Below are 102633 nucleotides of genomic sequence, written 5' to 3'. Positions count from 1 at the left end.
CTAAAGGCCGCTGCGCCAAACACCCGCCGCTCTCGCCGTCGCGAAGCCAGCAGCCAGCACCATCAATTCATGCAACGTTGACCCGGCCTCAACATTGGGCCGGTATCCTGCATCGATGCCGCCAGCCCTCCTACGCCTGACTGTTGTTCGCCTGAGCATTGCCGCCTGTTGCTTGGTGATCGCGATGCCCGCGCTGGCGATCACAGTCACCAGGGTCGAGGTCAAGGTCACCGGTGCCGACAATGAACGCCTCGCCGACAACGTCCGCACCGCGCTGTCGTTGAACGAAGCTGTGGGCAAGGACGTAAGTGGCCGCCGGCTCAACTACCTGCTGCGCGAAGCCGAGGCGGAAACCCGCGAGGCATTGCAACCGTTCGGATACTACTCGCCCACGATCACCATCCAGCGCAGCGACCGCAGCGCATCGGAAGACGCGGATGCACGCGATGTCGATCCCGATGCCGATGATGACGTGCCCGCTGCAGACAACCAGGATGGAAACGCAAAGCAACTTCGCCAGGCCCGCCGCGTCCGTACCCTGACCGTCAGCATCCATGTTGAACCGGGCAAGCCGGTGCGCATCCGTGGCTTCACCCTGGGCATGGATGGCGAAGCCGACCACGATGCATCGGTGCAATCGGCGCTGTCGGCGTTCGTGCCACGCAAGGGCGAGGTGCTGAACCACACGCTGTACGAAACCAGCAAGGGCAAGGTCAACCGCGCACTGGCGACACATGGTTATTTCGATGCGGATTTCGCCGCGCGCCGTGTCGAAGTGACCCGCGCCGACTTCGCCGCCGACATCGACCTGCGATGGACCAGTGGCAAGCGCTTCGTACTTGGCGAGGCGACTTTCATCCAGGCGCCCAAGACCATCATCCGCGACAAGCTGCTGCACAAGCTGGTCAACTGGGACGAGAACCAACCCTATGACGAAGCCGAGCTTGAACAATTACGGCAGTCACTGGTCGCGCTGGATTATTTCGGCCTGGTCGAAGTGCTGCCGCAACCGGAACAAGCCGGCGACGACAAGATCGTGCCCGTGCAGGTCAACCTGACCCCAGCACCGCGCAGCATCTACACCACTGGCCTGAGCTACGGCACCGTCAGCGGGCCCGGCGTCAATCTCGGCGTGGAGCGCCGCTATCTCAACACGCGCGGGCACAAGGCACTTGGCCAGTTGGACTATGCACGCGACCGCAAGGCGCTGACCCTGCAATACCGCATGCCGGCGTTCGCCTGGCTGGACGGCTGGTACACCGCAAGCGCGCAGGCGGTCGATGAGGCCAATCGCTATATCAATTCGAGGCGGCTCGAATTGGTCGCGAGCCGCAGCGGCCAGTTCAATTCAAGGCTCAATCTGGTTGCCTCTCTGCACGTATTGCGCGAACGCTGGGCATTCAACGTCGCCGATAACGGCGGTGGCGCGCTGGCGGTGATCGACTACCGCTTCGCGACGCTCGCCTATCCCTCGCTGGGTGCCGATTACATCGACGTCGACAATCGCCTTGCACCGCGCCGCGGCTTCGGCGCCAGCGCAGTGGTCCAGGGCGGCAAGGGCAGCGGTGCCAATGGCGCCAATTTCGCGCAGCTCTATCTGCGTGGCCAGTGGTTCCATGGATTTGGGCCGGATGATCGGCTGATCGTGCGTGGAGAGGCCGGCCACACCTTCGGCAACGACCTGCTGGACCTGCCGCCCAGCCTGCGTTACTACGCCGGTGGCGACCGCAGCGTGCGCGGCTACAGCTGGCATGAAATTGGCCCCAGGATCCAGATCAACGGCGGCGGCAACTATTACACCGGCGCCAAGAATGTGCTGACCGCAAGCGTCGAATACGAACGCTATCTGTATGGCCCATGGGGCGCTGCCGTGTTCGTAGATTCCGGCAGCGCTTTCAACGGTCGCAAACCGCAGATGCGGACGGGCGTCGGCATCGGCCTGCGCTGGAAGTCGCCGGTCGGACCGGTACGCATCGACATCGCGCACGGGCTGGACCAGCCGGATTCGCCGATTACGTTGCACCTCAATATTGGTGCAGATCTATGAGCCGCCTGCGCGAGCGCTACCAGCGCTATCGCCGCTTTGGCCTGGCACCACTGACGAAAGACGCAACGGAAGCACAGCGCGATGCGCACATCGCCGAGCTCGCAAAACTGCGCAGGCAGCGTCGGCGCAAACTCGCGCTCCGAAGTGGCCTCGGCACGCTGGCGCTGGTCGTACTCGCAAGCGTGCTGCTGTACTGGCTGGTGATGACGGTAGGCGGGCGTAATGTATTGCTCGCGCAGATCAAGGCGCGGCTTCCGATGGGCACGCAGCTCAGCTGGCGCAGTGCCGAAGGCCCGGCAGCCGGCCCATTGATCCTGCATGGCGTGCATTTCTCGATGCCACGCCAGCGCGACCCGGACTGCAAGCCCACGCAACAGGCCAGCTGCGCGATGGGCACGATCGTGTTCGATGCCGACAAGGTGATGCTGGATCCGGCGTTGCGCCCCTTGCTCGGTCGGCGCCTGCGGCTGGATGCATTGGAAGTCACCGGCGCCACGCTCAACCTGCCGCGCAGCGACACGCCGTTCGAACTGCCGCGCTGGCCGGATGTGTTGCCGCAGATCGAACCGCCACTCGCCCTGCGGGCGGACGACATCGTCATCAACGGTTTCAGCGTGACGCAGGAAGGCGAGCCGCTGATTGCGATCAGTCGTGCGCGCGGTGGACTGGATGCGCAATCCGGGAAGCTGCATGTCGAACATTTCCGCTTCGACAGCGATCGCGGGCGCTTTGCCTTACATGGCGATTACGCACCGCGTGACAACTTCCGCAGCGACATCACCGCCAGCGCGGTGTTGCCGGCATCCGCTGGACGCACGCCTGCGCGGCTTGGTTTGTTCGCGCGTGGCGACCTGTCGCGGATGGACGTGGCAATCGGCGGCAACGCACCCGAGCCGTTGCATGCAACGCTCACCTTGCGCGGAAAAGATGCACCACGCTGGCAGCTGCGTGCGAACAGCACGGCACTCGACATCGGCCTGCTGACCGGCAGTGCCTCCACATTCCCATCCGCATCGGCACCGATCGCCTTCAAGCTTCGCGGCGATGGCGTGGCCGGTGACGCGAACCTGCAGGGCACATTCAAGCAGGGCAACTTCAGCGCGACCTTGCGACCTTCGAAACTCAGCCTCGGCGAGCAGGTGTTGCGCGTGCATCCGCTGGTGATCGATGCGCTCGATGGACGTATCAGCGCCAACGGCAGCGCCGATCTGCATGATCCGAAAAATTCGTCGCTCAAGTTTGCAGTCAATGCGCGCGGTCTGCGTTGGCGCGGTAGTACTGATGCGGTTGAGATCGCGGGTAATGCCGACTTCGGGATCGCCGGCACGCTGGAAAAATGGGTGGCGATCGGCAATGCGCGCCTGCAACGCGACGGCAAGCGCGCGACGGTGGACTTCGACGGGCTCGGCAACCGCGAAGGCGTGCGCCTGCGCAAACTCGATGCAGTGATGCCTGGTGGTCGACTGGACGCGACCGGCAACCTCGCGTGGTCACCCGCGCTGCGCTGGGATGCCGATGCGCGTTTGGCAGGTTTCGACCCCGGATATTTCCTGCCGGACTGGTCCGGCGCAGTGAATGGAACCATCACCACCTCCGGTGAATTCCGTGACAGTGGTGCACTACTTGCCGACATCGATGCCAAGCAACTTGGTGGCACGTTGCGCGGACGCCCGCTTTCCGGCCGTGGCAGCCTGCACATTGATGGCAGTACCTATGCGGGAGATGTCGTGCTGGCGTTGGGGCAAAGCCGCGTGACCGCGAAAGGACGCATGGCCTCGAATATCGAACTGGATGCCAACTTCGCACCACTGCAGTTGAACGACCTGCTGCCGGACGGCAATGGCAGTGTGCGCGGCAGCTTGCACCTGCGTGGCGCGCGCACCGCGCCGGACGTGGACGTGGACCTTGTCGGCGACGCGCTTGGCTATGGCAACTACCGCGCGCAGCATCTCGTCGCCAAGGGCAAACTGCCCTGGCGCAACGGCAATGGCCTGCTGCTGGTCGATGCCAGTGGTCTGGCACTTGGCCTGCCATTGGATAGCCTGCGGATCCACGCACGCGGCGCGGTGGAGCGCCTGCAACTGGAAGGCAGTGCGAAGGGCGATATCGGCACGCTTGCACTGACCGGCAGCGCCAACAAACAGGGCACGCGCTGGCAGGGCGCGTTGGCATCACTGCGCTTGGCGCTGGACAAGGGCGCTACGTGGGCACTACAGGACACCGCGCGCTGGTCGTGGGATGGCAGTAACGGAAGCTTGAGTAGCAGCTGCCTGGCCGCGGACAGTGGTGGCACGCTGTGCGCGGATGCGGACTGGCCGCGGCGTGGACTGGATGTGCAGGGCAATGGGCTGCCCTTGGCATTGCTAAAGCCCTACCTGCCGGATCGCAGCGATGGCCGGCCTTGGTACTTGAGTGGCGAGGTCGCACTGATCGCTCACCTGCAACCCGCTGGCAATGCGTGGCGTGGGAATCTGTCGTTGACCTCGGCAAACGGCGGCGTACGCAACACCGCGCGTGCAAAGCGCGACCTGGTCGGCTATCGCGATCTCAAGCTCGATGCCACGTTCAATCCGCAGAAGATCGAAGCCAACCTCGCTGCCGGGCTCAATACAAAGGGCCACATCGACGCCCATATCGTGACCGGCTGGGACGACTACGCGCCACTGGACGGAACCTTGCGCCTCGATACCGATGAACTGACCTGGCTGGAACTGTTCTCACCCGACATCGTGCAGCCCACCGGCAAACTTGATGTCGACGTGCGCCTGTCCGGCACGCGCGGGAAGCCTGTGATCGGCGGCGAAGGTCATCTGACGCAGTTCGCCACTGAACTGCCGGCGCTCGGCATCGCAATACAGGACGGGGACGTACGTCTGCAGGCGCAACCTGACGGCACCGCGCGCATCATCGGCAAATTGCGCTCGGGCCATGGCACGCTGGATGTCGATGGCACGCTGGACTGGCGCGACCAGTCGACGCCGCTCGTACTCAACCTGCGCGGCAAGGATGTGCTGGTCGCCGAGACCCGCCAGTTGCGCGCGGTGGCCGCGCCCGACATCAGCGTGCGCTACGCTGCCGGCAAGCCATTGCAGGTCACTGGCAAGGTCACGATCTCCGAAGCCGACATCAACCTGGAACGCCTGGACCAGGGCGTCTCGACTTCACCCGATGTGGTGGTGCTGGATCCGGTTGATCCGAATCACGATGCACCCAATGCGCTCGACCTCGACCTTGAACTGGTCATGGGTGATGCCGTGAACCTGAAAGGCTTCGGCCTGACCGGCACCCTCGGCGGCAGCCTGCGCGTACGTGCGCCACCCGGGCGCGAGATGCGCGCCACCGGTGAACTGAATGTTGGGGGTCGCTACCGCGCCTATGGCCAGCGTCTGCAGATCACCCGCGGGCGGCTGCTGTGGGCCAATAATCTTGTGGGTGACCCGCGCCTGGACATCCGCGCCGAGCGCGTGGTCGGCGACGTGACTGCCGGCATCCGCGTCGAAGGCAACGCCTCCGATCCGCGTGCCTCGGTGTATTCCGATCCGGCCAAGAGCGAGACCGAAGCGCTGTCCTACCTGACACTCGGCCGGCCATTGACCAGCCTCAGTGGCGCCGAAGCGCAACAGTTGGGTTCGGCGAAATCTGCATTGTCGGCGGGCACCGGTCTGCTGGCTTCAGAACTCGGATCGCGGATTGGCCTGGATGATGCCGGCGTCAGCAACTCCCGCGCACTCGGCGGCGACGTGCTCAGTGTCGGCAAATACCTCTCACCGAAGTTGTATGTCGGCTTTGGCGTATCGCTGCTCGGCACCGGCCAGGTGTTGACCCTGAAATACCTGCTGCGCAAGGGCTTCAACATCCAGATCGAATCGAGCACGGTCGAGAACCGCGCGTCGGTCAATTACCGCAAGGAAAAATAGCGGTCCGGCCGAATGCACTCGGCCGGACCCTTGCAGGTGCACGCACCGCGCGATGCATCACCCAACGCTCGCGCCACAGCGTGTCTGCCATCGCGATGCTGCTGCCGGCGATCTGGAACCCGTATTTCTGGTAGAAAGCGACCGCCTGGCCGGCGTCCTTGCCGACCTTCAGCCATAGGCCTGTAGCGTCCTTCGCACGCGCCACGTCAACGGCTGCTTCAAGCAGACCTGCGGCCACGCCTGCACCCCGGTGCCGCACGCGCACGTAGTGCCGACGGAGTTCGACTGCGCCACGCATCCAACCCGCCGAAGGCGGCCGGACGTTCCAGCACACTTGCACGAATCCCTGCAGCGCTTCGTTCGCCTCCGCCACCAGGGTGACGATGTCGCCATCCAGCAGCTCCGCCCGCGCCATGCCGTCGTTGTCATCCATTCGTGGCATGCCGGCGATGTCTGCACTGCCATCTTTGATGTTCACCGATTCGCTGATCAGCGATGCCAGCGCCCTGGTGTCGGCGAGGTTCGCGCGGCGGACAATGTGATTCCAACGCCTGGTTGTCATCTTCGTATGCTCCGGACGGCGGCCCCTCCTCGCGGAGGGACCACCATCGCTTCACCAGCTGAAGCCAGCGCCGGCGGAGATGCTCGCATCGCCGCCCGACAGCGCCCCACCCAGCGAGACACTGGCATTGGATCGCACTAGCCGCTGGTACTGCACGGCCATCGCGGAACGCCCGTTCTGCACACCAACGCCAAGGCCCACGCGGTTCTGGCCTGGCAGGCCAGCCGCGTTGACGGTTGCAGCCGACATCGCGCCACTCATCGCGCCCACGCGATCAATGCGGCGATCGGTCTGTGCAAAGCGTGTTTCCACCTGTTGCTGGTACTGGGTGAACGTGTCGTTCCATGCCGCGAACCGGTTGTCGGTGTAGGTATTGGCAGCGGTCAGCGTCGACGCGGACTTGGTATCGGAATAGGTCTTCGACGAGGTCAGCGTGGTCACGTCGCCTGCAGTGGCATGTGCCTTCGCACTTGCCAGCGTCGTGGCATCACCAGCATCGGCGTGGTCATTGGCATCCGCAAGCGTCGCGGCATCGCCTGCATCGGCGTGGTCATTGGCTGCATCCAGCGTTGCCACATCACCAGCATCAGCGTGGGCATTGGCTGCATCAAGTGTCGCTGCATCAGCAGCTGCGACATACGCCGGGTCCACGCCATTAATGCCATCTGCACCCGCCGGACCTTGCGGGCCTTGCGGACCTTGGGAACCATCTGTACCCGCCGTACCAGCCGGGCCCTGCGGACCAACGGGGCCTGCTGAACCCGCTGGACCTGTGGCGCCAGTCGCACCCGTGGCGCCTGCGGGGCCTGCCGGACCCTGCGGGCCGGGCACGCCTGCACCCAGCGCGGTCAACTTGGTATCCACCGCGGCAAAGGCGTCGTAAACGCTGCTGAAGTTCGAGCCCTGGATGGTGAAAGTAGGCGCGTTGAACACGCCGCCGGTGAAGCTGGCACCGCCACCCATCCAGGTTGCAAGCGTACGCAGCTGGCGTACGTTCACCGCATCGAAGTCCTCGGTGCCATCCGCCATATGGATGATCTGATGTTCTGCGCCAGCCTGTCCCACACTGACCGACGCGTCGCGGTCAGCAACCGAAAAAAAGCCGATCGCGGTGCTGCCCAGGTTGAGTGCTTTGGCTTGATAGCCGAAAGCCGAACTACCGTTCCCGCTGGCGACCGTTGAAGTGCCAACGGCGCTGCTGTTCTGGCCACTGGCAAAATTGCCATAGCCCAACGCGGAGGCACCTACAGCGCCGGCCCAGTTGTTGCTGCCGATTGCCGAGTTGTCCGGACCTGCTGCCACGTTGTTGAAGCCAATTGCCGAGCTCCTCAGGCCATCCGCGTTGTTGCCGTTGCCAAACGCTGAGCTGTCCTGGCCACTCGCCACGTTGCCGGAGCCGAACGCGAGCCCGAGGGCGCCGCTGACAGTGTTGTTCCGCCCGAATGCCTGGCCGTTATTCGCGAAAGGGGCAATCATATTGTTTGTGCCGATTGCCACGCCGTCGCTGGCCTTGACTGCGTTATAGCCGCCGAATGCGAAGCCACCGAATGCGTAGACATAATTCTGGGTGCCTATCGCGCTGCTGCCCTCGCCAGCGGCGATATTGAAATAGCCGAACGCACTGCTGAATTGTGCGCTGGCGTTGTTGTACAGACCATATGCGGATGCAGTGGCATCACAGGTGGCATTGTCGGTGCCGCCTTCGTTGCCCTGGTTGGTGGATGCGACGACCGGGTTGCCGTTGATATCCAAGCAAGACGGGTCTCCTGGAACAAGGGCGAAAGCCGGCATGGCGGCGCCCGCCAGCAACAGGGACATGGCTAGGCACAGCGAACGACGCCGCATCGTGCGATTGGAAAGCGCGCGGGTGGAACATTTATGGTTGGAACGATTCATTCCGAAACTCCAGAGTTTGGACGCGGTCGATGCCGCGAAGTGTTGAGTGATGGAAGCGGCGGCTCCTGAAGGAACCGCCAGACGCTTACAGGTCGAAGCCGAAACCGCCGCCGACCGATGACTCACCGCTGCTGAAGCTCGCGCCCAGCGAGAACGACGCGCGGTCACCGATGCGCTTGCCGTAACCAATCGACACCGCACCCTGGCTGCCCTGCGCGCCCACACCAATGGCGACGCGTCCGTTGGGACCGCTGCCGTTGGCGGCATTGACCGCCATGTGCGTCATCGCGCTGCCCATCGCGCCGATCTGGCTGATGCGCTTGTCGGTCTGACCGAAGCGCTTGTCCACCTGCTGCTGGTACTGGGTGAAGGTGTCGTTCCACGCGGCAAACCTGTTGTCGGTGTAGGCCTTCGCCGAGGTCAGCGTCTGCGTGGCGGTGGTGTCGGTGTAGGTTTTCGATGCGGTGAGCGTTGCGGCATCGCCTGTAGCCGCGTTCGCCTTGGCGGCGGCCAGCGTGCTGGCATCGCCGGCATCGGCATGGTCATTGGCACTGGTCAGCGTCTTGGTATCGTTCGCATCGGAATGCGCATTGGCGGCATCCAGTGTCGCTAAATCACCAGCATCGGCATGAGCATTGGCCGCATCCAGCGTGACCGCATCACCGGCATCAGCGTGTGCATTGGCTGCATCCAGCGTGACCGCATCACCGGAGTTTGATAGCTCGGTAATGGCAACGATATCGGCGGGCGCACCGGCCGGGCCTTGTGGACCCTGCAAACCATCCATACCCGCTGCACCAGCCGGGCCTTGAGGACCAACCGGACCTGCTGCACCCGCAGGGCCTGCAGGACCAGCCGGGCCAGAGGGACCTGCCGGACCAGCGGGACCTGCAGGGCCTGCCGGGCCTGCCGGGCCTTGCCCATTGCCGCCATTGCCCAGCGCGGTCAGCTTGGTGTCAATGGCTGCAAAGGCTGCACCGACGTTGTTGAAGTTGCTGCCCTGAATCGAATACGTGGGCGCGCTGAACGTGCCGTTGATCCAGCTGGCACCACCACCAAACGCGCCCACCAGACCGGAGAAATCACCAAAACCACCCGCGCCTGCAATTGCAGAATTCAACTGGCGCAGGTTCACGGCATCAAAGTCTTCCGTGCCGTCGGCCAGGTGGATGATTTGGTGTTCGCTGCCCGCACTGCCCACTGCGATCGCGTAATCGCGATCAGCGATGGCAGAGTAGCCAATGGCTGTGCTGCCATAGTTCAGTGCCTTCGACAGATATCCGATCGCCGTACTCTTGTCACCAATGGCATGATTTGCCAAGCCAATCGCGCTGCTGTAGTCGCCGTCGGCGGTATTGTTGGCACCCATCGCGCTGCTGTAGAAGGCATTGGCATCGTTGTTGGTACCGAACGCGGAGCTGTAATCCTTACTGGCGTTGTTATCGCTACCGAACGCGCTGCTTTCGACACCACTGGCGGTGTTCGTGTATCCAACAGCACTGCTCCACTTGCCGTCGGCGTTGTTAGAGCTACCTATCGCGCTACTCTTTTGACCGCTAGCAAAATTGGTATTCCCAAACGCGTTGGCCTGGATCCCAGAGGCGTTGTTTTGATTGCCGTAGGCGCTGGAATTTAACGACGTCGCTTGGTTGGTGTAACCGAACGCGCTGCCTTGGATGCCACTGGCAGTGTTGCTATCACCGAACGCACTGCCCTGGATGCCACTGGCAGTGTTGTTGTAACCGAAGGCGCTAGTCGATTGGCTGCTAGCCAGGTTGGCAAAGCCGAATGCGTTGGCCGTGAGACCGGTGGCGTGATTGTTATTTCCGAAGGCGTTGCTGTTAGTGGTAGTAGCCTCATTGGCGGCACCGATAGCGCTGCTATAGCTGCCAGAGGCGGAGTTTAAGTAACCGAACGCGTTAGCAGAATAACCAAGGGTGGTGTTTTCGGTACCAAACGCACTGCTATAGCTGCCTATGCTTATATTTTTCCAACCGAACGCATTGCTGAAAACACCGCTGGCATTGTTGTATTCGCCATATGCGCTGGAGGAAACCGTGCAGGTGGCGTTCTCTACGCCGTCCTCGGCACCTTTGTTGGTGTTCGCGGCGGGCAGTGGATTCCCATTGGCGTCCAGGCAGACAGCGTCAGCAAACGCCGGCAGCGCAGCACCCGCCAGCAGCAGGGACACCGCCAGGCACAGCGAACGGCGACGCATCGTGTTGTAACGCGCGCGGTCGAAACGCGTGGGATTGGTCGTGGTGCGGTTGCTGCGGTTCATGCCGTAACTCCAGGTGAGAGATGCGGCCAATGCCGCGAGGGTTCACTCATGGGATCGACGGTTCCAGCCAGAACCCGCCAAAAATTTGCAATTTATTTTTTTTCTGAGCCGGTGGCCGCTACTGCAAATGCTTTGCGTAACGCACGCGATCCTTTTCATGTGCCGTGGCCAACGCATTGGCCGGCAACGTGCGGGACATGACCACCGAATATCTTCACTTCGACATGGCGGGTTTCCCGCGAAAACGGCGATTGCACAATTGAGCCCCAACGCGGTGGGCAGGATCCAGGGACAACGCTCAGTGCATGGCTTACTGCAAACCAACCCGGACGACACATCACCCTGGCTGTCGCCCGCAGAGATCGCCCTGGTGCGCACGCAATTCGCCTATCTCCAGCACGATGCAGACGCCTTTGCGGCCGACGTTTGCAATGCGTTGTTTTCCAGAACACCGCATCTGCGCACGATCTTCCACGGCGACATGCCGCAGCACCGCGCTAAATTCATGCAGATGCTTGCGATCCTTGTTGCCAAACTGCACCAGTCAGAGGCGATCACCGAACAGCTGGCCTGGCTGGGGCTGGAACACCGTTGTTACGGTGTCCTGGCACTGGACTATGACCGCATGGGCGAAGCACTGATGCACGCACTTTCTGGCCACCTGGGCACGGCATTCCATGCGTCCTCGCGCACCGCGTGGAGCAAGGCCTATGTGTTCATCGCGTCCAGCATGCAGTCCGCACAGGCATGACGCGCGGCGCCATGCACACAGCCACGCACACTGCGACGCAGCGGCTAGTCGAGCGCTTAGTCGGTCGGCTCGATCTGGCGCTGCAACCAGGCACGCGCCGTAGCCCAGTCGCGTTGCACAGTGCGTTCGGAAATTTCCAGCGCCTGCGCGGTTTCCGCTTCGCTGTAACCGGCAAAAAAGCGGCATTCCACAATCTGCGCCAACCGCGGCGAGCGCACGGCCAACACCTGCAAGGCATCATTGATCGCCAGGATTTTCTCGTCATCGGCAATCTCGACTTCCAGCGCATGCTCGAAGTCCACGCGCTGGAATTCGCCGCCGCGCTTGATCCGCATTTGCGAACGGATCGCCTCGATCAGGATCCTGCGCATCGCCACGGCGGCCACCGCCAAAAAGTGACCGCGTGTGTTGAATCCCGGCGAGCCCACCAGCCGCAAGTAGACCTCGTTCACGAGCATCGTGGTGGCCAGCGAGTCGCCCACCGCAAATCTGCGGCGTTCGCGGCGTGCGGTGCGGTGCAATTCTTCGTACAGCAGCGGCATCAGGTCGTGCACCGCTGCCAGCACGCCCGGGGCATGCGTGGCATCAACGCTATCGGTGACATCCTGCGTACCAGCCGCAAGGCTATCCATGGTGCACTCCGGCTCCCTGCATTCCGCCATTTTGCTACGATTCCGCGACGCGTGCGTAATCATGCCCACCGCAAGGGGAACACGCATGACATCGCCCAGTGAATACGACCCCGTCGACTGGTCCAGGGTTGAAGCCCTGTTTCCGGACTTGCTTGCACGCACGCCGTCGCAACAGGCTGCCTTCCTGGATCGCCATTGCCGCAATGCGCCGGCGCTTCGTCGGGAACTGGAAGCGATGCTGGCTGCATCGAGTCGGGCATCGATACTGGACCATGCACCGCATCTGCATACGCATGCCGATGATGGCGTGATGCAAAGCGCTCCGCTGGCCACGGACACCCGCATCGGGGTGTGGCAGATCGTGCGCCAGGTCGGCCGCGGCGGCATGGGTGAGGTCTACCTGGCAGAGCGCGCCGAAGGCGGCTTCGTCCAGCAAGTGGCAATCAAGGTCCTGCACGGCGACGCGACGCAGCATGCGAAACGCTTCGAGGAAGAACGCCAGATCCTTGCCCAGTTGTCGCATCCCAACATTGCGCGGCTGCTGGATGGCGGTTTACATGATGGCCGCGCGTGGATGGCCATGGAATACGTGCCGGGCCGCACCATCACTGACCATTGCCGCAGCAACGCGCTGCCGCTGCAGCCGCGCTTGAAGCTGTTCCACCAGGCCTGCTCCGCCGTGGCCCATGCACACGCGGCATTGGTGGTGCATCGGGACCTGAAGCCATCCAACATCCTGGTCAGCGAAAGCGGCCAGGTGAAGCTGCTGGATTTCGGCATCGCCAAACTTCTGGATCCGCAAGCGAAGGGGCTCCGCGACACGCATACCACGGCGTTCACACCGGACCATGCCGCGCCGGAACAAATAGAAGGCGGGGCCATCACCACCGCCACTGATGTCTACACCTTGGGCGTAGTCCTGTACGAGATCCTGTGCGGCCGCCTGCCGTGGTCGTTCGGCGACACCCCATTGTCCAAGGCGATTGACCGCCTGTTGCGCGATGACCCTCCTCCGCCCTCTCAAGCGGCAAAAAAAGAGCGCGGCGCAGGATTGCTATTGCCGCAGGAAATCGCGGGCGATCTGGACGCGATCGTGGCGCGTTGCCTGCGCCGCCTGCCGCAGGACCGTTACCCCACCGTGCAGGCGCTGCAGGACGATCTTGACCGCTACGCGCAACGCCAACCGGTGCGGGCGCGCGCTGGCGGACGCCGTTATCGCGCCAGGCTTTGGTTACGTCGCAACCGCATGTTTGCGGTCATGGCGGGGTTGATTGTGATGTCGCTGGTGGCCGGATTCGGCGTGGCCCTGTCGCAAGCCAACCAGGCCAAGCGCGAAGCTGCGCGCGCCGAACAGGTCAAGGATTTCGTGCTGTCGGTGTTCCGTGAGCAGGACCCGCTGTCGCGCAAGGGCAGCACCCTGCGCACGCCCGCACAGCTGGTTGACGACGGCATTCGTGCACTGGATGACAAACTGCAGGGCGACCGCATGTTGCGTGGCGAACTGCTGTCCGACTTGGGCGAGATCCAGGCCAACCTGGGCGACCTTGACGGTGCGCATCGCACCTTGCTGGAGGCGCTGGCCACGCGCAAGGCCCAACATGGCGGAGCAAGCACGGAAGTCGCCGAAACCGAACGCAAGTTGGCGCTGCTGGCACTACGCAGCGGGCGCCAGAACGAAGCGATCGAACGCACCCGCAGGATCATCGGCATGCCTTCCGCGCAGGCGCCGGCGCGGGCATTGGTGGTGGCGCGCGCCAAGCAAATCCTCAGCACGGCCCTGATCAATCGCAAGGAGCGCGACCAAGCCCTGGTCATGTCGCGTGACGCCTATGCGGAGATCGCCGCCACCCTGGGACCGCGCGACCAGGAAACGCTTGATGCCGGGTCGCAATACGCCCAGCTGCTCATGCAACTCCGGCAGGACCAGCAGGCTGAAACAGTGCTGCGCGACGTCATCGCCAAAACCGAGTTGGCCAAGGGCCTGGAATCCGCCCAGCTCATCCGTCCCTTGGTCACACTCGCAGGTGTGCTGCGACAGGCCAAGCACGATGATCAGGCCGACCCGATCTACACGCGCGCAGCAGTGTTGGCGCGCAAGTATCTGCCGGCCCGGCACCGGCAACTGGCAGCAATCCTGTCGCGCTATGGCTCGCTGAAGGTACAGCAGGAAGACTTCGTGGCGGCCGCCGCCCTGTTCGATCAAGCCGAAGCCGCGATGCCGTTGGACGAGACCTTGGAACTGTCAGAGCTGCTAACAAACCGCGGCAGGCTGCACTTGATGCAGGGTGCTTTTGATCAAGCCGAACCTGATCTTCGACGCGCCTTCAAAATGCGGCGCACGTCCAATGGCGAGCACGATGGCATCACCTGGTACTCCGCAAGCCAGTGGGGCCGCGCGATTGCCGGGCAGGGGCACTTGCAGCAAGCCGAGCGCATCCAACGCGATGCGATGGCCCGCCTGTCCGTGATCCTGGGGCCGAAGGCATACCAGAACGCGTTACTGCAGGACGCACTGGCCGAGACGTTGATCAAGGCGCATCGCTACGGCGAGGCCACAACAATCTTGCGCGATGCCCTGATGCTCACCTTGAAGCAGTACCCGAACACCCATCCGGTTTACCTAGAACGCAAAGCAACTTTGGATGAAGCCGTGCGCTTGGCGGGCAATCCGACCGTGCCCGCTTCGAGCATGGAAAAGACAGCGACGACCGAGTAGTCCACTCGTCAGCGCGAGATGCGCGCGCTGTAGAACTTTCTTTATTTGCTGGCTGAAATATGGACTTACGAACTAACAATATTACCCTCATTGTATCTACGCTGGCGCACATCCGCATCGAACTGGAAACACCTGAGCTGCTCGGAGAACTACTGTGTGCGACCGTGTCATCCGAATGGCCCTCCGGCGAGTACGATCGTGACGCCATGGAGTTCTTTCGTACCTGCTTCGAAGAAGGTGGGAAAGCGGCTGAAGGTTGGTATGGCTGGTACGCGATTCGTGATGCTGATGAAACGTCACCTTCAACGCTCGTTGGCGCCGCTGGTTATTTCGGCCCACCCGACGCGAATGGCACTGTGGAGATCGGGTACTCCGTACTCCCCGAATGGCAGCGCAATGGATACGCAACCCAGATGACAGACGCGTTGGTGAAGAACGTGTTTTCCATGCCCCACGTTGAACGCGTCATTGCACATACGACCGAAGAGAATCCGGCATCAATCGCGATTCTCGTGCGGTGCAGTTTCGCGGCAACTGGTTCAGGACGGGAACCTGGCACGGTTCGCTTTGAATGCACTCGGCCCAGCGTCTGACTCAGGTATCAGGGAGCCACGTCCACATGAAACGACTGATCGTAACCTTGATTTCCGCTCTGGCAGGATTCGCTGTAGTCGCATTCTGCGGCTATTGGACGATCTCCCTGCTGTCATCAAATGTGCATGACAGTTCAGTTGAGGCGGCCATGACCAGTATCTTTGCAATCGGCCCTGTCGGCGCAATTATTGGTGGCATTCTTGGCTTCAAGCTCTCAAAGTGCAATCTGGCTCCTTCAGTCGACTAACTATTCGTGCAAGCAAAGATAGCTTCGCGTCTCGCTTAACCCAGGAGTTGGGAATCATGATTAACACACTGTTACTAATCGCGGCCCAGACCGCCTCGGCGACACTTCCCCTGTCATGCCTAGACAACATCACAACCAAGCAGACGCTCACCTCTCCGGCAGAGGGCTGGCAAACTTCGACCAATACGTTTTCTGTCACGGATCAAAAGCTTCGTGGAACTGTCTATGGCTTTTCGGATGGCCCACCTGAAGAAATGGCGCTTCTGAAACCAGACAGCATAGTGAAGAGCAAAGGCGGTCTGCTCAGCACCTGGGTGCTCGATAAATCCGAACAGACCTGGCTGATCTGTGGGTATGATTTCACGACTATTCAATTATCTAAACCGCTTCCTGCCAAGCTGAAAAAGTGCTTCATGCAGGCAGACGGGAACGGAGACACTTCAGCATGGTGCAAGTGATGGCTACCTGTTCTTTAAAGCTGACAGCGCTTCGCGGCGCTGTTTGACCCAGACGTTATGTCACAGGAATTGAGCACATGAGCGATCCTGCATTTACTTTTCAGGCCAGGTGGAAAGAGGAAATGATGTATAGCTGTTCAGTCGGTTCATTCATTCTGGATATGCCGATGTTCGTCGTATCAGTATCCCTGCCCACGCAAGACAAGTGGGCAAGCCACGGCACCTGATTGGGCCAAGGATCACTGGGTCACGCTCCATGATCAATTGGGCCAATGGCGTTTGCGGAGCACGATTCCGCTCTACGTTGATGAGACCGCTAAGGCCTGGTAACGCTGGTCACGCCGTGCCCGCCAATTACCGCAAGAACCTGAGCGTCGCACAAATAAAAACGGGAGCGGTTGCCCGCTCCCGTCGTCATGCTTGCGTTGCTGATTACAGATCGAAACCGAAGCCACCGCCGACCGAGGATTCGCCGCTGCTGAAAGACGCACCCAGCGAGAACGATGCACGATCACCGATGCGCTTGCCGTAACCGACCGATACCGCACCCTGGCTACCCTGCGCGCCCACACCAATCGCGATGCGTCCGTTCGGGCCGCTGCCATTGGCCGCGTTGACCGCCACCTGGGTCATCGCCGTGCCCATCGCACCGATCTGGCTGATGCGCTTGTCGGTCTGCGCGAAACGCACATCCACTTGCTGCTTGTACTGGCTGAAGCTGTCGTTCCAGGCTGCGAACTTGCTGTCGGTGTACGACTTCGAGGAAGTCAGCGTTTGCGTTGCGGTGGTGTCGGTATAAGTCTTCGATGCGGTCAGGGTTGCAGCATCACCTGCAGCCGCATTCGCTTTCGCGGCGGCAACATTGCCGTAGTTCATGCCCTGGATGGTGAAGGTCGGTGCATTGAATACGCCGCCGGTGAAACTCGCGCCGCTACCCATCCAGGTCGCCAGCGTACGCAACTGGCGCACGTTGACTGCATCGAAGTCCTCGGTGCCGTCGGTCATGTGGATGATTTGGTGCTCCCCGCCGGACTTGCCTACGGCAATCACGAAATTGCGATCGGCAATAGCTTGGTAGCCGATGGCGGTACTGCCTGCGTTCAATGCCTGCGCTCCGTTACCGAAGGCACTGCTGAAGGCGCCGCTTGCGGTGTTTTCATAGCCCATGGCGGTGCTATTGGGACCACTGGCGGTGTTGTGATAGCCGAAGGCAGCGCTTTCCACTCCGTAAGAATATTTTTCACTTCCGAAGGCGCTGCTGTCACTAAAAGCCGTGTTGGAATAACCGAAGGCGCTGGCATTGCCGCCAATGGCGGTGTTGAAAGCACCGAAGGCGCTGCTATAGCTGCCGCTGTTCTGGGCGCTTGCCAACTTGTGGAAGCCATACGCACTTGCCTGCGCGTCACAGGTCGAGTTTTCACCCGTGGCACCTTCGCTGTCCTCGACGCCCTCATTGGTTGGACCAGCGATGTCGGTGCCGCCGGCATCCTGGCAAGACCGCTCCGCCGCCAATGCAGGCAGAGACGCGGCGGCAAGCAGCACTGACAACGCCAACGCAAGCCGGGTAGGAACGGGATTGGCATTTCGACGGTTACGCATGTTGGTTCCCCTTGGGTCAAAATCGCCGCGCGGTGGCAGCGAGCTGGATACCACCTCTCTGGTCAACGAGACCTACCTAAAGCTGACCAATGACGACGGCTTCCGTCCGCACGACCGCAAGGCGCTGCTGGCGTTGTCCGCGCACGCGATGCGCCAAGTACTGGTGGACCATGCGCGCCGACAACCTGCTCAACCAAGGACGCTATGCCGAAGCGCTGGCGTTGTCTCGAAAGCGCTGGCTGGACGTGCAAGCTGGCGGCTCGCCGGCCGAAGCCACGCCAAATGCCTTAACGATGCTGGCGCTGGCCGAACTTGCAAACGGTCTTCCGCAACCGGCGCTGGCGCACGCGCGCGACGCGTTGAAAAGCGCGCATACCTCTGCGCCTGACAGCCGTCGCGAAGCCTTCGCCTTGACGACCCTGGCGCGCGCTACTGGCAACTGGCGATGCCCCCGCGTCGGCCGCGCAGGCACGCAAAGCCATCACGATGTTCACAATCGCACTCAGCGCCGATCATCGTGATACCGGCCTCGCCCACGGCGTGCTTGGTCGCGCCTTGCTGGCATCGGGGCAACGCGCAGAAAGTGGAAAGGAAATTTCCTCGGCCATCGGCATCCTGTCGAAGCAAGCATCCTGGTTGCCGGAGTTGGCAGACCTACGCAAGCTGCGCTGACCACCAAAGACCAACTGTCAGCTACTTCCAGCTCTTGATGATCAGCACGCGAAAGAATCAGTGCACGACCCGCGCGCCTTGCAGGTGCGCTGCGCCCTTGATGACATCCGTCCACACCAGCCACGCGGCGGTGCTGTCAACGACCAGCTTCGGGCTGCCGGTCGCATGCCCGCGGCCTTCGAGCTTGGCGACTTCCATCCGCTGCAATTCGCGTGACAGGTCCGGCGTGTAACGCGCCAGCATCAGGGTCTGCACGCCGTTGGTCTCACGCAACCAAGTCACCCACGCCTGCTTCTCACCGATCGCCACGTCCACCCGGCCGAGTACCTGCTTGCCCGAATCCACGACCACCGGCGCCGCGAAGGTATCGCCGGCATCGGTCGTGCGTGCCAGTCGCAGTGCGGGCGTATCGCCGGCTTCGCTATACCAGCCGACCACCGCGTCATTGCCGCTCGCCGCGATAGCCGGACCATTCACCGGGCAACCGGCGATCTTCCAGCCATCGGCATGCACGCTGACCGGTGCGCCCCACTTGCCTGCGTTGCGCCGCACGACTGCGATGTCGCGAATCTCGTCATCACTGCGGTCGCGATAGACCACCAGCGGCCCCTTCGTCGTCATCGCCGCGTCGGTCTGGCAGCAATCGCAGGTCTTGCCATCCAGTTCAATTTCGGTGCCGCGCTCCAGATCCTGGTTGAAATTCAGCGTGCGCAACTGCATCGACCCTTCCGCATCATGTTTCTCGCCGTGCGCTGGCTCTCTTTCGCGACCGTCCAGCCATGCGATGCCGATGCTGTCCTGGCCTTCCGCCCACATCGCGGCGAAGCCGTGCTCGGCTGCCTTTTCGTCGTTGTTGACGCGAGTCATCTGGGGCCAGGTCATGCCGCCATCGCGCGAGCGCGCCAGCACAGTGTCGTAGACCATGGGACTGGTCGCATCGGCCTGCAGCCATTGCATCCAGAGTGCGCCGTCAGGCGTCCCGAGCAGGTGCGGGGTATCCGCCCAGTTGGCTACCAACGACTGGCCGATCGCCACCGTGCGCGGTTGGCTCTGCCAGCCACCCTTGTCGGTGTATGAGCCGAACTGCAGCACATTGCGCCGGCCTTTGATCTGGTTGATCCAGCTCAGCAACAGGCGCCCATCCGGCGCGATGCTGAGGTCGGGCGAAGACGATCCCGCGGCCGCTGGTAGCGCCCAGACTTCATGCTGATAATCGCCATTCGCAACGCGTGTCGCGGGCGCCTCTGGCGCAGCGGGCTTGCAGGCGGCCAGTGCAAGCACGGTCAAGCCAATCAAACATGCATGGGTGGTTTTCAAGACGTTCTCCGTTGCTTCAAGCCGCACGTTCGCGACGTTGACGTTCCAGATGGACCAGTAGCAGCGAGATAGCCGCTGGGGTCATCCCGGGAATGCGTTGCGCCTGGCCCACTGTTTGCGGGCGCACGCGTTCGAGCTTCTGCCGCACTTCCGCCGATAGTCCTTTGGCCGTGGCGTAATCAAAGCCGGTCGGGATCGATGTGGTTTCATGTCGCTGCTGGCGCTGGATCTCTTCGCGCTGGCGCGACAAATAACCCGAATATTTGGTTTCGATTTCGATCTGCTCGGCGACGTTCGCGTCACTCACAGCAGGCCCCAGTTCCGGCACCTGCATCAGGGTCGCATAGTCCAGTTCCGGGCGACGCAGCAGGTCGATGGCATTGGTCTCGCGGCTGACCTCGATGCCGATGTGGCGCGCGATGGCGGCACCAAGTGCATTGTTCGGCGATGCCCACAAGGCTGATAGGCGCGCGGTCTCGATCTCCACCGCCTCGCGCTTGGCCTCGAAACGCTGCCAGCGCGCGTCGCCGACCAGCCCCAGCTCACGGCCGATGGCGGTCAACCGCACATCGGCATTGTCCTCGCGCAACTGCAGCCGGTATTCAGCGCGGCTGGTGAACATGCGGTACGGCTCGATGGTGCCCTGGGTAATCAGGTCATCGACCAGAACACCAAGATAGGCCTGATCGCGACGTGGCGACCAGGCCAGTTGTTCATGCACGAAACGCGCGGCATTCACGCCGGCCAGCAAACCTTGTGCCGCGGCTTCTTCATAACCAGTCGTGCCATTGATCTGGCCGGCAAGGAACAGGCCGGTGATTGCTTTTGTTTCCAGCGACGCCTTCAAGCCACGTGGATCGAAATAGTCGTACTCGATCGCATAACCCGGGCGGGTGATGTGTGCCTGCTCGAAGCCGGCAATGCTGCGCACCAGGTCGAGCTGTACATCGAACGGCAGCGAGGTGCTGATCCCGTTTGGATAGATCTCGGTGATATCGAGGCCTTCAGGTTCGACGAAGATCTGGTGGCTGGTCTTGTCGGCGAAGCGCACCACCTTGTCCTCGATCGAGGGGCAGTAGCGTGGCCCCACGCCTTCGATCTGCCCGGAATACAACGGGCTGCGATGCAGCGCGTCGCGAATGATCTGATGGGTGCGCTCGGACGTATGCGTGATCCAGCAGCTGACCTGCGCCGGATGATCGGCGGTGCTGCCCATGAACGAGAACACCGGGCGCGGATCGTCACCGGGCTGCTCCGTCATCACGCTGTAGTCCAGGCTGCGGCCATCGATGCGTGGCGGCGTCCCGGTCTTCAGGCGATCAATCACGAACGGGCGTTCACGCAGTTTGGCGGCCAGCGTGGTCGCCGGTGGATCGCCCATGCGCCCGGCTGCGTACTGGGTTTCGCCAATATGAATCTTGCCGGCCAAAAAAGTGCCAGCGGTCAACACGATGGCCGGCGCATGGAAACGCAATCCGGTATTGGTCAGCACACCGCGAGCGGCATCGCCTTCGATCAGCAGGTCGTCCACCGCGGCCTGGAACACGGTCAGGTTCGGCTGCGATTCCACCGCGCGCCGGATGAAACTCCGATACAAATTGCGATCCGCCTGGCAACGCGTCGCACGCACCGCCGGTCCCTTGCTTGCGTTCAACGTACGCCACTGGATGCCGGCTGCATCCGCGGCTTTGGCCATGATCCCGCCGAGGGCATCGATCTCGCGAACCAGGTGACCCTTGCCGATGCCGCCGATCGCCGGGTTGCAGCTCATCGCGCCCACGGTTTCGATGTTGTGACTGAGCAGCAATGTGTGCGCGCCCGCGCGCGCAGACGCAAGCGCGGCTTCAGTGCCGGCGTGGCCACCACCGATCACGATCACGTCGAAGCTGTAGAAGCTGTCATTCATGCATCGATGATTTTACCCGTGGGCGGACTGCAACACAGGCCGGATGCGTATTGCATAGGCTTGGCACGGACTTGGCACGGTTCCTGCTTTATCCCTGTCAGCACTCGGCGTGGCACGCCACAAGCGATAACCAGCATTGGAACAGGGGCTGGTTCTGCGCACGACGAGGACGCTCGGGGGCCGGCTGTCGGGGGACAGCCGGCCCCCATTTTTTTGTTCAGGATTTCTTCCGGATTTCTGCCCGATTTTTCGGAGCCGCTTTTCCGGTGATAACCAGCGCGCGAATGGGCTGGTTGAAGAGGTGCCGGCGACTGCAGGGTAACGGAACAGGGGGGATCCGGAGGTCCCCACAGGTCGCCGGCAAAGAAAGCTTACCTTGTTCGGGTCGCAGACTGACACGTATTGTCAGGCGTACTCCGACGAGTGGTGCGTGCGTTCGTGATGAACGTCACGCTATTCCTCTGGAGGCGTATTGCGCTTGCCCTGCGTACGAGCGGCACCACCGATGAACCCACCCATTCGCGACGACGATTCACTGCGTTCGCGGATCACCGGCGCGCTTGGAGCAGGTCGTTGCTGGCGAGGAGGCGCTTCCAATAGTGACTCTTGGCGTGGGCGCCGGATGGGGCGCTGGCGATAGTCACCATTGTCGTCACGATTGCGATAGCCACTTTGGTCTTCATCGCGCTGCTGCAGGCGGCCCAGGTCACGCCACGGTGGTGGCCTGTCACTATGGTTGCCGTTGCCGCCGTCATTATCATCGCCATCATGGTCGTCGCGGTCACCATGACCGCGGTGGGGACGCGGCCGATACCAGCCATTGCCACCGTAATACGGGGATCCGTAATACCCACCTGGATAGCCATACACCAGCCGGCCAAAGGGGTCGTAGTAGTAACTCGACTCGAACCCGTAGCCGCCAGAGCCATATCCCAACCCGAAGCTACCGTAATAGCCATTCGTGCCGACGTTTCGATATTCCACGCGTGGCTGGCCGTAGTAATAGTCGCCATTGCCGTTGCGATAGTTGTAATCCGTCGCACAACCAGCCAGTACGGCGGTGGCGAGCATTGGAAGCAGCAATTTGCGAAGCATGATGCGATCCCCTTTGGCATTTCGTCCGATACCCACACAGCATCGCCCTGTCGCGTTGAATCCGTGCTTAATCCAGTCTCATGGGCGTATTGATTGCCTGAATCATTCAGTCGCAAGTTGCTGCGTTAGCATGCGTACATGATGTCTTCCAACGATACCCTGCCCCGCTTCGCCGACGTGCTTGCCGCCGCCGCGCGCATCGCTGCGCATGCTCGACTGACGCCGATCGCAAGTTCCCGTTCACTGGATGCGATCAGCGGCGCGCGCCTGCATTTCAAGTGCGAGCAGTTGCAACGTGTGGGCGCATTCAAGTTCCGCGGTGCGTGCAATGCGGTGTTTGCGCTGGATGCCGATACGGCAGCACGCGGCGTGGTCACGCACTCCTCCGGCAACCATGGCGCCGCGCTGGCGCTGGCTTCGCAGCTTCGCGGCATCGCCTGCCATGTGGTGGTGCCGGAAGGTGCGGTTCGCAGCAAACTCGAGGCGATCGAAGCCAGCGGTGCCGTACTACATCGATGTGCCGCGAACCTGAGTGCACGCGAAGCTGCCTGTGCGCAGGTGCAAGCCGATACCGGCGCGACATTGGTACATCCGTACACGACGACGGAGGTGATTGCAGGACAGGGCACGGCCGCACTGGAGTTGCTGACTGCACATCCCGATCTTGACGCCTTGGTCGTGCCGGTCGGTGGCGGCGGACTGGCCGCGGGTACCGCGCTGACGATGCAGGCGCTGGCGCCAAACTGCCGACTCTTTTTGGCCGAACCCGCCGGTGCCGACGATGCCGCACAGTCGTTCGCGCGCGGTGTACTTGAACACGACGTAATACCAGACACGATTTGCGATGGCCTGCGTGCCGGCATGGGCGCGATCAATTTCGAACTCCTGCGCAACAGCAATGCACGCGTGCTGACCGTCGACGATGCACAGACCATTGCCGCGATGCGCCTGCTGTGGTCGCGCGGTAAGCAATTGGTGGAGCCGTCATCGGCCACGGTACTTGCGGCGGTGCTGGCAAATTCCGCGTTGTTCGAAGGCAGCAAGGTCGGCCTGATCCTGTCGGGCGGCAACGTAGACCTCGACGCATTGCCGAAGTTGTTCGCACTCGTGACGGCAAGCGCCGCCTGACCAGTCTGGAAGCAGGCGGTCCGCCGGTCAGCGCCGCCGAATCGGAATCCGCGACAACGGCACCGAAGCGACATCGATGCCGTCTTCCCGAATCGGCGTGCCGGCCTCGGGTGCCCACGCCATCGCGCTGATGGTTTCCCAAGTCGCCGGCAACAATCCGTCCTCGCCGCGCATGCCGTCGTAAGCCTGCGCAGCGGCGGTGAAGCGCCTACGCCCGGTCAGCGTGGGCCGGCGTGAATGCAACGCATTGGTCGCGCCAATCGCACGTAGCTCGCGCATCAGCGACGGCAGGTCCTGGTAGTGCGTTGTATCCACTTCGCGGTCGATCACCGGCTGGTGGAAGCCCGTGCGCACCAACGCATCACCGAAGCCGGCGATGTCACCGAACGGGCTGACATGCGGGCGATCATCGGCGTGCGCGAAAGCGTCGCGCAACTCCCAAAGCGTCTCAGGGCCGAACGTCGAAACCAGCAACAAGCCTTGCGGCTTGAGCACGCGGCGGAAGCCGGCCAATACCGCATCGAGATCATCCACCCACTGCAGGCACAGGTTGGAGAACAGCACGTCTACCGATCCGTCCGCCAACGGCAGCGCGCGTGCATCCGCGCATAGCGCCTGCGGTGTACGCGCGAATAAATTCCAGCGCGACGTGTCCCAGCGCGACGATCCGCTCCGAACCTGCTGCAGCATCGGCAATGCGATATCCAGCGCGAGTACCTGCGCCTTCGGCCAGCGTTTTTGCATCGTCATCGCCGCGCTGCCGGTGCCGCACCCAAGGTCGAGCACACGCTGCGGCGGTTCGCGCTTGAGCGCGGGGTCATCCAGATAATCCAGCGACTCCAGCAGGCGAGCTTCTACCTGATGCTGCAGTTGTGCGGCTGCCGCGTAACTGGCTGCAGAACGCGAGAACGCGCGGCGCACCTGGCGTGAATCGAATAGAGGTGCATTCATGCACTTGTGCCTGCGACGTCATCGAGAAAGTCGAGCAGATGCCGCGCGACCACGTCGGTGTGGGTCAGGAAGGGCGCATGCCCGGCATGCTCAACTTGCGCATGGCGTGCGTTCGGGGTGGTGCTTGATGCCTGCTGCATCGCCCGCGGATCGACCAGCCGGTCGCGACGCCCGGCAAGCCACAGGCTTGGCACGCCCAGTGTCGCCAACGATCCTCGCAGATCGCTGTTTTCCAGCAAGGCCAAGCCATCGGCCAGCACATGCGGCGCGGGTTCGCCGCGCGCGAACAGGTCCTGCTGCAGCATCCGCAATTCGTCGCGGGCATGATCGGAACCGAATGCTTCCAGCGCGATGAAGCGTTCCAGCGTGCCGCGCCAGTCGTCGCGCAGTCCGTCGGCGAAACTGCGGAACACCTCCACCGGCATGCCCTGTGGCCAGTCATCACTACGCACGAACTTCGGCGTGGCGCACAGCATGATCAGTGCAGGCACGCGGTGTGGCTGCGTGTTTGCTGCATTCAAGGCAAGCAATCCACCCAGCGACCAACCGCACCAGGACGCCGCCGGAACGGCATCCAGGATCGCTTGCGTGGTGGCTTCAAGCGTCAGTGGCACATCGCAATCACGACTGTCGCCATGGCCAGGAAGATCAACGATGTGCAGCGTGCGCGTGGCCTTCAATCGTTCGACGAGTGGCGCGAACACGCCGCCGTGCATCGCCCAGCCATGCAGCAACACCAGCGGTGGGCCACGACCAATCACTTCCACATGCAAGCCGCTCATGCCGGCACCACTTCCTTCGCATGCGCGAGTGCATCCAGCAGGCCATCCACATCGCTTGCCGTATGTGCCGCGCTCAGCGTGATGCGCAAGCGTGCTTGGCCTTCAGGTACGGTCGGCGGGCGGATCGGCGCGACCCAATAGCCTTGGTCTTCCAGCGCTACCGCCATCGTCATTGCACGTGCGTCGCTGCCACACAGCATGGGTTGGATCGCAGTGTCCGATGCCATCAATTCGAGACCACGCGCGTGTGCACCTTCGCGCAGCTGGCCGATGCGCGCCTGCAGCTGTTTGCGCAGGTCATCGCCATCGCGTGCGATGCGCACGGCTTCGAGCGTTGCCACGCACTGCGCAGGTGGCAACGCGGTGGTGTAGATGTGTGGACGCGCGGTTTCCGCGAGATGCGCAATGAGATCTTCGTCGCCAACGACAGCGGCGCCGTAGCTGCCAAGTGCCTTGCCGAACGTCACCAATTGCAATGGCACATCGCGCACATGCAATCCTGCAGCAGCGACACTGCCGCGCCCATTTGGCCCAAGCACGCCGATGCCGTGCGCATCATCGACATACAAGACTGCCTGCTGATGACGGGCAACATCGGCCAGCGCACGCAACGGTGCGATATCACCATCCATTGAAAACACGCCATCGCTGGCGAGCAATGCCGCGCCATCAGCATGCGCAGCAAGCTGGCGTGCGGCGGCATCGACATCGGCATGCGGATAGCGTTTCAACGCACAACCAGACAGCCGTGCGGCATCGATCAGGCTGGCGTGATTGAGCTTGTCCTGCACGCAGACGTCGCCAACGCCCAGCATGGCCTGCACCACCGCGAGGTTGGCCATGAAACCACTGCCGAACAGCACCGCGCGCGGTGCCTGCAACCAGTCGGCAAGCTCGTGCTCAAGCGTATCGTGCGCGGCAGTATGGCCGCAGACCAGATGCGATGCAGTCGCGCCGGCGCCATGTGCCTGCGCGCCATCGCGCAATGCAGCGACCACGCGTGGATGCCGCGACAAGCCGAGATAGTCGTTACCGCAGAATTCCAGCAACCACTGACCCTTGCCGTGCATACCGACGACTTCGCAACGCAGGCCATCACGTCGTGTGATCGTCCGCGTACGCCGTCTACGCGACTCAGCCTCGCGCTGCGCGCGCATGGCGAGCACGCGTTGCTCAAGCGATTCGCGCATGATTCAGGCGGCTTCGGTGATGCCGGCATGCACCGTGGTGCTGCATGTGGGGATCGCATCGTCGGCGGCTGTTTCGATCTGCATCGGCCGTAATCCCAGTCGTGCAAACAAGGCCTGGTCGCGTTCGGTATCCGGGTTGCCGGTAGTCAGCAATTTCTCGCCATAGAAGATCGAATTGGCGCCGGCAGCGAAACACAGCGCCTGCAATTCGTCGCTCATCGATTCGCGCCCGGCAGACAAGCGCACCATCGAACGCGGCATCATGATCCGCGCCGCCGCAACTGTGCGCACGAACTCGAACGGATCGATCTCGGCGGTGCCTGCAAGCGGCGTGCCTTCGACCTGCACCAACCGGTTGATCGGCACCGAATCCGGATGCGCCGGCAGGTTGGCCAGTGCCTGCAACAAACCTGCGCGCTGACTACGCGATTCGCCCATGCCGACGATGCCACCGCTGCAGGTCTTCATGCCGACATCGCGCACATGGCCGAGGGTGTCGAGCCGATCCTGATATTCGCGGGTGTGGATGATCTCGCCGTAGAACTCCGGCGCGCTGTCCAGGTTGTGGTTGTAATAATCCAGGCCGGCATCGCGCAAGGCATGCGCCTGCGGCTCGCTGAGCATGCCCAGGGTTGCACAGGTTTCCAGACCGAGGGATTTCACCTCGCGGATCATCGCTGCGACCTTGGGGATGTCGCGGTCCTTCGGGCTGCGCCAGGCCGCGCCCATGCAGAAGCGCGACGCACCCGCGGCCTTGGCCTGCTTGGCCTTGGCGACCACGTCCTCGGTGGCCATCAACTTCGTGGCATCGACACCCGTGTGATATCGCGCGGCTTGCGGGCAGTAGCCGCAATCCTCCGGGCAGCCACCGGTCTTGACCGACAGGAGGGTGCTGACCTGGACCTCCGCGGGGTCGAAGTGCTGGCGATGCGCGGTGCCGGCAACGTGCAGTAGCTCAGTGAACGGCAGCTCGAACAGGGCCTCGACCTCGGTCCGCGACCAGTCGTGGCGAACCGGGAAGTGGTTGGCGGGGGCAATACTGACGGCAGGCATGGGGATTCCCCGAGGGATATGGCGTGGGCAATGCAGCAGTCTGGAAAGCATGACGCCGACTGTCAACCTGAGCCAAACCCAAAAAGTTGACGACGGACGCCTAGCACCCCTGCGCTGGCTGTTTGCCTTGCATTGCATGGTCTGCGGCGAAGCCGGGCAGGACGGTCGTGACCTCTGCCGCGCCTGCCATGCCGCCCTGCCCTGGCAAGGCCCGGCCTGCCTGCGTTGTGCATTGCCCTTGCCCAGCCCGGGTACCTGTGGTGCCTGTCTGCAGCATCCACCGCCACTGACGGAAACACATGCGGCATTCGACTACGCGTTTCCGCTGGATCGATTGCTGCCGCGACTGAAGTTTCATCGCGATTTCGCCAGCGGTCGGGTGTTGACGCAGGCAATGACCCACCACTGCGCGCAGCTCACCCGACCCGATGCGTTACTGCCCTTGCCCTTGCATCGCGGGCGACTGCGCCGACGTGGCTACGACCAGGCCTTGGAGCTCGCGCGCCCGCTAGCCCGCGGATTGGAATTGCCACTGCTGGATAACGTGTTGAAACGGTCGAAATCGACCAGCGCGCAATCCCGACTGGATGCGGCTGCGCGCAAACGCAACCTGCGCGGCGCATTCCGTATCGTGCCGGGCGCATCCTTGCCTGCCCACATCGTGCTGGTCGATGACGTGATGACTACTGGCGCTACGCTGCATTCTGCTGCAAGGGTGTTGCTTGCCGGTGGCGCCCGCCGCGTGGATGCCTGGGTCTGCGCCCGGGTTGCGTGAGCGCCTGGATTCGCTACGGCTTTGTCAACGCGAAATGCAGGGCGATGCCGGCGAAGACCGTGGCCCCCACCCAGTGGTTATGCAGGAACGCACGGAAGCAGGCATCGCGACTGCGACTGCGTGCAATCAGGAACTCGTAGACGATCAATGCGGCGGCAACCGCGAGTGCGGCCCAGTACCAGCCACCGAGCCCGGCCTGACGGCCCACCAAGAACAGCGCAAACAACATGCAGGCATACACCACGCCCAGCGCGACCAGGTCCATTTCGCCGAACAGGATTGCGGTGGACTTCGCGCCCATGCGCAGATCGTCCTCGCGGTCGACCATCGCATACCAGGTGTCGTAGGCGGTTGCCCAGAAGATATTGGCCAGGTACAGCACCCAGGCGATCGCCGGGACTTTGCCGGTGATCGCCGCGAATGCCATCGGGATTCCCCAGCCGAACGCCACCCCGAGATAGACCTGCGGCAGGTAGGTGTGTCGCTTCAGATAGGGGTAGCTGGCAGCTAGCGCCACGCCGACCACGCTCATGTAGATGGTCAGGCGGTTCATGGTCAGCACGAATGCAAACGCGACCAGCATCAGCGCGGCGAACACGGCCAGCGCTTCGCGACCAGATACCGCACCACTTACCAGCGGACGCTGGCGCGTGCGCTCGACCGCACCATCCAGCCAGCGGTCGGCATAGTCATTGATCACGCAACCCGCCGAACGGGTCAGCCATACGCCCAGGCTGAACACCAGCAGCGGCCACAGCGGCGGCATGCCGTCCGCGGCCAGCCAGAGTGCCCACCAGGTTGGCCAGAGCAACAACAGCCAGCCAATCGGGCGGTCGCCACGCACCAGACGCCAGTATTGGTGCAGGCGCTCACGCCAATACGGCGGAGGTTCGGGCGAAGCCGGCAATGGGGGAGCGTCGCGTTCGTAGGCCATGGCGACAAGCCTACCAGTGGGACGGGCGGCGGCAATCATGCGAGAATGCCGACCCGTGACGCACAGCGCCGCGCGGCATGCGCCCGTAGCTCAGCCGGATAGAGTAGTGGCTTCCGAAGCCATTGGTCGGGGGTTCGAATCCCTCCGGGCGCACCATCTCGCAACATTTTTTCGAAGTCGGGATTCCCGGCCTTCGCGCGCAGCGCTCAGGCATTCATTGCCGCGCGAACCAGTGATTTGCAATCAGTTTGTAGCACTTAAAACGAAACGGCCCGCTTGCGCGGGCCGTTTGTGTTGATGCTGCTTTCTTGGATCAGTTGACGCTGACCGCGCTCCACGCCGCTGCCACCGCGTTGTACTTGGCGGAACCGTTGCCATACAGGTCTGCGGCCGCGCTCAGGGTTGATGCACGGGCATTTGCGTAGTTGGTGCCGGACGTCATGTAAACCGTCAGCGCGCGGTACCAGATCTTCTCCGCGGCGCTACGGCCAATGCCGGTGATCGAGGTGTTGCCGTTGCAGACCAGCGATGCAGGAGTTAGTCCCTTGGGAGTACCGACACCAAAGCCAGCCGGCACCACCGCGCCTTCCGCCAAAAGGTAGTAGAAGTGATTGGCAACACCGGAGCTGTAGTGAACATCGAGACCACCGATGTTCGGTGCATAGCAATCCGGCGACGCACCATCCAGGCTGGGCTTGAACATCCAGCGGAGCGCATTGTAACCATTCGTGTTGTTCGGGAACAACTTCTCGCCGATCACGTAGTCGGGGGTGTCGTTGGCGTCGTTGGTAAAGTATTCGACCATCGAACCGAAAATGTCGGAGTTCGCTTCATTCAGGCCGCCGGACTCACCGCTGTAGGTCAAGTTGGCGCTGCGGCTCATGACGCCATGCGACATCTCGTGGCCCGCCACATCCAGCGCAACCAGTGGCAGGATCGACGCGCCATTGTCGCCATCGCCAAAGGTCATGCAGAAGCAGCTATCGCTCCAGAACGCATTTTGGTAGTTGCGGCCGTAATGCACGCGGCTCAGCGCGCCTTTGCCATCATTGGCGATGCCGTTGCGGCCATGCACGACCTTGTAGTAATCAAAGGTCATGGCAACGCCGAAATGGGCGTCCGCGGCAACCGTCTGCGAATTGCTGAGAAGGCCATTGCCCCAGGTATTGTCGGTATCAACTAAGTCGCTACCGAGACCTGACGTCTTGAGCGCCATATTGGAGGTCTTGCCACCACCACGGGTGAGATCAGTCAGTTGGTACTGGCCGTTGCACGAGGACGTATTGAGGACAACGCTGCCAAGGGTCAGCGAGTTGCCAGTGCCCACAGCGGCGGTCGCCGTGCAGCCGCCACCGCCCGGACCCGGCCGCGCAGTTTCGATGCCATCCCATTGGGCGAGGATCTTGCCGCTGCGAGCATCGACGAAATAATGCATTTCGGTCGGCGTCTGGTCGGCCTTGATGCCATTGAGGATCACTTCATGTGCAAGCACCGGGCTGGCGCCACGCGCGTAGATCACCAGGCGCGAGGACGGTGCACCGACGAAGTTGCCGCCGAAATGTGCGCCGGCTTCCACTATCGCCTCGTCGCTGCTGATGCCCGGCGTGGTGCTCGGACGGTTACTAGTGCTCAGGGTCTGACTGATCTTGCTAACTTGGTCATTGCGCGAATGCACGACGAAGTCGCCACCGATCACCGGCAACCCGTTATAGCTGCGCTGGAAGCGAACGTGTTCGGTGCCATTGGCATCGACGATCGCATCGTTCGCGTCGAAGGTATCAGCCTCGGCGCGGCGTGCGGCAATGGAAGCGGAGCCATTGATAAAGGCGGTGGCGCGACTGATGACGGCGTCTCTCTGGATTTTGGCGGCTTCGGCGGCTTCGGCGGGAGACTGCTTGTCGGCGGCAACGGCAGAACTTGACATGGCAAGTCCGGAAGCGACGGCAAGACTCAATAGGCAGATCTGGACTTTCATGGCATGTTCTCCGTGGTGATCAGGACCGGCCGCTAGTGCGCCGGAGGGTGGCTTGGTTGCCGGGTGCATTGGCGGCGCGTGCCGCCGAAACAGGCGCGTTCAGGGGTTTAGGTGGTTGCAGGGCGGCGCCGTCGAAATACGATACGTACAAGTGGGTGCCACGCGGCGAATAGCCGATGAAGGTTGCCGCAAACGCTGGTTCATAGGCATGGTTGTATGCGGATGACAGCTTTGCATTTTCGGTTTCGATCAGGACGCCAAGGCTCTCCGGCTTGTCCAGCGACGCGTTGTACTCCTGCAGCGCCTGTCGCGCTTGCTGGTAGAACGGGATCAGCTGGCTGCGCCCACGCATGGACTTGGCGAAGAACTGGCGGTAGTAGTACATGGGCTGGCGCAGGCGCGGCAGGACCTTGATCACGGCCGTGCCCACGCCGCAGATCGCGCCCGACTCGTCACGGGCGATGCAGACGGCCTGGGTCGCGCGCATCGCGGCAGCAGCATCGTCAACAATCGCCTTGTTGCTACGCCAGAACGCCATCAACTCTTCGCCCAGTACCGGGGTGACCTTCTTCCAGACCGGGATAACCTCGACCTTCACTGTGCTTTGCCCTTCGCCGCTTCTTTCGGTGCCAGGGTTTGCACCAGCTTCAGGTATTCGCCAAATTGCAGCTTTCCGTCCTTGTTGGCGTCGAAGCTGGACAACGGCGGCGCCGACTTCCCTGCACTCTTGACCAGGATCAGCTTGTTGTATTCGGATGGATCGATCGTACCGCTCTTGTTGACGTCAATCGTCATGAATTGCCTGCGCAACTGGGCCTCGAACTGGGTGGCGCGGCGCACCTGCTCCCAGCCATTGCGGAATTCCTGCGGCGACAGGCTGCCGCTATGGTCGACATCCCATACGGTGAATGCGGCGTCCGCAGGATTCGGTTGAGCTTGAACCGGTGCCGCCGGTTTGGTTTGTGCATCAACAACAGCGCTGGCAGATGCGAGTGCAAATGAAAGCCCTACGAGGAAGAATGCGCGGTTCATGCGTTTACGGGCTCCGTAGGCAAATCAGATTCAAACGTGATCAGATCGCGGATCTCGGCGGTGCGCAAGCCGATCATCATCGGGTTCTTCACGTTGGGAAGAAAGCTGATGTCGAAGATTTCGGTGATGTCGCCTTCGAAGCGGATCCAGTTCGAAACGTCGCCATTGGTCAGCGAAACGATCTGCACGCCGCACCATGGCTCGGCATCGCGCTTCTTCAGCTCTTCGTCCAGCTGCAGGCCTTCGAAGCGCTGGTTGCGCGGCTTGGACAGCCCGACCGCAGCTACATTGCCGATGATTGACAGGCCACGGGCGAAACCCGGCACGAAGGTATGCGGCACGAATTTCTTGGTTTCGAAATCGACCCAGCCAAGGAAGCCGGTGCCGGCGTTCAGCAGCCACAGCTTGCCGTCGTGCCAGCGCGGCGAGTGCGGCATCGACAGGCCTTCGCAGACGATCTCGTCGGTCTCCACGTCGATCACCACGCCGCCATCCTGGCGGCGGTCGCGCCAGCCATCAACGCTGTCGCTTTTGCAAACTGCAGTCACGTACTTCGGGCGTCCATCGACCATCGCCAGGCCATTGAGGTGGCAACGATCTTCGGGCGCCAGCTTGCTGATGAACTTCGGCTTCCAGATCGCCTTGAAGCTGTGGGTCTGGCTCAGTTCGGCCAGGCACGAATACTTCGTGTTGACGAACACTACCTTGCCATTGCTGCAGATGCCGAGCTCGTGGATGTCGAGGTCGCCAATGGTCTGCGCGTTGCGCGGCACGTAGCACTTGTCGAACTGGCCGTGGATGACCTCGTTCGGACGCAGCACGTTCTCGAATCGCCACAGCTGGTACAGGCCGCCCAGGTAAATGCGCTGGGCATTGCCGACGATCCCCATCGCGCGCTCGAAGATGCGCTCGAAGAATGACACCCGGCCCTGCTTGTCGCTGCCAACCAGGTAGATGCGCCCGGTCTGGTAGGAGGAAATGGCCAGCGACAACTTGTGCTGCCCCAACCACCCTGCCAATCCACGGGAGCAGCTTTTCTCGACCTTCATCTTGGTGAGGTCTTTCGGTTGCCTGTCTGCCTGGGCCGGTGCCGAGGCAGCCGGTGCTGGCGCTTCCACGCCGACCTGGTCCAGGCCGGTGTCGATCTCAGCCTTCCCGGAAGTTTCCTGGATGGGCGTTGCGTCTGGTGTTTTTTCGTTTGCCACGTGGTCTTCCAACTGCGGATGTCGCGGGCCTGGCATCACGCCAGGCCCGTACCTGCTTGCGAATTACCAGGCGAAGCGAACCTGTACCTGGCCGCCAGTCACGCTCTTGTACGCGCCTCCGTCCATCCAGTTCGCCCCGGCGGTGACGCCCCAACCACCCTTCTGGAAGCCAACGCCAAGATCCACCATCGCACTGGTTCCCTTGGTGTTGGTCGTGCCGAAGAAAGTGTTGGAAACGGTGTAGGCCATCTTGCCGTCGATCTCGCGGACTGCATTGATCGCGCCGTACGGCGTGATGCTCATCCCACCAGAGGTCTGGAAGGCCTTGCTGAACTCCACGCCCAAGCGCGCGCGCGACGACGTGCCACCGTGCCCCTCGAAATTCGCACGATCGCCGAAGAAGGTCTTGATGCCGTCCACCTTGGTCCGGGTGTACTGCAATTGCGGCGTGATCACGAAGCCGCTGGCGCTGGTCCAGGGGTAACCCGCCTCGAGGTTGGTCGCCGCGGTATGTGCCCGCGACTGCAAGTTGCCCGTAGCCGACATCGAGTTCACGTCAACCGCCATCCAGCGACCGGACAGGTCCACATAGAAGCCCTGCGGCGCAAACCAGGTCGCATAGGCGCCCCAGGTCATGCCGTTCATCCTGTTCAGGCCGACGCCGGTGCCGGTCAGGCGCTGGCGGCCATCAGCCGTACCGATCGTCACCCCGGCATGGAAACCGTCGAACAGGTTGGCATTGGCCCCGACTTCGCGGCCCCAGGTGGTGAAGTCGTAGGCAAAGTTGCCACCCTGGCCGAAGTTGGCCGCCATGTGCGTCGGCGAGACATCGCCTTCGCTGGTGTAGAAGCGCACGAATGCACTCATGACCTTGCCGGCGTCGCCGTAGGGGTTTACGCCAAGCCGCTGGCGCAGGCTGCCGATCTGGCTGTTGAGCATGCCCGCGGCGCCTGAAGCCACCGATGCCGCAAGGCTGCCGGTATCGTTCAGGCCGTTGACGTCGACATTGATCGAGAACACGTCACTCGCCATGTTGCTGGCGCTGAGCTGGCTGGTGACGGTCAGGCCCAGGTCGAGGAAGTTCGGCGCCGAGTTGTAACCCAGGACCTGGCCCGCCACGAAGTTGCCGGCGACGGACGTGCCGCTGACATGCGCAAACGCGGCCGACGAATGGGCGGTCGTGGGCATGCTGTCCAACGCGATATTGACGTGCTGCATGGCACCGGCCGTCATGTTGCCTTCGATGTAGATCTGGTCAGCGGCGCTGTTGTCCGGGTCGACATCAATGTTGATTACACCGGTGCCGCCCAGGTTGCCGAAGATCGTCATGCTGTCGTCGGTCACGCCGTCAACGAAGCTGATCAGCCCGGCATTGTTCAAGGCCACGGTGTTGCCCGCGCCCATGTCGACCAACCCGTATCCATTCACCTTGATGGTGCCGAGGTTATTGAACGCATTGGTCGTGCCGCCACCCATGTAGATACCGCCATCCTGCAAGGCGATCGTGCCACCAACATTGTTGTTGATGGTGTCGTTGCCGCCACCGAAGTCGGTGCTGTAGTTGTCGACAATCCACATGCCGTGGTTGTTGTTGTTGAAGATGTCGTCGCCACCCAACGTGATGACGGCGCCATGAATGGTGCCGCTGTTGTTGATGATGTCGACGCTGTTGCTGCCGAGCACCGCCACTTGACCCTCAAGCGGCGCAGCGACGCTCAGCGTACCGCTGTTGTTAAGCGTCGCCGTACCGTGCAGCGATCCCATCTGCACAGCCGCCACGCTGGCGTAGTCACCATCGGCAACCGCCAGCACATTGCCGGAGTTGTTGATCGTGACATTGCCGTATGCGCTGGCCAGGATGGCGTACGCCGTGTCGGGCGACGTCGCCGTGATATGACCGCTGTTGGTCACGGAGACGCTCCCCGCGCCCGCTTGGGCAACGATGCCATAACCACCGTAATAGCCGGTTGCATCGATCGTGCCGCTGTTGTTGACGGTGGTGCTGCCCAGCAACGAATAACCACTTTCGCCAATCGCCTGGCCGTACTCGGAGGTGGCCACGATATGCCCGGTATTGCCAGTCACCACATTGCCATACCCACTGTAGGCCTGGATGCCGACCGCGCCGCCGTAGACACCGTCGACCATGATGCTACCGGCATTGGCCACTACGACATTGCCGTATTCCGAACGCCCCTCGATGCCGATGGCGACCAGCAGTGCCGAGGCTGCGATCTGGCTGCTGGCAGACGTGGTGACCGTCGTGCCGTAATCCGAGCGTGCCGCAATACCGGTCGCATAGTAATTGCCGTCTGCGACGATGCTGCCGGAGTTGCTCACCTTGCTGTACGCGCCACGCGCCAGCACGCCGTATGCCGCGGTGCCATTGAATCCGTTGACGCCAACGTCCGACGCCAGGATATCGCCACTGTTAGTGACCATTGCCGTGCCGTTATCGGCGCGCGCGAACGCGCCAACCGCGACATTGCCACCGCTGATGGCAGTGATGTCGCCGCTGTTGGTGACACTGGTGTCACCTGCCAAGGCAACCCCGAACACACCGGCCGATTGACCGTAGCCATAGACCTCGATCAAACCGGCGTTGTTCACCATCACGTCGCCCTGGGTCGCAAGGCCGAACACGCCGAAGCCGCGGCCTGCGTAGGAATACGCTTCGATCATGCCAGCCGCACTATTGGTCACCGAGACGTCGCCAGTGCCGGAGCTTGCGTAAACGCCGTAGGCATATTTGGCGCTCGCGTACAGCGAACCACTATTGATCACGGTCGAACCGGTGAAGCCCGAAGCATCCACCGCCTTCGCGGTGTAGCCCGCAACTGCCGACACCGAACCGCTGTTGCCGGCAAATGCCGCGCCATTCTGTGCGAAAGAGACGATGCCGCTGGCGGTGTAGTTCAACAACGCAGTGCTTTCGACGCTGATGTCGCCAGCATTGGTCACGCTGGAGTTGCCTGCGAAAGAAAGGGCCGTGGCGCCGCTGGCGGCTCCTGCTGAATTGACCGTGATCGAACCAGTCGAGCTGTTGCTGACCGTTGCATCGCCATCTGCGGAGGCCACGATGCCGTAGGCGCCGTAACCGTACTTGCTGTACTGCGAGGCGTACACCGAACCTGTGTTGGTCACGCTCGCCGAACCGTTGGTGCCGGTCGCGGTCGCCGCGATACCGGTGCCGCCGGAGTAGCCGACCGCCGACACGTCACCGTTGTTGGTGATCGTGATCGCGCCATCTGCGAAATTGCTGTTGGCGTTGATGCCGGTAGCAAGCTGGCTGCCGTACACGGTGGTCGTGTAGGTGTAAGGGTTGTAGTAGGTGGTGATTGAGCCGGCAACGATGTCACCGTCGTTGGTGATCGTGACCGAACTGCCACCCTGGGCCTCGATGCCGGTGGCGATGTAGCCCTGGGCTTCGATACCAGCGCTGTTTTCGATCTGGACCGTATCACCCGTGGCGTAGATGCCATAGGCGTGCGCGCCGGCAGCGCCGCTGTACGCGAAAATATCGCCACTGTTGTGGACCGTGGTCGTCCCGGTGCCTTGGGCCTCGATGCCGGCGGCCCAGGTAAAGCCGGCAACCTCGATCAAACCTGCGTTGGTGACATCCACGTCTGCTCCCGACGCGAAGATGCCATCGGCCAGACCATAGTACGAGGTCGCGGTGATGTGGCCGCTGTTGCCGATCGAGACGTCGCCGGCAATCGAATAGCCGTAGATGCCGATCGCATTCCCGTACAGCGATCCCGCGTAGATGTCGCCGCTGTTGTTGATATCGACATTGCCGTAGGCATAGCCCTGGATGCCGGTCGCACCCAGCACGATGCCGACCGCATCGATAGCGCTGGCATTGGTCACGCTCACGGCACCGTGGGCCGAGGTCGCATCGATACCCGTCGCCCTACCGACCGCGATCGCGTAGATGCTGCCGCCGGTGTTGGTCACCGTGGTGTCGTAGTACGAACTGGCAGAGACACCGATGGCGCTGGCATAGCCGTTGGCCGCGATATCGCCGCTGTTGCTGACCTGCACATAATTGCCGCGCGCCAGGATCCCGAATGCATTGCCGTTATAGGACTCGGCCGAGATCGAACCGCTGTTGTCCGCCGTCACCATGCCGTAATCGGCCCGCGCGAAGATGCCGGCGGCGGTGCTACCGTAGCTGTACACGGTCATCGTGCCGCTGTTGGACACACCCACGTTGCCATTGGTGGAGCTCGCGAAGATACCGACCGACTGGCCGTTCACCGTGGTGTAGATGTCGCCGGAATTGTCGACCAACACGTCGCCCTGGGTACTTGTCGCCAATACCCCGTACGCCCGCCCGGTGTAGCCGTAGTAGCTGCCGTAAGTCGCGTAGATGCTGCCGTCATTGGTCACCGACACATCGCCCGTGCCAGAGTTGGCGCGAATGCCGAATGCACGATATCCGTCAACTGCGATGTCGCCGCTGTTTACGGCAGTCGCACCTTGCATGCCGCCGACATCAATGCCCACGCCGGTATACGCGGAGCGTGCATTGATGATTCCACTGTTGTTTGCGTAGGCAGAGCCGTTCTGCGCGAACGAAACAATGCCGCTGGCCCCTAAGTAACCATCGGCGCTGATGTCACCTGCGTTGATCACGCTGGTATCGCCAGCGAACGACAGCGCAGCTGCACCGGTGGCGTTACCTGCCGAAACCACGGTGATCGAACCGGTCAGGTTGTTGTCGATCATCGCATCACCATCGGCAGACGCGACAATGCCGTAGGCACCGTAGCCATTGCGGCTGGACTGCGAAGCGTGGATCGATCCGTTGTTGGTCACGCTGGCCGATCCGCCGGTGCCCGTCGCGGTCGCCGCAATGCCGGTGCCGCCGTAATAACCCTCGCCCGTCACGCTACCGTTATTGGTGATCGTGATCGCGCCGCCTGCGTAATTGCTGGTGGCATTGATACCGGTGGCCAGCGCACTCGTGTAGACCGATCCGGCGACGATGTCACCGTCATTGGTGATGGTGACCGAGCTGCCCCCCTGCGCTTCAATGCCAGTGGCGTAGTAGCCCTGGGCGTTGATGCCGGCGGTGTTAGTGACTTCGACCACGTCGCCGGTGGCGTAGATGCCATAGGCGTGCGCGCCGGCAACGCCGGTATACGCGTAAATACCGCCACCGTTGGTGACCGTTGTCAGGTCGGTGCCTTGTGCCTCGATCCCAGCCGCCCAATTGCCATACACGCTGGTGGCGGATATGTCACCGGTGTTGCTGACATCCACATTGGTGCCCGACGCGAAGATGCCGTCGGCTAGACCGTAGTACGAAATCGCGGTGACAGCTGCGCTGTTGTCGATCGACACATCGCCCGTCATCGAATAGCCGTATAGGCCGATGGCGTTTCCATAGACCGCGAAAGTGTAGGTATCGCCGGCATTGTTGATGCCGACATCGCCATAGGCATATCCCTCGATGCCGGTCGCGTTGCCATACAACGAAACGGCTTCAAGGCTCCCCGTCACATGGTTGGTGATACTGACACTGCCCCCACTGCTGTAGCCGCTGATGGCAGTGGCGCTGTAATAGATGTTCACCTCGCTGATCGGGTCGACATTGTCGATGACAACATCGCCCACAGCTGTCTCGCTGATTGCCAGCGGCATGATGAATGCCCCATGCCCGGCAGGCAGGACGGCGTCGTGGACCAAGGTCAGGTCGAGCACCGGGGTGGCGTCAGTCGCAGCCAACGCGCATGGCGCCATCATCACGGTGGGGGTCTTGCAGTTGGCAGCGAACGCGGCACCGCTGGCACCCAGGGCAAGCGCCGCCAGCGAGGCAGCCAACGCCGCGCGCACCGCGCGGGTCATCGGCGCAACTTTGATGACGCGCTTACGCCGTGAAGTAGTCGACCCGCTCTTGTTCCTGATGCCGCTCATATGACCCCCAAGGTCTGATCGTCAGAATGTGTATGCACAAATGCTGCATAGCAAACAGGGCGCTGATGTCGACACGTGGTGTCCAACAGCGCTTCCCCGATATGCCTGTGTACAGGCGCCGCATACCCCCAAATTCAGGTGCGGGCAGCGTTGTGTTATCGCCGTCACACTATGCTCATGTCAACCCCGGAAGCAAAATTGATCGACGAAACAAGCGCTTGCGAACCACATGTCGAAGGTTGGCTTCGAGTAGCACACGAAAATGTTGCAGAGCAGCATTTCGCTGCGCGATCCAGGAGGTTCGAAATCTTCCCGTCAACAGCAGTCCCGCAAACCACCGATCCGACGCACCGGGGTGGCCAGCGCCGTCGCCAGTGCAGCCGCGCCGCTCCACAGCTCGACCGCTTGGCGAGCACGCGAAAGTCCCGTGTAAATCAGTTGCCGGGTCAACGCCTGGTGTTGCGGCGCGGGCGGTAGCAAAAGGGCGACATTGGCGTATTCGGAGCCTTGGCTTTTGTGCACGGTGATCGCGAAGGCGCTTTCGTGCGCCGGCAGTGCGGCGGGCGAGAACGCGCGGGCGCGGCGCGCGCCATCATCCACGACACCTACGTCGACGGCGGCTTCGAACCAGACGCGCAGGCCACCTTCGGCATCCGCCAGGCAGATACCGACATCGCCATTGAAGAGTTTCGACGCGTAGTCGTTGCGCGTCACCATGACGGCACGGCCCGGATACCAGATTGACTGCGCGGGCTGCTGCCATTGCAGGCGCAGTTGGTGCTCGATCATGAAATTGGCATGGACCGCGCCATAACCACCCTCGCGCAGGGCACACAGCAATTGATGCGATGCAAGCGCATCCAGTGCGGCAAGCGCGTCGACCTGATTGCTGGCGCGGCCTTGCCGCAGCGGCGGCAGATTCGCCAGGCGTTCGGCCCACGCGTGAAGCCGTGCGTCGAGCTGCACAGGAGTTACCACGCGACGCCAAACAGTATCGACGCCATCGAACGCGGACTTGAATCCTTCGACATCGCCCGTCCGTGCCGCGGCCAGCAGGCGCGGTAATTCCGGCGACTGTGCACGGAAGCCATGCCGCAGGCGCACCAGGTCATCGCTGCCCTCCATCGCCGCGACCAGGTCGAGCAGCACCGAACCGGTGCCGATCGAGGTAAGCTGATCGGCATCGCCGACCAGGAACAATTGCGCAGTTTCGGGAAGCGCCTCCAGCAAGGCATCCAGCAAGCTCAGGTCGAGCATCGAGGCTTCGTCCACCACCACGATGTCGGCATCCAGGGGCAGGTCGCGACCGCGGCTGAAGCGGCCATCGTAGGGGTGGTAGCCAAGCAGGCTGTGCAGGGTCAGCGCGTCGCTTGCCGGCAACTGGGTCAAATGCGCGTTCCAGCTATCCGTGTCAGTGCTCGTGTCCGAGGCCGGCAGCCGTGACTGCAGCGCGCGCTTGCCGTCCTGCAACGATGTAAGCAAGCGCTGCGCAGCCTTGCCGGTGGTGGCGGCGATCGCAATCCGTGCAGGTGACAAGCCGGCTTGCTGGCGATGGCGTTGTGCCATCAACAACATGCGCAGCACGGTGGTGGTCTTGCCGGTACCTGGCCCGCCGGTCAGTACGCCGAAGCGGCGATGCGACAGTTGCCGGACGGCGGCGCGTTGTGCGCTGTCATCACCGGATGCGGCATCGCCAAACAACATGTCGAGTGCGACTTCATCGATTGGGCTCGCATCCAACAAGGACAGCATGGGTTGTTGCCGAAGCTCTCGAAGTCGCTGACCGATCCGACGTTCGCGGCTGTAGTTGCGCCATAGATAGAAGCGCACCTGCGCATCGATGACAAAGGCGGTCGGTACATCGCTGCTGCCATCACCGACCATTGGCTCGCGACGCAATGCATCGATCTCATCTTCAGAGAGCGCCGGCATCCCCTGCCAGCTCGCATCCGGACCGGCCAGTGCCAACGCGGCATCCGCCCGCGCATCGGCAAGGCTGGCCCAGGCCGCGGTGTACGCAAGCAGTAATGAGCCGCCATGGGCGATGACCCAACGATGCAATGCCCGCTGCAATGGCCCCCAAGCCTCTTCCTGAAGTTCGACGCGGCTGCGCTGGAAACCGAACGCGGTCATGCGCACACCTCCGGTTTTCCGGCCAGGGCCGCATCCACGGCTTCAATCAAGGCTGGGCTGAAGTGCTGGGTCCACACGCCTGCACCGGGCGTCAGCCCGACCGCGCGCAGGAACAGATAGACCGGATCGCCCAGATGTTCGGTCGGCCGGTAGGCCTCGCCAAGCCGCATACGCAGGTAGCGATGCAGAGCGACCGTGTACAGCAAGGCTTGCAGGCGATAGTGATGCACGTCCATCGCGGCAGGCAGCGCGATAGGTGCGTAATTGTCCAGCTGGTCGCCGAGCCAGTTGCCCTTCCAGTCCAGCACATGGAAGCGGCCAGCGTGCTCGAACACCAGGTCGATCTTGCCGTTCATCAGGCCGCGCAGCGTGTGCATGGCCAGCACCGGCATCAGGCTCTCTTCGCCAGCAGCTCGGCAAACCGACCGCAAACGGTCGGTGGACGCATCGCCTAATAGATAGTCGAACGCCATCTCTGCGCGCAATGCATGTGCGGGCAAATCCGACAGGCGCAGACCGGGTTGCAGCTCGGTGTCCAGGGTCGCGTCCAGCCGCTGCACAACGATGTCCAGCATCTGCTCGAGCTCGGGGCCTTCCTGCCAAGGCCGCACGCCACGCATGCGCAGGCAGTCACGCACCAGTTTCGGTTGCTTTCGGATCGGCAGGCCGATCCTGCGTTGCTCCAGTACGTCATGCAGGGCCAGGCCGAATTCGATGCCGCGCCAATGCGCCAGCGCAGCAAGCTCTGGATATGCGGAAACAACCTCCTCCGCCACACACTCTTCTTCGATACCCTCTTCGATACCCTCTTCGATGAAGTCTTCGATCAGTGTCGGTGCTTCATCGGTGGCGGCGTGTTCTTGCTGCAGGCCATGGCTGCCGCGCAGCATCGAACTGAAGCTGTGGCGCCGCACCAGCTGGGCCGGTGGCGGTTCAGGCCGCACTTGCACGGGCTTTCGTGGCGCGACATCCATCTGATATCTGCCCGATGTTTCAGGCCAGCCCAACTGCCATGCAATGTGTTCGCTCGCATCCTGCAGGCTGTGCTGCTCCTCAAGCGCTGCTTCTGCGCGCACCAGCAAGGCATCCAGCGGCGAACGCTCCGGATCCTGCAGGCTGGACTTCGAATTTCCTTTCGCTTGCCGATCCGTCGGCAGTGCATAGACATGGCAGGCATGTTCGGCACGGGTCAGCGCGACGTACAGCAGGCGGAAGCGTTCTTCCTGGTCTTCCCACCTGGCCTGTTCGCAGGCTGCGGCATCATTGCGCAGCTGGCGAATGCCGGTGACCGGATCGGTAACGATCACGAACCCATGGTGATTGGTCGGCTTGTGCCAAGTGCTGTCCCACATCAGCGGAAGCAACACGACCGGGAACTCCAGTCCCTTGGCCGCATGCAGGGTCATCAGTTGCACGCGTTTGGCATCGGATTCGATACGCAGTTCGCGACCATTGGCGGCATCCTCGCTGTCGCTGCCGTCGCCATCGCGCTGCGCCGACAACCAGGCCAGCAGTTGCGCATGGCCTGGCTGGCGCGCTTCCTGCGCCTGCAGCAGTTCGCCGATATGGCGCAGGTCGGTCAAGGCACGCTCACCATCCTGTGCGGCCGTCAGGCGCGGCGCGGCAATGTCGATGATTTCTTTCACCACCGCCAGCACGCCGCACGACTCCCAAAGCGCATGCAGCGCGATGAAGCGATCCAGGCATTGTTGCCACTGCACGTCATGCCCGGCATCGGCAAGCGAGCGCAGTGTCTGGTAATCAAGGCCGCCAATGCGGGTTGCCAATGCGCCGCGCACCAGGCCAGGGTCGGCCGGCTGCGCGGCGGCATGCAACAGCAGTTGCAACTCCCGCGCCCAATTGGTGGCGAACACGCTGCTGCGCCCACCGCCCACGCAGGGCACGCCACGTGCGCGTAGCCGCATCCGCAACTCGCTGATTTGCCGGTTCTTGGGTAACAACACGGCGATGTCGCCGGGCTGCAACAGCGCATCCCCGATCGCATGGCTGCCCGAAAGAAGTTGCACGATGTGGTCGGCGCAGGCATCGAGCGCTGCATCGCGACGTTCATCCGCATTCGCTGGCACTTCCTCCAGGTAATGAAACACCAATGGCCGCACGACTGGGCTGCCGTCCACGCGATATGGCCTGCCATCACGACGCGCACTGGCCAGCACGTCGCGGTAAGCGATGGTGTGCTGAACGTCGGCGGATAGCGCGTGGCCGGCGATGTCAAACAGCTCATTGCAGGCATCGACATAACCACGCGCCGAACGATGATTGGTGTCCAGATGCATGACGTCTTCGACATCCACCTTGCTGGCGGCGCGCAGGTAAGCGTCGATGTCGCCGCCACGGAAGCGGTAGATCGCCTGCTTGGGGTCGCCGATCATCACCAGCCGTCCACGTACCTGCCGTTCGCGCGCGATGCCGGCGGCATCACGATAGATGAGGTCGAGGATCTGATATTGCAGGCCGTCGGTGTCCTGGAACTCGTCCACCAGCGCGACCGGCCATTGCGAATGCAAGGCATCGGCCAAGGCCGGAGATCCCTGCAAGGCCGCATGCACCCGCACGATCACCGCATCGAAGCTGAGTTGTCCGCGCGCCTGCAGGCGTGCATCGCGAAGGTCACGCAGCTGCGGTACGAATTCGGCCAGGCCGCGGGCACGGAGGATTGCCGGTGCTGTCGAAAGCAAATCGGTGGCGCGCATCACAAACGCGAATACATCGTCGGTTTCCGCTTCGGCCAGGCGTGCGGGCTTGATCTGGGTTTCAAGTCGCTTGCCCAGGTCATCCAGCACTTTTTCTTCTGGACCGGCTCCCGGATCACCCGCATCAATCCAATCCGCCAGACCATGCAGGCCACGTATCCAGACACTACGGGCTGATTTGAACCAGCCTGCATCATTTGCGTATTCACGCAGTGCAATCGCCATGTCCGGCTGCAACAACGATGCGATGTCGGGCGCCGATGGACACGGCACTTCGACACCTGGCTTCAGGGCATCACCCAGTGCGCGGGTGAGTTGCGCACGTCCAACGTCGAACCAGACCTGCTGTTCCGGCGACAGTGGCTCTGGCGACTGCGCGAGTTGCCGCCACAGGTCATCGGCGAGTTCGCCATCCAGTTCTCTGCCGGCCACCAATTCGACCTGGCCGAAGCCCATGCCACTGGCAAACGGCTGTTCACGCAGGATGCGCTGGCACAACGCGTGCAAGGTGCCGATCGGGGCTTGGTCGAGTTCGGCCAATGCCAGTTGCAGGCGCAAGTGGAAGGCATCGAGCTTGCCGGCATCGACGCTGCCATCGGCGGCCAGGCAACACCCGCGCAACCAGTGCAGGACTTCGTCATCCTGTAGATCACGATTCAGCAATTCATCGGGCGCGTGACGCGCGCGGGCCAGCAGTTCCTGCGCACCCTGCAGGCGCGCACGGATGCGTTGGCGCAGTTCCTGCGCAGCGGCATCGGTAAATGTTGAAACCACAATGCCGCGTGGACTGATCGGCCCGCCCTCGCGCGGCTCCAGCAACAAGCGCAAATAGAGCGCAGCGATCGTCCAGGTCTTGCCGGTGCCTGCGCTGGCCTCGACCAGGCTGCGTCCGCCCGGTGCCAGGCTCAATGCGCGCCAGTCCGATGTCGTCATGCGGCATCCCCAAGCGGCAACGCGAGTGCGGCCTCGATGCGTTCGGCCACGACCTGCAGCGCGGTCTGTTCGGCTTCATCGGCAAACGTGACTTCGCCCGCAAGTAACCGCGCATAGCCGGGTGCGTAATCGCGTTCACCTTTGCCGCCGAAACCCCCGGCCCACGCAGCAGCAGGGTCGCGGGCGAATGTCGTCTTCGGAAAATACGCCGATGGCTGTTGCTGCGCCTGCACGAACAGCACCAGCAGGTCGATGACGCTGGCCGCGAGTCGCGCGTGCATGGTTTTTCGAAGCGGAACATCAGCCTGTTGCCACGCGTGCGCCCACGCCTGCCACGGCGCGTCGTCGCCGGGCGGTTCCTTCAGTAGCCAGACGATTTCGACCGGTCGCTCCGCGAGTGCAGGGTCGAGTCGCAGCAGCGCCCATTGCAGGAACAGCGGAATGCGCTTTGCGTAGTCCAGTTCCTTCAGTTTCTTGCCGGGTTGCAGCGCGAGCACGCAGGGCGCGCCATCCGGGCCGACAACCACATCGGGCAACCTGCCGCTTAGTTGCCACTGCCCGACCGCAGCTTCAATTGCTGGCCATGGCTTCGGCCAGCCATGCTCGAACAATGGCAGTGCAACCGCTTGCTGCAACGTGGCATCGGTTTTCTCACGCAAGTCCAACCACGCCGATACGCCGGGACGCCCACTGGCCAGAAGTCCGGCATCGGCCAGCCATGCGGGCGGGTGTTCCGGCATCGTCGTCAATTGCTTTTCGATCGCCATCCGCAGCAAGCGTTGCGGAAGCCGGGCAATTGCCGGCAGCGTGGCATCCAACGGTTCTTCGACCTCGAATTGATCGCTGGCGTCCAGGCGCAGCCCGAGGCCATCGCGCAGCAACTGCCGGGCCGGGTCGCGGAAGTAGCCCAGCACCGCCGCGATTGGCAGTGGCGTCGCGGGTGGCATCACTGCGCTTCCATCGATCAAGGGTTTGAGAAGATCGGCGAAGATCGGCGGGATCTCCTGCCCGGGATTCGAGGCGGTGGCGAACGCGTCGCGATGGCTGAACAGCGCCGGATCCGCGTCATCCCCGCCGTCGAAATAGCGCGGATCGAACGGCTGCAACGGATGCCGCACCAGCCATGGTCGCTGCGGGTTGGGCGTTTCGCCTTCGGCGCATGGCTGCGGCGGCGCGTGCCGATCCAGCACCGCCATCAATTCCGCCAGCGGAGCGGCGGGGTTGCGCGACTTTCCGTCACGCACGTCCTCGCCGATGTAGCTCAGGTGCAGGCGTTCGCGCGCAGCCATCACGGTTTCCAGGAACAGCCAGCGGTCGTCGTCACGCAGGCCGCGATCGCCACTGCGGCGATGTCGTGCCATCAGGTCCAGGCCATCGCTGCGGTCGGGGCGCGGGAACGCGCCCTCGTCCAGCCCCAGCACCGCGACCACCCGAAACGGGATCGCGCGCTGCGGGACCATACCGCACACGACCATGCTGCCGGACAGGAACCGCTGCCGCGCCGGCACCGCTTGCAGGCCCTCCTGCAACACTTCGCGAACTACCGCGTAATCCAGCTGCGGATCCACGCCGGCCTTGCCCGGTACATCAGCAACGTCACGCACCAGACCGCGCAGCACGCCTAACGCTTCGTTGCCGGCGGCATCCTGCAGCGACACCCGGAACAAGGCGTCGAGCTGCACTTCCATCCGTTTCGCCCATGCACTCGCCAGTCGCGGCTGGGTGGCGTCGCGTTGCCACTCGGCCAGCAGCGCCAGCAGGCTATCCAGTGCGCCAAGCTCACCCGCCTGTGGGCCCTCAATCGCGGCCTCGGCAGGCAACACCGATCCTTCCGGCAATGCCACCGCATCATCGACATGACCGAACACATGCGCGGCCAGCAGCCGGTCCACGCCCCAGGCGAAGCTGTGGGTCGGATTGTCGGGCAAGCCTTCGCGCACGCGCTGTGCTGCATCCAGTGCCCACACCACATTCGCCTGCCGCAACCAGCCCTCGATCCGTGCGACCCCGCCCGCATCCAGCCCGAACCGCAGCATCACTGCCGGCGTGCGCAGCAGGTCGAGCACTTCGGCCACCGGCAGCCGCGACAACGGCAGGTCCAGCAGGTGCGCGTAGGCCTGCAATAGCGGATGTGCGGCAGTGAGCGGGATATCAGCCAGGTGATAGGGCAGCGCTGCATCGGCCACACCGGGTTCGCCGAACACCGCCGGCAGCAATGGTGCATAGGCGGTGATGTCGGGCGCCATCACCACGATGTCTGCTGCGGTCAGGTCGGGCGACCGGGCCAGCACGTCCAGCAGGGCATCGCGCAGTACTTCAAGTTCACGCAGGCGGGTGTGGCAGGCATGCACGCGCAGGCTGGTGTCCTTGCGCTCCTCCGCTTGCGTGACAGTCGGCGCCAACAGCGTGACATCGCGCCGACGCAGGCTGTCCTGCAAGCGCTGCAGCCGATTGCCGGCTTCGACATTGGAATCTTCGGCATCGCTGGCGTCACGCACATCGGCCAGCAACTGGTGGTCTTCCAGCGCCAGCAGGAACTCCTGGCCCATCCGCCCCCACGCCGCCAGCAACGGATGCGGCTGCGCCAGGAATGCGGCATCGGCCTGGTCCGGCTGCTCGCTGGCCCAGGCCGCATGCAGCCAGGCGCGATCCGCGGGCAGGCCCAGTACCCAGTCGCGTTCGCGGCAGGGATCGGGCAGATACAGCGCCACTGGACGCTGCGCCGACAGCGCGGCGAACACCGCAAGTTCACCGGGCGCCAGGTGGCTGATGCCGAACAGATGCAGCGCCGAGCCATCCCCGGCGGCGGCCGGATGACCTTCGGCCAATGCCTCGGCAAGCTGCTGCAGGCGTTCGCCGCGGTGCGGCTGGCCGATCTCGATGCGTAGCCGTTTCCACAGCCATGGCAGCGGCGAAGCGCGGGCTTCGGCCGGGATGCGGTCGTTACCGTGCGCCCATGCTGCCAGCCAGTCCGGCCGATAGATGCTGTAGCGGCCAAACAAGCCGGCCAGGTGATCGGCGAGCTGGAACCTGCGCCGCGCGGCATCGCCGCCATCCAGATAGGCCTGCACGTCTACCAACGGCACCTGCGGCAACAAGGCATGGATCCGCCAGCGCAGGATCTCGCGACGATACGGCGCCAGCGCGACCGCGGACTCACCCAGTACGTCCTGGGCCAGGCGCTCCAGCCAGGTGCTGGGCAGCATCACATCGATGTTGGCAGCGATGCCTTCGCGGCCGGCATCGCGCGCCAGTTGACCGAGCAGCCACGGGCGCAAGCCGGCATGACCCACTACCACCTGCACTGGCGCCAGCGGGTGCGCAGGTCCCTGCGACCTGAGCAGGATTTGCATTGGCACAAGCAGTCGTTCCACCCGGCTGGCGCGGAACAGGGCGAGGTGCTGGACGGGCGGAATGTGCGCGTTTTGCATTGGCCGAAGTGTGCCGGGTCTGCGTCGCAGTTGCTGCGATCTTGCATGCCACTCGCCCCACGCGGCCCATTTCTGGGATAATCCGCGGTTTGACGGCCCCGGCCGGCCAACATACGCAAGGTGGATCGTGCGCAATTACGACTTGGAATTCCTCAAGCATTTCACGATGTTGATCGCTTTCCTGGCGACGGTGACCCTCTGCCTGATCCTGTTCGCGCATCATCTGAACGGTGATGCGAAACGCGACATCGATCCGGCCGCCGAGCAGCGCGTGCTCAACCGCATCGCTCCAGTTGGCGAGGTCTATGCAGGCGCGACCGGCGCCGCAGCGCAGGCTGATGCCATGAAGACAGCCGCCGCTGCGGCAGCCTCTCAGGTCGCCTACGGCGGCACCATGGACGGCAGCGTGATCTTCGGCAACCTGTGCACCGGCTGCCATACCTCCGGCGCCGGTGGCGCACCCAAGCTGGACGCGGCGGGAATCGGCGCGCGTGTGGCTGCCCAGGGGATCGAGATGCTGATCAAAAACGCGACCACCGGTTACTCCGGCAATGTTGGCGTGATGCCGCCCAAGGGCGGCAACCCGGCGCTGACCGACGACCAGGTCAAGGCCACGGTCGAGTGGATGGTGTCGCAAAGCAAGTAATGCACGCCGTGCTCCACGCCGACGCCGCCTACGGGCGGCGTCGTTGTTTGCGGGGTTCGCCAACGCCCGTGGACATCGGTTGCGGCATCATGGCGGCATGACCACTCCATCGACGCCACCTACATCGGCCGCGCCCGGCGCCGCCGACCCGACCTTGTTCATCGAGGGCCTCGCAGGCCGCATCGAGGCTTCGCTCGACCAGCCCGACGCCGATCCGCGCCCGCTACTGGCGATCGTCTGCCATCCGCTGCCGACCGAAGGCGGCAGCATGCACAACAAGGTAGTGACGATGACCGCGCGTGCGTTGCGCGAATCCGGCGCGACCACGCTGCGTTTCAACTTCCGCGGGGTCGGCCAGTCCGAGGGCAGCTTCGACGATGGCGGCGGCGAACTCGACGACCTGCGCGCAGTCGCGGCTTGGGCGAAGACGCAACATCCGGACAAGCTGCTGTGGCTGGCTGGTTTCAGTTTTGGTGCCTGGATCAGCCTGCGCGCCGCCGACGAACTCAAGGCGCAGTTGCTGCTCTCGATCGCGCCACCGGTCGGGCGCAGCTGGTCGTTCGATGACATCACCCTGCCCGCCTGCCCGTGGCTGGTGATCCAGGGCGACGACGACGAGATCGTTGATGCGCAAGCGGTCTATGCCTGGATCGAATCCCTGCCGATGCCACCGCAACTGGTGCGGATGCCCGGCGCCGGCCATTTCTTCCATCGCAAGCTGATCGACCTGCGCGGCGCAGTGAAGCACGGCGTCGCGACCTGGCTGCCGCCTGCCGCGCCTGCCGATGTCTGATCCGATGTTGCCCTCACAGCGCTACGCCGGCGGCGTGGCGCGCGGCGACTGGTTGCACGATCCGGCGCAACTGCCGGCACTGGCCGAGCTCGACCGCATCCATGTGGCCGTAACGAAACCTGCGCCGAAACGCGGCCTGTTTGAGCGCGTGTTTGGCGGCGAGACGCCAGAACCCATTCCCGGTTTGTACCTGTGGGGCGGGGTCGGGCGCGGCAAGACCTTCCTGATCGACCTGTTCCACGAGGGCCTGCCGATCGAGGGCAAGCGTCGCACCCATTTCCACCGCTTCATGCGCGAAGTACATGCCGGCCTGCGCGAACATGCCGGCCAACGCGATCCGCTCGCGGCAATCGCCCACCAATGGCGCGCATCGTTGCAGGTGCTGGTGCTGGATGAATTCTTCGTCAGCGATATCGGCGACGCGATGCTGCTGGCGCGCCTGCTGGAGCACCTGTTCGCCGAAGGAGTGGTACTCATCACCAGTTCCAATGTCGCGCCTTCGCAGCTCTACAAGAGTGGCTTGCAACGCGTGCGTTTCCTGCCGGCAATCGCGCTGATCGAGCGCGATTGCCACGTCGTCCACCTGGACAGCGAGGAGGACTACCGACTGCGCGCGCTGACCCGCTCGCCGGTCTACCGCGCGCCGCTGGATGCACAGTCGGACGCATGGCTGCAGGAGCGCTGGCATGAACTTGGAGCCGATGATGTGCACCGCGATGCCGGGATCGAGATCGACGGCCGTCGGGTGCCGGTGCGCGCGCGCTGCAAGGGCATGTGCTGGTTTGATTTCGCGGCACTGTGCGAAGGGCCGCGCGGGAGTGCCGATTACATTCAGGTCGCTCGCGAATTCCATACTGTGCTGGTCGGCGGCGTCCCGCGCATGGATGGTGATCGCGACGACGCCGCACGCCGCTTCGTGACCCTGATCGACGAACTCTATGATCGCCATGTCAACCTGGTCTGCAGCGCCGATGCCGAACCGACCGCGCTGTATTCCGGTGAACGGCTGGTCATGGCATTCGAGCGCACCGCCTCGCGCCTCATCGAAATGCGCTCGGCGGAATACCTGGCGCAGGAACATCGCAGCTGACAAAGCTGAACGCCGCAGCCCACGCTGCGCCTGCAATCACGTGCAAAGGCAACCACCTGCGGTCGATGGCCTAGAATGCGCCCCGTCTCTTGTCAGCCATGCCGGCTTCATTCTTTGTTGCGCGCCCAACGCGCGAGGAACGCCATGCCCCCGATCCATCGCAACAGACATCGCACCCGGAATCGCACCCTGAGCCTCATCCTGCTGGCTTGTGCATTGGTCGCGTGCAACCGCCAGGCTCCGGAACTGCCGACGGCCGTCGACAAGACGCCAACACCGAAGGAAGATCCGAACGGGATCGGTACCGTGGAAGTGGCACCGGATGCGGCGTTCGTAGGTCCGGCAATCGACGACCGTGGCGACTTGGTGACCCGGCAGTACGACTTTGCGACCGGCACCACCGTCTATGTTTCGGTGCCGACGAAAGGACGCAAGATCGGCGACCGGATGGAGGTGTTCTGGTTCCACCAAGACGGCCGGTTGCGCAAGGACGAACACAAGAAGATCGCCGGCCCGTTCACCGCGTTCGAATTCCAGCCCAGCGAAGCCGGTAAGTACAACGTCGAAGTCGACGTGAACAATCAGCCGATTGCGCTGGTCGAGTTCGAGGTCAAGTAAGCAGTACATCGTATGACCGGCAACCAGGACGCGCCCGCGCATTCCCCCGAACACTCGCTGCTCGGGCGCGAGGCCACTTATCCCCGTCAGTTCGATGCGGGCCTGTTGTATCCAATCCCGCGCACCTTGGGTCGCGTAGATTTGAGCCGCAATGGCTTGAATATTGCCGACGACGCGCTGCCCTTCATCGGCATCGACCGCTGGCATGCCTATGAACTGTCGTGGCTCGATGCACGCGGCAAGCCACTGGTCGCCACCGCAACCCTGCAGGTACCCGCCGACTCGCCGAACCTGATCGAATCCAAGTCGCTCAAGCTGTACCTGAATTCCTGCAACGCCACCCGCTTCGCTTCAGCGGACAGCTTTCGCACGCAGGTCGAAGCCGACCTGTCCGCTGCCGCTGGAGCCACCGTCACCCTGGCCTTCGGCCTGCCGCCATTCGTCGCGCCGGATGCAATCGACATCGATGCACTGGACGTCGACATCGACACCCATGGCCCGCCCGATGCTTCGCTGCTGACCGTAAGCGTGGGTAATGTCGTCGAAGAAGTCCTGCACAGCGCCTTGCTGAAATCGAACTGCCCGGTAACCGGGCAACCGGACTGGGCCGATGTTTTTGTCGCGTATCGCGGGCCGCGCATCGATCGCGCATCCTTGCTGCGCTACATCGTGAGCTTCCGCGACCACGCGGGTTTCCACGAACAATGCGTGGAACGCATGTTCACTGACCTCTCTGCCCGCTGCTGGCCGGAATGGCTGTCGGTGGAAGCACGCTACACGCGACGCGGCGGCCTGGACATCAATCCATGGCGGGCCACGCCGGGTTCAGCGCCGCCACCTGCAGGCCGCTGCGAGCGGCAATAGCATTCATCTGTTGGGCATGCTGCCTTCACGCACGGCGTGGCAGATTCCCTGTGTCGCATGATGCAAATGCAAGGATCTCCCAATGATGAATTCCAACAAATCCAATCAACTGCAGATGGCCATGCTGGCCGCGCTGCTGGGCAGCGTGGCCTTGGTAGGGTGCAAGAAAAAAGAAGAACCCGCACCGATGCCGCCGGTCGCCAGTGAACCGGTACCGATGCAGCAAGCCACGACCGCGATGGCCACGGCAATGGTCAACGGCGTCGACCTCGGCAATGCAGTGGGCGGCGACATGCGGGTGATAGCGCCGATGACCAGCTTCGCGCCCACAGCCACCATCTATGCCGCAGTCAGCACCGGCACCAGCAACCCTGCCGCATCGGTCGCAAGCAAGCTCGGCGCCAAGTGGACGCATATCGACAGCAACCAGACCGTGCACGAAGAGACCCGGGACCTGACCCTGGCCGGCGATGGCGTCACCGACTTCCAGATCAACAGGCCCGACCCATGGCCGCCCGGCAGGTACAAGGTGGAAATCATGCTGGATGGCGCGGTGGTGCAGACTCGCGAGTTCGAGGTGAAGTAAGCCACGTATCACCGCACGGCAAACAACAGGGCGCTGGCGAAAGCCGCGCCCTTGTTCTTGTGTAGGCCAGATATTGCTGGCTACACGGCATCACATATTCCGTGCTTTGCTCAGGCCGCGGGCAACGGCGACAATGGTGGTCTTCCGCACACGACCGCCGCCATGACCTCGAAGATCCTGTACACCCTGACCGACGAAGCGCCGCTTCTGGCCACTGCATCCTTCCTGCCAATCGTGCAGGCTTACGCGCGCACCGCCGATGTCATGGTGGAGACCCGCGACATCTCGCTGGCGGCGCGGATCGTGGCGCAGTTCAACGACATGCTGCCGGAAGGCCAGCGCAACAGCGACGACCTGACCGAACTCGGCAAGCTGGCGACCGCGCCGGAAGCCAACATCATCAAGCTGCCGAACATCAGCGCGTCGGTGCCGCAACTCAAGATGGCGATCACCGAACTGCAGGGCAAGGGCTATGCGCTGCCGGATTATCCGGAAGACCCGCAAGGCGAGCGCGAAAAGGACATCAAGGCGCGCTACGGCAAATCAATGGGCAGTGCGGTCAATCCGGTTCTGCGCGAAGGCAATTCCGACCGCCGCGCGCCGGCGTCGGTCAAGGCATACGCGCGCAAGCACCCGCACCGGATGGGTGCATGGTCGGGCGAATCCAAGTCGCATGTCTCGCACATGGAATCCGGTGATTTCTACGGCAGTGAGCAGTCTTACACCCTGATCAATGCTGGCAGTGTCCGCATCGAGTACACCAGCGTCACCGGCAGCAGCTTCCCGCTACGCGCGCCGGTCAACCTGCTGGCGGGCGAAATGATCGACGCCGCGGTCCTCTCCGCGCAGGCGCTGGCTGATTTCATCGATGTGCAGATCGAAGACGCGAAGATGCGCGGGGTGCTTTTCTCACTGCACCTGAAGGCGACCATGATGAAGGTCAGCGACCCCATCATGTTCGGCATCGTGGTCACGCGCTTCTATCGCGAGGTGCTGGAAAAGCATCCGAGGACCCTGGCCGAGATTGGTTTTGACCCCAACAACGGCATCGGCGACCTGTACGCCAAGCTCGGCGAACTGCCCGAGGCCCAGCGCGCCGGGATCCTGGCCGATATCGAAGCGCTGTATGCCTGGCGCCCCGGGATTGCGATGGTGAATTCCGATAAGGGCATCACCAACCTGCACGTGCCCAGCGACATCATCGTGGACGCCTCGATGCCGGCGATGATCCGCGACAGCGGCAAGATGTGGAACGCGGCCGGCCTGTTGCAGGACACCAAGGCGGTGATCCCGGATCGCAACTACGCCGGTATCTACCAGGTCGTCATCGACGATTGCCGGGAACACGGCGCGTTCGACCCAGCCACGATGGGCAGCGTGCCAAACGTGGGCCTGATGGCGCAGGCAGCCGAGGAATACGGCAGCCACGACAAGACTTTCAAGATCAGTGGCGACGGCACCGTGCGGGTGATCGACGAGCACGGCACCGTGCTGCTGCAGCACCCGGTCAAGGCCGGCGACATCTGGCGCATGTGCCAAACGAAAGATGCCCCGATCCGCGACTGGGTGAAGTTGGCGGTGAGCCGCGCGCGGTTGTCGAACACGCCAGTGGTGTTCTGGCTGGATCCACGCCGCGATCACGACCGCGGCCTGGTCGCCAAGGTCACGACCTACCTCAAGGACCATGACACCGCTGGCTTGGAGATCCGGATCATGAGTCCGGTCGAGGCAATGAAACATGCGCTCAAGCGCATCCGCGTCGGCGAGGACACCATCAGCGCCACAGGTAATGTCCTGCGCGACTACCTGACCGACCTGTTTCCGATCATGGAGCTGGGCACCAGCGCGAAGATGCTGTCGATCGTGCCGTTGATGGCCGGCGGCGGCCTGTTCGAAACCGGCGCCGGCGGCAGTGCACCCAAACATGTGCAGCAGTTCATCGCCGAGGACTACCTGCGCTGGGATTCACTGGGTGAATTCCTGGCACTGGCGGCATCGCTGGAACACCTGGCCAACAGCACCGGCAATGCGCGCGCGCAGGTGCTGGCGGATGCACTGGATGCGGCGAATGCCAGGTTCCTGGACAACGACAAGTCACCTACGCGCAAGCTGGGCGGCATCGACAACCGCGGCAGCCACTTCTACCTGGCGATGTACTGGGCGCAGGCAATGGCGGAGCAGACCGAGGATGCCGAACTCGCTTCGCGCTTCAAGCCACTGGCCGAAACGCTGACCACGAACGAGGCGAAGATCATCGAAGAGCTCATCGCGGTGCAAGGCAAGCCGGTGGATATCGGCGGCTACTACCAGCCGGACTTGGGCAAGCTCACTCCGGCAATGCGCCCGAGCGCGACGTTCAATGCGGCACTCGCAACACTGGAGTAGCGCTCCCGGGAACAAAGACTCTCCGCCACACGAACGAACGGCCGGCAATGCGGGCCGTTCGTTCGTTTTACTTACTGCATTACTACTGCAGTTGCGTGGCGCTTGCGTGGATCAGTGGCTGGCTGACGCAGCCTGCATGCTCCACTTGCGATCGCGCATCATGTCGTGATGGCTGCGGATGGTCGGCAGGTAGTTGGTGACCATCTGCTTGACCGATGTCGGCACGTCGTCATCGGCGACGACTTCATTGAAGGCCTTCATCAGGCGATCCTCGGAGGATTCCAGCTGGCTGACATAACCGTAGTTGGTGTCGCCGAACTGGCTGCGCACTTCGCCATACAGCTTGTCCCATGCACCGCGCACGGTACCGTTGGTGGCGGGGTTGGCACCCTCGGTGCGGACCTCGCGGCTCATTGCACCGACCAGGCCATTCTTGGAACTGGCCATCTCGCCAAACAACGATTTCAACGCCGGATTCGGTACCGCCTTGGCGGCATCGTTGTAGAACGTCGCGCTGTCGCGGGTGATCGCGATCAGGTCGTTGAGCGTGTCGATCTTCTCGGTGCGGATGGTTTCGATATTGGTCATGGTGTTCATGTGGACTCCTTGTCCTGGATCTTAGGCAGCACTTCGGTCATTCGATGCGCCACGCCAGTACCCGATGATGTAATGCGTCGATGGCAGCAGTTGCTCCGCTTATGCTGCGTGGAGATGCGCCGTTGTTCGACCCATTCAACTTCGCACAAGATGCGTTATATCGATGTGTATTTAATTGATTTTCAAGGAATTTTTGTCATCACTGTTCATCGTGGAGACAGAAGATGAGGTAATCTTGCCGGACCAACCTCGATGGAGCATGCGATGCAACGGACCACTATTTTTCTGGCGCTCGCCTTGTCCACGTTTGTATTCACATCCGCGGCTTGCTCGTCTACTGCCACCTCTCGCGCTGACAACACTGCAACAGTCCAGCCTGCTGCAACCACTGCCGCATTGCAGGCGGCGATTGACGCCCCCGGCCGAGACGCCGCCAATCGCACACGTGATGGCTACCGCCATCCGCTGCAAACGCTGGAATTTTTCGGCGTGCAGCCCAACCAGACCGTCATCGAAATCACGCCAGGCGGCGGCTGGTACAGCGAGATCCTCGCGCCTTACCTCAATGCCGATGGCCACTACATTGGCGCGGTTCCCGCAGCAGCCGCGGACAGCAAAGGCGGGCTTCGCAACGCGGCCTTCCGCGAGAAACTGACCGGCAACACAGCAAGCGCCAACGCCACACTGGTTGAACTCGACGCCAAGGCACCCGTGCTTGCCGCAGGCACTGCGGATGTCGTACTGACCTTCCGCAACGTGCACAACTGGGTCGCCGCCGGCAATACCGATGCATATTTCCGCGCATTCTTCGCAGCGCTCAAACCCGGTGGCGTGCTCGGCGTGGTCGACCATCGCGCCAAGTCCGGCACCGACTTGGAAGCAATGAAATCCTCCGGTTACCTGACCGAGGCACTGGTCACGAAATACGCGACCGATGCCGGTTTCGTGCTGGAGGCCAGCAGCGATCTCAACGCAAACCCGAAAGACGATGCCGACCACCCGAACGGGGTGTGGACGCTGCCGCCGAGCAACACCCACGACGCGGCCGATAATGCGAAGTACAAGGCGATCGGCGAGAGCGATCGCATGACCCTGCGCTTCCGCAAGCCGCGCGGATCCTGAACCACGAGTCGCGCAGGCGATACGCCACATGCTGATCGCCTTCAACAAACCGTATGGCGTGCTGTGCCAGTTCACCGACCGCAGCACGCCACCACGCCCGACCCTGGCCAGCTTCGGCCTGCCACCTGCGGTGTATGCAGCCGGCCGGCTGGATTTCGACAGCGAAGGCCTGTTGTTGCTGACCGATGACGGCGCGCTGGCCAATCGGCTGACCGATCCGCGCCACAAGCAGCCCAAAACCTATTGGGTGCAAGTGGAGGGCACACCGGACGATGCGCAGTTGGCTGCGCTATGCAGCGGTGCCGTGCTCAACGATGGCCCGACCTTGCCGGCCCAGGCGCGGCTCATCAACATCCCATCACTGTGGCCTCGCGATCCGCCGGTGCGGTTTCGCAAGACCGTGCCGGATGCATGGCTCGAACTGACCATCCACGAAGGCCGCAACCGTCAGGTCCGGCGGATGACAGCAGCGGTGGGCTTGCCTACCCTGCGGCTGGTCCGGGTGGCCGTCGGCAGGCACGCGCTCGGCGACCAGCGACCCGGGCAGTGGCAGGCTGTCGCCGACATGCCCAGCTCGTGAATCTGAACGCTTCAGCTGATCGTCGTGGCGAAGTTTGGAAATACGTGTTTGTTTGCTAACGTCATCGTCGGCCCGGCTCGATGCCGGGACCACGGGCGTGGGGATGCCTTCCTATGACGCAAGCAGCTTTCAACACGAGCAATACCGGCACCATTCTGGTTGTCGACGACCAGGCCGCGAACGTCCGTGTGGTCAGCACCTTGCTGGGTCGCAAGGGCTACACCGTCATTCCTGCGCATAGTGGTCCCGAAGCCTTGGCCGCGGTTGGCGAACATGCCTTGGACCTGATCCTGCTCGACATGATGATGCCGGGCATGGACGGTTTCGAACTGCTGGCCGCGCTGCGCGAAATCCCCGGCCTGCACAAAGTACCGGCGGTGTTCCTGACCGCCGCGCAGGATCGCGACCTGTTGCTGCGGGCCTTCGATGCTGGCGCAGTGGATTACGTCACCAAGCCTTTCATGCCGGAGGAACTGCTGGCGCGGGTGGAGGCGCATGTAGGCCTGAAACTCACCCGCGACCGCCTGGAGCGCGTCGCGCGCGAGCGTCAGGAATTGGTGAACCTGGTTGCACACGACCTGAAGAATCCGTTGAGCAGCGTGCTATTTGCCACCGAGATGCTGCAACTCCCCGACTGCAAGCCGGAGCGCGTGCCGCGCTATGTGCAGATCATTCACGAAAGCGCGAATGACGCGATCGGGTATATCCGCAGTTACCTGGAAAGCCAGTCGCAGGCAACGCAGCAAATGGCCACCCAATCCGCCGACCTCCGCGACACGCTGGACTGGGTCGCGCAGCGTTACGAACTGCAGCTGGAAACGAACAGCATGCGGTTGCTGGTCGCTGCGCCTGAACATACCGAGCTGGTGGCGATCTCTTCGATGGTGTTGCGCCAGGTTGTCGAAAACCTGGTCAGCAATGCCCTGAAATACGCAGCGGCTGGCGGCGAACTGGAACTTGCGGTACAGGCGGCATCGCCCGGCTATTGGCGGGTGCTGGCGCGCGATCGCGGTCCCGGCATCCCCGCATCGCTGCAACGCGAATTGTTCAAGCCATTCCGCCGGCTGACCGAAGTCGATCCCGCGGCAGGATTGTCCAGTGGCCTTGGGCTTTCGCTGGCCAAGCAGATCATTGCCAATGCCGGCGGCAATCTCTGGTACGAGGATCGCGAAGGTGGCGGTGCCTGCTTCGTGATCGAGTTGCCTGAATCAAACTAAGCCACGAGCCCAGCTACTGAACATTGCAGGCGCGCCCATGAAACGAAAGCGCGCCGACTCAGCGGCGCGCTGATTCAACCTGCGTTCGTCAGGAACTGTGAATCAGGAATCGCTGTTGCTTGCCGCGGCCTTGTGCATCGAAGCCTTGCTGCGCGGACGCGGCTTGGCATCAATGCGCGTGGCGGTGCCATCGATCGGACCTTGTTCGGCGCGCTTTGCGCGATGGCGCGCTGCCAGCCACAGCAGGCCAGCACCGGCGATTGCAGCTCCCGCCAGTACCGGGTTGCGACGCACGAACTTGCTGGCGACTTTGCCGCCGGTACGAATTGCGCCAATCGCGGCGCCGGTTTCCACCCACTGCATCGCGCGCCCGGGTACCGCCTTGCGGATGCCGTCGCCAATTTCTCCGATCAGTTCAAGGGCGCGATCCTGCACGTTGTCGAGCTTGCTCATGGTGGGTTCCTCCAAAAGATTGCGATGTCGGTGACATGTTGGATCAAGTCTGTGCAGGACGGCGTTTACGAGGCGTGAGCGCACAAGGACGCGATTCAGGTTTGGCGTGGCTTCGCGCGATGCGTTGCCGTTGCGTTCCAGGGGTCTTCCGGCCACGGGTGGCGCGGGTAGCGTCCCTTCATTTCCTTCCTTACTTCCGGATAGGTGCGCGCCCAGAATCCGGCAAGGTCCTGGGTCACCTGTAGCGGCCTGCCGGCGGGCGACAGCAGGTGAATGGTCAACGCCACGCGCCCATCGGCGATGCGCGGGGTCTGTGCAAGACCGAACAATTCCTGCAGCTTCACTGCCAGCAACGGCGATGCCGGATTTCCGTCGTCATCAATCGCGTATTCAATGCGCCGCTCCATCCCCGACGGCACCGTCATGCGCACCGGCGCCAGCACATCGATACGCTGCCGCAGGACCCAGTCGATCCGGGATTTCAGTGCCTCGCCGAATTCAGCTTCGCCAAGTGCATCCAGCCGGGTCTTGCCGACGAACGCAGGCAGCAGCCAGTCGTCGAGCGATGCCAGCAATGCCGCATCGGACAGATCCGGCAATTCGAGTTCCGGCATCCACGTACGCAGGTTTTGCACACGATAGCGCCATTGCTGCGCTGTCTCGCTCCAGGGTAATGCATCGAGTCCGAGCGCCAACACTGCATCGGTCAGTGCACGTGCCGCCTGGGCAGGATCGACGCGTCCGGATGACCGGCTCGACAACACGATGCCGTCGAAACGTTCGATGCGTTCGCTGACCAGTGCGCGCTTGCCTGCGTCCCAGCGGGTTTCATCACCCTCATGGAAATGGTTGCGGAAGGCATTGCGCAGATAGCGCTCATCGACTGGCGCGGCACGCAGCAGCAATGCGTCCTTCGCTTCGAAGCGCAGTTCACTGGCAACCAGCCAAGGCTCGCCATACAGCGCACTATCATCGAACAGCCGTGCCATCCGCCCATTCGCCAGTTGGTAGCGCTTGGGATCGTTCGGATGTTGGCGCGCGATGCGGTCGGGGAATGCATGCGCAAGCAGGTCGCCCAAGGCATGTGCGGGTGCGGTGCGCGGTGGTTTCGCATTGCACCGCAGGCGGCGACGCCATTGCGCTGCCGCAGCTTCGATCGCCTGCAGACCACCGCGGTGTCCATCCATCGGCAGCTTGCCATCGCGAAACGACGCCAATGCCTGCCAGCGTTCAGCCAGCGCGTCGCTACGCGTGCGCAGGGGATCGCGCGCCTCGATCAATGCAGCGAGGTCGCAAGCCAGTGCCTGCTGCCGTGGCTCGTTTGCACAGAGCAACATCGCAGCCATTCGCGGATGCGTGCCGAGCGCGAGCATGCGCCGGCCCAGCGCGGTGATCATGTCGCCCGCATCCAACGCGCCCAGTTTGCGCAACAGGTTGCGGCCCGCGGCCATTGCGCCGGACGGCGGCGGATCGACGAAGCGAAGGACATCGCTGCCCCACGCGGCCAACTCCAGTGCCAGCGGAGCCAGTTCGACCTGCGCGATTTCCGGCCGGCGCTGCGGTTCCAGCCGCTGCGATTGCGGCCATAGCCGATACGCCCAGCCATCGGCGACGCGACCGGCGCGGCCGACACGCTGGTCGGCCGAGGCTTGCGCGATAGTGACGATATCCAGCCGCGAAAATCCGCTGTTCGGCTCGAACCGCGGCTCGCGCGCGAGCCCGCTGTCAATCACCACGCGCACGCCGGGCAATGTCACCGAGGACTCGGCGACATTGGTCGCCAGCACCACGCGACGCTTGCCATCAGGCGACGGCTGCAGCACCCGCGATTGCTGCTCGATCGGCAGCTCGCCGTGCAGTTGCAGGATCTCGACCTGACCGCTAGCCGCTTCTGCGAGCAGCCGCTGCGCACGTTCAATCTCGCGCCGCCCCGGCAGGAACACCAGCAGGTCGCCCGGATGTGTGGCCAATGCGTGTTCGATCGTGCGTCGCACTTGGTGCTCCAGCGCTTCGTCGCGCCGCGCGGGAAAATATTCGATCAACACCGGGAATGCACGGCCCTCGCTCGATAGCCGTGGTGCCATGAGATGACTGGCGAGCTTTTCGCCATCCAGCGTGGCCGACATCGCCACGATGCGCAGGTCTTCGCGCAGGCCTGCCTGCACATCAAGGGCAAGCGCAAGGCCGAGGTCGCCTGCCAGGTGGCGTTCGTGAAATTCATCAAACAACAGCGCGCCGACTCCATCCAGCATCGGATCGTCCTGCAACATGCGGGTCAGGATGCCTTCGGTAACCACAAGAATCCGGGTCTTCGCCGAGACCTTGTTCTCGAAGCGGATCCGGTAGCCGACGGTCTCGCCGACCGCTTCGCCCAGCTGTTTCGCCATGAAGCCCGCCGCCGCGCGCGCAGCTACGCGACGCGGTTCCAGCATCACGATCTTGCGTCCATCGAGCCATGGCGCATCCAGTAATGCCAGAGGGATCTGCGTGGTCTTGCCGGCGCCGGGCGGAGCTTCCAGCACCAGGCGTGGATGCGCCGCCAGCGACTCACGGATCGCCGGCAACAGGTCATGGATAGGGAAGACAGTGGTCTGGCTCACGTGGCAAGGATACGGGGCCACACGCCCGCCCCGTCGAAGGCGTGGGACGTAGCGCACCGCTAAACTGCACACATGCAACTTATCGACATCGGCGCCAACCTCACCCACGACAGCTTCGACCACGACCGCGACGCGGTGCTGCAGCGTGCGCGTGATTCGGGCGTGATGCGGATGATCATTACTGGCGCCAGCCGTGAACATTCGCCGCAGGCGCTGGCACTGGCCCAGCAGCATCCTGGAGAATTATTCGCCACTGCCGGCGTGCATCCGCACCACGCCGTCGAATACACCGACGAGTGCGATGCCGAGATGCGCGCGTTGCATGCGCATCCTGAAGTGGTTGCGGTGGGTGAATGCGGGCTGGATTTCAACCGTGATTTCTCACCGCGGCCGGCGCAGCGCAAGGCCTTCGAACGCCAGCTGCAGCTTGCGTCAGAGAATGACAAGCCCCTTTTCCTGCACCAGCGCGACGCGCATGCCGATTTCATGGCGATGATGAAAAACTTCGATGGCCGCCTTGGCCCGGCGGTAGTGCACTGCTTCACCGGCAGCCGCGAGGAACTGTTCGACTATCTCGATCAGGATTGGCACATCGGCATCACCGGATGGCTATGCGACGAACGCCGCGGGCTGCACCTTCGCGAGCTGGTGAAACACATCCCGGCCAACCGCCTGATGATCGAAACCGATGCACCCTACCTGCTGCCGCGCACGGTCAAGCCGCAGCCATCGCATCGGCGCAATGAGCCGATGTACCTGGCTCACATCGTCGATGAACTGGCGCGTGATCGCGGGCAGGACGTGGCTGAGGTTGCCGCTGCGACGGCGGCAACGGCAACGGCGTTTTTCCGCCTGCCTGTCGCCTGAACCTGGCTCGGCCATTTATTGTACTGACCGGTACATAATTGGGTTAGACTGTGCGCCCGCCTGCTTTACAAGACGCCCGCGCATGCGCCGCAAACTCCCCGCACTCGCCCTTGTCCTGACCGTTGCGGTGGCAACTGCCGCCTGCAGCAAGGATGACAAGGCCGTCGAGGCCGCGCCCACCGGGGCGATGGCCGTCACCGTGGTTCCCGCGACATCGCGCCAGATCCAGCGCAGCATGCTGGTGTCCGGCCCGGTGGCCGCATGGGAGGAAATGCAGCTCGGCGTTGAAGTCAGTGGCCTGCGCGTCACCGCGCTGAATGTCGATGTCGGCCAGCAGGTACGCAAGGGCGAATTACTGCTGCAGATCGACCATCGCAGCCTGGACAGCGACCTCGCCCAAGCCAACGCGTCATTGCGCGAAGCCGAAGCCGGTGCGTCACTGGCACGCTCGCAACTGGCGCGTGGCGAGTTGTTGGTCAAGGACAAGTACATCAGCGCGACGCAACTTGATGAGTTGCGCGCCAGCCGAATGCAGGGCGACGCCCGCGTCGGCACCGCGCGGGCGATGCGCGACAACGCCGCACTGCGCCGCAGCTTTGCCGACCTGCGCGCACCCGATGACGGAGTGATTTCCAAGCGGCTGGTGCAGCCCGGCCAGGTCGTCGCCAGCGGCAGCGAATTGCTACGCCTGATCCGCCAGGGTCGACTGGAATGGCGCGCCGAACTGGCCGAGACCGAACTGGCGCGGGTCAAGCCCGGCGACCGCATCCAGCTTGCCACCCGCGACGGAAAAACCGTCATCGGCAGCGTGCGCGCAGTCAGTCCGGGCGTGGATGCCAGCACCCGCACCGGCACTATCCACGCCGACCTGCCGCAGCCCGAGGGACTGCAGTCTGGTACGTTCCTGCAGGGCCGGATCGATACCGGCACCGCCCAGGCCATCACCGTGCCCACGGCCGCCGTGGTGCAGCGCGACGGGCATCCCAACGTGTTCACCGTCGATGCAAAAGGCATCGTGCATCGCCTGCGTATTCGCACCGGCGGGACTGATGCCGGCCATGTCGAAGTACTGGACGGCCTGAAGGCCGGTGATCGGGTGGTCAACGATGGCGCCGGCTTCCTCGGCGATGGCGACAGCGTGCGCATTGTCGAAGCAGGCAACGCAGCGGCCGCCGCACGATGAGCGGCGGCGGCAGTCTTTCCACCTGGGGCATCCGTAATCCAATCCCCGCAATGATGCTGTTTTTCGTGTTGTGCGTGGCCGGTCTGTGGGGCTTCCACAAACTGCCGGTGGCGCGCTTCCCCGACATCGCCTTTCCAATGATCATCGTGACGATCACCCAACCGGGCGCATCGCCATCGCAGCTGGAAACCGAGGTCACCCGCAAGGTCGAGGATTCGGTCGCGACGCTCGACAACGTCAAGCGGGTGGTCTCGACCGTGGTCGAAGGGACGTCGACGACCCAGGTCGAGTTCAATCTCGAAGCCAACCTGATGACGGCACTCAATGACACCAAGGACGCGGTCACCCGGATCCGGATGAACCTGCCGCAGGACATCCAGGAACCGATCATTTCCAAGGTCAATATCGGCGGCTCGCTGCTGACCTACGCGGTCAGCGCGCCGGGCATGGCACCGGACGAACTGTCGTGGTTCGTGGACCGCCACGTGATGCGCGCGCTGTATGGCGTGGAAGGCGTGGCCGCGGTCAGCCGCATCGGTGGTGTCGAGCGCCAAGTACGCGTGGACCTGGATCCGCAGGCGCTGAAGGCGCATGGCGTCACCGCCGGCGACATCAGCCAGCAGCTGGCCGCAACCCAGGTCGAACGGGCCGGCGGCAAGACCGAACTGGATGGTGGCCAGCAGACCGTGCGCACGATTGGCACGGTCAAAGACGCACAGTCGCTGCGCGATTACTCGATTGCACTCGGCAACGGACAGGACGTGCGCTTGTCGGCGTTGGCCAAGGTCAGCGACGGCGCTGCCGATACGTCCCAGCTTGCGCTGCTGGATGGAAAACCCGTGGTTGGCTTCACCCTGTCGCGCACGCGCGGCGCGGATGAACTGAAGGTCCGCGACGGCGTGAAGGCGGCATTGGCCGAACTGGCGAAGGCACATCCCGGCACCAGTTTCCGCCTGGTCACCGACATGTCGGAGGAGACCGAGCGCTCGTATACCTCGTCTATGACGATGCTGTGGGAAGGCGCGTTGCTGGCGCTGGCAGTGGTGTTCTGGTTCCTGCGCGACTGGCGCGCGACCTGGGTCAGCGCGATTGCGCTGCCACTGTCGATCATCCCGACCTTCGCGGTCATGCAGTGGTTCGGTTTCAGCCTCAACATCATCACCTTGCTGGCGTTGAGTGTGGTGGTCGGGATCCTGGTGGACGACGCGATCGTCGAGATCGAGAACATCGTCCGCCATCTCGGCATGGGCAAGAAACCCATGGACGCCGCGCGCGATGCCGCCGACGAAATCGGCACGGCGGTCATCGCGACCTCGATCACGCTGGCCGCGGTATTCGTGCCGGTCGCGTTCATGCCCGGTATCCCCGGCAAGTTCTTTCGCGAGTTCGGCTGGACCGCGGCGACCGCGGTGATGTTCTCTCTGCTGGTCGCGCGCCTGCTCACGCCGATGATGGCGGCCAACCTGCTCAAGCCGCAGCCTGAGCACCGCGCCGACAGCAAGCTGATGACGCGTTACCTGGGCTGGGTGGATACAGCCTTGCGCAATCGCTGGAAGACGCTTGGCATCGCGACCCTGTTGTTCATTGCATCGCTGGCCTTGATCCCGTTTATCCCGACCACCTTCATCCCGGTCTCCGACCAGGGCCGCAGCATGCTGTCGATCGAGCTGCCGCCGGGCACGCCGATCGAGAACACCGCGAAGGTATCCGAACGCGCGCGCGCATGGCTTGGCAAGATTCCCGAGCTCAAGCAGGTGTTCACCCAGATCGGCAGCGTTCCCGACCTGGGCGATCCTGGCAAGAGTGGCGGTGCCGATGCGCGCAAGGCGGTGTTGACGCTGGACTGGGGCAATGAACACGACCGCGGCCGCAGCCAGAAGCAGCTGGAACAAGTGGTGCGCGACACCCTGGCCGACCTGCCCGGCGCACGCACCAGTTTCATCAGCAGCGAACCCGGTGAGCAGTTGATGCTGGTGATGGCCGGCGACGATCCCGACAAACTGGATGCCGCGGCCAGCGCATTGGAACGCGACCTGCGCAGGATCAAGGGGCTGGGCAGCGTGTCCTCGTCGGCTTCGTTGCTGCGCCCGGAACTGCAGATCCTGCCGGATCCGGCGCGCGCGGCGGACCTGGGCGTGTCGACAGCGGCGATTGCAGAGGCGGCGCGCGTCGCCACCGCCGGCGATTACACCCAGCGCCTGGCCAAGCTCAACCTGCCTGACCGGCAGATCCCGATCCGGGTCGGCTTCGACCGCCAAACACTCCGCGATCCAGCCACGCTCGGACAACTACAGGTCCATGGCAAATCGGGCGCGGTGCCGCTGGATGCCGTGGCCAACATCGTGGAAGGCAGCGGGCCGTCGGTGATCAGCCGCTACAAGCGCCAGCGCAACATCACATTGACGGCGGAACTCAACGGGCGCCCTCTGGGCGATGTGATGAAGGAAGTGCAGGCGCTACCGTCGGTGAAGAATGTGCCGGCCGGGGTGTCCTTCATCAATACCGGCGATGCCGAGATCTTCGTCGAGCTGTTCTTCGGCTTCGTCATGGCGATGATCGCCGGAATCGTCTGCATCTACATGGTGCTGCTATTGCTGTTCCGGCATCCGATGCAACCGCTGACGATTCTCACGGCGATTCCGCTATGCGCCGGCGGTGCATTCGGCGCGCTGCTGATCACCCAGAATGCGCTGTCGCTGCCAGCGCTGATCGGCTTGTTGATGCTGATCGGCATCGCCACCAAGAACTCGATCCTGCTGGTCGACTACGCGGTGATGGCCGAGGATGAGCAGGGCATGAGCCAGCACGATGCGCTGATCGACGCCTGCCACAAGCGCGCCAGACCGATCGTCATGACCACCATTGCGATGGGTGCCGGCATGTTGCCGCTGGCGCTCGGATTCTCCGGCGATGCCAGTTTCCGCGCCCCGATGGCGTGGGCGGTGATTGGCGGCCTGATCACCTCCACCGCACTCAGCCTGATCGTGATCCCGGCCACCTACACCGTGCTGCACGATGTCGGCGACTGGATACGGCGCAGGTTCTCGAAGAAGGCGTCTGCACACGGCAAGGCACACGCCGCCTGATTCGGCTTGCGTCGACACAAAAAACGCCCGGCATTACCGGGCGTTTTTACTTCAGAAACATGACTTCGCCGCTCTCAGCTGCGCATGCCAGTGCCGCGCTTGAGCAGCCACAACGACAGCCCGCCCAGCACCGCAACGAAACCGAGCATCAGTGCATAGGCGATCCACAGTGGTACGTCGCTCTTGCCCAGCAGGCCATAGCGGAACGCGTTGACCATGTAGAAGATCGGGTTGAGATGGGTGGCGGCCTGCGCCCAGCCTGGCAACAGGGTGATCGAATAGAACACGCCGCCGAGATAGGTGAGCGGAGTCAGGATGAAGGTCGGAACGATCGCGACATCATCGAACTTCTTGGCAAACACCGCATTGATGAAACCGGCCAGCGAGAAGATCACCGCGCCCAGCAACACCGAACTCAACGTCACCAGCGGATGCGGCACATGCACGGTGGTGAAGAACATTGCGATGCACAGGACAATGGCGCCGACCATCACCCCGCGCAGCACGGCACCAGCGACATAACCACCCAGGATCACCCAGTTCGGCATCGGGCTGACCAGCAGTTCCTCGATGTGGCGGCCAAACTTGGCGCCGAAGAACGAACTGGAAATGTTGCCATAGCTGTTCTGGATCACGCTCATCATCACCAGACCGGGAACGATGAACTGCATGTAGCTGAAGCCGCCCATGTCACCGATCTTCGAGCCAATCAGGCCGCCGAAGATCAGGAAATACAGGGTCATGGTGATCGCGGGGGGAATCAGGGTTTGCGTCCAGATCCGCAGGATCCGCATGATCTCGCGGCGGGCAACTGTGCCCAGCGCGACCAGGTTGCGATTGGCGATGGTCTGCTCATTCATACCGCCACCTCCTGTTTGCCGGTGAGGCGTACGAACAATTCCTCAAGCCGGTTGGACTTGGTGCGCATCGAACGCACCCGGATGCCGGCCTCATCAAACGCGGCGAATACGCGATTGAGGTCCATCGCGCGCGGCATGTCGATGTCGATAGTGTGGTCGTCGAACGCGGATACGATCGTGCCTTCGATCCGTGGCAGCACGTCCGGTACGTTGCCCTCGACATCGAACAGGAAGCCCTCCACATCAAGCTTCGCCAGCAACGCGCGCATCGGGCCTTCTTCGACGATGCGGCCATGGTCGATGATCGCCAGGTTCCGGCACAGGTTCTCGGCTTCTTCCAGGTAGTGCGTGGTCAGGATAATGGTGGTACCGGCCTCGTTGATCGTCTTCAGGGTCTGCCACATGCCCCGGCGGATCTCGATGTCCACGCCCGCGGTTGGTTCGTCCAGGATTAGCAGGCGTGGCCGAGTCATCATTGCGCGGGCAATCATCAGCCGCCGCTTCATGCCACCGGACAACGTGCGGCTCATCTTGTCGGCCTTGTCCCACAGCTGCGCGCGCTTGAGTTCCTCTTCGGCGCGGATCAGCGCCCGCGCCCGCGGGATGCCGTAGAACCCCGCATAGTTGACACAGATGTCCAGCGGCTTTTCGAACATGTTGAAGTTCAGTTCCTGTGGCACCAGCCCGATCAGGCGCATCGCACCATCGCGATCGGCATCCATGCTGGTGCCGAAGATCTCCACCGTGCCGCTGGTCTTGTTGACCAGCGAACTGACGATGCCGATCAGGGTCGACTTGCCGGCGCCGTTCGGGCCAAGCAGGGCGTAAAAATCGCCGGGGGCGACATCCAGCGAAATGCCCTTGAGGGCCTCGACGCCGTTGTCATAGGTCTTGCGCAGGTCGCTGACGCGCAGCGCGGGTGCTTGGGATTCACTCATGGGGGCTTTTCACGGGGCTTTTCACGAGGGTTACTCACGGGAGATATGCCGCCGCCGCGCATGGGCGGGCTTGCAGGGACGAGCGGGAATAGTTCAGCGGTTAGTATAGGCGGCCACATGCGGGCACTCGCGCCACGCTGTGTTGCACCCATTGAACCGAGCATCGCGTGGCCATCGTTCACTTCCCGTTGAAACTCACCGGCCGCCGGATGCTCGCGCCCAGCGTGGCGCACCTGTCCTTCGTCCGTGACGACGGCCAGCCGCTGGACTACATCCCCGGCCAATTCATCCAGATCCACTTCGACTACGCCGATGGCGCGTCGGCGCGCCGCAGCTATTCGCTGGCGACCCAGCACGACCACGCGCTGGGCCCGGGCGAAGCGGTGGAAATCGCGGTCAGCTACGTGCCAGGCGGCGCGGCAACAGCCTTGTTCGAAGGCCTGGCCGAGGGCGGCCAGATCAACGCCAGCGGCCCGTTCGGGCGTTTCTGCCTGATGCCCAGCGATGCCAACACGCGCTACCTGCTGATCGGCACCGGTACTGGCATCACCCCATTCCGGGCGATGCTGCCGCAGTTGGAAATCCTGATGCGTGAACGCGGCATTGAAGTGATCCTGCTGCAAGGCGCGCGCACGCCCGAGGAACTTCTGTACGGCGACGAGTTCCGCGCGTTCGCCGAGGCGCACCCGGGCTTTCGCTTCGTGCCGTGTTTTTCGCGCAAACTGCCGGAACCCGGCTCGCCGCAGGCACATGCCGACATGCGCCACGGCTATGTGCAGAACGCACTAGCCGAATTCGCGCCGAATGCCGACAGCGACATCGCCTACCTGTGCGGCAACCCGAACATGGTCGATGCCTGTTTCGAGGCACTCAAGGCCGCTGGCCTGCCGATCCCGCACGTACGCCGCGAGAAGTACGTCAGCAACAAATGACGGTTCGGGTGCTGTCCCGAACCTGATCCGGGAAAGGCTTCTCAATGACCACATGATGCAGCGGCGAGACCGTCGGGTGCTCGCGTAGCGGCATTTCGAGCCGCGCAGCGAACGCCCGGCGGTAGGCGCCGCGACGCTCTGGAAGCCGACCATTGTTGTCAAGGTCGCTTGACAAGCGTTTTGTGACTTCGGTATCGTCATGTCAAGCATGCTTGACACGCAGTCACGGGAGCCAGCATATGCACATCAACTGCCGACAGGGGTCCGGGTTGTCCTTCCTGGCCACGGGAATGGCGTTTACGGCGATCGGTTTCAGCGGCCAGACCGCATTCATCGGCATCGGCATGGCCTTCCTCGGACTGGCTGCGGCGCACTTCGCCAGGATGTTGAAGCGCTGATGGCCATCGCGATGCCGAAAGTCGCCGTTCGCCTGCTGGTCGCCGCCGTGCTGTGCGCGGCCATGGCGCTGGCGCTGCCTTATGTGTCGCCATGGCCGGTGTCGGACACCGCCACCGGCATTCTGTATGGCTTCGCCGCCAGCTGTTTCTTCGCGGGCCTGCTGCGCTGGCGAATGCCGGAGGCCTGCGATACCGGCACCCCGGCGCTGCGCAGCCGCTACCTGCGCGAGTTCATGCCAGCGATGGCCGGGTATGTGGTGACGCTATTCCTGTCGGTGTGGCTGCTTAAGCGGGGGGTGGACGAACCCGGCCTGCGCGCACTGGTGGCGCTGTTGCCGGTACCGGCGATCGGCATGGCGCTGCGCGCGATCATTCGCTACATCCGCGATGTTGATGAATTGCAGCAACGCATCGAACTGGAAGCGGTCAGCTTCGCCGCCGCATTCGTGTCGATGGTGTACATCGCCGGTGGCTTCCTGCAATTGGCCAAAGTCATCGACATTCCCTCCGGCGTGGCGATGATCTGGGTGTTCCCAATGATCTGCGCGAGCTATGGGTTGGCCAAGATGGTCGTGTCGCGACGCTTCCAATGAGCCCGCGTCCGTGAACAACCGCCTGCGCGAATTGCGCGATGCCCGCGGCTGGTCGCAAGGCGAACTGGCCGAGCAACTGGACGTCTCCCGGCAAACCATCAACGCGCTCGAAACCGGCAAGTACGACCCGAGCCTGCCACTCGCTTTTCGCATCGCCCGCCTGTTCGGCGGGCGGATTGAACAGATTTTCCTTTACGAGGACCAATGACGATGTCGCGCAAGATCCGAATCATCCTGGCACTGGTGCTGCTGGCCGCTTACGTCGGCTACCTGCAGTTCAAGCCCAAATCCACTACCGACGGCGACGCTGCCAAGGTCGTCGACGCCCCGGTCAAGGCCAAGCCGGTGAAGCCGCGCATGCTCGGCAAGATCGCCTTCAAGGCTTGCAGCCTCAGCTCGCCGATGAGCCGCGACAGCATCGAGGCGCAGTGCGCGCAATTCGCGGTGCCAGAAGACCGCAGCCAGCCCAATGGTCGCAAGATCCAGCTCAACCTCGCCTGGCTACCTGCAAGCTCGGATGCCGACCAGGCATCCGACCCGGTGTTCTTCCTCGCTGGCGGTCCCGGCCAGGCTGCAGTGGAAAGCTATCCGATGCTGGATCCGGTCTTCAAGGAAGTCCGCAAACACCGCGATGTGATCCTGGTCGACCAGCGCGGGACCGGCAAATCGAATCTGCTGGCCTGCAAGATGGATGACGCGGGCGAATCTTCGACCATTGACCTTACCGCTGCACAAGCCGCAGCCACCAAATGCGTGACTGAACTTTCGGCCAAGGCCGACTTGCGCCACTACACCACCACCGACGCGATCGCAGATCTTGACGCGGTGCGCCAGGCGATCGGTGCGGCGCAGATCAACCTGGTCGGGGTCAGCTACGGCACCCGGGTCGCCCAGCAATACGCGATGCACCATCCAAAAACGACGCGCAGCATCGTGCTGGATTCGGTGGTGCCCAATACCTTGCAGCTCGGCAACATCTTCGCGCGCAACCTGGACGACGCACTGGCCCTGCAGTTCGCGCTGTGCAGCAAGGCGCCGGCCTGCAAGGGCAAGCTGGGTGATCCACGCGTCGAGCTTGACCAGCTGCTCACCAAGCTGCGCGCGGCACCGGTCGAGGTGACCTATCGCGATGCCACCACCGGCGAGCAGGCGCAGGCCACGTTGAACGCGGACACAGTGGCCGGGTTGGTGCGCATGTATGCCTACATGCCGGCTGCAGGCGCGCTGCTGCCCAAGCTCATCCACGAGGCCAATAACGGCCGCTACGCAGGTCTTGTCGCCCTGGCGAAGATGATGAGCGGCGATCTCAAGGACGCGATGGCGATGGGCATGCAGTTCTCGGTTATCTGCAGCGAAGACGACACAGGCATGGTCGCCCGCAGCGAGGATGCCAACACCGTGCTCGGCAACGCAATGACCGAATCGATGGCGGCGATGTGCAAGGTATGGCCGAAGGGCGAAGTGCCCGCCGACTTCCACCAGGCATTGGCCACCAAGGTGCCGGCGCTGGTGCTGGAAGGCGAGTTCGACCCGGTGACTCCGCCTCGCTATGGCGAGGAAGTGGTCAAGTCGCTGCCCAACGGCCGCCTGTTCACCCTGCGTGGCCAGGGCCACAACGTGATCGGTGCCGGCTGCATGCCCAAGCTGTTCACCCAGTTCATCGAAAAGGCTGATGCCAAGGTGCTCGATGGCGCCTGCCTGGACAAGCTCAACTACGTGCCACCTTTCACCAGCTTCAACGGCTGGGAGCCGTGAGCCCCCTGCCCAACAAGGACCGCAACCCATGATCGTCGCAGAACACCTTCGCAAGACCTTCCCCGGCAAGGGCAAGGACAAGACTCCGGTCATCGCCGTGGATGATGTCGGCTTCACCGCGCGTGACGGTGAGATCACCGGACTGCTGGGCCCCAATGGTGCCGGCAAGACCACCACCATGCGCATGCTCTATACCTTGATGACGCCGGAAACCGGGCGGGTGCTGGTGGATGGCATCGATGTCGCCGCCGATCCCAACCGCGTGCGCCGCAGTCTGGGCGTGTTGCCGGATGCACGCGGCGTCTACAAGCGGCTGACCGCGCGCGAGAACATCGCTTACTTCGGCGAACTCCATGGGATGCCCGCAAATGCCATCGCCCAGCGCACCGCCAAACTCGCCGCGGCGCTGCAAATGGAGGATTTCCTCGACCGCATCACCGAAGGCTTCAGCCAGGGCCAGCGCACCAAGACCGCGATCGCCCGGGCGCTGATCCACGACCCGAAGAACGTGATCCTGGACGAACCGACCAATGGCCTGGACGTGATGACCACGCGCGGCCTGCGCGCGTTCCTCAAGGACCTGCGCGCCGAAGGCCGCTGCGTGATCTTCTCCAGCCACATCATGCAGGAGGTCGCCGCGCTGTGTGACCGCATCGTGGTGATCGCGCAGGGCCGGGTCGTCGCCCAGGGCACTACCGACGAACTGCGCGAACAGGCCGGCCAGGCCAACCTGGAAGATGCCTTTGTCACCCTGATCGGCAGCGAAGAGGGCCTGCACGCATGAACAACTCGACTTTCCTGGGCTGCACGCTCATCGTGATGCGCAAGGAACTGCGCGATTTCGCCCGCGACCGGCGCACCTTCCTGCTGACCCTGCTGATGGCGCCCTTGCTCTACCCGCTGTTGATCCTGGGCATGGGCAAGCTGGCCCAGATGCGCGCTGATACCCAGCTGGAAAAGACCCTGGAGGTATCGGTACAGGGCATCGACCGCGCGCCCAACCTGGTCGCCTTCCTGGCCAGTCGCGGAATCGATGCAAAGGCTGCTCCCGCCGACTTCGAAGCACGCGTCCGCACCCAACGCGAGGATGTGGCACTGGTGATCGACAAGGACTTTGCCGACGACTGGCGCGCCGGCAAGCCAGCCAAGGTCGAGATGGTGATGGACAGCACCCGCCGCGACGCCGACGTGCCAACCGGGCGCGTGCGCGCGGCGCTGGAGCAGTACGGGCAATCGGTTGGTGCATTGCGTCTGCTCGCCCGCGGGGTCAACCCGATGGTGGCCTCGCCGGTGAACCTGGGCACCCGTGACCTTGCCACGCCGGAAGCGAAACGTGGCCTGATGCTGTCGCTGATCCTGCCGTTGATCATGACCCTGTTCGCCTTCATCGGAGGCTCGCACCTGGCGATGGATACCACCGCCGGTGAACGCGAGCGGCAATCACTGGAACCCTTGCTGGCTACGCCGGCGTCGCGCGGCGCATTGGTCAGCGGCAAGATGGCGGCCGCCTGCGTGATGGGCATCGCCTCGATGCTGCTGATCCTGCTCTCGTTCAAGCTCAGCGCGACGCTGGCATCGGGCGAGGCACGCGCGCTGGACGTGAGTTTCGCTGCGATCGGCAAGATGCTGGTGATCCTGCTGCCGCTGGTGCTGATCGGCACCGCCCTGCTGACTTGCCTGGCGGCGGCGGCCAAGAGCATGAAGGAAGCGCAGAGTCACATCGTCTGGCTGATGATGCTGCCGATGCTGCCGGCCTACGCGCTGATGGCGTATCCGCTGAAGGACACCGCACTGTGGCAATACGCGGTGCCGTTCCTGTCGCAGAACCAGTTGCTGGTGAAGGTCAACCGCGGGGAATCCCCCAGTGCGGAGCAATGGGCGATCTACTTGGCCGCCTCGCTCACCCTGGCGGTTGTGCTGTGGTTGCTGGCGGTCTGGCGTTACCGCCAGGAGAAGCTGGCGATCTCGGCCTGATCAACTGCAACTCCAATGAAAAAGCCCGGCGATTGCCGGGCTTTTTCGTATTCATGGAACTGGTATTTATTGCTGGAAGCTGATCGTACGCCGACTGGTGGTGACCTGGCCGATTGGCTGGAAACGCCAGCGTTTGACCGCTGCAACGGCTTCCCGCTCGAAGTCGCGCGCATAGCGCCGTGGCGCTTCCGACGACACCACCCTGGCATCGCTCACGCTGCCGTCGGTTGCGACGGTGAACTCGATCTGCACCGTACCCGCGATTCCGGCGCGCTGTGCATCTATCGGATACTTTGGCTGGGGCAGGGAGATCTCACGCAGCTCATTGGAAGCACGTGCGGGCTGCGCGGGTGCCGGCGCAGCGGCCTGCTGACGCTGAGCCTCGGCCGCAGCTGCGACGCGCTTGCGTTCGGCTTCTGCGGCGGCGGCCTGCTGACGTTGCGCTTCGGCCGCGGCTGCAGCCTGCTCAGCCGCGCTTGACGGGGCGGGCGTCGGGGTGGCGACCTGCAGGCGTTGTTGCTCCTGCTGTTTCTTCTGGTCCTCTTCACGCTTCTTGATCACATCTTCTTGGCGCTTGGCTTCCTGTTCCACTGTCAGCTTCTGCGCTTCAACGCGCTGGGCCGCTGCGGTTTCGCTGCTGGCGATGCTCGATTTCAGGCGCGCCAGCGACGGATGCTTGGCGTCGGCTTTCTCGATCAACGCTGCAAGGCGCTTGGCTTCGGCGAAGTCCTCGCGGGCGATGGCCTGTTCGGTGGCGATGACGGTCATCGGCATCAAGTCGGTCAATGCGCTGGACGCACCGGCATCCGCGGGCGCCTTGTCACGCAAGGCCAAGTAGTACTCCATCGCATTGTTGCCGGCCGGTGCATACAGGCGATTCTCGCTGTAGGCCTTGGAGGCTTCGCTGCGCAGCTGGTCTGCCGTCATGGCATTGACCGACGCCGAGACCACCGATTCCGGGGTCGGCGCGGGTGCCTGTTGTGCTGCTGTGGGCGCAGCCGTATCTGCTGCAGCCGGTTCTTTCTTGCACGCGCCTAATGCGCATGCCACCGCCACGGCCAGCGCGACTGGCGCGAGACCTCGACGAACAGTATTTATTGCAGACATCTGAAACTCCCCCTGATTGATGCTGGACTCACCCGGCGATAGCACGCGGCAGTAGCGGCCATTTGTCAAGCATGATGGCGGTTCAGCGACTACTTGCCAACGCAGAACGCGCTGAATATGTGACCTAGTAGACTATCGGCGTCGACCCTACCACCGATTTCCCCCAAAGCTGAGTGCGCTTGCGACAGCGCTTCTGCGGCCAGTTCCAGACGCTCGCTTTGCAATTCGAGGCTAGCTGCCTGCAGCTGCCCAACCGCCGCGGCCAGCGCCTGCACGTGGCGAGCGCGTGCACTGAAGGCCCCTTTGCCAGACTCCCCCGCTCCGGACAGGGTCAGCAGGCGCTGGTGCAGCATATCCAGCCCAAGCCCGGTTCGCGCCGAAACATGCAGGCTGTCGGGCGGGTCGTGAGCGGGTGGCTGGTCCAGCAGATCGGCCTTGTTGTACAACCATAGCCGTTGCGAGGCGGCCTGGGTCGACTCGAGCAATATTGTGCGTGCCACCTCCGGCTCGCGCGCATCCACCACCACCAGCGCCAAGTCAGCCCGTGCCAGCTCGGCCCTGGCACGGCGGATACCTTCGGCCTCGATCGCATCGCCGGCCTCGCGCAGGCCCGCTGTATCGACCAGGGTCAGTTCCACGCCATCCAGGCGGATCGTCTCGCGCAGCAGGTCGCGGGTGGTGCCGGCGATCTCGGTGACGATGGCACGATCGCTGCCGGCCAACGCATTGAGCAACGAACTCTTGCCGGCATTGGGTGGCCCAACCAGCACCACATGCAGGCCGTCACGCAGTTTCTGCCCGCGTTCGGCCTCGTGCTGCAACCGGGTGAGGTCAGCCTGCACCGCGGCCAGCTGGGTGCGTAGCGCCTGGCCACCCAGGGTATCCAGTGCTTCATCGGCAAAATCGATGGCCGCTTCGACATGCACCCGGATCGCCAGCATCCGTGCCATCAAGGCATCGACCTGTTGCGAGAACACACCATCCAGCGAGCGCCGGGCGGCGCGGGCAGCGCGTTCGTCGCTTGCCGCGATCAGGTCGGCCACCGCCTCGGCCTGGGTCAGGTCGAGCTTGCCATTGAGGAAGGCGCGCTCGCTAAACTCGCCCGGCCGGGCCTGGCGCGCGCCCTGCTCGATGCAACGCGTTATCAATTGCCGCAGTACTACCGGGCTGCCATGTGCCTGCAACTCAACCACGTCCTCGCCGGTGTAGCTGGCCGGCACAGCGAAATACAGGACGATGCCGTCGTCGATGATCTCGCCGTCGGCGGTGTTGAAACGGGCGTAGGTCGCCTGGCGGGGCACCAGCGCTTTCCCACTGATGTCTTCTGCGATCGATCGGGAGCGCGGGCCAGACAGCCGCACGATGCCAACGCCACCGGCTCCCGGCGCCGTGGCGATCGCAACAATGGTGTCTATCGCATGGTTCATGCACGCATGGTCGCAGAACGTGCCTGTCGCAGAAAAGACGAAGCCCGCCTCAAGGCAGGCTTCGTTCGCTGGCTAACCGTGGATCAGGCTTTGGCGGGTGCCTCGGCATAGCGCTTGGTATTCCACCATTGCTGCAACAGGCCCAACGCGCCGTTGGTCACCCAGTACAGCACCAAGCCGGCGGGGAAGAAGGCAAACATCACCATCATCACTAATGGCATCAGCTGCATCATCTTCCTCTGCATCGGATCCATGCCGGCCATCGGCGTCAGCCGCTGGGTCAGCAGCATGATCGCGCCATTGAGCACAGGCAGGATGAAGTACGGATCGCGCGCGGTCAGGTCGCTGACCCAGCCCATGATCCAGGTCGCCTGTCGCAGTTCCACCGCTTCCAGCAGCACGTAGTACAGGGCCAGGAATACCGGCATCTGGATCAGGATCGGCAGGCAGCCGCCGGCAGGGTTGATTTTTTCCTTTTTGTACAGCTCCAGCATCGCCATCTGGAACTTCTGCTTGTCTTCGCCGTAGCGCTCCTTGAGCTGCTCGATGCGCGGCTGGAACTTGCGCATCTTGGCCATCGACTTGTACTGCGCCGCCGACAGTGGATACAGCGCGAGCTTGAGCAATGCGACCAACAACACGATCGCCCAACCCCAGTTGTGGGTCAGCTTGTGCAATTGGGTCAGCAGCCAGTGAATCGGCTGGGAGAGCACGGTGAAATACCCATAGTCCATCGCCCGTTCCAGGCCGGGAGCGATGGTTTCCATCTGCTCGGCCAGCTTCGGCCCGACCCACAGCGTGGCATCACTGCTGAACTGCTGGCCGGGCTTGAGGGTTATCTGCGGCCCACGCGCCTCGATCCGGTGCGTCGTCCCGGCTACGCGTAACGAGAACAGTGCGGCCTGATCCTTTTGCGGGATCCATGCGGTCAGGAAGTAATGCTGCGACAACGCGACCCAGCCACCGGTGACCTCCTGATCCAATGGACCATCATCGACGAAGTTTGGGTATTTGCGCTTCTTGTACTTGTCTTCCGGGCTGTACCAGGCCGCGCCGCTCAGGCTGAACGATTCCGGGTTGGTCATGCCATGCTTGGCCGCCGGCGGAATACGCAGCAGTTGCCGATAGACACTGCCTGTCCATGCCGCGTTGCCGGCATTGCTGACCTCGTCATGCACGCGGACCGCATAACTGCCGCGGGCCAGCGTGTAAGTCCTGCGCACCTGCACGCCATTGGCGTCGTGCGCGATGAAATTGACACTCACGTCCTTGGCTCCGGCGGCCAGGACGGCTTCGCGGGCCGCAGTCTCAGGCTGGAAGCGGGCGTCGACGCCATTGGGCCCCAGCCAGCTGCTGCGCGCGGCGAAGTAGCTGGCCGGCACGGGATCGAACAACACGACCTTCGGGCTGCCGGGATCACGGCTCTGCGTGTATTTCAGCAACTTGGCACCAGTGATGCTGCGGCCGTCGAGCTCAAGTGTGAGTACATCGTTGCTCAGCGTCACGCTGGGTGCATTGCTGCTCGCAGCCACGACTGGCGCGGCGCTGGCGCCGGGTACGCTGGCCGAGGGAATGTTTGCGGACGGCACTGGCGTGTCTGCTGCAACCGCCACGACGGTCGTCTGCACGACCGGCTGTGGCTGGTGTTCCTTGTTCCACTCCATCCACAAAAAGGCCGCCACCATCAACCAGGCGAAAATCAGGAACGTACGGGTCTGGGTCATCGGACAGGCGGACTCGGCCGGCGCATGAGCGCGGCACTTTCTTGGGGAAGGGAAGGTGTTGCCGGAGGCATTGTGCCGTCCATGGGCGGCATGGGCAACGCGCCGGCACGTTGCAGCAAGCGCAGGAAGGCCGTGCGTAACTCCGTATTGGCCGCTTTTCCGGCCGGGACGCGCGCCACCAGCACGTAAGCGCCAGGCGCCAGTTGGCTGCGGTTTTGGCGAAACGCATCACGCATGACGCGCTTGATGCGATTGCGACCCACTGCATCCGGATCGACCTTGCGCGAAACCGCCAAGCCTAGCCTGGCGGATTGTTGATCCGCCAGCAGGTGCAGGCTCAACATGGGATCGGCGATGCGCCGACCCTCGCCGAACACTCGGTCGAACTCAGCCTTCGCACGCACTCGCGCCAAACGCGGAAAGCCAGCGGGTGCTGGCTTTTGCGGTGGTGATGTTGCAATCACGCGGACGTCCGGCAACGGGGCCGGCGCCGGGTCAGACCGTCAGGCGACGACGACCCTTGGCGCGACGACGGGCCAGGATCTTGCGGCCATCGGCGGTCGCCATGCGGGCGCGGAAGCCGTGGTCACGCTTGCGCTTGAGGTTGCTGGGTTGGTAGGTGCGCTTGGTCGCCATGGCGGGTCTGCGTTGTTTTCAGCGGAATAGACTCGCAAGGATAGCCAGCTTCCAAACCTGGGTCAAGTTGACCTTGAAGTTGATTCCTGCATGCGGCCACCAGGCTATCGCTGGTAGCCCATTGTCAGAGGCGATGCTACGCTGCCAGTCTCCCGATTTATCCACAGGCGGCCAGCACGGCGCCCGTCCCGTCGTCGATGGTCCTCGACACGGGTCCTGACGAGGTCGCGCACTACCATGGATGTCTGGCCTCTTTGCCTGCAACGCCTTGAAGCGGAACTACCGCAGGAGGACGTACAGACCTGGCTGCGCCCCTTGCAGGCCGAGCGCCGGGATCAGTCGCTGGTGCTTTATGCACCTAATCCCTACGTGTTGGACGAAGTTCGCCTCCGTTACCTGCCACGGATCCGCGAATTGGCCTCCCATTTCGGCAGTCAGGGCGAAGTGAACCTGGACATCGGCACACTGAGGCGGGCACCGGTCGCCACGACCAGCCAGGCCGCGCCTGCTGCACGACCAGCCGAACCGTTCCAAGGCAACCTCGACAGCCACTACTGTTTCGACAATTTCGTCGAAGGTCGTAGCAACCAGTTGGGCCGCGCCGCCGCCTGGCAGGTCACGCTCAAGCCAGGCGATCGGGCCCACAATCCACTCCTGCTGTATGGCGGCACCGGCCTGGGCAAGACCCACCTGATGATGGCCGCCGGCAACCAGATGCGCGTCGTCAATCCCGCGGCCAAGGTGATGTACCTGCGCTCGGAACAATTCATGAATGCCTTTACCAAGGCCCTGTACGACAAGACCAGCGGCGGCATGGACGCGTTCAAGCGGCAGTTCCAGGGCATCGATGCGTTGCTGATCGACGATATCCAGTTCTTCGCTGGCAAGGACCGAACCCAGGAAGAGTTCTTCCATACCTTCAATGCCCTGTTCGACGGGCGCCAGCAGATCATCCTGACCTGCGACCGCTACCCGCGCGAGGTCGACGGTCTGGAACCGCGTTTGAAGTCACGCCTGGGCTGGGGGCTTTCGGTGGCCATCGACCCGCCGGATTTCGAAACCCGTGCCCAGATCGTGCTGGCCAAAGCGCGTGAACGCGGCGCCGAAGTGCCGGATGAAGTGGCGCAACTGATCGCCAAGAAGATGCGCAGCAATGTCCGTGAGCTGGAAGGTGCGATCAACAAGCTGATTGCCGAGGCTGGCATGGCCGGACGCGCGGTCACTCTGGAGTTCGCCCAGGAAAGTCTGCGCGACTTGCTGCGCGCGCAGCAACAAGCGATCAGCATCGCCAATATCCAAAAGGTCGTGGCAGACTACTATGGCTTGCAGATCAAGGATTTGTTGTCAAAACGGCGGACCCGTTCTCTGGCCAGGCCGCGCCAGGTCGCCATGGCTTTGGCCAAGGAATTGACCGAACACAGCCTGCCCGAGATCGGCGATGCGTTTGCCGGGCGTGACCACACCACGGTGTTGCATGCCTGCCGCCAGATCCGGCACCTGATGGGGATCGATGGCAAGCTGCATGAGGATTGGGAGAAACTGATCAGGAAGTTGAGTGAATGATTGCCTGGGCACGCCGCGACCAGCAAGGGCGTGGATGATGGCGGTATAAGGTGTGGATAACCGTGGCTTAGCTGCCATGCTGAAAACTTATCCACATGTTGTACGCAGTCTCGTAGCTTGTTTCACACCGGGAATGAATCCTGAAATAGATATATAAAACAATAAGTTATTCTCGTTATCCCACGATTTTTGCCGCACTATTACTACCAGCTTTCTAGTTTTATACAATTCTTAAAGAGCGGGCTGCCTGCCCGCGCACCAATATCCTCGAAGGGGTCAACATGCGGTTCTCCCTGCAACGCGAAGTCCTGTTGAAGCCTCTTGCTCAGGTCGTCAACGTGGTCGAACGCAGGCAAACCTTGCCTGTCCTGGCAAACCTGCTTGCGAAGGTTCGTGAGGGAGAACTGTCCTTGACCGGTACCGACCTTGAGGTCGAAATGATTGCGCGTACCTCGGTCGATGACGCCCAGGACGGCGAGATCACGATCCCGGCACGCAAGCTGTTCGAGATCGTGCGGGCCCTGCCCGATGGCAGCAAAGTCACCATCAGCCAGTCTGGCGACAAGGTCACCGTGCAAGCCGGGCGCAGCCGCTTCAGCTTGGCCAGCCTGCCTGCCAACGATTTCCCGTCCGTCGACGAGGCCGAAGCCACCGAACGCGTCAGCGTGCCGGAAGCTGCCCTCAAGGAGCTGATCGAGCGTACCGCGTTCGCCATGGCCCAGCAGGACGTCCGTTACTACCTCAATGGCTTGCTCTTCGACCTGCGCGATGACACGTTGCGCTGCGTTGCGACTGACGGTCATCGTTTGGCCTTGTGCGAAGCCACGCTCGAAGACGCGTCCGGAAGCAAGCGCCAGATCATCGTGCCGCGCAAGGGCGTGCAGGAACTGCAGCGCCTGCTGGAAGGCGGCGACCGCAGCCTGGAACTGGAACTTGGGCGTAGCCACATCCGGGTCAAGCGCGACGATGTCACCTTCACCAGCAAGCTGATCGACGGCAAGTTCCCGGACTACGAAGCGGTGATTCCAATCGGTGCCGATCGCGAGGTCAAGATCGAGCGTGAGGTGTTCCGTGCCGCGCTGCAGCGCGCATCGATCCTGTCCAACGAGAAATATCGCGGTGTGCGGGTTGAGGTTTCGCCAGGACAGCTGAAGATCAGTGCGCATAACCCGGAGCAGGAAGAGGCCCAGGAAGAAATCGAAGCCGATACCCATGTTGATGGGCTGGCGATTGGCTTCAACGTCAATTACCTGCTGGATGCATTGACCGCGCTTCGTGACGAGCATGTTGTCCTGCTATTGCGCGATGCCAACTCGTCGGCCTTGCTGCGCGGCGCAGACAGTGTGCATTGCCGCCACGTCGTGATGCCGCTCCGACTCTGATGGGTTTGTTCCACGTGGAACAACCATGACAACGCCCGGTACAGTCCGGGCGTTGTCGCATTCGCAGGCGGTGCAGATCCGGCGTTTGCGCCTGCGCGACGTTCGCCGCTTCAAGGAGCAGGAACTGCAGCCAGCGCCAGGCTTCAACCTGATCGTGGGCGACAACGGCAGCGGTAAATCCAGCCTGCTTGAAGCCATGCACTTGATGGCGCATGGCCGAAGCTTCCGTGGGCGCGTGCGCGACGGCTTGATTCGCCAGGGCGAAGCAGCCTTGGAGGTGTATCTGGAATGGCAACAAGCGGCTGGTCAACATCGTGCAGGACTGCGCCATACTGGATCCAAGTGGGAGGCACGCCTGGATGGCGCCAACGTCAATCACTTGGGGGAATTGTGCGCGGCATTGGCGGTGGTCAGCTTTGAGCCGGGCAGCCATATCCTTATCCATGGCAGCAGCGAAGCCCGCCGCCGTTACCTGGATTGGGGGTTGTTCCACGTGGAACAGGATTTCCTACCCCAATGGCGCCGTTATGCGAGGGCGCTGAAGCAACGCAATGCCCTGCTGCGATTCCCGCGCGCCGACAGCCAGCTCGACGCATGGGAGCATGAGTTGGCGCAATCGGGTGAACAGCTGAGCGCCTATCGCGACGCCTACGTTGGTCGGCTGCAACCGCATCTGGATCGGGTGGTCGCCGCCCTGTTTCCAACGGCCGGTTCGGTCGTGCTGAGCTTGCAACCAGGCTGGAAAGCGCAGGAGTTGGCACTGGTCGATGCGCTATTGCTATCACGTGAACGGGACCAGGGCCAGGGCCACACCACGATCGGGCCGCATCGCGCGGATCTTCGCCTGGAGTTCGGTCACCTACCAGGACGTGAAAGCCTGTCGCGCGGGCAAGCCAAACTTGCCGCATTATCGCTTCTGATCGCACAGGCCGCGCATCTGGCAGAGCACGACGGCGTATGGCCGGTGCTGCAGCTGGATGACCTGGCCTCGGAACTTGATCGTCACCATCAACAACGGGTACTTCAATACCTTCACGGATGCGGCGCGCAAGTCTTCGTGACAGGAACCGAGCCGCCTGCTGGATTATCCGATCTCGGGATTGATGTCACCATGTTCCACGTGGAACATGGTGTACTTCGGGCGAGCGCGTAGGCCGCCAAAAGCAGCGAAATGCTGCGGTTGCTATACTGCGTGCCTCTATAGCTAATGTGTCTCGACGCGCCGGACTGGCGTGCCGACGGAGCCTGACGCACCGATGTCGCAGAACCAGAACGAAACGGGCCAAGCGCCCGAAAGCACCCCGAACGCGCCTGCCAACACCGGCAATTACGACTCCAGCAAGATCACGGTCCTGCGTGGGCTTGAGGCCGTACGCAAGCGGCCCGGCATGTACATTGGCGATGTGCATGACGGCACCGGCCTGCACCACATGGTGTTCGAGGTGGTCGACAACTCAGTGGACGAGGCGCTTGCAGGTCATGCCGACGACATCGTGGTCACAATCCACGACGACGGCTCGGTCGGGGTCAGCGACAACGGGCGCGGCGTCCCGGTCGATATCCACAAGGAAGAGGGCGTGTCTGCAGCCGAGGTGATCCTCACTGTGTTGCATGCTGGAGGCAAGTTCGACGACAACAGCTACAAGGTTTCCGGCGGCCTGCATGGCGTGGGCGTGAGCGTGGTGAATGCGCTGTCCTCGAAGTTGTTGCTCGATGTCTGGCGCGACGGCGGCTACTACCAGCAGGAATACGCGCTGGGTGAGCCGGTATACCCGCTTAAACGGCTGGGGGATTCGAGCAAGCGTGGCACCCTGTTGCGGTTCTGGCCGGCCACCGAGATCTTCACCGACACCGAGTTCCACTACGACATTCTGGCCAAGCGCCTGCGTGAGCTGTCGTTCCTGAATTCCGGGGTCAAGATCACCTTGCTCGATGAGCGCGGTGAAGGCCGGCGTGACGTGTTCCAGTACGAAGGCGGCATCCGCAGCTTCGTCGAGCACTTGGCCAAGCTGAAGACGCCATTGCACCCCAACGTGATCTCGGTCAGCGGTGAACAGAACGGCATCGTCGTGGATGTCGCCTTGCAGTGGACCGATTCCTACCAGGAATCCATGTATTGCTTCACCAACAACATCCCGCAGAAGGACGGTGGTACCCACCTGATCGGCTTCCGTTCGGCGCTGACCCGGACCCTGACCAACTACATCGAACAGAACGGGATCGCCAAGCAGGCCAAGATCACCTTGTCGGGCGACGACATGCGCGAAGGCATGATCGCGGTGTTGTCGGTCAAGGTCCCAGACCCGAGTTTTTCCAGCCAGACCAAGGAAAAATTAGTCTCATCTGATGTGAGACCTGTAGTTGACAGCACGTTCGCGTCACGTTTGGAGGAGTTCCTCCAGGAGAACCCGAACGAGGCCCGTGCCATCGCTGGCAAGATCGTCGATGCCGCGCGTGCCCGTGAGGCTGCGCGCAAGGCCCGCGACCTTACCCGTCGCAAGGGCGCGCTGGATATCGCCGGCCTGCCCGGCAAGCTGGCCGACTGCCAGGAGAAGGATCCGGCACTGTCCGAGCTGTTCATCGTCGAGGGCGATTCGGCAGGTGGCTCGGCCAAGCAGGGCCGCAACCGCAAGACCCAGGCGATCCTGCCGCTGAAGGGCAAGATCCTGAATGTCGAACGTGCGCGCTTTGACCGCATGCTGGCCAGCGCCGAAGTGGGCACGCTGATCACCGCGCTCGGTACCGGCATCGGCAAGGATGAGTACAACCCGGACAAGCTGCGCTATCACCGCATCATCCTGATGACCGACGCCGACGTGGACGGCAGCCATATCCGCACACTGCTGCTGACGTTCTTCTATCGGCAGATGCCGGAACTGATCGAGCGTGGCCATATCTATATCGGCTTGCCGCCGCTGTACAAGATCAAGCAGGGCAAGAACGAGCTGTACCTGAAGGACGATGCCGCGCTGGATGCCTACCTGGCCAACAACGCCGTGGATGGCGCGTCCCTGATACCTGCGGCAGGCGAGCCGGCGATCGAGGGTGCGGCGCTTGAGGCGCTGTTGCTCACATTCGCCAATGCACGCGCTGCGATCACCCGAAATGCGCATCGCTTCGATTCGAACGTGCTCGAAGCACTGATGGATTTCACGCCGCTCGATGCGGCCTCGTTGGCGTCGCACGCCGACTTGGCGGGTGAACTCAGGGTGCTTTCGAGTCGTTTGAACGAAAGCGGCCTGGGCAAGCCGCGTTACGCGCTGACCCTGCAGGAAGCCAATGAAACCCGAGCAGGTGCGCTGCTGATCACTCGCCAGCACATGGGCGAGGAACTGATCCAGGTGCTGCCGCTGTCAGCGTTCGAGCATGGCGAACTGCGTCCGTTGCGCGATGTCGCGGCCGTTTTATATGGCCTGATCCGGGATGGCGCGAGCATCCAGCGCGGCAGCAAGTCGCAGTCGGTCGAGCGCTTCGCGCAGGCGCAGGCGTGGCTGCTTGACGAGGCCAAGAAGGGCCGCCAGATCCAGCGCTTCAAGGGCCTGGGCGAGATGAATCCGGAACAACTGTGGGATACCACGGTGAACCCGGAGACCCGTCGGTTGTTGCAGGTGCGGATCGAGGATGCGGTGGCCGCCGATGCCATCTTCACCACCTTGATGGGCGATGTAGTGGAGCCCCGCCGCGAGTTCATCGAAGAAAACGCATTGCGGGTATCCAACCTCGACGTTTGAGTCGGTGATTGCGGCGTTCGGATTGACGCCCCCTTCAGATCGCTTGCCTTACAAGGGGACTGACTTCCCGAAGGATGCGATCATGAAGGCAAGAGCCTTGTTACTGGCGCTGGCAATTTCTAGTGCAATCACCGCCTGCGCCACCACTACGTCGCCTACGGGCAGGCGACAGGTCGTGGGTGCGGTATCGGAAGCACAACTGGCCGAACTCGGGGCCAAGGCTTTCGCCGAGGCCAAGGCGAAGACGCCGCAGAGCCGCGACAGCCGGCAGACGGCGTATGTACGCTGTGTGGTGACAAGCATCGTCCGCCAGCTTCCCTCCGACTGGCAGCGCCTGGGCTGGGACGTGGCGCTGTTCGAAGATCCGGAAGCCAACGCATTTGCGCTGCCGGGCGGCAAAGTCGGCGTGTACACCGGCATCTTCAAGGTCGCGCGCAATCAGGATCAGCTGGCCGGCGTGATCGCCCACGAGATCGGGCATGTGGTCTCGCACCATCACGATGAGCGGATCACCCGGCAAATGGAGACCCAGACTGGCCTGAGCATCATCGGTGCACTGTTGGGCTCACGCTACGGCCAAGGCGTTGCCGATACCGCGCAGCAGGTGGGTGGCGTCGCGGCGCAGGGCTTGTTCCTGCTGCCCAACAGCCGCGCCCAGGAAACCGAGGCCGACGTGGTTGGCCAGCAACTCATGGCTAAAGCCGGCTTCGATCCGAACGGCGCGGTGGTGTTGTGGCAGAACATGGCTGCAGCGGGTGGCTCGCGTCCACCGGAATGGCTATCCACGCACCCCGATCCGTCGTCGCGCCTGCGTGAACTGCAGCAGCGTGCGGACGGCTTGCGCCCCACCATGCTGGCCGCGCGCGCATCCGGCAACACACCAAGATGTCAGTAAGCTCCAGTAAACTAGGCTTACCCAAGCCATCCTGTAGCACGGTTCAGGCGCCACGCTTTCTGATACGGTGCGTCCCCCGCCCATGTGGCGGCTTGTTTCCCTTGATCCAAGGTGCCTTATGACCCCCTCCCACGTCCGACCCCTGCATATCGCCATTGTTGCCGCCCTCACGCTTGCCGTGCTCACACCGGTTGCCAGTGCCCAGCAGCAGCCAGAGCCAAAAACAACCGACGCGGGGATGTCGATGCATGACAAGCGCGCCCAGCGCCTGGCCCAGATTCGGGGCGAATCCGGGGCTAAAAGCAATGACAAGAATGACAAGAAGGCCAATGAAGAGAAAAAGCCGGCCTTGTACCCGAATGCAACCCGGGTTTCGCCGGAAGCCCAGGCCACCGGCAAGTTGCTGAAGCAGCTGCAGGGCCTGCAAGAGTTGTATGGGAAGCAGGACATGGCAGGCGTGATGGCCAAGGCGGATGAAATCGCCGCGATGCCGACCGCGAGCAACTATGACAAATCGTTCGCCTATTCGCTGGCCGCCAATGCGGCTGCCGACCAGGACAACCAGGCCAAGGCAGCGGACTATTTCAGGAAGGCGCTCGACAGCAATGGCCTGGACAATGACAGCCACTACACCACCATGTTCAATCTGGCGGTAATCCAGTACCAGCAGGACAAGTACCAGGACGCATTGGCGACGATCGATCGCTTCCTGGCCGAGAGCAAGTCTGAAAAGCCGGAACACTTCAGCTTCCGGGCCGACCTTCTTGCCAACTTGGGCCGCAACGACGAAGCCGCTGCCGCCTACAAGGCGCTGATCGCGAAAAACCCGGACGACAAGCGGGTGTTGATGAATGCGGTGGCGGCATTGCAGGCTGCCGACAAGTTCGATCAGGCCAATGTGTTGCTGGAAGCTGCCTACAAGCGCGGCATGCTCACTGACGGCAAGGAACTGCGCGCCCTCTATGTGGGCTACATGAATGCAAATCGCTGGAACGACGCCAGGGCCGTGATGGAAGCAGGCAGCAGCAAGGGTATCCTGGATCAGAATCCACAACTGGCAAAGGACTACATGGTATTGGCGCAGAATGCCTACGCCGACGACAAAATTCCCTTGGCGATCGAGATGTACACGAAGGCCGGGCCGATCGCGGACGATGGCGAGGCCTATCTTAATCTGGCCAAGGTGCTGGACTACAGTGGCAAGAAGGCCGAAGCAAAGGCTGCTGCCCAGAAAGCGCTTGACAAGGGGTTGAAAAAGCCAGAGGAAGCAAAGGACATTCTGACGCGCTGAGACGTGCTTCTCAAAAAATCACTGCACCATGATCCGGGCTTGGAACAAGCCTAGGAGATTGGTATAGACTTGGAGGTTCCTGCGGCCCTAGGGCCGCAGATTGTTGCCCCGGCGCTTAAAACGCAGGGCCCCACACCCAGAGCCGTGCGCATGACGCTAGATCTCGCCAAACCCGAGAACAACGACAACCGCCAAGGTGGAGTAAGCTGGCCGCGCATCACCGGCATCAGCTTCGCAGTTGCGCTACACGCTGCGGCCCTGTTGATGTTGCTCGCTCCTTTGACCCCGCCAACACCAGACGCGGAGAAGACGGACGTGGTTAGCGTCACCTTCATCGAGCCACCACCGCCACCACCACCGCCGCCGCCGCCGCCGCCGCCGACGGACAAGCCGCCGCCGCCGATCAAGACCTTGGCGCCGCCGACCAAAACCGTGCTGCCGCCGCCGCCGGAAGATCCTCCGGTGATCATAGATGAACGACGTGCGGTCGACGTGCAGGCCCCACCGCCGGCGCCACCGGCGCCACCGGCCCCGGTCTCGAACATCAGTTCCAGCGTGGATACATCCTCGCGGGCAATGAATCCGCCGCAGTATCCGAAGGAAGAACAACGTCGGAATATCGAAGGCACCACGGTGTTGCTCGTGAGCATCGATGCCAATGGTGGCGTGCTTGACGTTGAAGTCGAAAAGTCCAGCGGCAATCGCAACCTGGACCGTGCGGCGTTACAGGCAGCCAAGCGGTGGCGGTTCAACCCGGAAACCCGTGATGGCCGCAAGGTTGCAAGTCGCGTACGGGTGCCGGTGGACTTCACCCTACAACGCTGATCGAAGTACCGTCTTACTCGCACTACTTAGCTGTTGTCCTTAAAGTTCCAGTGCTTAAACCCCTTCCACGACATTCAAAGGTAAGCGTATGTTCCTCGAATCGACTGCTGTCTCCCCTGACGCCGCCGGAGGCAACAACGCCGCCGCGCTGCAGCAGATGGGTTTTGAATCCCTGGTCCAGAACTTCGACCCCGTCGGCTGGATCGTGTTTATCACGCTCGCCGTCATGTCGGTGATGTCCTGGTACTGGATCATCATCAACTTCCTCAGGAACATTCGCATGCGTGGTCGCGCCGAACGCGTGGTCGGGACGTTCTGGGAGACCCCGAATGCACAGGATGCGATCCGCTTCATGGAAGAGCAGCCCAAGTCGGAGCCGTTCTCCAAGATCGCCCTGGATGCTGCCCAGGCGGCTGCCCACCATCAGCGCCATGATGGTTCGCGCCTGGCCGAGTCGCTGAACCGTTCCGAGTTCGTGGACCGCGCCCTGCGTCAGGCAGTAACGCGTGAGTCCATGGGCCTGGAAAGTGGCCTGACCGTGCTTGCCACTGTCGGTTCCACCGCGCCGTTCGTCGGCCTGCTGGGTACCGTGTGGGGCATCTACCACGCCCTGATCGCCATTGGTTCTTCCGGTGACGCGTCCATCTCGGCCGTGGCAGGCCCGGTGGGTGAAGCGCTGATCATGACCGCGCTCGGTCTGGCCGTGGCGATCCCGGCAGTGCTGGCGTACAACTTCTACGTCCGCCTGAACCGCGTCACCAACAACCAGTTCGATACCTTCGCGCACGACCTGCACGACTTCTTCGCCACCGGCTCACGCGTTGGCGAAGTGGCCGGCAAGCGCTGATTGACGAACGACGCCTTAACGGAGCCCCAAGATGTCCTTCAGTTCCGGTAACGAAAGCGGCGGGCCAATGGCCGAAATCAATGTCACGCCCCTCGTGGACGTGATGTTGGTACTGCTGATCATCTTCATGATCACCACGCCACTGATGAACCACAAGGTGAAGGTGAAGCTGCCGGAAGCCGTGCTCGCGAAGAAGCCGGATAAGGCGAAGTCGCCACCGGTCACCATCTCGGTGACCGAGGCCGGCGCGCTGTTCTGGAATGACGAGCCTGCCACCCGCCAGTTCATCGAAAGCAAGCTCTCGGTCGAAGCACAGAAAACGCCGCAGCCACCAGTGCAGATCCGTGCCGACAGGACCACGCCATATCGCATGATCAGCGACGTGGTGAAGGTGGCCCAGGCTCAGGGTATCGCCAAAGTTGGCTTCATTACCACACCGCCCAAGAAAGGCCAGTAAGGAGAACCTCCCATGGCGTTTGCTTCAAGTGCATCCGGCGGTGCGATGTCCGACATCAACGTCACCCCCCTCGTGGACGTGATGTTGGTGTTGCTGATCATCTTCATGGTGACCATGCCGATCCAGTCGATTCCAGTCGACGTTGACCTGCCGCAGAAAACCGATAAGCCACCGGAGAATCCAAAAGACCCGCCGGATCCGATCGAGCTGCGCATCGATGCTTCGGGCCAGATATTCTGGAATAACACGCCGACACCAATCGCTTCGCTTGTCACCATGATGAAGAACGAAGTTGAGCGCGATCCGAGTAACCAGCCGGAACTGCAGATCGAAACCAATAACAATGCCGAATACGGCACATTGGCCAAGGTCCTGACCGCGGCGAAGAATGCCGAGATGGTGAAAATCGGCTTCGTCCAGAACTGATGGCTTCAACGCATCGGGAGACCGGCGCGCTTATTTTTTTCGATCAAACGCCGCCTGCAAGGGCGGCGTTTTTTATGCACGACCCGCAGACGCCATGTTGACGACTGTGGTCCGCGAGTCCTGGCGGATGCCCGCAACGCAGGTTTTGTCGACGTGGCCCTCAGGCCGTAGCGAGCCTATCGACGATGCGACGGTAAGCGCGAACCGTCGCATCGAGGCCGGCGTACAGCGCCTCGCTGATCAATGCGTGGCCGATCGAGACTTCACGCACGTCGGGGACGTTCGAAAGAAAGTGGCCGAGGTTGGCCTGGTCCAGGTCGTGGCCGGCGTTGACGGCCATCCCGGCTGCCTGTGCACGTCGTGCCGTATCGGCTGCAGACGATACGGCCGCGGAGGCATCGCCGGCGGTGAAGGATTCCGCATACGGGCCGGTGTAAAGCTCGACCCGGTCCGCTCCCAGCGTCGCGGCCATGGTGACATCGGGATCACCCACGTCCACGAACAGGCTGACCCGGCAGCCAAGTGCCTTGAACGATGCGATCAGTGGCGCCAGCGCCGCACCGTCGCGGACGAAGTCGAAGCCATGATCCGAAGTCAGCTGGCCATCGCCATCAGGGACCAGCGTGACCTGTGCAGGTCGCGTCATTTCGCACAGAGCCAGCAGGCCCGGATACCCGGGACGCGGCGGTGCGAACGGATTGCCTTCGATGTTGAATTCCACCCCGCGTTCGGTACATAGCATGCCCAGGACGTGCACATCATCGCTGCGGATATGGCGCGCATCCGGTCGCGGGTGCACGGTCAGGCCATGCGCACCCGCGTCCAGGCAGGTGCGCCCGGCCTGCAACACATCCGGCATCATGCCGCCGCGCGAATTACGCAGGACTGCGATCTTGTTGAGGTTGACGCTGAGTGAGGTCAACGCTGCGTGGAGTCGGGCGATGTGTCGGTTGCTGCGGCAGCCTTGCGCGCTTCGGCTTGTTCGCGCAGACGGCGTAATTCGGCGGGGTCGATGATCATCGAGGCATCGCGGCTGCGTCCGGCCATTCGCACCGAATACAGTCCGGCCAGCCACAACACGAACAGCACCAGTGCGGCTAGCAGGCAGACCGCCAGCAGGCCGCTGGAAGTGGTCTTGAACGCCACCGCCATTGCGGCGAAACCGAGCAGGAGGAACAGCCAATGCATGCAGATGGCTCCGTGCGGGATTGCGCGCAGTTTACGCTGCAGATGGCTTTTGCGCGCGCCGTATGTTTCAGAGCAGCGGCGACAACAGGCGCGCGAATGCTTCCGGCAAACGGGTCCGCAGCAGCGGGCGCGGGCGCTCCTCGCGTACACGCGGCGCGTTGGCGAATTCATGCTCGATCAGCCGTGCCAGCTCCGCGGCGACCGAGGCATCGCGAAACAGCAGGCAGATTTCGAAGTTGAGGCGGAAGCTGCGCGAGTCAAAGTTGGCGCTGCCGATCATGCAGACATCGTCGTCCACCAGCAGCGCTTTGGTGTGCAACATGCGCGGGCCGTATTCGTAGACCTTGACCCCAGCGGCGAGCAGGGTGTCGAAGTAGGAGCGTGCGGCAAACGTGACCAGCCGCGAGTCGCTTTGCCGAGGCACCAACAGGCGTACGTCGATGCCGGCGAACGCCGCCGAGGTCAGTGCCATCTTGGCGGCCTCTCCTGGAACGAAATAGGGCGTAACCAGCCAGACCCGCTGCCGCGCCGCATGGATCGCACCGACATGCAGGCGGTGGATTGCTTCCCAGTCCGAATCCGGACCGGAGGTGATGACCTGCGCGGCCACCGGCCCGGGGCTCGGTTCCGGCATCGACTCTGCAAGTTCGCCAAGGAACGCGCGCTTGCCGGTTGCGTAGGCCCAATCCTCGACGAAAACCATTTGCAGGCCGCGCACCACGTCGCCCTCCAGGCGCAGGTGCAGGTCGCGGTAGGCATCGGCGCGCAGGCCCTCGTTTTCCTCGTCGGTGATGTTGATACCGCCTGCGAACCCGATCCGTCCATCGACCACCACGATCTTGCGGTGAGTGCGCAGGTTCAGCCATGGCCGCTCCCAGATCCGGCCGAAGTGCATCGGATGGAACCAGCTCAGCTCACCGCCGGCATCGGTCAGTTTGCGAAAGAATGAGGTCGGGGTTTTCGAACTGCCCACGGCGTCCAGCAGCAGGCGTACCTTCACCCCGGCGCGGGCGCGCTCCACCAGGGCATCGCGCAGGGCCTGCCCGGTCTGGTCCGGCTGGTAGATGTAGTACTCGAGGTGCACATGGTGATGCGCACCGCGCACCGCATCGAGCAGCGCGGCGTAAGTTGCTTGCCCATCCACCAGCAGTTCGACGCGATGCGCGGTGCTCGGCGGCAGGCCGGTGATTGCATGGCCCAGTCGCGCCAGTTCTGCGCTGTCCGGATTATGGTCGGGCTCGTCGCCCGGCAGTTCGACCCGCGCACGCGCGCGGCGCAAGCGATGGCGGGTGATCTTCTGTGGGCCGAACACGTGGTAGATCAAAAAACCGATATAGGGCAGCGCGGCCAGGCTGACCAGCCAACTCAGGGTCGCCGCCGGTTCACGCTTCTGTAGCACGATCCACACACCAAGCCAGACCAGGTATGCGATCCAGCCCACGGTCAGCCAGGCGCGGATGTGCGGGACCGTCCATAGCGCGTTCCAGGCCTGCAGCAGGGTGTCGATGATCGGCTCTCCATAGTCGCTAGCGCTGCGACGAGCACAGGGTAGGGTGCGTGGATGCAAAAGTCGCGTGAGCCGCCACGGCGGCAGGGTGATGTGCTGCTTCGCCTAGCCGCCCAACGCTGGCCAGAGAGGCCCGCCCAGCCACAACCAGCGTGCCATCCACGCACTGACCAGGGCGATCAGAATGGTCAACGGCAGTCCGACTCGCAGGAAATCGCTGAAACGATATCGGCCGGGCCCGAGGATCAGCATGTTGCCGTGGTGGCCGATCGGGGTCAGGAACGCCACCACGGCGCCCAGCGCGGTACACACCACGAAAGGCGTCGGTGGCAGGTCGAGCACCTGTGCCAACGAAATTGCAACGGGTCCGAGCAAGGCGGTGGTCGCTGCATCAGACATCACCTGGGTCAGCAGCGCGGCCACGCAGAACATCACCAACAGGATCGCGAGCACCGGCCAGTGCGCCACCAGAACCGCGAGACCGTGCGCCAGCAAGTCGGCGGTGCCGGTCTGTTCCATCGCGATGCCGAGCGGAATCACCCCGGCGATCATCACGAAGATGCGCACGTCGATGCCGCGATAGGCCTGCTTGATGTCGATGCAACCGGTGGCAACCATCGCGACTGCACCGAACAGGAACGCCACCGGCGCCGCCAGCCACTCGGTTGCTGCAGCGAGGATGCTGACGCCCAGGATCATCAGCGCCAGCGGAGCACGCAGGCGACGCTTGGCTTCACCGGCAAACGGCACCAGCATCAGGAAGCCGTGGTGCGCGGCCAGTTCCGAGAACCTTGACGGTCGGCCATACAGCACCAGCAGGTCGCCCTCGCGCAGGCGTGCATCGGATAGTCGGTCGGCCACTTCGCCATCGCGTCGCCACAGGCCGGCGATCACCGCATGGAACTGTCTGGAGAAGTCGAGCTCCCGGATGCTGCGACCGATGAATTCCGAAGCCGGTGCGACCACTGCCTGCACCAACTGGGGTTCGCCCTCGCCGCTGAGGGTGTCGCTGAAGCGGGCGATCGCGTTGAGATCCAGGCCTGGATCGTCGTGCAAGGACAACAATTCATCGGCGGCGGCTTCCACCAGCAGGATGTCGCCGGCCAGCAACGGACTGCTGGCAGTCAGGTCGTCGCGTCGCTTGCCATCGCGCAACCAGCCCAGTACCCGCACGGATTTGCCAATTGCTTTTTGCATGTCGGCTAGCGAGCGGGTTGCCCACTGACCGCCAGGGACCACCAGCAACTCGGTGCGATAACGATCCAGGCGCAAATAATCGTCGTCGCCGCTTTCGCCGCTGTGCTTGGGCAGCAGCCAGCGGGTCAGCAACATGTAGATGGTGCCGACAATGACCAGGGCGATGCCGATCGGGGTGATCGAAAAGATGCCCAGGCGCTCGGCACCGGCGCGATCCAGCATGTCGCTGGCCAGCAGGAAGGCCGGCGCGCTGACCAGGGTCAAGGTGGTACCCAGCGACGCCGCCAGCGACATCGGCATCAACAGGCGCGAGGCCGGCATCTGGCGGTCACGCGCGTGCCGCAACAACAGCGGCAACATCATCGCGGTGACCATGACGTGGTGGGTAAATGCCGCCAGCAAGGCGACCGCCGGCATCACCACGGCAATCGTTCGCCATTCACGACGGCCTGCCGCGCGCCCGATCCACAGGCCCAGCTGCTCACTGATGCCGGTCGCGGCAAGGCCCCCGGAAATCACGAACACCGCCGCGACAATGATCGCCGGCTCACTCGAAAACCCCGACAATGCCTGCTTGCTGTCCAGCACGCCGGTCAGCACCAGCGCCAGCAATATCAACATCGCGGTCACATCGACGCGTAGTTTTTCGCTGATGAACAGGTAAAGACCCCCAGCCAGGACCAAGCCGAAGGCAAGCTGATGGAAGAGGTGTGGGGATAATGCCATTGCGATCATTGTGCACGACGCCCCGGCCGCGACGCATGCTTGGCCGTGACCACTTGCACGCGCTGTTTACACGGTGCCCGCCTACACTCCCGGCATGATCCGCACGCGCCCCATGCATCGTGACCGCAACCGCAGCTGATGACATCCGCTTCCGCCTGGCCATGGCATCGGCCAGGATCGGGATGGCGATCGTCTCCACCGAAGGTCGCTGGATCGAGGTCAACCCAGCCGTGTGCCAGCTGTTCGGCTACCAGGCAAGCGACTTGATCGGAATGCCGGCGCAGGCGCTGTCGCATCCGGACGACTTGCCGCTAGGCCAGAGCGTGCAAGAACGCCTGCTCGTGGGCGGTCAGGAGCAGGTGGAAATCGAAAAACGCTACCTGCGTGCCGATGGCCAGGTCATCGAAGTGGTGGTCAATGCGGCGCTGATGCGCGATGCCGAAGGGCATGCCGAATATTTCATCTCGCAGTTCTGCGACGTGACTGCGCAACGTTGTGCAGAGCGCGCATTGCTGGAACTCAACGCATCGCTTGAGCAGCGGGTGCAGACACGCACGCTGGAACTTGAAGCGGCCAACCACCGTCTTGAATCCTTCGTGCACGGGGTTTCGCACGACCTGCGCGCGCCACTGCGCGCGATCGATGGTTTCGCCACCCAATTGGCGCGCAGAACCGAAGGCCAGCTGGACGCACCGGCGCAGGAACACCTGCAGCGCATCCGCGCGGCATCCACGCGAATGAGCGAGTTGATCGACGGCCTGCTGGAACTGGCGCGGATCAACCGTGCCGTGTTGCGACCAGGCAAGGTCGACGTGAGCCTGCTCGCGGACTGGACGTTGGCCGAGCTGCAGGATGCAGAGCCGATGCGTAGCGCGGACGTACAGGTACAGCCGGGGCTTGAAGTGATCGGTGACGAGCGACTGTTGAAGGCAATGCTGAGTCAGTTGCTTGCCAATGCCTGGCGGTTTTCGGCCGGCAAGCCGCAGGCCTGGGTCCGGGTACAGGGCGAGCGGATGGGCGATGCGCTGCACTTGTCGATCCGTGACCGTGGCATTGGCTTCGACACGGCCTATTCGGCGAAACTATTCGAACCGTTCCAGCGCCTGCATGGCAGCGAAGAAGGCGCTGGCAACGGTATCGGCCTGACCATCGCGCAACAGGTCGCGATGCGGCATGGTGGCAGCATCCGTGCGGAGGCCGAGCCGGGAGTTGGGGCGTGCTTCCACGTGGAACTGCACGATCAGGAAATACACGATCAAGCTATCGCAGAGGCGCATACATGATGAGCAACAAAGAGATCCTGTTGGTCGAGGACAATCCGGATGACGTGGAACTGACCCGGATCGCATTCGACGAGGCCGGCAGCGGATACGTGATCCGCGTGATGTCCGATGGCGCGCAGGCGCTGGATTATCTGTTCGGGCGTGGCGAGCATGCCGGGCGCGACATCACCGACCTGCCCGCGCTGGTGCTGCTGGACCTCAACCTGCCCAAGCTCAATGGCCGCGAAGTGCTGCAGGCGATCCGTGAAAACCCGGCGACGCGCGCATTGCCAGTGGTGGTGCTGACCACCAGCGCAGAACCCATGGATGTCGGCAGCGTGTACGAACTGGGTGCGAACAGTTACATCCAGAAGCCGGTGGAATTCGAGCGTTTCGTCGATGTGGTCCGCCAGATCGGCTTGTACTGGCTGGTGCTGAACCAACCGCCAGCCCCCATCTGAACCAGGCCTCAGCTGACGCTGGCGTCGTGCACCTGGTGATGGCGCACGGCCTGCTCGACTTCATTGCGACTGCCCAGGAACACCGGTACCCGCTGGTGCAATGTGGTCGGCTGCACATCCAGCATCCGCTCGCGGCCGGTGCTTGCCGCGCCGCCGGCCTGTTCGACCAGCATGGCCATGGGATTGGTCTCGTACATCAGGCGCAAGCGACCACCCTTGTCGCGGCATTTGGCATCGATCGGGTAGCTGAAGATGCCGCCGCGGGTCAGGATGCGATGCACGTCGGCGACCATCGCGGCGATCCAGCGCATGTTGAAGTCCTTGCCACGCGGCCCGGTCTTGCCGGCCAGCAGCTCGGCTACCCAGGCCTGCATCGGCGGTTCCCAGTGGCGCTGGTTTGAGGCATTGACTGCGAATTCCTGGGTGTCTTCCGGAATCGTCAGGTCGCGGCGGGTCAGTACGAACGAACCCTGTTCGCGATCCAGGGTGAAGGCGTGGGTGCCGTGGCCCAAGGTGAGCACCAACATCGTGCTGGGCCCATAGATGCAATAGCCGGCGGCGACCTGGTCGCGGCCGGGTTGCAGGAAATCGGCATCCTGCGGTGTGGTGACGCCATCCGGACAGTGCAGGACCGAGAAGATCGTGCCGACGCTGGCATTGACATCGATGTTGCTGCTGCCATCCAGCGGGTCGAACAGCAACAGGAAGTTGCCACGCGGATACGCGTCCGGGATCGGGAAACAATGTTCCATTTCCTCCGATGCACAGGCCGCCAGGTGGCCGCCCCAAGCATTGGCTTCCAGCAGGATTTCGTTGCTGAGCACGTCGAGTTTCTTTTGCGCCTCGCCCTGCACATTCCCGCTGCCGGCATCGCCCAGCACGCCGCCCAGTGCACCCTTGCCGACCGCCACCGAAATCGACTTGCAGGCGCGCGCAACCACTTCGAGCAGCAGGCGCAGGTCGGGATTGACCCGGCCGGAACGGCCTTCCTCGATCAGGAAACGGGTCAGCGAAACATGCGTGAGCGACATGTGCAGGCATCCGGCGAGGCAGGGCGCTATTGTCGCTGATGTCGGCCAAACCCGGGGAAACCCGGCCACACACAGGAATGTCGAATGAACACGATGCCGATCTTGGTGCCCGCGGTTCTGCTGCTGGCGGCGTGTACGCCAACCGCGACTGATGTCGCCAGCACGTCCACTACTCCGGTAGCCGAAGCGAGTCCCGCCACCGCGCCGACACCTTCGCAATTACCATCAACCGCAGTGCGTGCCGAACCGGCATCGACGCAGTCCACCGAGGTGCCCGCGGCCGAATCAACCGGCGCCAGCATCAGTGGCGGCATCCGCGATGGCAACCGCCCACCACCCGCATTGCGGGTTTGCGCCACGCCAGTTAATGGCGGCACGCCGACTTGCATCAACACGGCGGAAGGCGCGCGCGAGTATCGGGTCGAGGTGGCGCCCGGGCGCTATTACCTGCTGGGTTGGGCGCAGTCAGGCGAGTTGACCCTGATCGCGCATGCCTCGCAGATTCGTTGCATCCGCGCGCCATGTCCGCCGGATGAACTGATCGAAGTTACGGTTGCGACCGGCCAGCAACGCGCGGGCATCGACCTCAATGGCGGCTACGCTGACGTACCCGACGGATGGCCCAAGCAAGCGAATTGAAACCGGCGTTGGGACGAAACGCGCTTAGCGCGCTTCGCCGATTTCCAGTCGCACCGTGCGCGCGGCAAGCGGACCATCCTCGCGTACGCGTGCACGCACGACCGCCGCATCGTCCAGGCTGACGCTGGCCTGCAGCCCACTGGCACGCAGCGCGCCAGCGACCGCGTCGGCGCGTTTTTGTGCAAGCGCCTCGGTACCACCCACGCCGATTACATGCACCGCATCGCCGTGCCAGCGTTGTACCGCCCAACCAAGCGTCGCCAATGTGCTCGCCGAATCGGTATCAAGCTCGGCACTGTCATCGGCAAACATGATGCCGGGCAGGGGTTGCAGCGGCGGCAATACGGTAATGCCGCCACCATCGCTGGCCAGTCCGGTATTGACCTCACGTTCGATCCGTTGGGCAAGTTGCAGCGGCATGCGTGACCCGGGCGTGACCTGCAAGGTCCAATGGCGGCCATCCGCGCTTGGCGTCAAGCGCCCGAGGTAACCGAGCAATTCCGCCTGCAGTCGAACCAGCTGCGCGTCATTGGCCTGCTGCGTCGCGGTGCGTCCACTTTCGGCGGTCTGCAGGGCAGCCACGCTGCGCCGCAGTTCCGCCAGCGTGCCTTGCTGCAGGGCGAAGCTGGCATCGTCGGCGGTCAGCACTTCGCGCACCTGCACGTTGACCGGGCGTCCGAGTTGGGTGGTCAATGCCTCCTGCAGCGAGGCTTCAAGGCCATTGATGTGGTGCGGCACCATCATCACCGTATCCACGTTCACCCCGTTGCTGGTCATGTCCACCCGCAGCGCGGAGACCCGGCCCGACGCACGCTGGGCCGCGGCGTCGGTGGCCACACGCACGCCCAGCTCCACCTGCGATTTGAGTGCGATGCGCTTGAGCGCCAAACCCAGTGGGATCGACAACAGCACGAAGCTGCCGATGATCAAGCCCGCCTGCCAGGCCGTCTGCTTCGGTGAGTCGGTGCCGCCGAATCCGTACCAGCGGGCGACAATGGTCACTGACAGCCCGATCGCCAACAGGTTGGTCATGAACAGAAAGGCGGCGCCGCCGGCGATGTTCCAGTTCAGCACCGCGATGCCGTAGCCGGCCACGGCCAATGGCGGCATCAGTGCGGTGGCGATGGCCACGCCGACAATCATTTCGCCCTTGCGCGTGACCGTGGCGTAAGCGCCGGCAAGGCCGGAAAAGATCGCGATCAGCAAGTCGAAGAAGGTGGGTTCGGTGCGCGCCAGGATTTCCGGGGTGGCGTCCTGCAGCGGCGAGAAGTGCACGATTACCGCAGCGACCAGCAAGGACAGCAGCACGCCGACGAAGAGCGTCTTCAGCGCATCGCGGATGCTGCGCAGGTCGAAGGTGGCCAGGCCCAGGCCCAGCTCGATGATCGGCCCCATCAGCGGCGAGATCAGCATTGCGCCGATGATCACCGCGGCGGAGTTCTGCAGCAGGCCAAGCATGGCGATGCCGCAGGACATCATGGTCATGAAGGCGTAGCGAGGCCCCAGGTGGCCGGCTTCGTCCACATGCTCCAGCACCGAGATGCGGTCAGTGTTGTCGACCAGCTGGTTCTGCCGCCATTGCCGCAGCCAGCGCCATAGCGCGCGCGGGTTCGGCAAATCGAAAGAGGTCACGGCCATGCCGTCAGGATACCGACTGCCGAGGCGCTGCGATCCTCAAATATCGCCGTCCATCGCCCAGCCATCGCCGTTGCCGCGCTGGAATACCGCATCGCTGCCCAGCACGTTGCCGGCGGGGACCGAGTCCTGCGTGGCAAGTCGCGTGTAGATCGGGGTGAAGTCCGGGAAAGTCGCCTCGATCAACTGCTGGAAGCTGTCGATTACGAAATAGGTCTTCTGATAGCTGTCGATTCGGTAGCGGGTGCGCATGATCCGCTCCAGGTCGAAGCCGATCCGGTTGGGCGCCGCCGATTCCAGGCTGTGGATCGATTCGCCTTTTGAACTGACAATCCCGCTGCCGTAGATGCGCAGGCCGTCAGCCTGTTGGATCAGGCCGAATTCGACCGTGTACCAGTACAGCCGGGTCAGGTTCTGCAGCGCATCCGCGCCGATTCCGTGTGCCTTCACCCCTCCGCGGCCATAGGCCTGCATGTAGTCGGAGAACAGCGGGTTCATCAGCAGCGGCACATGGCCGAACAGGTCGTGGAACAGATCGGGTTCTTCGATGTAGTCGACCTGGTCCGGGCGCCGGATCCACCAGGTCACCGGAAAGCGGCGGTTGGCCAGGTGGTCGAAGAAATCCAGTTCCGGCAGCAGGCCTTCGACCCCCATCAGGGTCCAGCCAGTGGCTGCAGATAGCACCTCATTCAACTCACTGAACTTGGGGATCTGGTTCGGAGTCATCCCCATTGCATCCTGCGCCTGCAGGAACTCGTCGCAGGCGCGACCGATGAGCACCTCGCGCTGGCGTTCGTACAGCTGCCGCCAGACATCGTGGTCTACCGCACTGTAGTCGTCCCAAGGCTGCTCGACGATGCCGGTCGCGTAGACCGGCACCTTGCCCTTGTCGGTGGTGAGGTTTTCGACGCGGCGCGGCTCGGAGGGAATAGTGTTCATGGCTTGATCTTAACGCCACCGCTCGAGCCGCAACCTTGATCTGGGGCAAATCCGCGGCGGGGCCGGTTTAACGGGACATCGCCTCCTCGATTTCCAGCAGTGCCTGATCGCGCCCGATCGAAGCGGCAGCAACCAAGGTTCCGTCGCGGAAATACCGCACCAGGCAGTCGCCGTCGGCAGGCGAGCCATCAACCTCCACTGAGGTCCAGCCGCGACCGTGGCCCACGTAGCGCACGTCCGTGCCGAAGTGGTGGGTCCAGAAGAATGGCGGAGCGGTGTAGGCCTGCGCCGCTCCGAGCATGTTGTCCGCGGCAACCTGCCCCTGGCGCTCGGCGTGCACCCAATGTTCAACGCGCGCCGAGCCATCTGCATGTGGGTAGCGGGCGACGTCGCCGGCAGCGAAGACGCCGGGTGCGGATGCGCGCAGGCAGTCGTCAACGACGATCCCGTTATCCACGGTAAGACCCGCGGCTTCGGCAAGTGCCATGCGCGGTTTCACGCCGACGCCGACCAGCACCGCGTCGACTGCCAGTCGCTGGCCATCGGAAAGCAGCAGTTCACCGTTCTCGAACGCGCTGGCCTGGCAGCCGGGATGGAAGACCACGCCCTGCGCGCGATGCAGTCCCACCACATGGCTGGCGAGTGCTTCGCCCAGCAGCTTGTCCAGCGGCAGTGCTTCCGGCGCGATCACATGCACCTCCAGCCCGCGCGTCCGCAGCGCGGAAGCGGCCTCCAGGCCGATGAAGCCGGCA

The 102633-nt window shown here is 63.0% G+C and carries 83 protein-coding genes, 1 tRNA gene and 1 pseudogene (1 of these 85 running past the window's edge); 46 read left to right on the top strand and 39 right to left on the bottom strand.

Annotated elements, in window-relative coordinates:
• Nucleotides 1-115: 115 nt before the first annotated feature.
• Together PSV05_RS04065 and PSV05_RS04060 are read left to right on the top strand one after the other, a co-directional pair.
• Nucleotides 116-2047 carry an autotransporter assembly complex family protein gene (locus tag PSV05_RS04065; protein ID WP_300061843.1) on the top strand — a complete coding sequence of 644 codons (1932 nt, stop codon included), beginning with the start codon at nucleotides 116-118 and terminating at the stop codon, nucleotides 2045-2047.
• Nucleotides 2044-5964, top strand: a complete 3921-nt coding sequence (locus tag PSV05_RS04060) for a translocation/assembly module TamB domain-containing protein (RefSeq protein WP_300061840.1) — start codon at nucleotides 2044-2046, stop codon at nucleotides 5962-5964. Before PSV05_RS04065 ends, PSV05_RS04060 begins: the two co-directional genes overlap by 4 nt.
• On the opposite strand, the gene PSV05_RS04055 is transcribed toward PSV05_RS04060, so the two are convergent.
• From PSV05_RS04055 to PSV05_RS04045, 3 genes are all read right to left on the bottom strand, one after another.
• Nucleotides 5942-6526, bottom strand: coding sequence for a GNAT family N-acetyltransferase (locus tag PSV05_RS04055; protein ID WP_300061837.1), 585 nt, complete (start codon nucleotides 6524-6526; stop codon nucleotides 5942-5944). The genes PSV05_RS04060 and PSV05_RS04055 overlap by 23 nt on opposite strands.
• Nucleotides 6527-6577: 51 nt before the next feature.
• Nucleotides 6578-8278 (bottom strand): YadA-like family protein, encoded by a 1701-nt coding sequence (locus PSV05_RS04050; RefSeq protein ID WP_300061834.1) that lies wholly within the window; start codon nucleotides 8276-8278, stop codon nucleotides 6578-6580.
• Between the two features lie 229 nt (nucleotides 8279-8507).
• Nucleotides 8508-10703 (bottom strand): hypothetical protein, encoded by a 2196-nt coding sequence (locus tag PSV05_RS04045; protein ID WP_300061831.1) that lies wholly within the window; start codon nucleotides 10701-10703, stop codon nucleotides 8508-8510.
• A 259-nt stretch (nucleotides 10704-10962) separates the two neighbouring features.
• Between PSV05_RS04045 and PSV05_RS04040 the strand changes: the two genes are divergently transcribed.
• On the top strand, nucleotides 10963-11454 hold the full coding sequence (locus tag PSV05_RS04040) for a globin domain-containing protein (RefSeq protein WP_300061828.1): 492 nt from the start codon (nucleotides 10963-10965) through the stop codon (nucleotides 11452-11454).
• Nucleotides 11455-11510: 56 nt separating this feature from the next.
• On the opposite strand, the gene PSV05_RS04035 is transcribed toward PSV05_RS04040, so the two are convergent.
• Nucleotides 11511-12086 (bottom strand): ECF-type sigma factor, encoded by a 576-nt coding sequence (locus tag PSV05_RS04035; RefSeq protein WP_300061825.1) that lies wholly within the window; start codon nucleotides 12084-12086, stop codon nucleotides 11511-11513.
• Nucleotides 12087-12171: 85 nt separating this feature from the next.
• On the opposite strand from PSV05_RS04035, the gene PSV05_RS04030 reads away from it, so the two are divergent.
• The 5 genes from PSV05_RS04030 to PSV05_RS04010 all read left to right on the top strand — a co-directional run bounded on the left by PSV05_RS04030 (nucleotide 12172) and on the right by PSV05_RS04010 (nucleotide 16328).
• The gene (locus PSV05_RS04030; protein ID WP_300061822.1) at nucleotides 12172-14802 is read left to right on the top strand and encodes a serine/threonine-protein kinase; all 2631 of its coding nucleotides are present in this window, start codon (nucleotides 12172-12174) and stop codon (nucleotides 14800-14802) included.
• Nucleotides 14803-14861: 59 nt separating this feature from the next.
• Nucleotides 14862-15395 (top strand): GNAT family N-acetyltransferase, encoded by a 534-nt coding sequence (locus tag PSV05_RS04025; protein ID WP_300061820.1) that lies wholly within the window; start codon nucleotides 14862-14864, stop codon nucleotides 15393-15395.
• Between the two features lie 26 nt (nucleotides 15396-15421).
• Nucleotides 15422-15643 carry a hypothetical protein gene (locus tag PSV05_RS04020; protein WP_300061817.1) on the top strand — a complete coding sequence of 74 codons (222 nt, stop codon included), beginning with the start codon at nucleotides 15422-15424 and terminating at the stop codon, nucleotides 15641-15643.
• A gap of 56 nt (nucleotides 15644-15699) precedes the next feature.
• Entirely contained in the window at nucleotides 15700-16101 is a 402-nt protein-coding gene (locus tag PSV05_RS04015) for an STY0301 family protein (RefSeq protein ID WP_300061814.1), read from the top strand.
• 77 nt (nucleotides 16102-16178) lie between these two features.
• Entirely contained in the window at nucleotides 16179-16328 is a 150-nt protein-coding gene (locus tag PSV05_RS04010) for a hypothetical protein (protein ID WP_300061811.1), read from the top strand.
• Nucleotides 16329-16533: 205 nt separating this feature from the next.
• Here PSV05_RS04010 and PSV05_RS04005 read toward each other — a convergent pair whose 3' ends face one another.
• Nucleotides 16534-17700 carry a YadA-like family protein gene (locus PSV05_RS04005; protein ID WP_300061809.1) on the bottom strand — a complete coding sequence of 389 codons (1167 nt, stop codon included), beginning with the start codon at nucleotides 17698-17700 and terminating at the stop codon, nucleotides 16534-16536.
• Nucleotides 17701-17870: 170 nt separating this feature from the next.
• On the opposite strand from PSV05_RS04005, the gene PSV05_RS04000 reads away from it, so the two are divergent.
• Nucleotides 17871-18221, top strand: a complete 351-nt coding sequence (locus tag PSV05_RS04000) for a hypothetical protein (protein ID WP_300061807.1) — start codon at nucleotides 17871-17873, stop codon at nucleotides 18219-18221.
• A complete protein-coding gene (locus tag PSV05_RS03995; RefSeq protein ID WP_300061804.1) occupies nucleotides 18187-18372 on the top strand; it encodes a hypothetical protein in 186 nt (61 codons plus the stop codon). Before PSV05_RS04000 ends, PSV05_RS03995 begins: the two co-directional genes overlap by 35 nt.
• 57 nt (nucleotides 18373-18429) lie before the next feature.
• Here PSV05_RS03995 and PSV05_RS03990 read toward each other — a convergent pair whose 3' ends face one another.
• From PSV05_RS03990 to PSV05_RS03980, 3 genes are all read right to left on the bottom strand, one after another.
• The gene (locus tag PSV05_RS03990) at nucleotides 18430-19689 is read right to left on the bottom strand and encodes a hypothetical protein (RefSeq protein WP_300061802.1); all 1260 of its coding nucleotides are present in this window, start codon (nucleotides 19687-19689) and stop codon (nucleotides 18430-18432) included.
• Between the two features lie 16 nt (nucleotides 19690-19705).
• Nucleotides 19706-21595, bottom strand: a complete 1890-nt coding sequence (gene mnmG, locus PSV05_RS03985; RefSeq protein WP_300061799.1) for a tRNA uridine-5-carboxymethylaminomethyl(34) synthesis enzyme MnmG — start codon at nucleotides 21593-21595, stop codon at nucleotides 19706-19708.
• 453 nt (nucleotides 21596-22048) lie between these two features.
• Complete coding sequence (locus PSV05_RS03980) at nucleotides 22049-22690, bottom strand: hypothetical protein (RefSeq protein ID WP_300061796.1); 642 nt, start codon at nucleotides 22688-22690, stop codon at nucleotides 22049-22051.
• A 138-nt stretch (nucleotides 22691-22828) separates the two neighbouring features.
• Between PSV05_RS03980 and PSV05_RS03975 the strand changes: the two genes are divergently transcribed.
• A complete protein-coding gene (locus PSV05_RS03975) occupies nucleotides 22829-23818 on the top strand; it encodes a pyridoxal-phosphate dependent enzyme (protein WP_300061793.1) in 990 nt (329 codons plus the stop codon).
• Nucleotides 23819-23845: 27 nt separating this feature from the next.
• Here the strand turns inward: PSV05_RS03975 and bioC are convergent, their stop codons facing one another.
• The 4 genes and pseudogenes from bioC to bioB form a co-directional block, all read right to left on the bottom strand.
• Nucleotides 23846-24769, bottom strand: a complete 924-nt coding sequence (bioC, locus tag PSV05_RS03970) for a malonyl-ACP O-methyltransferase BioC (protein ID WP_300061790.1) — start codon at nucleotides 24767-24769, stop codon at nucleotides 23846-23848.
• Entirely contained in the window at nucleotides 24766-25542 is a 777-nt protein-coding gene (gene bioH / locus PSV05_RS03965) for a pimeloyl-ACP methyl ester esterase BioH (RefSeq protein WP_300062258.1), read from the bottom strand. The genes bioC and bioH overlap by 4 nt, the downstream gene beginning before the upstream one ends.
• Before the next feature lie 5 nt (nucleotides 25543-25547).
• The gene (bioF, locus tag PSV05_RS03960; RefSeq protein WP_300061787.1) at nucleotides 25548-26741 is read right to left on the bottom strand and encodes an 8-amino-7-oxononanoate synthase; all 1194 of its coding nucleotides are present in this window, start codon (nucleotides 26739-26741) and stop codon (nucleotides 25548-25550) included.
• Nucleotides 26742-26816: 75 nt separating this feature from the next.
• A pseudogene (gene bioB, locus PSV05_RS03955) lies at nucleotides 26817-27794 on the bottom strand (biotin synthase BioB); the annotation flags it as partial.
• A 49-nt stretch (nucleotides 27795-27843) separates the two neighbouring features.
• Between bioB and PSV05_RS03950 the strand changes: the two are divergent.
• Nucleotides 27844-28569, top strand: a complete 726-nt coding sequence (locus PSV05_RS03950) for a ComF family protein (protein WP_300061784.1) — start codon at nucleotides 27844-27846, stop codon at nucleotides 28567-28569.
• A 13-nt stretch (nucleotides 28570-28582) separates the two neighbouring features.
• Here PSV05_RS03950 and ubiA read toward each other — a convergent pair whose 3' ends face one another.
• Entirely contained in the window at nucleotides 28583-29503 is a 921-nt protein-coding gene (gene ubiA, locus PSV05_RS03945) for a 4-hydroxybenzoate octaprenyltransferase (protein ID WP_300061781.1), read from the bottom strand.
• 79 nt (nucleotides 29504-29582) lie between these two features.
• Here ubiA and PSV05_RS03940 point away from each other — a divergent pair.
• A tRNA-Arg gene (locus PSV05_RS03940) sits at nucleotides 29583-29659 on the top strand.
• Nucleotides 29660-29816: 157 nt separating this feature from the next.
• Here the strand turns inward: PSV05_RS03940 and PSV05_RS03935 are convergent.
• The 8 genes from PSV05_RS03935 to recC all read right to left on the bottom strand — a co-directional run bounded on the left by PSV05_RS03935 (nucleotide 29817) and on the right by recC (nucleotide 48848).
• Nucleotides 29817-31427 (bottom strand): M4 family metallopeptidase, encoded by a 1611-nt coding sequence (locus tag PSV05_RS03935; protein ID WP_300061779.1) that lies wholly within the window; start codon nucleotides 31425-31427, stop codon nucleotides 29817-29819.
• A gap of 70 nt (nucleotides 31428-31497) precedes the next feature.
• Nucleotides 31498-32076, bottom strand: coding sequence for a hypothetical protein (locus tag PSV05_RS03930; protein WP_300061777.1), 579 nt, complete (start codon nucleotides 32074-32076; stop codon nucleotides 31498-31500).
• Nucleotides 32073-32510: an EF-hand domain-containing protein gene (locus PSV05_RS03925; RefSeq protein ID WP_300061774.1), complete on the bottom strand. Its 438-nt coding sequence runs from the start codon at nucleotides 32508-32510 to the stop codon at nucleotides 32073-32075. Before PSV05_RS03925 ends, PSV05_RS03930 begins: the two co-directional genes overlap by 4 nt.
• Entirely contained in the window at nucleotides 32507-33715 is a 1209-nt protein-coding gene (locus PSV05_RS03920; RefSeq protein WP_300061771.1) for a TIGR03032 family protein, read from the bottom strand. Before PSV05_RS03920 ends, PSV05_RS03925 begins: the two co-directional genes overlap by 4 nt.
• Nucleotides 33716-33778: 63 nt before the next feature.
• Nucleotides 33779-39568 carry a hypothetical protein gene (locus PSV05_RS03915; protein WP_300061768.1) on the bottom strand — a complete coding sequence of 1930 codons (5790 nt, stop codon included), beginning with the start codon at nucleotides 39566-39568 and terminating at the stop codon, nucleotides 33779-33781.
• A gap of 384 nt (nucleotides 39569-39952) precedes the next feature.
• Nucleotides 39953-41770 carry an exodeoxyribonuclease V subunit alpha gene (gene recD, locus PSV05_RS03910; RefSeq protein WP_300061765.1) on the bottom strand — a complete coding sequence of 606 codons (1818 nt, stop codon included), beginning with the start codon at nucleotides 41768-41770 and terminating at the stop codon, nucleotides 39953-39955.
• Entirely contained in the window at nucleotides 41767-45417 is a 3651-nt protein-coding gene (locus PSV05_RS03905; RefSeq protein WP_300061762.1) for a UvrD-helicase domain-containing protein, read from the bottom strand. Before PSV05_RS03905 ends, recD begins: the two co-directional genes overlap by 4 nt.
• Entirely contained in the window at nucleotides 45414-48848 is a 3435-nt protein-coding gene (gene recC, locus PSV05_RS03900) for an exodeoxyribonuclease V subunit gamma (RefSeq protein WP_300061759.1), read from the bottom strand. The genes PSV05_RS03905 and recC overlap by 4 nt, the downstream gene beginning before the upstream one ends.
• Before the next feature lie 127 nt (nucleotides 48849-48975).
• Between recC and PSV05_RS03895 the strand changes: the two genes are divergently transcribed.
• From PSV05_RS03895 to PSV05_RS03865, 7 genes are all read left to right on the top strand, one after another.
• Nucleotides 48976-49494: a c-type cytochrome gene (locus PSV05_RS03895; protein ID WP_300061756.1), complete on the top strand. Its 519-nt coding sequence runs from the start codon at nucleotides 48976-48978 to the stop codon at nucleotides 49492-49494.
• Nucleotides 49495-49591: 97 nt separating this feature from the next.
• Nucleotides 49592-50287, top strand: a complete 696-nt coding sequence (locus PSV05_RS03890) for an alpha/beta hydrolase (protein WP_300061753.1) — start codon at nucleotides 49592-49594, stop codon at nucleotides 50285-50287.
• Nucleotides 50280-51377 (top strand): cell division protein ZapE, encoded by a 1098-nt coding sequence (zapE, locus tag PSV05_RS03885; RefSeq protein ID WP_300061750.1) that lies wholly within the window; start codon nucleotides 50280-50282, stop codon nucleotides 51375-51377. Before PSV05_RS03890 ends, zapE begins: the two co-directional genes overlap by 8 nt.
• A gap of 144 nt (nucleotides 51378-51521) precedes the next feature.
• Nucleotides 51522-51995 (top strand): hypothetical protein, encoded by a 474-nt coding sequence (locus tag PSV05_RS03880; protein ID WP_300061747.1) that lies wholly within the window; start codon nucleotides 51522-51524, stop codon nucleotides 51993-51995.
• A gap of 12 nt (nucleotides 51996-52007) precedes the next feature.
• On the top strand, nucleotides 52008-52859 hold the full coding sequence (gene queF / locus PSV05_RS03875) for an NADPH-dependent 7-cyano-7-deazaguanine reductase QueF (RefSeq protein WP_300061745.1): 852 nt from the start codon (nucleotides 52008-52010) through the stop codon (nucleotides 52857-52859).
• Nucleotides 52860-52944: 85 nt separating this feature from the next.
• On the top strand, nucleotides 52945-53445 hold the full coding sequence (locus PSV05_RS03870; protein ID WP_300061742.1) for a hypothetical protein: 501 nt from the start codon (nucleotides 52945-52947) through the stop codon (nucleotides 53443-53445).
• 162 nt (nucleotides 53446-53607) lie between these two features.
• On the top strand, nucleotides 53608-55830 hold the full coding sequence (locus tag PSV05_RS03865) for an NADP-dependent isocitrate dehydrogenase (RefSeq protein WP_300061739.1): 2223 nt from the start codon (nucleotides 53608-53610) through the stop codon (nucleotides 55828-55830).
• A gap of 111 nt (nucleotides 55831-55941) precedes the next feature.
• Here PSV05_RS03865 and PSV05_RS03860 read toward each other — a convergent pair whose 3' ends face one another.
• The gene (locus tag PSV05_RS03860; protein WP_300061736.1) at nucleotides 55942-56427 is read right to left on the bottom strand and encodes a PA2169 family four-helix-bundle protein; all 486 of its coding nucleotides are present in this window, start codon (nucleotides 56425-56427) and stop codon (nucleotides 55942-55944) included.
• A gap of 264 nt (nucleotides 56428-56691) precedes the next feature.
• Between PSV05_RS03860 and PSV05_RS03855 the strand changes: the two genes are divergently transcribed.
• The 3 genes from PSV05_RS03855 (at nucleotide 56692) to PSV05_RS03845 (ending at nucleotide 59346) form a co-directional block, all read left to right on the top strand.
• Nucleotides 56692-57549, top strand: a complete 858-nt coding sequence (locus PSV05_RS03855; RefSeq protein WP_300061733.1) for a methyltransferase — start codon at nucleotides 56692-56694, stop codon at nucleotides 57547-57549.
• A 28-nt stretch (nucleotides 57550-57577) separates the two neighbouring features.
• On the top strand, nucleotides 57578-58129 hold the full coding sequence (locus tag PSV05_RS03850; protein ID WP_300061730.1) for a pseudouridine synthase: 552 nt from the start codon (nucleotides 57578-57580) through the stop codon (nucleotides 58127-58129).
• A 113-nt stretch (nucleotides 58130-58242) separates the two neighbouring features.
• The gene (locus PSV05_RS03845) at nucleotides 58243-59346 is read left to right on the top strand and encodes a hybrid sensor histidine kinase/response regulator (protein ID WP_300061727.1); all 1104 of its coding nucleotides are present in this window, start codon (nucleotides 58243-58245) and stop codon (nucleotides 59344-59346) included.
• Nucleotides 59347-59448: 102 nt separating this feature from the next.
• On the opposite strand, the gene PSV05_RS03840 is transcribed toward PSV05_RS03845, so the two are convergent.
• Nucleotides 59449-59799, bottom strand: a complete 351-nt coding sequence (locus tag PSV05_RS03840) for a hypothetical protein (protein WP_300061725.1) — start codon at nucleotides 59797-59799, stop codon at nucleotides 59449-59451.
• 95 nt (nucleotides 59800-59894) lie between these two features.
• The gene (hrpB, locus tag PSV05_RS03835; protein WP_300061722.1) at nucleotides 59895-62399 is read right to left on the bottom strand and encodes an ATP-dependent helicase HrpB; all 2505 of its coding nucleotides are present in this window, start codon (nucleotides 62397-62399) and stop codon (nucleotides 59895-59897) included.
• Nucleotides 62400-62471: 72 nt separating this feature from the next.
• Here hrpB and PSV05_RS03830 point away from each other — a divergent pair, with 72 nt between their 5' ends.
• The 3 genes from PSV05_RS03830 (at nucleotide 62472) to PSV05_RS03820 (ending at nucleotide 67535) form a co-directional block, all read left to right on the top strand.
• Nucleotides 62472-63266, top strand: a complete 795-nt coding sequence (locus tag PSV05_RS03830) for a TatD family hydrolase (protein ID WP_300061719.1) — start codon at nucleotides 62472-62474, stop codon at nucleotides 63264-63266.
• Between the two features lie 82 nt (nucleotides 63267-63348).
• Nucleotides 63349-64449: an efflux RND transporter periplasmic adaptor subunit gene (locus tag PSV05_RS03825; protein ID WP_300061716.1), complete on the top strand. Its 1101-nt coding sequence runs from the start codon at nucleotides 63349-63351 to the stop codon at nucleotides 64447-64449.
• Nucleotides 64446-67535 carry an efflux RND transporter permease subunit gene (locus tag PSV05_RS03820; protein WP_300061713.1) on the top strand — a complete coding sequence of 1030 codons (3090 nt, stop codon included), beginning with the start codon at nucleotides 64446-64448 and terminating at the stop codon, nucleotides 67533-67535. The genes PSV05_RS03825 and PSV05_RS03820 overlap by 4 nt, the downstream gene beginning before the upstream one ends.
• Nucleotides 67536-67609: 74 nt before the next feature.
• On the opposite strand, the gene PSV05_RS03815 is transcribed toward PSV05_RS03820, so the two are convergent.
• Nucleotides 67610-68395: an ABC transporter permease gene (locus PSV05_RS03815; protein WP_300061710.1), complete on the bottom strand. Its 786-nt coding sequence runs from the start codon at nucleotides 68393-68395 to the stop codon at nucleotides 67610-67612.
• Nucleotides 68392-69333, bottom strand: a complete 942-nt coding sequence (locus tag PSV05_RS03810; RefSeq protein ID WP_300061707.1) for an ABC transporter ATP-binding protein — start codon at nucleotides 69331-69333, stop codon at nucleotides 68392-68394. Before PSV05_RS03810 ends, PSV05_RS03815 begins: the two co-directional genes overlap by 4 nt.
• Before the next feature lie 167 nt (nucleotides 69334-69500).
• Between PSV05_RS03810 and PSV05_RS03805 the strand changes: the two genes are divergently transcribed.
• The 7 genes from PSV05_RS03805 (at nucleotide 69501) to PSV05_RS03775 (ending at nucleotide 74985) form a co-directional block, all read left to right on the top strand.
• A complete protein-coding gene (locus PSV05_RS03805; RefSeq protein ID WP_300061704.1) occupies nucleotides 69501-70265 on the top strand; it encodes a ferredoxin--NADP reductase in 765 nt (254 codons plus the stop codon).
• 239 nt (nucleotides 70266-70504) lie between these two features.
• Nucleotides 70505-70663 carry a hypothetical protein gene (locus PSV05_RS03800; protein WP_300061701.1) on the top strand — a complete coding sequence of 53 codons (159 nt, stop codon included), beginning with the start codon at nucleotides 70505-70507 and terminating at the stop codon, nucleotides 70661-70663.
• Entirely contained in the window at nucleotides 70663-71256 is a 594-nt protein-coding gene (locus tag PSV05_RS03795; RefSeq protein WP_300061698.1) for a hypothetical protein, read from the top strand. Before PSV05_RS03800 ends, PSV05_RS03795 begins: the two co-directional genes overlap by 1 nt.
• A 10-nt stretch (nucleotides 71257-71266) precedes the next feature.
• Nucleotides 71267-71464 carry a helix-turn-helix transcriptional regulator gene (locus PSV05_RS03790; protein WP_300061695.1) on the top strand — a complete coding sequence of 66 codons (198 nt, stop codon included), beginning with the start codon at nucleotides 71267-71269 and terminating at the stop codon, nucleotides 71462-71464.
• 2 nt (nucleotides 71465-71466) lie between these two features.
• Nucleotides 71467-73011: an alpha/beta hydrolase gene (locus tag PSV05_RS03785; protein ID WP_300061692.1), complete on the top strand. Its 1545-nt coding sequence runs from the start codon at nucleotides 71467-71469 to the stop codon at nucleotides 73009-73011.
• Nucleotides 73012-73039: 28 nt separating this feature from the next.
• Entirely contained in the window at nucleotides 73040-73795 is a 756-nt protein-coding gene (locus PSV05_RS03780; RefSeq protein ID WP_300061689.1) for an ATP-binding cassette domain-containing protein, read from the top strand.
• The gene (locus tag PSV05_RS03775; RefSeq protein ID WP_300061686.1) at nucleotides 73792-74985 is read left to right on the top strand and encodes an ABC transporter permease; all 1194 of its coding nucleotides are present in this window, start codon (nucleotides 73792-73794) and stop codon (nucleotides 74983-74985) included. The genes PSV05_RS03780 and PSV05_RS03775 overlap by 4 nt, the downstream gene beginning before the upstream one ends.
• Nucleotides 74986-75051: 66 nt before the next feature.
• On the opposite strand, the gene PSV05_RS03770 is transcribed toward PSV05_RS03775, so the two are convergent.
• The 5 genes from PSV05_RS03770 to rpmH all read right to left on the bottom strand — a co-directional run bounded on the left by PSV05_RS03770 (nucleotide 75052) and on the right by rpmH (nucleotide 79879).
• Complete coding sequence (locus PSV05_RS03770) at nucleotides 75052-76092, bottom strand: energy transducer TonB (protein ID WP_300061683.1); 1041 nt, start codon at nucleotides 76090-76092, stop codon at nucleotides 75052-75054.
• A gap of 89 nt (nucleotides 76093-76181) precedes the next feature.
• Complete coding sequence (gene mnmE, locus PSV05_RS03765) at nucleotides 76182-77519, bottom strand: tRNA uridine-5-carboxymethylaminomethyl(34) synthesis GTPase MnmE (RefSeq protein ID WP_300061680.1); 1338 nt, start codon at nucleotides 77517-77519, stop codon at nucleotides 76182-76184.
• An 83-nt stretch (nucleotides 77520-77602) separates the two neighbouring features.
• Nucleotides 77603-79243, bottom strand: a complete 1641-nt coding sequence (gene yidC / locus PSV05_RS03760) for a membrane protein insertase YidC (RefSeq protein ID WP_300061678.1) — start codon at nucleotides 79241-79243, stop codon at nucleotides 77603-77605.
• The gene (gene rnpA / locus PSV05_RS03755) at nucleotides 79240-79707 is read right to left on the bottom strand and encodes a ribonuclease P protein component (protein WP_300061675.1); all 468 of its coding nucleotides are present in this window, start codon (nucleotides 79705-79707) and stop codon (nucleotides 79240-79242) included. The genes yidC and rnpA overlap by 4 nt, the downstream gene beginning before the upstream one ends.
• A gap of 31 nt (nucleotides 79708-79738) precedes the next feature.
• Nucleotides 79739-79879, bottom strand: coding sequence for a 50S ribosomal protein L34 (gene rpmH, locus PSV05_RS03750; RefSeq protein ID WP_187553495.1), 141 nt, complete (start codon nucleotides 79877-79879; stop codon nucleotides 79739-79741).
• A gap of 237 nt (nucleotides 79880-80116) precedes the next feature.
• Here rpmH and dnaA point away from each other — a divergent pair, with 237 nt between their 5' ends.
• From dnaA to PSV05_RS03700, 10 genes are all read left to right on the top strand, one after another.
• Nucleotides 80117-81442, top strand: coding sequence for a chromosomal replication initiator protein DnaA (dnaA, locus tag PSV05_RS03745; protein WP_300061672.1), 1326 nt, complete (start codon nucleotides 80117-80119; stop codon nucleotides 81440-81442).
• Nucleotides 81443-81723: 281 nt separating this feature from the next.
• A complete protein-coding gene (gene dnaN / locus PSV05_RS03740) occupies nucleotides 81724-82824 on the top strand; it encodes a DNA polymerase III subunit beta (protein WP_300061670.1) in 1101 nt (366 codons plus the stop codon).
• 70 nt (nucleotides 82825-82894) lie between these two features.
• A complete protein-coding gene (recF, locus tag PSV05_RS03735) occupies nucleotides 82895-83977 on the top strand; it encodes a DNA replication/repair protein RecF (RefSeq protein ID WP_300062255.1) in 1083 nt (360 codons plus the stop codon).
• 103 nt (nucleotides 83978-84080) lie between these two features.
• Nucleotides 84081-86555: a DNA topoisomerase (ATP-hydrolyzing) subunit B gene (gene gyrB, locus PSV05_RS03730; protein ID WP_300061668.1), complete on the top strand. Its 2475-nt coding sequence runs from the start codon at nucleotides 84081-84083 to the stop codon at nucleotides 86553-86555.
• Between the two features lie 82 nt (nucleotides 86556-86637).
• A complete protein-coding gene (locus PSV05_RS03725; protein ID WP_300061666.1) occupies nucleotides 86638-87450 on the top strand; it encodes a M48 family metallopeptidase in 813 nt (270 codons plus the stop codon).
• Between the two features lie 244 nt (nucleotides 87451-87694).
• Nucleotides 87695-88741 carry a tetratricopeptide repeat protein gene (locus tag PSV05_RS03720; RefSeq protein WP_300061664.1) on the top strand — a complete coding sequence of 349 codons (1047 nt, stop codon included), beginning with the start codon at nucleotides 87695-87697 and terminating at the stop codon, nucleotides 88739-88741.
• A 150-nt stretch (nucleotides 88742-88891) separates the two neighbouring features.
• Complete coding sequence (locus tag PSV05_RS03715) at nucleotides 88892-89566, top strand: energy transducer TonB (RefSeq protein ID WP_300061661.1); 675 nt, start codon at nucleotides 88892-88894, stop codon at nucleotides 89564-89566.
• An 88-nt stretch (nucleotides 89567-89654) separates the two neighbouring features.
• Nucleotides 89655-90413: a MotA/TolQ/ExbB proton channel family protein gene (locus PSV05_RS03710; protein WP_300061658.1), complete on the top strand. Its 759-nt coding sequence runs from the start codon at nucleotides 89655-89657 to the stop codon at nucleotides 90411-90413.
• Nucleotides 90414-90444: 31 nt separating this feature from the next.
• Nucleotides 90445-90870: a biopolymer transporter ExbD gene (locus PSV05_RS03705; protein ID WP_300061655.1), complete on the top strand. Its 426-nt coding sequence runs from the start codon at nucleotides 90445-90447 to the stop codon at nucleotides 90868-90870.
• Between the two features lie 12 nt (nucleotides 90871-90882).
• Nucleotides 90883-91296, top strand: coding sequence for a biopolymer transporter ExbD (locus PSV05_RS03700; RefSeq protein WP_300061652.1), 414 nt, complete (start codon nucleotides 90883-90885; stop codon nucleotides 91294-91296).
• Nucleotides 91297-91456: 160 nt separating this feature from the next.
• Here PSV05_RS03700 and PSV05_RS03695 read toward each other — a convergent pair whose 3' ends face one another.
• The 4 genes from PSV05_RS03695 to PSV05_RS03680 form a co-directional block, all read right to left on the bottom strand.
• Nucleotides 91457-92218, bottom strand: coding sequence for a pyridoxine 5'-phosphate synthase (locus PSV05_RS03695; RefSeq protein ID WP_300061649.1), 762 nt, complete (start codon nucleotides 92216-92218; stop codon nucleotides 91457-91459).
• Nucleotides 92215-92484, bottom strand: coding sequence for a hypothetical protein (locus PSV05_RS03690; RefSeq protein ID WP_300061646.1), 270 nt, complete (start codon nucleotides 92482-92484; stop codon nucleotides 92215-92217). The genes PSV05_RS03695 and PSV05_RS03690 overlap by 4 nt, the downstream gene beginning before the upstream one ends.
• 67 nt (nucleotides 92485-92551) lie before the next feature.
• Nucleotides 92552-93991, bottom strand: a complete 1440-nt coding sequence (gene cls, locus PSV05_RS03685) for a cardiolipin synthase (protein ID WP_300062252.1) — start codon at nucleotides 93989-93991, stop codon at nucleotides 92552-92554.
• A gap of 105 nt (nucleotides 93992-94096) precedes the next feature.
• On the bottom strand, nucleotides 94097-95914 hold the full coding sequence (locus tag PSV05_RS03680; RefSeq protein ID WP_300061642.1) for an SLC13 family permease: 1818 nt from the start codon (nucleotides 95912-95914) through the stop codon (nucleotides 94097-94099).
• 119 nt (nucleotides 95915-96033) lie between these two features.
• Here PSV05_RS03680 and PSV05_RS03675 point away from each other — a divergent pair, with 119 nt between their 5' ends.
• Nucleotides 96034-97197, top strand: a complete 1164-nt coding sequence (locus PSV05_RS03675) for a PAS domain S-box protein (RefSeq protein ID WP_300061639.1) — start codon at nucleotides 96034-96036, stop codon at nucleotides 97195-97197.
• Nucleotides 97197-97637, top strand: a complete 441-nt coding sequence (locus PSV05_RS03670) for a response regulator (protein WP_300061636.1) — start codon at nucleotides 97197-97199, stop codon at nucleotides 97635-97637. The genes PSV05_RS03675 and PSV05_RS03670 overlap by 1 nt, the downstream gene beginning before the upstream one ends.
• 8 nt (nucleotides 97638-97645) lie before the next feature.
• Here the strand turns inward: PSV05_RS03670 and PSV05_RS03665 are convergent, their stop codons facing one another.
• Nucleotides 97646-98668, bottom strand: a complete 1023-nt coding sequence (locus PSV05_RS03665) for a class 1 fructose-bisphosphatase (protein WP_300061633.1) — start codon at nucleotides 98666-98668, stop codon at nucleotides 97646-97648.
• An 84-nt stretch (nucleotides 98669-98752) separates the two neighbouring features.
• Between PSV05_RS03665 and PSV05_RS03660 the strand changes: the two genes are divergently transcribed.
• Nucleotides 98753-99307: a hypothetical protein gene (locus PSV05_RS03660; RefSeq protein WP_300061630.1), complete on the top strand. Its 555-nt coding sequence runs from the start codon at nucleotides 98753-98755 to the stop codon at nucleotides 99305-99307.
• Between the two features lie 24 nt (nucleotides 99308-99331).
• Here the strand turns inward: PSV05_RS03660 and PSV05_RS03655 are convergent, their stop codons facing one another.
• The 3 genes from PSV05_RS03655 to PSV05_RS03645 all read right to left on the bottom strand — a co-directional run.
• Entirely contained in the window at nucleotides 99332-100945 is a 1614-nt protein-coding gene (locus tag PSV05_RS03655) for a TIGR00341 family protein (protein WP_300061627.1), read from the bottom strand.
• A 36-nt stretch (nucleotides 100946-100981) separates the two neighbouring features.
• Nucleotides 100982-101881 (bottom strand): phenylalanine 4-monooxygenase, encoded by a 900-nt coding sequence (gene phhA, locus PSV05_RS03650; protein ID WP_300061624.1) that lies wholly within the window; start codon nucleotides 101879-101881, stop codon nucleotides 100982-100984.
• A gap of 67 nt (nucleotides 101882-101948) precedes the next feature.
• Nucleotides 101949-102633, bottom strand: partial view of an FAD-dependent oxidoreductase gene (locus PSV05_RS03645; protein WP_300061621.1) — the final stretch only. Its footprint extends 836 nt past the window's final position; the window shows 685 of its 1521 coding nt (coding positions 837-1521); the start codon falls outside the window, past its right edge; it ends in the stop codon at nucleotides 101949-101951.

Origin of the sequence: Thermomonas sp. (assembly GCF_029945965.1) — a bacterium.
GTDB lineage: Bacteria > Pseudomonadota > Gammaproteobacteria > Xanthomonadales > Xanthomonadaceae > Thermomonas.
This window is presented reverse-complemented; position numbering and strand designations above follow the sequence as displayed.

Bases quoted from the DNA above. Each gene is read 5' to 3' on its own strand.
- queF (WP_300061745.1), top strand. From the start codon at position 52,008: ATGACCGGCAACCAGGACGCGCCCGCGCATTCCCCCGAACACTCGCTG.
- PSV05_RS03890 (WP_300061753.1), top strand. From the start codon at position 49,592: ATGACCACTCCATCGACGCCACCTACATCGGCCGCGCCCGGCGCCGCC.
- PSV05_RS03780 (WP_300061689.1), top strand. From the start codon at position 73,040: ATGATCGTCGCAGAACACCTTCGCAAGACCTTCCCCGGCAAGGGCAAG.
- PSV05_RS03660 (WP_300061630.1), top strand. From the start codon at position 98,753: ATGAACACGATGCCGATCTTGGTGCCCGCGGTTCTGCTGCTGGCGGCG.
- PSV05_RS03810 (WP_300061707.1), bottom strand. From the start codon at position 69,333: ATGAGTGAATCCCAAGCACCCGCGCTGCGCGTCAGCGACCTGCGCAAG.
- PSV05_RS03820 (WP_300061713.1), top strand. From the start codon at position 64,446: ATGAGCGGCGGCGGCAGTCTTTCCACCTGGGGCATCCGTAATCCAATC.
- PSV05_RS03775 (WP_300061686.1), top strand. From the start codon at position 73,792: ATGAACAACTCGACTTTCCTGGGCTGCACGCTCATCGTGATGCGCAAG.
- PSV05_RS04065 (WP_300061843.1), top strand. From the start codon at position 116: ATGCCGCCAGCCCTCCTACGCCTGACTGTTGTTCGCCTGAGCATTGCC.
- bioC (WP_300061790.1), bottom strand. From the start codon at position 24,769: ATGAATGCACCTCTATTCGATTCACGCCAGGTGCGCCGCGCGTTCTCG.
- zapE (WP_300061750.1), top strand. From the start codon at position 50,280: ATGTCTGATCCGATGTTGCCCTCACAGCGCTACGCCGGCGGCGTGGCG.
- PSV05_RS03850 (WP_300061730.1), top strand. From the start codon at position 57,578: ATGCTGATCGCCTTCAACAAACCGTATGGCGTGCTGTGCCAGTTCACC.
- PSV05_RS03725 (WP_300061666.1), top strand. From the start codon at position 86,638: ATGAAGGCAAGAGCCTTGTTACTGGCGCTGGCAATTTCTAGTGCAATC.
- PSV05_RS03710 (WP_300061658.1), top strand. From the start codon at position 89,655: ATGTTCCTCGAATCGACTGCTGTCTCCCCTGACGCCGCCGGAGGCAAC.
- gyrB (WP_300061668.1), top strand. From the start codon at position 84,081: ATGTCGCAGAACCAGAACGAAACGGGCCAAGCGCCCGAAAGCACCCCG.
- PSV05_RS03975 (WP_300061793.1), top strand. From the start codon at position 22,829: ATGATGTCTTCCAACGATACCCTGCCCCGCTTCGCCGACGTGCTTGCC.
- PSV05_RS03870 (WP_300061742.1), top strand. From the start codon at position 52,945: ATGAATTCCAACAAATCCAATCAACTGCAGATGGCCATGCTGGCCGCG.
- PSV05_RS04005 (WP_300061809.1), bottom strand. From the start codon at position 17,700: ATGCGTAACCGTCGAAATGCCAATCCCGTTCCTACCCGGCTTGCGTTG.
- rpmH (WP_187553495.1), bottom strand. From the start codon at position 79,879: ATGGCGACCAAGCGCACCTACCAACCCAGCAACCTCAAGCGCAAGCGT.
- PSV05_RS03860 (WP_300061736.1), bottom strand. From the start codon at position 56,427: ATGAACACCATGACCAATATCGAAACCATCCGCACCGAGAAGATCGAC.
- PSV05_RS03655 (WP_300061627.1), bottom strand. From the start codon at position 100,945: ATGGCCGTGACCTCTTTCGATTTGCCGAACCCGCGCGCGCTATGGCGC.
- mnmG (WP_300061799.1), bottom strand. From the start codon at position 21,595: ATGAATGACAGCTTCTACAGCTTCGACGTGATCGTGATCGGTGGTGGC.
- recC (WP_300061759.1), bottom strand. From the start codon at position 48,848: ATGCAAAACGCGCACATTCCGCCCGTCCAGCACCTCGCCCTGTTCCGC.
- PSV05_RS03770 (WP_300061683.1), bottom strand. From the start codon at position 76,092: ATGTCTGCAATAAATACTGTTCGTCGAGGTCTCGCGCCAGTCGCGCTG.
- PSV05_RS03845 (WP_300061727.1), top strand. From the start codon at position 58,243: ATGACGCAAGCAGCTTTCAACACGAGCAATACCGGCACCATTCTGGTT.
- PSV05_RS03905 (WP_300061762.1), bottom strand. From the start codon at position 45,417: ATGACGACATCGGACTGGCGCGCATTGAGCCTGGCACCGGGCGGACGC.
- PSV05_RS03665 (WP_300061633.1), bottom strand. From the start codon at position 98,668: ATGTCGCTCACGCATGTTTCGCTGACCCGTTTCCTGATCGAGGAAGGC.
- PSV05_RS04015 (WP_300061814.1), top strand. From the start codon at position 15,700: ATGATTAACACACTGTTACTAATCGCGGCCCAGACCGCCTCGGCGACA.
- mnmE (WP_300061680.1), bottom strand. From the start codon at position 77,519: ATGAACCATGCGATAGACACCATTGTTGCGATCGCCACGGCGCCGGGA.
- PSV05_RS03935 (WP_300061779.1), bottom strand. From the start codon at position 31,427: ATGTCAAGTTCTGCCGTTGCCGCCGACAAGCAGTCTCCCGCCGAAGCC.
- PSV05_RS03670 (WP_300061636.1), top strand. From the start codon at position 97,197: ATGAGCAACAAAGAGATCCTGTTGGTCGAGGACAATCCGGATGACGTG.
- yidC (WP_300061678.1), bottom strand. From the start codon at position 79,243: ATGACCCAGACCCGTACGTTCCTGATTTTCGCCTGGTTGATGGTGGCG.
- PSV05_RS03865 (WP_300061739.1), top strand. From the start codon at position 53,608: ATGACCTCGAAGATCCTGTACACCCTGACCGACGAAGCGCCGCTTCTG.
- PSV05_RS03855 (WP_300061733.1), top strand. From the start codon at position 56,692: ATGCAACGGACCACTATTTTTCTGGCGCTCGCCTTGTCCACGTTTGTA.
- PSV05_RS03700 (WP_300061652.1), top strand. From the start codon at position 90,883: ATGGCGTTTGCTTCAAGTGCATCCGGCGGTGCGATGTCCGACATCAAC.
- PSV05_RS03705 (WP_300061655.1), top strand. From the start codon at position 90,445: ATGTCCTTCAGTTCCGGTAACGAAAGCGGCGGGCCAATGGCCGAAATC.
- PSV05_RS03995 (WP_300061804.1), top strand. From the start codon at position 18,187: ATGTTCACAATCGCACTCAGCGCCGATCATCGTGATACCGGCCTCGCC.
- PSV05_RS03800 (WP_300061701.1), top strand. From the start codon at position 70,505: ATGCACATCAACTGCCGACAGGGGTCCGGGTTGTCCTTCCTGGCCACG.
- PSV05_RS04030 (WP_300061822.1), top strand. From the start codon at position 12,172: ATGACATCGCCCAGTGAATACGACCCCGTCGACTGGTCCAGGGTTGAA.
- PSV05_RS03785 (WP_300061692.1), top strand. From the start codon at position 71,467: ATGTCGCGCAAGATCCGAATCATCCTGGCACTGGTGCTGCTGGCCGCT.
- PSV05_RS03840 (WP_300061725.1), bottom strand. From the start codon at position 59,799: ATGAGCAAGCTCGACAACGTGCAGGATCGCGCCCTTGAACTGATCGGA.
- dnaA (WP_300061672.1), top strand. From the start codon at position 80,117: ATGGATGTCTGGCCTCTTTGCCTGCAACGCCTTGAAGCGGAACTACCG.
- PSV05_RS04060 (WP_300061840.1), top strand. From the start codon at position 2,044: ATGAGCCGCCTGCGCGAGCGCTACCAGCGCTATCGCCGCTTTGGCCTG.
- PSV05_RS04055 (WP_300061837.1), bottom strand. From the start codon at position 6,526: ATGACAACCAGGCGTTGGAATCACATTGTCCGCCGCGCGAACCTCGCC.
- PSV05_RS04045 (WP_300061831.1), bottom strand. From the start codon at position 10,703: ATGAACCGCAGCAACCGCACCACGACCAATCCCACGCGTTTCGACCGC.
- PSV05_RS03915 (WP_300061768.1), bottom strand. From the start codon at position 39,568: ATGACCCGCGCGGTGCGCGCGGCGTTGGCTGCCTCGCTGGCGGCGCTT.
- PSV05_RS04010 (WP_300061811.1), top strand. From the start codon at position 16,179: ATGAGCGATCCTGCATTTACTTTTCAGGCCAGGTGGAAAGAGGAAATG.
- dnaN (WP_300061670.1), top strand. From the start codon at position 81,724: ATGCGGTTCTCCCTGCAACGCGAAGTCCTGTTGAAGCCTCTTGCTCAG.
- PSV05_RS03950 (WP_300061784.1), top strand. From the start codon at position 27,844: ATGACGCCGACTGTCAACCTGAGCCAAACCCAAAAAGTTGACGACGGA.
- PSV05_RS03830 (WP_300061719.1), top strand. From the start codon at position 62,472: ATGCAACTTATCGACATCGGCGCCAACCTCACCCACGACAGCTTCGAC.
- PSV05_RS04020 (WP_300061817.1), top strand. From the start codon at position 15,422: ATGAAACGACTGATCGTAACCTTGATTTCCGCTCTGGCAGGATTCGCT.
- PSV05_RS03720 (WP_300061664.1), top strand. From the start codon at position 87,695: ATGCATGACAAGCGCGCCCAGCGCCTGGCCCAGATTCGGGGCGAATCC.
- PSV05_RS03980 (WP_300061796.1), bottom strand. From the start codon at position 22,690: ATGCTTCGCAAATTGCTGCTTCCAATGCTCGCCACCGCCGTACTGGCT.
- PSV05_RS03680 (WP_300061642.1), bottom strand. From the start codon at position 95,914: ATGGCATTATCCCCACACCTCTTCCATCAGCTTGCCTTCGGCTTGGTC.
- PSV05_RS03825 (WP_300061716.1), top strand. From the start codon at position 63,349: ATGCGCCGCAAACTCCCCGCACTCGCCCTTGTCCTGACCGTTGCGGTG.
- PSV05_RS03715 (WP_300061661.1), top strand. From the start codon at position 88,892: ATGACGCTAGATCTCGCCAAACCCGAGAACAACGACAACCGCCAAGGT.
- PSV05_RS03815 (WP_300061710.1), bottom strand. From the start codon at position 68,395: ATGAATGAGCAGACCATCGCCAATCGCAACCTGGTCGCGCTGGGCACA.
- PSV05_RS03880 (WP_300061747.1), top strand. From the start codon at position 51,522: ATGCCCCCGATCCATCGCAACAGACATCGCACCCGGAATCGCACCCTG.
- recD (WP_300061765.1), bottom strand. From the start codon at position 41,770: ATGACCGCGTTCGGTTTCCAGCGCAGCCGCGTCGAACTTCAGGAAGAG.
- PSV05_RS03925 (WP_300061774.1), bottom strand. From the start codon at position 32,510: ATGAACCGCGCATTCTTCCTCGTAGGGCTTTCATTTGCACTCGCATCT.
- PSV05_RS04025 (WP_300061820.1), top strand. From the start codon at position 14,862: ATGGACTTACGAACTAACAATATTACCCTCATTGTATCTACGCTGGCG.
- PSV05_RS03795 (WP_300061698.1), top strand. From the start codon at position 70,663: ATGGCCATCGCGATGCCGAAAGTCGCCGTTCGCCTGCTGGTCGCCGCC.
- bioF (WP_300061787.1), bottom strand. From the start codon at position 26,741: ATGCGCGAATCGCTTGAGCAACGCGTGCTCGCCATGCGCGCGCAGCGC.
- PSV05_RS03690 (WP_300061646.1), bottom strand. From the start codon at position 92,484: ATGCATTGGCTGTTCCTCCTGCTCGGTTTCGCCGCAATGGCGGTGGCG.
- phhA (WP_300061624.1), bottom strand. From the start codon at position 101,881: ATGAACACTATTCCCTCCGAGCCGCGCCGCGTCGAAAACCTCACCACC.
- ubiA (WP_300061781.1), bottom strand. From the start codon at position 29,503: ATGGCCTACGAACGCGACGCTCCCCCATTGCCGGCTTCGCCCGAACCT.
- PSV05_RS04035 (WP_300061825.1), bottom strand. From the start codon at position 12,086: ATGGATAGCCTTGCGGCTGGTACGCAGGATGTCACCGATAGCGTTGAT.
- PSV05_RS04000 (WP_300061807.1), top strand. From the start codon at position 17,871: ATGCGCGCCGACAACCTGCTCAACCAAGGACGCTATGCCGAAGCGCTG.